Origin of the sequence: Pseudoalteromonas sp. 31A1 (assembly GCF_011378815.1) — a bacterium.
Taxonomy (GTDB): domain Bacteria; phylum Pseudomonadota; class Gammaproteobacteria; order Enterobacterales; family Alteromonadaceae; genus Pseudoalteromonas; species Pseudoalteromonas arctica.
Map to the genome: position 1 here is coordinate 1 of NZ_WTKY01000004.1, position 115343 is coordinate 115343.

Here is a 115343-nt window from a genome sequence, read left to right on the forward strand (position 1 = left end):
TTAATGGTTATTGAAACTGCAACAGCGCCACAGCCACTTGAGCAATCATTTAATAGCTGCGCACTGAATGTTAAGTCAAAAAATTATGCACAAGCGGAAGAAATTTGTACTAAAGCAATCGCACTTTTAAAAGACGCAGATGGCCCTAAATTTAAAGTACGCCAACTTACGTCATTCGCATTAAGTAACCGTGGTGTTGCACGTTTAAAAGCGCATAACGATACTGCTGCACTTGCTGATTTATACGAAGCATCAAAATTGTCTAACAGCACAATGGTATCGCACAATTTAACTCGCGCTAAAGAAGAGTTATCTCTATAAGGTCTTTTTATAAAGTGCTTATTAAAAGCATGATATAGATAGCGAGAGTAAAAAAGCCGATGTTGGATTAAACCCCAACATCGGCTTTTTTGTGTTTATTAACTTTGTATTGTGTTATTAAAAAATAAAAAAACTATATTCTGCTATTTATTGTTTAGTGATTTTATGGTTTTTAACTAATTGTAATTATTTATTATTTTTTCAGGTGTTAGACTAAAGTCTATAGGTTAAATTTATTCACTTATTAGGTTTGTTTTTATCGTTTGTGGTAATTGAGCTAACACTCTAAAGTTTAGTTGTCGGCAACAAGTACGACTAACTTAATAGGAATATAATCATGAAATTTACACTTTTAAAAACCATCGCTCTTGGCTCATTATTAACTTGCTCAGCTGCTGCAATGGCTAATCAAGGTGATTATAAATTAATGGTTATTGAAGACTCAGTAACAGCAGCCCCTGCATTTGAAAAATCGTTTAATAGCTGTGCACTAAATGTTGAGTCAAAAAACTACGAAGAAGCAGAAGCTATTTGTACACAAGCAATTGCACTGCTTAAGCAAAGCCATGGTCCGCGTTTAAAAGTACGTGAACTTACATCGTTTGCATTAAGTAACCGTGGTGTAGCGCGTATAAAATCACAAAAAGACACTGCGGGTATTTCTGATTTATATGAAGCGGTTCAAATTTCTAAAAACTCACTTGTAACGCATAACTTAACTCGTGCTAAAAAAGAGTTATCTTTATAAGAATGCTTGCATAAAGCACTTATAATTTAGCGAGAGTATAAAAGCCCATATTAGGTAGCACCTAATATGGGCTTTTTTGTATGTTTGCATAACCGTAGTTACTTATAAATACACTCATTTTAATAAAACAGCTTTACTGAATAATAGTGCTCTTAAGAGTGATTTTTAGAGCCTTACGCTACTAATTTATATTGGTAAGTACTTGTTACCTAAAACATAGATCTATAAATATAGAAACATAGGTAAAAACATTATTTTTTGACGTGACTAAACTGTGCAGTAAAACGGGATTGTTTTGTTTAAGTTGTTGTTTTTAATTAATAATAAAGTCTAATGTCTTTGACTTTAATCTATTTTTATTTAAAATCGAAGTAATATATATTTTATAGCATTGACGACACGTGGATGCTAATCACTGTTTTGTGATAAATAGCTAGATATTATCTTGGTTTTAATTTTTAGTCCCACCTCCATATTACTAAAAATTAAACAAGGAATAGAGTAGTTATTAACTTGCGCAATAAAAATAAAAAGCGCAAATAAAGGGATTTAAAAATGCAATTCAAACTAAAAAAAATAGCTGTCTTGTTATTCGGGGTGGGTATTAGCCTTTCTGTATTTGCCGAAGATATAGAGCTATACGTAAACCATAATGTTGAAACCGACGAAAACCCTCGCGTGCTTATTGTGTTTGATACATCAGGAAGTATGAAGACTAAGCTGCCTAATGGGGGCCCTAAAAAAATCGATGCTGGTATAAGCGCGATGACCCAATTAGTAAGTGATAACAGCTCGATTGATTTTGGTTTAATGCGTTTTTATAGTTCATATGGTGGATATGTTTTATCTGATGTTGGGACTGATCACGATACTATCACGGATAAAATCGAAGAATTAAGTGCGGGTGGAAGCACGCCTTTAGCTGAGACTCTGTGGGAGGCTTATCGATACCTAAGAGGTTGGTATGTTGATTATGGTCGAAATAAAGGTGATAGGGATTATTCTGCCGAAACAGGGAATCGATATGACGGCTATGATTCTAAATACATCTCGCCCTTTAAAGCTGTTCAAGGTTCTGATGAGCGCTGTGACAACTCTATTAATGTGATTTTAATGACCGACGGTGATCCCTACAACGATAATCAGTCAGACTCAGATATAAAAGCATTATACAAATCTACTTTTGGCTCAAACCCAGCTAAAACAAGTGGCAGTTATTTAGCCGCTTTAGCTCAGATAATACATGGTACAAGAGATGTAGAGGTGGATTTGTACGACACCACGCCAGAGGTTGCTGATACCGGACGCGTTTTTACTATCGGTTTTGGTAGTGGCATGAGTACAAATGGTAAAAAGTTATTAGAAAAAACCGCTTTATTGGGAGGAGGCGAGTACTTACATGCAGATACATCGACTGAACTTTCTGAAGCACTTAATAATACAATATCGAAAATACGCGAAGTTAACGATAGTTTTTCATCTCCTACGGTAGCAAGTAACAATGTTGACCAAACACGTAGCCGAGAGTCAATTTACTTTGCGATGTTTTACCCTGAAACAGGCGCACGTTGGAGCGGAAATTTAAAAAAGCTTAAAGTGTCTGGTGCAAATATAGTCGATTCAACTGATAAAATAGCTCTTGATGAAAATGGGTTAATTGATGAGAAAGCTCGAACTTTTTGGCTGCCAACTAATAAGCCTGCAGATGGGAATTTAGTAGCTCAGGGTGGCGTAAATTTACTTTTATCAACTTTAGACCCTGATAGCCGTAAAATCTACATAGATAAAACGGGCAGTATTATTGATTTTACTTTTGATAAAGTACAAACCATTTTAAATTTAGCGACAAGTACAGTTACCGATCTTGCCCCTGATTTGATTCCTAATATCGGGTTAACTTTACAGGAGAGTGATATTAACTGGGCACGAGGGGTTGATGTTGATAATGAAGATGGTGATGACTCATCAGTAGATCAGCGAATCAATATTTTTGGCGATCCTTTGCATTCAAAACCGGTATCTATAGATTACGGCGATGGAAGTATTCATATACTTGTTGGTACCAATGCCGGCTTTTTACATATGTTCGAAGACAAAGGCGATACTGTTGAAGAAAGGTGGGCTTTTACACCTGCTGCCTTATTAAAAAACATTCCGGCTTTGCGGAGTAATCTCGCAAATACAAAAGTGTATGGCATGGATGGCCCTATAAGTGTGTTCTTTAATAATAAAAGTTTAAACACTGATGGTTTAAATGATGGCGTTGTTAAAGCAAGTGAGGGCGATGAAGTTTGGGCATTTACAGGCATGCGCCGAGGCGGTAAAAATTACTACGGCCTGGATATAAGTGACCCAAAAAAACCTAAAAAATTATGGAATAAGCCAATTGTTGGTGGCTCTGAAGAGTTTAAATATTTAGCACAAACATGGTCTAAACCTCAAATTGCTTACATTAAAGCGTTTGGTGAGGATCCATTGCTGATATTTGGCGCAGGCTACGATACAAACAAAGATAATGCGATTAGAACAACAGATGAAACCGGGCTAGGTATTTACATTGTTAATGCTAAAACTGGCGAAAAGGTATGGGCGCTCACTCCAGATGAACATGGTTTTACCGGAGAGCACAGTATTGCAGCGGATGTAACTACGCTTGACTCAGATTACGATGGGTATATTGACCGAATTTATGCAACCGATACTGGCGGTAATATTTGGCGTGTAGATATTCCCACCGATGATGAAGATGAGATTACTCACTTTAAACTTGCTGAACTTGGCAGTACATTAGCGTCACAAGACAGACGTTTTTTTTATAAACCGTTAGTTGCTAGAACGCTGTTTAGTAAAGTTACTAAGACCAATTATGGTGGTGAAATGATTACGACCCGTTTAGATACCCCGTATGACGCAATAGTTATAGGTAGCGGAAATCGTTCAAACCCACTTGCTACTAATGAGCAAGATCAGCTGTATATGATCCGCGATGAAAACACCCTAACAAAAATATTTACTGAATTTCCAGCCCCAATAGTGCCAGATGATTTAATGAAAATGAATGAAGACCCATTTGGTAATGCACTTGATGACGTAGATAAATTTGTTAATCTTGAAGTTAAGTTAGCCGAATTTAAAGGGTGGCGATACGAATTAGGGACGGGCGAAAAGTCCCTTGCTGCAGCAACGGTCGTTGGTGGGGTTGCTTACTTTACTTCCTTTACGCCTGCATCTTCATCATCAACACAAAACCAATGTTCGTTAACGGGTGGCGGTGGTTCGCTTTATGCCTTTCATTTGCATTATGGAACGAAGGTTTATGACGATGTGAAATTTGCAACAAGTAATGATGTACCAGATACACCGAAACTATTTTTTGGGGAAGGCCCGTCGTGTGCAGATAATGATGCGGATGGTAAATGCGATTGGGATGATGCAACGGATGTAACGCAAGTTAGTCAGTTTTATTTAATAGGCCCTGGGGTTAAAGGTTCTGATAAGCCGATAAAAGCTATTGAAATACTTGGGCCAAATTTAAATGTTGAAGGTGGAAAAGTTAAGCTAGTAAATGGCGCTGAACCAACTGGTTTTGGCTTTAAAACCCAACAAACATATATTTATAAACGCGAAGAAAACGATAGTCAGGCACATTAAAAACACAATGCAATAAACATAAGCCACCTTAATTAGGTGGCTTTTTAATTTTAAGAGCGAATCAAAAATGCTGATGGTTTGCTTATATAATTGTTTTATAGTTATCGAAGCGCTCTAAACCAACCTATGTATAATACACATTCATTTACAAAATACTGCCTATCACTCAAGCCCTTTATTTTAGGTACCTGTAGTCCATATTAGTCAACAATAGCTGGTCTTAGTTATATTTAATTAACAAATGTAAGAGCAAAATTTAACATGACGTGTAACTATATAGGTACAGGGCATGTTAACTTGTTGCCATCCCCCCATAAATATTCAATAAATTTCTGTTGTTTAAATTTACTTGTTATTTATTAAAGTAACCAATTCAATTTATAACAATATGATTAATAATAATTAAAGTACAAAAAAGGAAGTCTTTGTATGTTTTTAAAAAAAAGTCAGTTAGCTATTTCATTAGCGCTTACGCTAGGCCTTGTTGGGTGTGGTGGTGGCGGTGATAAAGCGGCCGTTGTAGAGCCAATAGTAGCCAAGCCTGACCCTATAAAAGTAGACCCCGTAGAAGTTAACACTATCTCTCTTACTGGAAAGGTTATTGATGGCTATGTATCTGGTGCAATAGTATGGCTAGATATTGATGGCGATGGTACTTTTGATGAGCAAACAGAACCTTCTGTAGTCTCTGAAGAATCGGGTAATTATAGTTTTAATTTTACAGAAGAGCAGGCGCTGTGTGTGCCGTATTCAACTATGTATGTTGATGTACCTGTTGGCGCAATTGACGAGGACTTAGGAGAGGTAACACAAGCGTATCAAATGTCATTTCCGCCCTCAATTGAGGCTTTGACTGATGAAGATATTCGAAATATATCACCTTTAACAACTGTTATCTGGGAGCAGTTAAGCCTTCAATTACAAAAAAGTGGTAACAATAATTTAAGCTGTGATGCACTTAAAGAAAATACTGAGCTACTTGCAAACCTTCAAAGCGAAATAACAAATGTTATGCAAAACTTGGTTGCGCATTATAATTTGTCGACAGAGCAAATTTACTCAGATTTTATTGCCACTAGTGACAGTGATGCTTACGACAGAGCACAAGCAATTGTTAAGGGACTAAAAGCTGCCTATAAATTCAAGCAAGAGCTAGATGCTCAGTATCCTGATGCAGAAGAAGTAAGAGCAGTGATTTACCAAGACACAGCAAAAGATGCAGAGTATGGATTTGAAAATGCATGGTACCGCGACAAAGTTATTTTTGCAGGCGCTGAGCTTATTTATGAGCAAGTAAAGCTTCAAAATACAGGCGAACTCGACAAAATTGACGTTATTTTGTCTCGATTGGATTCAACAGATACGCCTTGGGGCGAAGAGTCGTTAAATGGAAAATTAACAGTTAGAGACGATGTTTACATTAACGCCGATCGTACTTACCGATGCTCTAGCATTGAGAGCGTTAGTTTTGAGCAAAGCAATGTGCTTTATGGCGTTGATAATACAAGCCCATCGGTTAACTTTCCAACAGCTGATGAATGCGTTAGTGATAATTTAGATACACCGTTCGAGCGAGGTTTTAGCATTAGCTATACTGAGTCGGGATCGTATTACCAAACTGACTTTGCCTTTAGAGAGGAAAATGCCGACTTTCAAACATTATCTGATTGGGTAAATGTTAAAGACAAAGCTGCTGATCTAGAAACTCAAGATTTAGTTACTGTACTCGCTGCTATGCCTTATAAGTTTGATGACGAAACATCTATTGATGCTAGCTTTTGGCGTAAATATAAAACCACAGACAACGTACGTATTATTAAAACGATTGAAGGGAAATGGTTTAGAGATACCCGCCGAGAAGATGGAACAATGCTGCATGAGTGCGGTGAAAATGGTGTTGATTGGGCTCCATGCGAATAATGTAAAAAGCACTTTAATAAATATTTAGCTTAGTGCCAGTCAGTTAATAACTGACTGGCATTTTTTTGTTTAAAAAAGCTTACTTTTACGTACGGTTATAACTATATACTTGATGAACTCTATTTTTAATCTGTTTTTTACTCGGGTTTACTGTAAAATTACTGGGTTAACATTTGTTAAGCAATGCTTACAATTGTTATTGCTCATTAAGTATTTAAACTAATTTAAGTAGAGCTTATGATTTTTTATATTATAGGGTTAAGTTTACTTGTTATTATTTTATGCGTTGCACTTTATGTAATTTACAGCAACGTACATAAAAGTCGGGTAAGAAAATCCAAAGAATACAACGTACTATTTGATAAAGACACAATAGTGGATGATTTAATCACTCAACTAACAGAAAAAAATCAAACACAAGAAAACCAAGATAAAACAGCTAAAGGTAAAGAAGAAATCCTTGCAACATTTGTTGAGTTACATCGCTCTGGTAGCTTTTGTGCACATTTGAGTGAACAGGAAATTATTTACTTTGTTAAAAAGAAATTAAACATGGAGAGTAATAAAAATGGATAGCGAAAAAGCAGTCCCAGCAGTAAAAAGTGACTCATTTATGAGTCGATTTGGTCGTCGTAATGTAATTGTTGTTTCATCAATTGTTGTTGTATTAGCCGTAATTGCAACCCTTACATCGCAAGTTGTTTCGTGGAATGAAGCAGATGAGCGTTTAGTACATCAATCGGCTTTTACAGGTAACTTGACAGTAATAAATCAAGCCGGCCCTTATTTAAAAGCGTTTGGTACTACATCGGCTTATAAAAAAGTAATTTCGATTAACTTTACGGGCGATGCCGGTGCAACAGCAAGCGCAATTGTACCGCTAATACCAATTCGATTTTTAGATACGACAACAGGTGGCGCACGAGGTGTTTCTCGTTTTAGATTGCCAGGCAATGTACCAGCAGCTGAATCGGGTGCTTTACGTGGTTTACTTAAAATACACGAAGAGTTTGGTTCACAAGAAACATTAATATCTAATTTATTAATGCGTGCAACCACTGAAAATGTAAAAGCGTCGGCGCGTATGATGTCGGTAGAGCAACATTACTCTGGTGGCAATGGTCAATTAAGCCAAGATTTTGCTGATCAATTAACAAACGGTATTTTTGTTACTGAACAAATTATTAGTACGGGTGAGCGCGATAAATCTGACGATTTAGGTAATTTAAGTAAACAGCAGCGTGTCACTATTAATATTAAAATGGACGATGAAGGTAATACACTGCGTAATGCACCTATTTTAGGCGCTTACGGTATTACAGTAGTTGATGCCAGCATTATTGATATTGACTATGAAAGCAAAGTAAATGCTCGCCTTGAAGCGCAAAAGCAAGCTGCTGCTGATGAAGCACTAGCGCGTCAAAACCTTAAAAAAGCTGAGCAACAAGCACGTACTGAAGTGGCTTTAGGTGAACAAGCAATTGCTAAGCAACGTGCTGAATCTGAAAAGCTAAAAATAAAAGAGCAAATTGATGCTGAGCGAATTAAGGCAAATGCTATTATTTCTGCGCAGCAACGAGTGGCTGTAAAAGCGGAGCTTGCAAAAGAACAAGAAGAGATTTTAAAGCAACAACGCTTAGAAGCATTAGGTATGGACGTTTTAGCTGAGGCTCGTTTAAGAGCTAAGTCTGCTGCACTTGATCCTAAGTATGTATTTGATGAAACGCTAAAAGCAGAAGTTAAAATTCAAACTGCTTTATTTACAAGCTTAGGTAATAGCCGTTTAGTGCCTGAAATTGTAATAGGCGCAGGCCAAGGCGAGCAAAGTAATGGCTCTGAATTTATGCGTTTATTAGCCGCTGACGCTGCATTGAGTCTTAAAAAGCGTTTAGAAAAAGATAAAAAATAAACGTTAGTTAAGTATTGTACAAATAATAAAAACGTTGGCTGACTTACATCGGCCAGCGTTTTTTATTGCGTAAATTTTGTTATTGTACTGTTTAGGTAAGCCTTGAGGCTTATTAAACATGTATTTAGGTAATAAAAGGTAAATAGTGAGCAGTTATGGATTCGAACAGTAATCAGTTTATTTTAGATTTAGGACAAGAGCATATTACCATTCAGCGACGATATGAAGCACTGGGAGCGTTTAACGATTTTTTGATTGCAGTGTGGTTTTTAATTGGCAGTTTTTTCTTTTTAAATGATGCATTAGTGCAAAGTGGCACATGGTTGTTTATAGCGGGCAGTGCTCAATTGCTTATAAAACCTGTTTTGAAGTTGATCAGCTTAGTACATGTTAGTCGGGTATTTCATTCAAATAAAACACCATAAATAAAACCATAAATAAAACCATAAATACGACTCATGATGAGTTCAGTTATTATGGCTAATAATTTACCAGTATAAGTTATTTAAATATCAAGGATAGAAAAGTGAAAGTACTAAAGTGGATTGCAATTGGAGTAGCCGTTTTATTAGTTATAGGCTTACTAATTCCCGAAAAAATAAGGATCCCGGTACAAGGTGCCACAAATAAAGATTGGAACCATAATACGTTTTGGTACGAGCCTTGGGGTAGGTCGGGTGTGCACAAAGGAATTGATATTTTTGGCATAAAGAACACTCCTGTAGTTGCCTCAACAAACGGTGTGGTTATATTTGCAGGTGAGCTAACTCGAGGCGGTAAGGTGGTTGCAGTACTTGGACCTAAATGGCGCGTGCATTATTTTGCACATTTAAATGACTACTCAGTAAGCACAGGTGATGTAGTAAGCATAAACAGTCAAATTGGCTTGCTGGGCGATACCGGAAACGCCGCAGGGAAGCAGCCTCATGTGCATTATTCTATTTTATCGTTAGTGCCCATGCCATGGCTTTATACAACGCAAAGCCAAGGCTGGAAAAAGATGTTTTTTTTAAGTCCACACGATAAATTAAAAACTAATTAGCCTGCAACAGGCGTTTTACCTGCGCGAATATTTTTAATGCTTTTAATAAACATATAAATACAGGTAGTGATCAAACAGCCTGCTAAATAAAACACAATACCGTTGGGTGCATCAGATAAATTTGCAGCAAGCATAGGGCCAAATACCGAACCAATACTGTAACTTAAAAGCATAACCTCAGTTGCCGAGACTATTTTTGCCATTGGCAATGAGTCGCACGCAAGTGTTATGGCAATTGGGTAAAGTGCAAAGCTGCACGCGCCTAGTATTAAGTAGCTCACTATTAATCCTGCTAAAGTGTTTGCTTGTAATATACCCACAGCACCGGCTGCGCCTACTAAACAAAACATACCCATCAATAAGCTTTTTTCAAGCCGAGTAGATAAGTAACTCACAAGCGGCTGCACGACCATGCCGCCTAAAATAATAACCGCCATAAGTGTGCCTGTGTACTGAGCTTGATCAGCTTGCGCTGCAATATAAACCGGCATTAAGCCGTAAATAGGGCCCAGTAATAAGCCTGAAGCTAAGCATCCGAGCATTGCAGGGTGGCTTAGTGTTTTTATTTCTTTTAGTGGTAGTTTTTCAAGGTGCTGTTTTTCGGGCTGACCTTTGGTTATTAATAAAGGGGCTAAAATAGCTAAAAATAATAGCGAGGCTACAAATAAATAAGGCGTTGAACCTTCGGTGCCAAGCGGCCCTATAGCAAGCTGACCAACGGCGCTGCCCCCATAAAGTGAGGTCATGTATAAGCCCAAACGTTTAGCACGCGACTTTGCTGTATTGGTCATTAATAACCAAGACTCAACAACTACAAACACACCGGCAACAGCAACACCTGCTACAAATCGTGCAATTAACCAGTTAACGGTATTTGGCAGTGCAAGTTGTGCAAGCACACTTACTATTAATAAACTTAAAAATAATATAAAAGCGAATCGATGACCTATTTTTACCACCACGCGTTCAATGGTTGTAGCGCCAACAAGTAAGCCAAAGTAAAAAATGCTCGCAAGCCAAGGCGCTAGGTTTTCATCAAGTTTAAATGCGGGTAACGACAGCGGAATAAGGCTCATTAAAAAGCCGGATGCGATAGCAAAAAATGACAGCCCGATAACGGGTGCTAAAGGGTTATTAGAGGTGCTTGTGGCGGCTGATTCGGCCATTTGTGTTTATCGACTCATCAAGGTAAATAACCACTGTTTTAAAGTTTGAGAGGTTACTTTAATAATAAAATTTGCGCGAATTTAGAGCCAAATTAAAAATAAGTAAAGTGATATTTTATTAAACAGTATAAATAAATTTTAAAACGATCTTTTTGGTAAATTATCGGATCTATTATGCTTTTTATTGTAGTGTTTTTATGTAGATATTGTTTTATATTTGTGAGCATTTATGTCTGAATAGAGTTTTTTGTAATGCGAACAGACAGGCACATATCGCATGCTGCACGTAACTTTTTAAAGTTTGCGCAGCAGCACGTAGAGCAATATTTAGATACGCAGTGGGTGCGTAATGAATTACATAACTTAGATTTAAACTAGATTTAAAGTTAATTAATATCCGGTGTTGAGTCTCTTAAAATAAGCTTTGGCTGAAACACGTGCTTTACTGTTATGCCGCTTTTTTTATAAATATCTTTAAGTACTAAGTTAGCCGCAGCTCGGCCCATTTCAGGAACTGGGTTATCTATTGTAGTCAGTGTTGGGTAGAGGTAATTGGTAAAAATTACGTTATCGAACCCAATAATGGCTAAATCTTTTGGTAGGTTAAAACCGTGTTCGCGGGCGTATTTCATAGCACCCGATGCCATTTCGTCATTGGCACATACAAGAGCGGTTATTTGCGCTTTATTTTGAATAAAATGCCTTAAGCCGTCGCTGCCACCGGTTTCTTTAAAGTCGCCCACATAATACAAGCTTTCGTCAAAGGTTAGGTTGTATTCTGCTAGGGCTTTTTTGTGGCCTTTTAAACGATTTGATGCATCTTCTTTAAACTGCGGGCCTGCTATGTACGCAATGTTTTTATGACCTTTGTTGATCATGGCTTTAGTGGCTAAGTAGCCGCCCATTACGTTGTCGAGGCTAATGCAGTTTTCTTCAATTTCTTTAACGTAGCGGCTCATTAGGTAAATAGGGGTTTTACCTTTACTCAGCTCAATTAGGTAATCATTTGATACTGCCTCTACGTGGGCAATAATAGCGTCGCAATTACGGCCTATTAAAAATTCAAAGCCGCTTTTTTCTTTTTTCTCATCACTGTGCCCAGGGGTAATAATAACGTGTTTACCCGCAATACGAAGGTGCTCTTCAATGGCTGACATCATTTGACCAAAAAACGGACCATCCAACTCAGAAACTAAAATACCGACGCTGTTTGTAGTACTCGAGGCTAATGAGCGTGCAATAGAACTTGGCTGATAGCCTAGCTCTTTCATTGCTTCTAATACCTTTTTTTTAGTTTTTTTGCTTACGTAGTCGTTGTCGTTAAGTACCCTTGAAACAGTTGATAAAGACACACCTGCCATTTCTGATACTTGATAAATTGTCGCCATTGATGTCCTAGCTTATATGTGTTTTTACTCGCGCTTTATAAAAATATAAAGCGCGAAGAATCATTAAAAGTTAATTTACACATTACTGCGTCTAATTGCTAAGTCTTCTGTTATTTTTTGTGTCATCGCTGAGGTAAGCGGATAAATAAGCATCAATGCGGCGCCTAAAAAAGCAAATGCGGCAGGTATCCAGCTCATAAGTAACTGTATACCAGGTAGGGCTTGCGTAATTGTTAGCTCATCCATGCCGTTATAGCCGTAGCCTGCAAGTACCACTAATACTAATGCACCTGCAAAACCACCACCGGTTTTTTGCACAAATGTACCCGCAGAATAAATAAGGCCTGTAGCGCGGCGTTTGTTTTTCCACTCTGAATAATCGGCTGAATCACCAAGCATACTAAAAAATAATGTTGGCATCATCGCGGCAAAAAATTCAGCAGCGCAACCAAAGGTAAATACAGCAACCAGATTATCGCTAGGCACCCAGTAAAATGCAGTAGTGAGTATGCCGCTTAGCATTAATGATGCAATAAATAGGTTTCGTTTACCCATAATTTCGGCCAGTTTACCTGTGGCAAGTGCGCCTAATATAGATACAACCAACAAGGCGATAAAATATTGCCCAGCCATGAGTTCATTGGCTACGTGGTACTTAAAGTAGTACGCAATTACACCGTATTTTATGCCATTAAACATCATGGTTAAAAAACCAATGCCAAGTAACACCAACCAAGGTTTGTTGGTCAGAAGGTCAACCATGTCACGCTGTGATCCCGTTAAGCTTTGCTTATCTTTATTGAGTAATTTTTTAATAACGAATGTCATTGCAGCCATAACAAGGGCAAAAAATACGCCGCTGTATAAATCGCGGTAATAAAAAAACAGGGTGGTAGCAAGCAAAGGTAGGATTATAAATGGCAGGCTTTTGGTTAAATCAAACAACTCTGATTTTAAATTGCCTTCATTTGAGGCGTGCGGTGTTACACGCTCTTTGGTAGTCGCAAACGTTATAATCATTAAAATAATAAGTAAGCTGGCAAATAAGTACATAGTAAGCTGATAGCCTTTGGCATCGTCGCCGCCACCAAAAAAAGCTACTAGCTCAGGTAAAAAACCCATAACCAATAAGCCACCAGTAAATGCACCTGCAAACCTAAAACCAGAGAGCTTTGTGCGCTCTGTATCGTCTGGTGTCATTACGCCCATAAGTGCCGAGTAGGGCACGTTACTTACGGTGTAGGCAAGCGTTAAACCTATGTAGGTTACGTAGGCATAAATAAGTTTATTGGTGGTGCTAAAGTCGGGTGTAGTAAAACACAACACCATAAACAAGCCCAAAAATGGTGCCGAGTAGAGTATCCACGGGCGAAATTTACCAAAGCGCGACTGCGTTCTGTCGGCAATCATACCCATAATAATGTCGGTTACGCCATCAGATAGCCTTACCACCAAAAACAACATGGCAGCGGCGGCTGCCGATATGCCAAATGTATCGGTGTAAAACACCGCTAAATAAGCAAGCGCACCGCGCCATACTAAATTAGCGCCGGCATCGCCCATGGCGTAACCGACTTTTTCGTATAAAGGGAGTTTGTTCACAGTGTGTGTTCTTATTGTTATAAGCCGATAAATTATCGGCTAGTTATTAGGTTACTGTACGCTTTACCGCTGGCTTTAACAGTTCGTTTTTGTGTGTTGTAGTCTACGTGTACTATTCCAAAACGTTTTAAGTATCCTTCAGCCCATTCAAAGTTATCCATTAGGCTCCACGCAAAGTAACCATCTACTTTTACGCCTTGCTCAGCTGCGTTATGTAGGGCATTTAAATGCTCGTGGTAATATTCAATACGGTCGTTATCTCTCACTTCGCCGTCTTTAAATTCGTCAGCCATGGCTGCACCGTTTTCGGTAATATAAATAGGCGGTAGGGTGTATTTTTCGTTTAACGATACAAGTAATTCTGTAAGCGCTTTAGGATAAATTTCCCAGCCAATATCGGTCATTGGCGCTTTATGTGGCAGCTCATGATAAAAGTCGGTTTCGCTTGCTTGATAATGCATGCGGGTATAAAAGTTAACCCCTAAATAATCCAGCGGTTGAGCAATTATTTCCATGTCACCTTCTAAAATGTCAGGGCGGTGGGCTTTAGGTAGCTGCTTAATAATATCAGGGTACTGACCTTGCATTACAGGCTGCATATACCATTGGTTTATGTAGTCATCAGCAAATGCAGTGGCTTTTAAATCTTCTTCACTTTGGGTGACGGAGTAACAAGGCGTAAAGTTAAGTACAATACCGTTTAGCGTATTTGGGCTGTTTTTAGCAAGTACTTGCATAGCCAAACCATGACCTAGTAATAAGTGGTGCGCGGCTTTACGGCCAAATTCGCGACCTACTATACCCGGAGCATGTACGCCAATTTCGTAGCCTAAAAATGAGCTGCAAAATGGTTCGTTTAAAGTGGCGTACGAGTGCACGCGTTCACCAAAAGCTTTGGTAATTAAGTCTGTGTAATGGGCAAATTCGTAAGCGGTGTTACGGTTTAGCCAACCGCCTTCGTCTTCAATGTGTTGTGGTAAATCCCAGTGGTACAGCGTTACAAAAGCTTTAATGTTACGACGTTTTAGCTCATCTAAAATGTCGGTATAAAACTTAACGCCGGTAGGGTTTAAGTGACCACTTTTAGTTATTACGCGCGGCCAAGAAATAGAAAATCTGTAAGCGTCTACGCCTAACGACTCTATTAGGTCTATATCGTCTTTCCAGCGAGTGTAGTGCTCGCAAGCTATATCGCCATTTGAATTATCGACTATTTTGCCTTCTTTACTGCAAAAGGTATCCCAAATACATGGCAAGCGATCGGTTGCGCCGCCTTCAATTTGAAATGAGGCCGTAGCTACACCATAAGTAAAATTTTTGGCTAAAAGTGGTGAGCCACTAGGTAAAGATAATTGTTTCATTAAGAGAAAACCTCTGCTTCTTTGTAGTAAATTTTGCTTTTATTTATAGTTTATAAATTGCATTGATGGAAGCGCTTCCATATTTAATTTGATTAATCACTAAGGATGGTATTTAATAACTTTAAGGAAGCGCTTCCATATTTAGATTAGTGGCTATTGCTAAGTAGGTCAATAGTTAAATTTAAATAACAAATTGGTGCTCACAAAATCACACTGACACAACACAGGGCTATAAAAATGAAAAAAAGCTTAAACACTAACAGGTTACGAATGCTGCCTATTTTAATAGGCGGATTATGCGCTTTAAGTGCGTGTAATAAACAAGAAGCTAACGTTGATAATAACCAAAGCGGGGTAGCCAAAAGTGCTGAGCATGAGCAAGGTGATTTATCACTTTGGCCAACGCTTAAAAGTAAGGTAGTAAAAACGTCTGAAATTGAAAAAACAATTGCTCAGTATTTAAAAACAATGACGCTTGAGCAAAAAGTAGCGCAGATGATCCAACCTGAAATCCGCGATATAACCGCTGCAGACATGCGCAAATATGGTTTTGGTTCGTATTTAAATGGCGGTGGCTCGTTCCCGAATGCTAATAAGCATGCAACGCCTGCAGATTGGATAACGCTTGCTGAAAGCATGTATCAGGCATCAGTTGATGACTCAATTGATGGCAGTAAAATTCCGACCATGTGGGGCACCGATGCAGTACATGGCCATAATAATGTGATTGGGGCGACGTTATTCCCTCACAATATTGGTTTAGGTGCTGCTAATAACCCCGCATTAATTGAGCGAATTGCAGCAGCTACTGCAATAGAAGTAATGGCAACAGGGATCGATTGGGTATTTGCACCGACTGTTGCGGTTGTGCGCGATGACCGATGGGGCCGAACGTACGAAGGCTACTCAGAAGACCCTGCAATTGTACGTGAATATTCAGCCGCAATTGTAAACGGACTACAAGGCAGAGCCGATGAAGACTTTTTAAGTGACAAACGCGTAATTAGTACTGTTAAGCACTTTTTAGGCGATGGCGGCACTGTCGATGGTGACGATCAGGGTGATAACATTGATAGTGAAGAGACGTTATATAACATTCATGCGCAAGGTTACATTGGCGGTTTAACAGCGGGTAGCCAGTCGGTTATGGCATCGTTTAATAGCTGGAATGGCAAAAAAAATCACGGTAATAAATATCTACTTACCGATGTACTAAAAACAAAAATGGGCTTTGATGGTTTTGTTGTAGGCGATTGGAACGGGCACGGACAAGTTGCAGGTTGTACAAATGAAAGCTGCCCGCAAGCTGTTAATGCAGGGCTTGATATTTTTATGGTACCAACGGATGCTTGGAAGCCACTTTATGAAAATACAATTAAACAAGTAAAAGCGGGCACAATAACAATGGCGCGAATAGATGACGCCGTGGCACGTATTTTACGCGTTAAATTACGTGCGGGTTTATTTGATAAACCAAGCCCCGCAAATCGAAAATATTCAGGTAAATTAGAACTAATAGGTGCGCCAGCACATCGCGATATTGCCCGCCAAGCGGTACAAGAGTCGCTAGTACTGCTTAAAAACAACAACCATTTATTACCGCTTAACCCATCAAGCAACATCCTGATTGCAGGCGATGCGGCTGATAACATTGGCAAGCAATCGGGTGGTTGGAGTATTACGTGGCAGGGAACTAATAATCAAAATGCAGATTTTCCTGGAGCAACGTCTATTTATGCGGGGTTAAAAACGCAAATAGAGGCTGCTGGCGGTAACGCTATTTTAAGCCCAAGTGGCACGTTTGATACCAAACCCGATGTAGCCATTGTTGTATTTGGCGAAGAACCATACGCAGAGGGGCATGGCGATAAAGATAACCTTGAGTTTGAACGTAACAATAAACGCTCTCTTAAAATATTAAAAACATTAAAGCAGCAAAATATACCGGTGGTATCAGTGTTTATATCGGGCAGACCAATGTGGGTTAACAGCGAGCTAAACGCGTCAGATGCATTTGTAGCAGCATGGCTTCCTGGCACTGAAGGACAAGGCATTGCAGATGTTTTATTAGAGGATGTAAGTGGACAAGTACAGCACGACTTTAAAGGTAAATTGTCGTTCTCGTGGCCTAAATCGCCTTTGCAAACCGCTGTAAATAAGGGCGATGCTGATTACTCTCCATTATTACCCTATGGCTTTGGCTTAACGTATAAAGATGAAAGTACGCTTGCCAATAATCTAAATGAAGACTCAGGTGTTGATATTAGTAACCTTGCGCCGCTATCTATATTTAATGGCAGCTTTAAAACACCGTGGCGTTTGTTTTTAAATTCAACCAGCGAGCAGCACCAAGTAGCAAGTAACAGTGTAAAACTTGGCGGCATTACTTATCGCACTGAAGACAAAGCGATTCAAGAAGATGCGATGCAATTTAATTTTGATGGCACTGCAGCCAGCTACATCGAAATTAATAGTAATTTTACCGAAGACAAAGTGGCCTACATTGAAGCAAATTCGGCCCTTAGCTTTAGCTATAAAGTAAACCAAATACCTAGCTCACAGACATACCTTGCAATGAAATGCGAACAAGGTTGTGGTGGCGAGCTTGATATTACCAATGAGCTTAAAAATGCTGATTTAAATACATGGCAAACCATGAGTATAGATTTAACGTGTTTTGCTAAAAAGGGCGTTGATTTTGCCAGAGTAACCAGCCCTTTTATTATTAAAACAGCAGGAGAACTTAGCGTTTCAGTTGCAGATATTAGCTTTGAACCACAAAGCGCTAAAAGCGCCATGGTTAAGTGTGAATAATAAAACCTAAAAGTTGTTGTGTGTATCCAAAGCCCTTAGTAATAAGGGCTTTTTTATGCTGGGCAATACTGCTTTAAAAACTCATGGTGAGGCGGTAATTGGCTTACGCGTTGCTCTATTTGTTGCTTAATACCGTGTAAAAAACGGGTGAGTTCTTCATCACTCATCATGCTGGCTATTAAGTGATGTTGATTAGGCTCAATACCTTGGCCAAGCATAACTTGCACCCACGAGTCGACTCTAAAAATGTCGCCATCGTCTAAAAATACACGACCGGTTTGCTTAAACAAATCAATTTTATGTTGAAGGGTTTTTGGCACCTCCATCGCACTACAGTGTTGCCAAAACTCGCTGTCATCGCGATTAGTTACTTTGTAGTGCAGCACAATAAAGTCGCGAATATTTTCAATTTCGCTTTTAAGTTGTTTGTTGTATTCGTCAATGGCGTGATTAGTAATGCCATTAAACGGAAATAAACGCATAAAGCGAATAATACCCGACATAATTAAGTGAATGCTGGTGGACTCAAGTGGTTCAACAAATCCGCTGGCAAGGCCAAGCGCTAGGCAGTTTTTGTTCCAGCCTTTTAAGCGACGCCCTGTTTTAAATTTAATAATACGCGGCTCTGTAAGTGGCTCGCCCTCAATGTTATTTAATAGTAGCGCTTTGGCTTGTTCGTCATCCATATATTGGCTGCAATAAACTAATCCGTTGCCGACACGGTTTTGCAGCGGTATACGCCATTGCCAGCCGCTTTTGTGGGCAATAGAGCGTGTAAGTGGCAATACGGTCTCGCTGGTTGATTTTGTTTGCACCGCAATGGCGCTGTTACACGGTAGTAAATGCGACCAGTCTTCGTAGCCAGTATGCAATGCTTGCTCTATTAATAAGCCTCTAAAGCCGGTGCAATCAATAAAAAAGTCGCCGTTAATGTGCTCGCCATTATTTAAAGTAAGCGATTCTATATGGCCCGTTTTAGTGTTTTTTACTACTTTTTGTATTTTACCTTCAATGCGTTTTACACCTAATGGCTCTGAAAATTCACGTAAAAACTGCGCGTAACGTGTGGCATCCATATGGTAGGCATAGTTAATGGGATTTTGCTGATTAAACGCAAATTTACCGCCTTTAGCTGCTTGCAGCTCGTAGCAGTAATCGCCAAATGGGTTGTTTATTCCTAAAGTTTTACCTTGCAACCAAAAGTGATGAAATTCACCCGCCCAACATTCTTTGCCCGTTGCGCCAAATGAGTGAATATAATGCGTGTTTTCATCGCCCCAGTTTTCAAAGCTAATACCTAATTTAAAGCTTGCTTGAGTGGCTTTCATAAATGCTTGCTCGTTTATACCCAGCAATTTATGAAATGTACGAATAGGCGGAATTGTTGCTTCGCCAACACCTACAGTGCCAATATCGTCAGATTCAACAAGGGTTATGTTTATATTGTTACCAACTAGTTTAGCAAGTGCCGCTGCGGCCATCCAACCTGCAGTGCCGCCTCCAGCAATTACTACGTTTTTAACAGCGTTTGTTTTAGTCATTATGTGGCTGCCCATTATTTGATAAAAGGTGATTTAAAAGCGCGCGATTACTTGGCATTCCATTTAAACACTGCGCTATTTTTTCGCGATTTTGCTGATAATAGTAATCCCCAGCACGTGGGTCGTTAAATGTATTTTGTGCAGATACTGTTTGTGTATTAAAGCCCATGCCATATAAAACGTATTGGTAACTGCTTGATGAAAACACTTCTTCGTTTTCAATAAAATCAAAGCGGCTAGGGGGCTGAAATTGCCAAAGTTTAAGTAAGTTTTGCAGGCGCTCGGGCGCGGTATTTAAATTACTAATATCTTGCCAATAAGGAGTGTCGTCGCGCTCGCTTAGCACATAATGAAGTTTTAAAAACTCAATAACGCGCTGCCAACGAGTGCTAAAACGCTCATTAAAACGCGTTTCAAGCTGGCTCATGTGGGTGCGGTTTTGCGGGAGTTGCTCGCTTATCATGCTAATTGAAAGCTCAACCATGGCAAGTGCTGACGCTTCAAGAGGCTCTAAAAAGCCAGCTGACATACCTACGGCAACACAGTTTTTAATCCAAAATTTTTGCCTGTAACCAGGGCTGAATTTTAATACGCGGTAGTTAAGTTGCTCAGCTTGTTGCTCACTGGTACTTTTAGCTATGTAGCTTTTTAGAGTATTTGTTGCGCTTTCATCGCTTTGATATTTACTACTAAATACATAACCTGTACCACGGCGCGTTGGCAGGGCTATATCCCAAATCCAACCGTTACTTTGCGCTGTAGATAACGTAGCAGAGGCAACTGGCTGATCGGCGTGTGCATTAGGTATTTGCGCCGCAACAGCGCTGTTATTAAATAAAATATGATCTTGCGCTATAAACTCACTATTAAAATGCTCACCAATTAAACGAGCGCGAGAGCCTGAGCAATCTATAAATAAATCACCCGTTATATCGCCATTATTATTTGTTTTTAATGAGGCAATATAGCCATGCTCGTCGTTAATAACCTCGGTTACATCGTCGATAATATGCGAAACATTTAGGTTTTTAACGCAGTGATTTTTTAAAAACTCAGCAAATTTACCCGCATCTAAATGATAGCCATAGTTGGTAACTGCTGCATATTCAGGTGTTTGTAATTGCTTTGGTGCTAGTGCTGCTTGGCATACAAAGCTTTGCATATTAACAACGTCGGCAAATTTTTGGTTAGGTGCAATACGTTGCCAACTGGCGTGTAAATTAGTGTGCTCGTAGCCTTGTGGATTCATAAAAGGGTGGTAGTAGTTTTCTCCCTCGCTGAGGTTTCGCCAATTTATAAATTTAGAACCTTGCTTAAATGACGCGTCGCACTGGGTTATAAAATCACTTTCTTTAATGCCAATGCGCTGTAGGGTGTTGCGCATTGACGGCCACGTGCCTTCGCCCACACCCAATATAGGCACGTTTGCCGACTCAACTAACGTTACATTCAGGTGCGGGTGTTCGGCGGCTAATAAGCCTGCGCTTAGCCAGCCGGCAGTACCTCCACCTAAAACGACTATTTTTGTTATTGGTTTGATCATGAGTTAACACCCTAAAGTTGATAACATTTAAACTAGCATTAATATTGTTTTAAATACAAAAAAGCCGCTAGTAAAAACTAACGGCTTTACTTTGTATTACCTTTAGAAGTTGTAACGCATACCAATATTGTAACGTGCGCCTAGCTGTTGTAGGTTCCACAATTGAACTGACGTACGGCCATGTTCGCGGCTGTTTTGTTCAGTAATATTAAGGCCTTCAACAAAAAACGATAGTTGCTCGCTGTAGTTGTACGCAACATTAAAGTCGATTTGATAATATTCTTCAGTAAAGCCTGGCTCATTTACGTATCGAGCTGCGCTATTTAAAAACTTATCACGCCAGTTGTAAGCAATACGTGCTTGAAAATCATCGTTTTCGTACATTGCAATAAAGTTAGCTGTATCGCTTAAACCCACTAGTGCAAATTGTGTAGTAGTAGGGTCGGCGTTTACATCAAAGTCTATGTCGCCATTAACAGTGGTGTAGTTTGCTTGCACCCCAAAACCGCTTTCACCAAAAAAGTGCTGAAAGGCAATTTCGAAACCATCAATTGTGGCATTTTTATTGTTGGTAGGTACTTGCGCTGTAAATTCTAGTAATGGGTCATCGCTGTTAGCAATTACATCGTAAGCGGCTTCAAACTCTTCGTAGGTCATAGAGTCAAAATCAACATTGTTTTCTGTGGCGGCAACCATTTGAAATAAGTTTGAATCGGTTACTGCAAGTCCGCGAGATTCTAGCTCAGCAATGGCAGCTTGAGCGCGAGGGCCCGCTGTTGCATCGCGTAATCCGTAGTAGTTTTGCGTCATTGGTGTTAAACCAATAAAGTTTTCGATGTCTTTAGTGTAATAACCTACCGACACATAACTTGTTTCTGCAAAGTACCACTCAGCCGATACATCAATATTATCTGATTCAAGCGGTACTAAACCAGGATTACCCGTTGACGCTGTAGCCGGTGATGAACCCGCTAAAAGAGTAGGGGCGCCTGGTACACCAACCGTCGCTGCTGAACTTAAGTTGTCGTAAGTTGGGCGAGCAATTGTTGTGCTATAAGAAAAACGCGCTTTTACGTTTTCGATTACTTCTATGTCAAAGTCAAAGCTTGGTAAAAAGTGATCGTAGCTAGATTTAAGCGTGAAATCTTCTTTAGCTGAGCCAAAACGAACGTTAAAGTCGTTATTACCTTCCCATGCTACTGCGTTAGGTAAGTCGATATTAGCCGTTGAGGTAATGTCGGTAGACTCTTGGCGTGCGCCAATAACAATGTTGTATGGCATATCGCCAATGTAGCCGTTGTAAGTAAATTGCACAAACGCTGCGGTTATATCTTCTTCAATGGTGCGATTAGTTGCAAATGCGCCATCGGCTGCAAAGTTAAAGCCGTATTCTTCACCTGCCCAGTAACCAATTTGCGATGCGCTGCCGGTATAACCTTGGTTGAACGAGCCAGATGTATCGTAGTCGTCAAACTCAGCTAAAAAGTTTGTTGGGTTTAGGTAGCCATCAGGTAGTTCGCCTGGGTTTTCGATACCCCAGTTACCCATTGTATTACGTGTAAGTGATTGCAGTGAATGGCTTTCCATAGAGCGAGACTCTATACCAAAGTCAATTGCACCGTTTTCAATTTCGTATTTACCATGGATTCTAAATTCTGTGATTTCAGACTCTTGGCGAGCAAAGTTAGAATCTAAAATAGACGTACCCACATCAGAGGCATCTAATGTGTTATTACAATTTAAGTTGTCTCGGCGGCAATCATCAAAATCGATACTCATTGATGGAAGCTCGCGGCTAAAATCAACTTCTTGTGCGTTAACTACGTTTGCGCCTAAGCCTGCGTTTACCCAGCTGCCGTAAGCTGCATCTGGTTTACTAGTTGCTTTTGAATTGTGCGCATCAAACATAAAGCTTAATTCTGAATTAAAATAGTATTCAACGTTTAAGCCAATAGAGTCGTTTTGGTTAACTTGGTTTAGCTCTTGAAATGCTAAACCTAAATCGCGTGTTTGCTGATCGCGACGTTCTTCTTGGTAGTAAATAGGGGTTTTTACTGTGTTATCGTCAAACGTTAGCGCGCTTTTGTAATTATCCATCCATATTGATTGCTCAGCACGGGCTTCGAATAAGTCTTGCTTAGAATACGTGTAATCAAGCGTGGCTGTTAAATCGTCAATTGGGCTATACTGCAGCGTTAATTGCGCGTTTGTACGAGTACGTTCACTGTCGGCAATGGTGTAGCGCAAATCTGATGGCATTGAATAAAGCTGGCCAACAGCGGGTGCATTAGTTAAAACAATATCGTCTGCAGCTTGTGGGATTGTGCCGTCAAAAGCTGATGTATTCCATTGATTTACAAACGCACCTGTTGATGAGCTATCGCGCTGTTGCATGCTTGCAGTTAACGAGGCACCAAATTTAGCTTCGCTGTCGGTCCAGCTAATTAAGCCCGAAAGCTCAGGTGTTATGTCATCCCCAACGCGGTTTGTTGAGTCGTGTAATGCTTTTACGCCAATGCTTGAAACAAAGCCTGGGTTATCAAGTGGGCGAGCCGTATTAATATTAATTGTTGCGCCAATACCACCAGATGCAATACTTGCTTTACCTGTTTTATATACTTCAACCGACTTAACGCTATCAGACGCTAAGTTTGCAAAGTCAAAAGCGCGAGAGCTGGGTGTACCACCGCCTGAAGGCAATGAAGCTGCCGGCATAGTTCGACCGTTTAGGGTTACCATATTGTAGTCGGGACCAAAACCACGAACCGTTACTTTAGAGCCTTCACCATTTGAACGATCAATCGACACACCCGTAATACGCTGTAGCGACTCGGCTAAGTTGGTATCGGGGAATTTACCAATATCTTCAGCTGATATAGCATCTACAACACCTGCGGCGTCGCGTTTTAATCGAGTTGACTCTTTAATACTGCTTTTAAAACCAGTAACTTGAATTACTTCAACATCTGTATTTGCTTCTTGTGCATATACAGGTAAAGAGATTGATGCGCCTAAAATCAGAGATAGGCTGGTCGCTATCTTTGTTTTTCTTACAATATGGTTGGACATTCGGTTTCCCTCGCACTTTTATCATTATTATTAACAGCTGTATGGGGCTGTTATTGTGTAATTATAAACATTGTCAAATATATGGAAGCGCTTCCAGAAAAATTCATTTAACTGAGCTTTGTGGAAGCGCTTCCAGAAATGCTAGTTTAAATTTTAAATAGGGTCAACTATTGTTTTAATAAAATGAGACTAAATTGTTTTTAAAATGTATGTTTTTTAGATTTAATTTTATTTAAATTATAAATTACAGGTGGTTATAAAAAACCGTTTTAAATAGTTGTGTAACAACATTTTATTATAAGAAAACTGGTTATTGATTCATTTAGTTATTTAAACACTTTAATAAGGTGTTTAAATCAGCTTTTAGTAAGGGCTAAAATTAATAAGTAGGCCGTTGGTCACTCAACTAGGACAAAACTTAAATTACTTATTACACTCAGCCATAGACTCAACTTAAAACACTATTTATAGGTATTAATAATTATGAGCAATGTAAAACAAGGATTAGCTGCAACCGCTTTAATTATGGCGTCGTTTAGTAGTATTGGCGCGCAGCAATGTAGTGATGTAAGTTTGCAAATTTTAGGCTCGGGCGGCCCTGAGCTTAACGATGGTCGCGCATCAACAAGTTACCTTATTTGGCACGAAAATAAAGCCAGAGTGTTAGTTGACGTAGGCTCTGGTGCCAGTATTGGGTTTGATAAAGCAGGTGCAAAATTTAGTGATGTTGATGCCATTTTATTAAGCCATTTACACACTGATCATGCTGGCGATTTACCTAGTTTTATAAAAGGCAGTTACTTTACATCACGCGATAAAACACTTGCGATATTTGGCCCCCAGGGCAACCGTGTAATGGCTTCTACTAATGAATATGCACAAGCGTTATTAGGTAAGCAGGGCGCATTTAGATACTTAAGTGATTACGTAGAAGGTAATGAAAACTACAAATTAGATATTCGTTCTGTTGCATCAACAAAACAAAATGAATTTAAACAATCACTACAAAGTGATTTGGCTGTTAATGCAATGACAGTTAACCATGGACCTATTCCGGCTTTAGCGTGGAAAGTGAGTATAGCAGGATGCGAACTTGTGTTTGCAGGCGACATGACCGACAAGTTCGGCACATTTACTGACTTTGCTAAAAATGCCGATGTAGTGGTTATGCACAACGCAATTGATGAAAACGCATCAGACGGGGCTAAAAATTTACACATTACCCCAAGTCAAATCACTAAGGTACTAATTGAGGCTGCACCTAAAACGGCGGTTCTATCTCATTTTATGAATCGGTCATTAAAAAATCAGCAATTGTTTAAAAAATCGTTAATTAAATCACTAAAAAGTAACGTAGTTTTTGCAGAAGATGGTTTAAAAATAAACTTATAAAGTATTGCGCATAAGAGTGTTGCGGGTCGCTAGTTTTATCGCTATTTTAAAGGCTCTCTCATAGATGGATTTTATTATGCGCATTAAATTTTTAGCGAGCTTTTATTCTTTCTTCTTGTTTGCACTGTTTGGTTGTGACGACCAAAGCATGGCAATGCAAGATAGCCCTCAGCTAAATAGTAATGCAAGTAACTTACCCACTAATAACAAAGTAAACACGCCTTCAGCAGCTCAAACAAACGAACCCGCTTTAGTGGTCGGTATGCTGGCAACACATTGTAAAAGTAATGAAGCAGCCTACATTAACGCAAAAATGCATAAAGTTGTGCGTAACCCAGATGAAAGTACAGCCTACAAGTTAGAACCTACCGATAAAGTGCTTTCTATTTGTGTTGCAAAAGATGACTCGTCGCTTAGTTATCGATTTGGTAGAGTTAATGACATAGGGCTTGAAAAAGAAGCAACACCGGATGCACCATTTGGTAGTTACTACAGGCAAGTAGGGCGTATTGGCGAGAGTATTTTATTTTTCAGTAACGGCGAATATCATTATTATATTATTAACTCAGGCGGTATGGGCAGCGGTGTAACCGTTAATGTTTATAAAAACGATACATTAATAACTGAGCTGTTTTCGGGTAATGATCCTTACGATGATTTTGTTATAGCAACCGATTTAAATTTCCCTAAAAAATTGGTTATCGAAAAACAGCCATTTAATAAGCAAATGCAGTAAATAATGACTCCACAGCAGCAAAACGTTATAGAGCAAGGGCATTGGTTTAAAAACCGTAGCGCTTATTTAAAAAGCTTTTTATTAACGCAGGGCAAAACGCTCTCGCTAAAAGCTCAGCAATCATTATTTTTGCGAGGTGATAAGCACGATGGAATTTATGCAGTGCTTAGCGGCGTGGTGCGTATTAGTGGCGTAAGTAACGAAGGCAAAGAAGCCGTATTGAGCTTTATTGATTCATCACTGTGGTTTGGCGAAGTTACCTTGTTTGATGGTGGCCTGCGTACTCATGACGTATATGCACAAACTGATGTTGTGCTTTTTTACGTGCCCCAACGCGAGCTTGAACAGCTATTAAACGAACAGCCACAATATTGGCAAGAGTTTGGTTTATTGCTGGCACAAAAGTTACGCCTAATGTTTACCTCAATGGAAGATCACGCATTACTAAGTGCTGAGCAAAAAGTATGCAATCGACTTTTAATGCTCAGCGAGCATACAGAGCACTTAACACCGCTTGTTTTATCTCAGCAGCAACTTGCTGATATGACCTACCTAACGCGCCAAACTATTAATCAAATACTGCAACAGCTTGTTAGCCTACAAGCCATTAGTTTGGGGTATCAACGCATAACTGTTTTAGATAAACAAAAGTTACAGGCGCGTGCTACACAAGCTTAAATAGAGGCTGCTTTATTTAGTTGGAACCAAAATTGCTACAGATAATGTAACGCAACAATGGATTTGAGCTAATGACTACAATAACCTTTAAAAATCAATATAGTAATTATAACTCTCCTACAGTAAATAAAGCGGCAGGTTCAAGCGAAGTTGCGGCAACTAATACCCTCCCTAACGTAAAAACAAGTGATACTAAAGGCATTACCTCAGCCCCTAAAGAACCAACATTTTTAGAAAGTGCCCAAGAAGCGCTGGTTTATCAGCGCTTAGGTGTAAACAAAAACAAAATAGACGAGCTAAAAGCGGCAATAGAAGAGCTTATTAAAGAACAGCAAAGTGAGGGCGCAGACCCTAGCGCAATTGCTGATAAAATAGAGGAACTTCAAAAAATGCTTGAGCAAGAGTATCAAAAAGGGCGCGAGCGAACGGATATGAAAGGTGAGCATGAGCCGGGTAAAATAATTTCTGCATTTGTTTAATTTACAAAATGTCGGATACCTGACATTGTTGCTGTGCTTACTTTTGCTAAAGTAAGTTTTATATATAAAAATAAAGGCAAAACAATGAAAACACTTCAACAGCAACTTGGTAAATATGGTTTGTATCATCGTTCTAAGCGTAATGTACTAACGCACTTTATTGGTATTCCGCTCATTGTATTTGCAGCGTTGTGTTTACTAGCGCGCATTCAAATACCCCTTGGTAGTGTAGTAATTGATGGTGCACAACTTTTTGTATTAGCGTCGGTTGTTTATTATTTTATGCTGAGCTTTTCGCTTGGCTTTATTATGGCCGTGATATTCACTTTACTCCTTGTTGGTGCTCAGCCTATTGCGGCAATGGCGTTTTGGCCTTGGTTGAGTATTGGCGTAGGTGTGTTTGTATTTGGCTGGGTATTACAGTTTATCGGGCACTATTACGAAGGTAAAAAACCGGCGTTTGTAGATGACCTAATTGGTTTAATTATTGGCCCTTTGTACGTAACTGTTGAACTACTATTTTTAATGGGTTTTTACAAAACATTAGAAGATGAAGTAAACGCAATAGCAGGTCCTACAAAGGCGTAAAATACTTTACTAAGTACCTTTATAAAACCTAATAAATAACAATAAAAGGGCAGATAACGCATGCAATATAATAATAAAACCGTGTGGATCACCGGCGCATCATCAGGTATTGGCAAAGAGCTTGCTATACAATTTGCCGAGCTTGGAGCGCGCGTTATTTTATCGGCGCGCAATGTAGATAAACTAAACGATTTAAAAGCAACGCTTAAAGGCGAAGGGCACTTAGTTGTGCAGCTGGACTTAGCACAGCCAGAGCATGTACTGAGTTCAATAACAGCAAAAATGAGCGAGCTTCCTGCAATTGATATTTTAATTAATAACGGCGGCGTATCGCAGCGCAGTTTATTTTTAGAAAACGACTTTAACGTGTACCGCCAATTAATGGAGGTTAATTACTTTGGCTTAATTGCACTTACTAAAGCTGTATTACCTACTATGGTGGCAAGGCGCAGTGGTTCAATTGTGTCTATTAGTAGTGTGGCGGGTAAAGTAGGTTCAAAATTTAGAACGGGTTATTCGGGTTCTAAATATGCGGTTGTTGGTTTTATGGATTGCCTACGTGCAGAAGTAGCACAACATAATATTCATTGTTTAACAATTTGCCCAGGCTCTATTAAAACAGCAATTGCGCATAACTCACTAAACGAGCAAGGCATAGCGCAAAATAAACCAGAAGAGTCGATAGAAAATGGCATGGATGTAAGCGTAGCTGCTAAAAAAATGATTAACGCCATTAGTAATAAAAAAGACGAAGTGATTATTGGCAAAGGTTTAAGTGGTTGGGCGCCTACAATTAAGCGCTTTTTTCCTACTTTGTTTAATCGCATTACCGCAAAAACAAACTATAGGTAGCATCGTTTATTTCAAAGGCGTAAAATGCCGTAAATTTGATCAATTTAGACAAGGATTCTAAATGAAGTATTTATGGCTGAGCCTGTTTTTTATTGTATTAATTTGGTCTGGTATCAACCCAAAAGATCAATTTACATGGCTGCTTGAAGTTATTCCCGCAATTATTGGTTTAGTGCTGCTAGCAAGCACTTATAGCCACTTTAAACTTACCCCTATTTTATACACCTTTATTTTAGCGCATTGTATTGTGCTGATGATTGGCGGGCATTACACCTACGCCGAGGTCCCATTGTTCGATAACCTATTTGGTAGCGAGCGTAATAACTACGACAAAGTAGGGCACTTTTTTCAAGGGTTTGTACCTGCACTACTAGCACGCGAAATTTTACTGCGCAAAAAAGTAGTAAATGGTCGAGGCTGGTTAATCACCTTTGTTATTTCGGTATGTTTGGCATTTAGCGACTTTTACGAATTAATAGAGTGGTGGGTTGCAGTGTTAAGCGGCGAAAACGCAGAAGCATTTTTAGGCACGCAAGGTTACGTGTGGGATACCCAATCAGATATGGGACTGGCGTTATTTGGGGCTATTTGCTCACTGTTAGTACTTTCAAAAGTACACGACAAACAGCTAAAAAACGTTAAAGATTATCTATAGGCTATAGGAACGTTCTATAGAAATGTTTATAAAAACATTGGTAAAAAAGACTATTAACTTATGACCGCAAACACTAGTGATTACTCAATTAGCACAGACAAAAGCAAACTTAACTTTAACGTTATTTATAACTTTATTGCTAATAGCTATTGGGCCAAAGGCATTCCTAAAAGCGTGATGCAATCAGCTATTGATAACTCAATGTGCTTTGGTGTTTACAGCGCTCATAACGAACAAGTTGGCTTTGCCCGAGTAGTGACAGATAAAGCAACCTTTGCCTATTTAGCCGATGTATTTATTACCCCGCACTTGCAAGGAAATGGGCTGAGTAAGTTACTTATTAAAACGATAGTAGAGCACCCTGAGCTGCAAGGGCTCAGGCGCTTTTTATTAGCGACTTCTGATGCGCATGGCCTTTATGCGCAATACGGATTTAAATCGATAGACAACCCCGCAATACTAATGCAAATAAATCCTGAGAATGTGTATGGGGAAAGATAAGTTGAGGGGTATCCACTAAAAAGAGGGGAAGAGCGGTGTGCATTTATTTAATTAACCTGCCTTTATGTTACTTTCTCCATTTTTTGCATTATATTTTTTTTCTGCTCTTTCTCTTATTTCAGCAGTTAACTTTTCTTCATTAATTTCAAGGTTCCTCATGTGCCCAATTGCAACACTACTAGCTAATAGCATAGATGTAGCCGCCCAAGGAAGCGTATCACCATATATCTCTCCAAAAGGCTTCACAAATGCAATTAGATCCGGATAACCGATTGCGCCAAAAAAAAAGTTAATTACAGTGGAGCTAGAAAATATAAAAAGACATACAACAAGTAATTTACCAATAAAATGTAGAAGAGAGAAAATAGCCCACCAAATTTTTTTAGTATTATTTATAAAATCAATAATCAATGTTTAAATCCCTATTTTGGTACTTATAAAAGACTTATTAAATCTACTTAATATGTTTGAATATTTAAATGCATATTACAATGCTGGCTTGTTAGTTGCCTTTTGCAAACTGCCAAAAGTCTCGATTGGTATATAAAACCCAATTTAAACTTTTTGGCACCATATAGAAATAAAGAATTTCGGTAGAGCTTTGAAAGGCATTAAAATTAGCCCAGTTTAAATCTAGCTGTTCAGTTAACCTTTTAGTTAAACCCGAATCTTTGTATATGCGTTCGAAAGACTCAAATACAAACACAGTATCGTTATTTTGATACTCTAATAGATTTGAGAAAACCTGATTGAATTGATCTTCAGATAACCAAGGCTTTAATTCTGAATTGGAGTTTTTAGTGATTTCCCAAGAATTAGAAGTAAGCTTTAATTCTTGATCATTTTCAGTATCAATAATCGATTTCAAATCGTCAAAATTCAACTGTGACTCCTAAGGCAACTAACGAGCCTGTAGATTAACTCGTTTTTTATTTGTTTTTATTGATAAACAAACCATAGCTGAGTTCCTATTTTGGTTCAATCAATTACTGTGTTTTTCATAGAATATAAAAAGCTGGTTTGGTGTTGTTTCAATTGGCGTTTTGGACGGGATTTCGCGTGTTTGAGTGGCTTTATTTTAAGTTAAAAGGGCTTTCCCTTTCATTTGACCTCGTAAGGTCAATTTATTCATCCCTTTATTCACCGTAATATACCGCCTTTTATTTAAATGCAAAATTTAGGATGGGTGTCACTATAATATGTTTCCTACTTGCCCAGCGGAATAGAGCCAACTATCACACCATTTTCAATAACAAATAGCACGTTAGCTATTGGGGCGTTGCCATAACTGTCATCATTCCACGCATCATTATGCAAATAAACAAATTTATTTAATAACTCTTTAGGAGCATCTTTAGCAATAACCATTAAACCAGTTCTTCTTGCGATTGAAACAAATAACTGTTTTGCATTTAAAGCCTTATGAGCTTTTTGCATTTGTTTTTTAGATAAGATGGCCTCACTACTAAATGATTTACCGCTAGCTGTTAAAACTTTGTTATCTAGTGATTTGGATGCTGTAAATGTAACGTCTATAGCATCAATATTTGCAAAAGCTTTTTGGACTGTTACATTTAAATCAATTTTATCGCTATCTTGATGCATTAAAAAAATAAAATTATCTGGTGTGTCATATCCAAAAGCAATAACAACTTCAGGTGATTCTTTAGAGCCAAGTAAAGTAGAATATACAGCACCGTGTTTTATCCCTACCCAGTCACCCGACTTAATTATGGGATAAAATGTTCTTTCTTTTATATCTATTAAAACTTCCTTTTCCAAAGACTTTGGCAAAGGTTTGATATTCTGTTCTGACATAACTGCTCCTGAAAAAATAGATGCTAATAAAAGTAATATTATCTTCATTTAAACCTCAGCTTGCTTAAGCACATAACGAGCCTGTAGATTAACTCGTTTTAAATTTATTTTTATAGATGAATCAACCATAGCTTAGTTCCTATTTTGGTTCAATTGATTACTGTATTCTTACGCAGAATATAGAAGTGTTTGATATTGTTTTAATTGGGGTTTTGGAAGAGATTACCTGTGTTTGATTGGCTTTTATTTAGGGTAAAAGGGCTTCCCCTTTTTAGTGTATCGTGTTTTTCAGCTTTTCTATATTATGAACAAGGCAATACAATTGCCGCAGCGTGAAGTAAGGCATTTACTTTCATTTGACCTCGTAAGGTCAATTTATTCATGCCTTTATTCACTGTAATGTTCCGCTTTTTATTTAAAGTAAAGCCGGTTCGATACAGCCGAGTCGTTTGCTATTCTTTAATAAACAGCTATCGTCGTCCGATTAGGCTGTCTATTTTTACTTTCATCTTATCAACATAGCACAGCTTTTTGTGTGATTAATTATTTATAATAATGCACTCTTCATGCTGTTTTTATTGGCTTTTTCGCAAAAATTTAGGATGGGTGTCTTGTTGATTTTGTTAACTAATAGCTAAATTTTACTAGTCGTCCACCTCAGGGCGTGTTGTTAGCTTTACCTTGGCGTATGGTAAAGCATGACAGCAATCTTTACTGCTCTGTTTCTGTCGCCATTTAGGTGAAAATCATAATTAAACCATGTCTCATTTTTTTCATTTACGAACTTAATAAAGTTTTCATGTTCATTAACTGATGATTTAGCAACATCAACGGCACTACTAAAATCCTTATTTGGTACAAACATGATTACTGCAGCTTTTGAGTCCCTCCATGTAAGGTAGCCCAACAGTTGACTTATCGTAGCTAGGAAACTTTTTTGCCCTTTCCAGAACTTACACTCGCCAATAAATACATTAGTATTTTCATGGCGTAAGAGAATATCTGTTTTACCTGTTTTATTGAACGTTTCTCCCGTTGCAGAACCATTAAAATTAGGCTCTAACATCATGAGAAAATGATCTCTTAGATGCTCTTCTTCTTTTTGAGCATATAAACTAGGTAAGCGCTCAAACTCTTTACCTACATCATGTATCATTTGAAGGATATCGTTATATACTGCTTGGTCTAAGCATGGCTCAGGGCTATACCCAACTTCATTAACTTGAGGCTTATTTAGGGTGATTTTTTTACGTTTCTGTGGAGCTGGAACTGCAAAAGTTGGAGATGTCTCAGAACTCTTTTTAATTGGTACACCTAATGAAGCTAATACACCTGATTTTGCTTTAATTCTGCTTTTTGTTGATTCAAAAGCTGATTTAATTTGAGCTTCACAACTAGAATTATACCGCTCTACCTCTCGTTGAACATTAACTAGTTGTTGCATAATATTTTTAAGATTTGAATCTTTTTCTCTAACGATAGCCTCTGGCTCGTTGGAGAAGTTGATGATTTCAAAGCAAAATTCATTTCTATTTACTTCTATATCCATTGTCCACATTATGCAACTACTTGGTACGCAGTGTAATAATTGAACATTACCGCTGATTGGAACATGGAATTTGATAACATCTTTCTTATAAGATTTACCTGAGTAAACATGGAATGAACGAGGAAACTGTTCTGCTGAGATCATTCTTTCAGATGAAGACGCATATATTTTATCTTCATGTATTTCTAATGATTCAATGGTTGCCTCTGATAGCTTGTGGACAATATAGTCGCTTTCATTTACATTGAGTATATAGTCATCTTTTTCTGAATCTATTGATGACAAAACATTAGATTTTGATACTTCAAGAAAATCACTAAGCCTTCTTTCACCAAAAACTCGACTTGTTCGCATATGCTCGAATATCCTTATGTAAAGCTAATAGCTTTATCAGAGGACACTTTCCTCTTTTTATGAGCAAAGTATGTCCTCTTAATTATTTTTAATATTAATAACAAATCCTGTAACATATTGCGAGTATTAAACTTTAAGTTAGGCTGTTCTTTTAATAACATGCAGAAAAGATGAAAACGTCCTCATTTTTAGACTTATGAGGAAAAACGCCAGCGCTGTAAGCAAATACAGCAATTAAAGATTTAAAATGAAAACCAAATCCGATTTTAAATCATTTAACAGCCACTAAAAAACGCCAGCGATAACGTAATTAACCGCATTAAGTACGCTTGTTTGTGTAAGCATATTATAAAAGGTGATTTTTGGCTGGTGGAGGCTGTAAAAAGGAGATCATAAATTATTTACTAAACGCATCTACCTACTTTTAAAACAGGACAGACACGTTTAATACGAATTCACTTGGCTTTTTTAGCCTCTAGAGTTTCTATTTCACTCCAGATTTTTTCGGCTTCTGCACTTAACATGGCAAAGCTTTTAATGTCGCCTTTTCTTTGTGCCTGCATGCCTTGCTCTAGTTTTACGTCGTATTCTTTACGCAGTTTTTTTACGGGATCAGGCTTTAAAAATGAAAACATTAGTATTCTCTTAATTTATTAAATTATATGTAGTTAGTGTACGCATTAATGGGCTTAATAGTTCTTTGTTTGGTGAAAATGTTTACTTTGCGCTTTAAAAGCGCAAAGTAAACACGGTGTAATTATTAACGTACTGTGTGCTAGTGCTAGTGCTAGTGCTTATGTTTCTGGCTCTAGGCGCTTAATACCTTGCCCATCAATACCTAAATAAATAAAACCATCACTGCCTTGGGCTAAGCTGCGCACTCTGCCTATTCCGTCGAGTATTTTATATTGCTTAACAACACTGCCCTTTGAGAGTTCCAATGCGCTAATAAATGCAAATTTCATTGATGCTAGTAATAGCTTACCTTTAAGCTTTGGATATTTATCACTCGTTATATACAACATATCGGATGGCGCAATTGAAGGGGTCCAATGTAATACGGGCGATTGCATGCCGTCTTTTTCTTTAAGGTCGGTAAACGTGGTACCGCTGTAGTTAACGCCGTAACTGACCAAAGGCCATCCGTAGTTAGCGCCTTTTTTTATAATATTAAGCTCATCGCCGCCGCGTGGCCCATGTTCGTGAGACCATAAAACATTATTTTGATTATCAAACCACATGCCTTGTGGATTACGGTGCCCATAAGACCATACCGCATGTTTTGCATCTTTTTGTTTAACAAACGGATTACTATTTGGGATACTACCATCTTCGTGTAAGCGATAAATTTTACCGCCGTCCCGCGTGAGATCTTGCGGGTTTATGTCGCGCGAGCCGCGATCGCCTATTGAAAAATAAACATAACCTTCATCATCAAACACAATACGGCTGCCGTAGTGCTGGCCTTTGGTACTATTATGCTCGCCTTTGTATAGCAATTGCTGATCAGACAACTGCGTATGATCGCTACTTAGCTTGGCGCGGATTAAGGCGGTGTTACTTCCGCTTTCTTTGCCCTCACTACTTGAGTAACTAAAGTACAGCCATTGGTTTTGCTTGCTATCGGTGTGTAGTGCTAAATCAAGCAATCCACCTTGGCCATTAGCTTCAATGTTGGGCAGCCCTGAAACCTTAGCTAACGTAGTTGTATTTTTAGGTAATAAAAATAACGTTCCACTGCGCTCAGATATTAGTAAATCACCATTAGCTAAAGGCTCAATAGCCCAAGGTATAACCACACCTTCTGCCGCTGTTACTGCGTTAACGTTAAGCGGTAAAGTATCGAGCTGTTTATAGTTTTTTACGTAATCGCTTTTTGCATTTGCGGGTGCGTTAATAGCAAATATAGCAACAGCCAAGCCTGCACTTATTAGTTTAGGGAGTGTGTTATGTGACATTAAATTTATCATTATGGCTTCCAAAATTAATCCAATCTTACATAACCTTAACATGGCATAAATAAATTTGTTAAGCGTTGAGTTGAATGAAAAACACACACTTATATTTTTATACGATGGCCTTTTAACAGAAAATTGTTTTAGCAATTAGCGCTAATAAAAAATTGAATAATTACTCTATTGGGGTTGAAAACTAAAAATTTCAGCGTACACTTGTGCGCTGAAGTTTGAGCGTACACGTGTAAGTTTAAACGTTAAGTATTTTACGACCCAAGAGATTAATAGTGATGATAATTAAAGTATTAAACCAATTTTCAAAATGGTTTTTACACCATCAAAGTTTTGCAGGCTACATAGAGCCAATAATGCAGGTGTTTAAACCTGCGTGGCGTGCAGGGCAGTTTAGAGCGCAAGTAGTTAATACAGCTGTGCTTAATGATGGCTTTTTAAGTGTGCAACTTAAGCCAAGCAAACAATGGCCTGCACATACTTCTGGGCAGCATATTAGTTTAACGCTTGAAATTAATGGGCGATTATTAACACGTGTTTTTACCGTGGCCTCAAGCGCTCAGCAATTTAAAAATACAGGTTTGGTGCGCTTACTAATCAAAACAAATGCGCAAGGGCGCTTTACTGGCTTACTCAGCAGCGCATTAAAAGCGGGTTTGTGGTGCAATATTTCTGCGCCAAGCGGCGATTTTGTATTTAAAAACACACATACACCGGCTACTTTTTTTGCCGGTGGGTCGGGTATAACACCTATGCTGGCTATGCTTGATGATTACTTAAGCCAAACTACTCAAAAAGTGTCGCTAATCTATTACGCAAAAGCCACTGAGCATCAATGTGTTGATGAGCTGAGTAAGTTTGCGGTGCAATTTGAGAATTTTTCGTTTTTATTATTAACGCGTGAGCAATCAAGCGATATAACCAGCAATATTAAGCCGTGGGAAAACCCAGATGTTTACTGCTGTGGCCCTGCAGCATTTATGCAAACGGTGAGCGATTTTGCTAAAACGCATAAGCTAAATTATTACCAAGAGGCATTTGGTTTAGCACTACCTAGCTTAAACGATGACAGCCAATTTAATGTAAAAATTAACGCCAGTGCCCATGTTGTATCGGGCAACGATGTTTTACTACCTCAGTTTGAAGCAAAACAATTGCCGGTTAAACGCGGTTGCGGTATTGGTATTTGCCATCAATGCCAATGTATTAAAAAGTCAGGCGTGGTACGTAATTTAAAAACAGGTGAATTGAGTGACAACGGCGAGCAATTAATACAACTTTGCGTAAGCCAACCTGTTAGTGATTTGGAGTTACAATTATGAAAAACATTAACTATGACATGCTCGCAAGCGAGTTAGATGCCATTAAAATGGACACCCTTGGTAAAGTAGGTCAACAAGATGCTGACTATATTCGCTCTGTTGTACGCAAACAGCGAATGTGTGAATGGAGCGGGCGAATTTTACTCATGCTTGGTTTTATTCAGCCCTTATTGTGGGTTGCAGGTGTATTGTTATTAGCGCTTGCTAAAATTTTAGACAATATGGAAATTGGCCACAATGTAATGCATGGTCAATACGATTGGATGAACGACAAGCAACTTAACTCACAGCATTATGAGTGGGACATAGCGTGCGACGGGCAAAGTTGGCACCGCGTTCATAATTTTGAACACCATACGTATACTAATATTATTGGTAAAGACAGAGACTTTGGTTATGGCTTGTTGCGTTTAAGCGATGATTTTAAATGGCGTTTTAAAAATGTATGGCAGTTTTTTACGTATATTAATTTAAGTGTGTTATTTCAGTGGGGCGTGTCGTATCACGAGTTGGCTGCAGAGCGTGTTTTTATTGGTAAAAAGAAAGAAAACCGCGAAGGGCTTGTATCACACTCTACATTAAAGCAGCGCTTTTTTAGTAAAGGCGCTCGCCAATTAATTAAAGATTATGCGATATTTCCGTTACTTGCAGGGCCTTTATTTTTATGGGTATTGGTCGGTAATTTAGTAGCTAACTTAATCCGTAATTTATGGACGTCGACCATAATATTTTGTGGTCACTTTACTGAAGAAACGCAAACTTTTAAACAAGAAGACTGCGTAAACGAAACCCAAGGGCAGTGGTATTACCGCCAAGTGTTGGGTTCGTCTAATATTAAAGGGCCGCATTGGTTTCATGTTTTAACAGGGCATTTGAGCTGCCAAATAGAGCATCACTTATTTCCTGATATGCCGTCTTCGCGCTATCAAGAAGTTGCACCTCAAGTACAAGCAGTTTTGAAAAAACACGGTGTTGATTATCATACGGGTGGATTTTTCAGACAGTATACGTCGGTGTTAAAACGTATTATTAGGTATTCGTTCAAGTAAATTATTTACCTTTAAGAATCGGCTAGTGCAACTGCATTAGCCGATTTTTTTGTTTATAGCACCCAATGCGGTTGATTAGTAAACAGCACTTGCAAAAAATTCTCATAGTTAATTAAAAAAGCCTTACTTTAGCTATGGTTAAATAGCGTGTGATTGTCATACAATGGAGGAAAATAGACCACACAAGAGAGATTAAAATGGCCGCATTTGGTACCGTGTTTATGCCGCAGATGATTCAAGCTCGTTTTTCTGATAATAAATGGAGCGAGAGCTCAATTGTCCCTTCCGATAAACTTGAACTTCATGCTGGTGCGCACGTTCTTCATTATTCAAGTACATGTTTTGAAGGCTTAAAAGCCTTTCGCCATGAAGATGGTTCTGTTTATCTTTTTAGAATGGATGCAAACATTGCACGCATGCAACAAAGCTCAGCGCTATTAAGCTTACCGAGTTTTGACAGTGATATGCTAAAAACGATGATTATCGATATTATGCGCGAATACGCAGATGAAACGCCATTACCGCCGGGCTCCATGTATATTCGCCCAACGCACATTGGTACTGAGGCGGCAATTGGTAAAGCAGCTGCGCCATCAATGAGCTCGCTTTTATACACGTTACTATCGCCAGTAGGTGATTACTTTGCCGGTGGTGCAACTGCACTGCGTGTATTGCTTGAAGAAGATGGTATGCGCTGCGCTCCGCACATGGGTATGGTAAAAAGTGGTGGTAACTACGCCAGTGCACTAGCACCTATTAGTGCTGCACGTATAAAGTACCAAGCAGATCAAATTTTATTTTGCCCAGGTGGCGACGTACAAGAAACCGGTGCTGCTAACTTTATACTTATTGATGGCAACGAAATTATTACTAAAGCGCTCGATAGCACGTTTTTACATGGTGTAACGCGTAATAGTATTTTAACCATAGCCAAAGATTTAGGTATGACGGTAAGCGAGCGTAACTTTAGCGTTACTGAGCTACTAGAGCGTGCTGCTAAACCAGGTACTGAAGCGGCGCTTTCGGGCACTGCAGCTGTACTAACTGCTGTGGGTACATTTATTCATAACGATAAAGAATACAAAGTAGGTACTGGCGAGCCAGGCCCAACGACTGCGCGCCTTCGCCAAGCATTGAACGATATTCAATGGGGTAAAAGTGAAGACAAGCACGGCTGGTTAACTAAAATCTAATTATAGACTTAATACTAACTCGCATTAAAAAGCCACCTAATAGGTGGCTTTTGTGTTTTTGGTTACTTTAAGCTGTGCTTATTAGAACTTCATTTCTATTTTTCCGTAAACGTAGCGTCCGTTAAATCCATACGGCGAGAAGCTAGAATAAGCAAATAAACGTGAGAACGTTGTTAAATCGTCAACATTTTCACGTGTTGCATCTGGGTAAACATCAAAAATGTTATTAGCACCTAAGCTAAGCGATACGTTTTCACTAAGCGAGTAGGCGACATCTAAGTCGGTTATCCATTTTGGTTTTAGTACTTCATTAAGCTCTGCGGTTGATGATGGATCTTGGGTTTCACCGTAACGCGTAGTTCTAAGCGTTGTACGAATATCATCGTTAGTCCACGTTGCGCTTAAGTTGTACTTATTACGCGGTGTGCTTACTTCAAAACGACGCAACTCAGTGCCTGAAAACAAGTTGTCTTGATCGAATCCTGCACCTTGTAGCTCTGCTGGTGGGTCGATGATATTGGTTACTTCATTTTTGCCGTAGTTGTAACCTAAGTTAAAGGCTAAATCGCCGTAACCGTCGGTTGCTACGTTATAAGAGGCAACCACATCTACACCACGTGTTTTACTGTCAATTGCATTTAAGAAGAAACGACCTTGGTTAGCGCCAGTGCCTTGAAGTAAATCGGCAATTGCAGCACCCGATAAGTTGTTTGATAACACAATGCGGTCATCAATTAATATTTGGTAGTAATCAACCGATAAGCTGAAGTTAAAGTCGGTAGACCATGTAAAACCAACGCCGTAGTTTGTTGCTTCCTCTGCATCAAGACCAGGTGAACCCAGTGCTTTTGCTACATCACTGCCTGGTGCAAACGTACCTGTTTCGGTGGGTTCGCCATCAACAAATACAGTGGCCACTGAGGTAAAGTATTGCTGTTGCAAAGAAGGTGCCCTAAAACCTGTCGATGCCGATGCACGAATGGCTAAATCTTCAGTGAGCGAATATCGCGTTGCAATTTTACCATTGAGCGTATCGCCAAAATCAGAGTAATCCTCGTAACGCGCGGCAACAGCTATGTTCCAATCATCTGTGAGGTAAGTTTCTAAATCTATGTAAAAGCTAACATTGTGGCGGCTGTTGTCGCCCTCAGATTCAGGTGTAAACCCCGGGAATACTTGTGCGCCCGCTGCGCCAAATGGGCCATCAACTGGGTCAGTTACTTCGCCTCCTGGGCCAAATGTGCCTTGTGCGTATGATGCTTCTTCGCCTGCATCTATTTGGTAGCCTTCACGACGATACTCAGCACCTACAGCGACACTTACCGAGCTTTCTAAAAAGCTGACGTCTACCTCGCGGCTAAAATCAACGTTTAAAGTAAGTTGATCGTAGGTAAGTGTTCCTGCATCAAAGCTTATTTGGCTAGTCGGGCCGTATGATGTATTTAAGCTATTTATAACACCAAACTCAAACGCATCTTGACCATATACGGCCGATACATCGTAATTCCATTCACTTACAAAACCTTTAGCGCCAAGTGCCAGTGAAAAGTCATCTATATCTGAGGTAATAACAGGTAAAAAGCCATCAGGATATACTTCTTCTATATTACGGCTATCGCTTGCACGGCGATAAAACCCGCCGCCTTCGCCTTCACGTTTGCTGTAAGAGCCAAACGAATATAAATCTACTTCGTTTGTTAATTGATACCCAGCGTTATAAAACACTGAAAAGTCTTCTACATCGCCATTACCAAAGTTATGGTTATATCGATTTACGGTAAGTTCACGTGGGTCAAGCGCGCCATCTACTGATCCGTCATCTATGCGTGCGTAGTTTTCGCGTTGGTCGTAGTCTGAGCGGTTAGTTGAATGGCGGTCGCGGTATTCTGTTGAGATGTTTAAAAAGCCATTATCGCCAAGCTCAAAACCCATATTACCTTGCAGCGTTAATGTTTGACCATCGGTTAAAGAGCGATCGTCCCCTTCGGTAAAGGCTAAATTTCCGTCGCTACCTTCAGATACTGATTTTAGCTGTGGTACACCGTCCATTTCGGTTACGTTAGCACCATATATAGCCGCAACTGAACCACCGCTGCTGGCACTTTTAAGTACAATATTAATAACACCAGCTATAGCGTCAGAGCCATATTGCGCTGCTGCACCATCGCGTAATACTTCAATACGAGCAATAGCATTTGCAGGTATCGCATTTAAGTCAACCGATGATGAACCACGACCCGTTGAGCCATTTAAGTTAAGTAATGCATTGCTGTGGCGGCGTTTACCATTAACAAGCACTAAGGTGTGATCGGGTGCTAAGCCACGAAGTTGAGCGGGGCGTACATGATCGCTGCCATCAGTAAGTGATGCTTGTGGGAAGTTAAAGCTGGGTAATAAACTGCTAAGCAGGGCATTCGTTTCAGTAAAGCCTGAGTTTTTAAGTGCATCTGCACCAATTATATCGATGGGTACTGCGCTGTCTTCTACTGTACGGCCTAATCGGCGAGAGCCAATTACGCTTATTTGTTCGATGTTTTCTTCTGCTTTAGTGTCTTGCTCTGCAGCATTTACGCAGAGCGAACCAAGTAGTGCAGCAGACGCGCTCATTGCGAGTAATATTTGTGGTACCGATTGCTGTAATTTAAATAACGGTTTTCTATTCATGCTGTATTTCCCCATACCCATTGAATTATTTTAGTTTTGAACAAAAAGATTAATACCAACCCGCAATAATACTTAATCATTTTTAGGGGCTAAACGTGCCGTTACCTGCGTTAAAAAATTCTCATTTAGAGCAACTAAATAGCGAATTTTTTGCCTAGCTATCAACACGTTTTTCCATCCTCAAAATAGATCACTTAATTAAGCGGATTGGTATAAACTTTTTTGTTACCTTGAAGATATACTTAATTAACAAAGTCAGTCAATTGAATAACATTCAATTAATTTAAGGGTTTTTATAATTACATTTGGTTGTTTTTTATAATGATCATTGTTTTAGTTATATGACCAAGGGTTTTGCTAAGTAATTGAAGAATAATGAGTTATATCTAAAAGTGATATTTAACGTTTTGTTAACTGGTCAGATGAGGTTGGTGATTTTAACTAATTACTAGTATGAGGGCGTTTCTATTGGGCTGAGACTAGGCGGGTATTAAATTACAAGTATTACTAAAAAAGAAAAAGATAAAGCCACTCATTAAATGTTAATTAAATTAACATTTTATGGGCGTTTTATATTTTATGTCCTGTTTATTAGAACCTATATTTTAAAACATGAAGCAATTTTGTTTTTATAATTAATTGGTATAAAAATAGAGTTAAAAAGAGAATTAAAATTTAATTTTTCCAACAAGCATATCTTTAAACATTACCCAATCTCCCCATAAACTGTAAAAAGGGTGTTTAAAAGTAGCAGGGCGGTTTTTTTCAAAAAAGAAATGCCCGATCCACGCAAACCCATATCCAATAACAGGTAATAGCCACAATAGACTGTATTGTTGTTTTATTAATGCTATTGCGATTACAGCAAGAACAAGTGTACTTCCTATAAAATGTAAGCGGCGGCAAATCACGTTGCGGTGCTCTTTTAAATAATAAGGGTAGAAGGCTTTAAAGCTTTTAAACGTGAGGTTTGTACTTTGCATAGTGTGCTCTTTTATTGTTTTTTATTTTAATGAGGGTCGTGCTATTAAAGCGTAAGTTTACATTTGTTTACAGCGATAAATGGCGCTTAACGCATCTAAATAGACAAAAGGGCTAAAAGTTAATAACTTAGGCGCACTATTAATAAATAAGAATGGAACTCAGGATGTTTAAACACACTCTAGCATGTGCTGTAATTGTAGCGCTTAGCGGCTGTTCAGAGCCAACTAATACGGTAACTCAAGAAGAAGTAAAAGCACCAATGAAGCAAGTTAACGCAGTTATATACCCAGAAACAAAAAAAGGCGATATCGTAGACACCTACTTTGAAGAAGCGGTTAGCGACCCATATCGTTGGCTTGAAGATGACATGAGCAGCGAAACTGCCGATTGGGTTAAAACGCAAAACAATTTAACGTTTTCTTATTTAGAACAAATACCTTATCGCGATAAGTTAAAGCAGCGCCTTGAAAAACTAATGAACTACGAAAAAATAGGCGCTCCTTTTACTGAAGGCGATTACACCTATTTTTATAAAAACGATGGCCTGCAAAATCAATATGTTTTGTACCGCAGTAAAGATGGCGGCGACGTTGAAGTATTTTTAGATCCAAACAAGTTTAGTGAAGATGGTACGACGTCTATGTCGGGTTTATCGTTTTCAAAAGATGGGTCATTACTCGCGTATCAAATATCTGAAGGCGGCAGCGATTGGCGCAAAATTATAGTTATTGATGCACATACTAAAGAACCTGTTGAAGAAGCGCTTGTTGACGTTAAATTTAGCGGCATAGAGTGGCTAGGTAACGAAGGTTTTTATTATTCAAGTTACGACAAACCTAAAGGCAGTGAGCTTTCGGCTAAAACAGATCAGCATAAAGCGTATTACCATAAACTAGGTACAGCTCAGTCTGTTGACCGTGTGGTATTTGGTGAAACTGATGCGCAAAAACATCGCTACGTTGGCGCTGATGTAACACATGATGGCCATTACTTACTTATTTCGGCAAGTACGTCTACCTCAGGCAATAAGCTGTTTATAAAAGACTTAACAAAGCAAAACAGTGAGTTTGTAACGGTTGTTGGAAATACCGATTCAGATACATCAGTGATTGATAACGAAGGCAGCAAGCTGTTTTTAGTTACTAACCTTAATGCGCCAAACAAAAAAGTAGTGACGGTTGATGCAAGTAACCCAAGCCCAGAAAATTGGGTTGATTTAATTCCTGAAACCAAAAACGTACTAAACCTTACAAAAGGCGGCGATACCTTTTTTGCCAACTACATGGTTGATGCGATTTCGCAGGTAAAACAATACAACAAAAAAGGCGAGCTAATTCGCGAAATTACATTACCAGGCGTGGGTACTGCACGTGGTTTTGGCGGTAAAAAAGATCAAACAACGCTTTATTATTCGTTCACTAACTACAAAACACCAGGTACTACTTATACGTTTGATGTAGCTACGGGTGAATCGGGTGTTTATCGTAAGTCGGCTATTGATTTTAATAGCGATGATTACACGTCTGAGCAGGTGTTTTACACATCAAAAGACGGTACTAAAATACCGATGGTAATTACTTATAAAACAGGCATTAAGCTTGATGGTTCAAACCCTACAATTTTATACGGTTACGGTGGTTTTAATATTAGTTTAACGCCAAGCTTTAGCCCCGTTAATGCTGTATGGCTTGAGCAAGGTGGTGTGTATGCCGTTGCTAATATTCGCGGTGGTGGTGAGTACGGTAAAGACTGGCACAATGCCGGCACTAAATTGCAAAAGCAAAATGTGTTTGACGACTTTATTGCGGCTGCTGAGTATTTAAAAGATAAAAAGTACACGTCTAAAAAGCGCTTAGCACTTCGCGGTGGATCTAATGGTGGCTTGTTAGTTGGTGCAGTGATGACGCAGCGCCCAGACTTATTTCAGGTGGCTCTACCTGCTGTAGGCGTACTTGATATGCTACGCTACCATACATTCACTGCGGGCGCTGGTTGGGCATACGACTACGGTACCAGTGAGCAAAGCAAAGAAATGTTTGAATACATTAAAGGTTATTCACCACTTCATAATGTAAAAGCAGGTGTTGAGTATCCAGCTACTATGATCACAACTGGCGATCATGATGACCGCGTTGTCCCTTCACATTCGTTTAAGTTTGCAGCTGAGCTTCAAGCAAAGCAAACGGGTAATAATCCAACGCTTATTCGCATAGAAACAAATGCAGGGCATGGCGCAGGTACTCCAACGAGTAAAACAATTGAGCAGTACGCCGATATATTTGGTTTTACGCTATACAACATGGGTGTAGAGTCGTTATAAAAGCGCTTTAACTAAATAGCTAACTTTAATAGCTGAGCAAAAAGGCCGAGTAAATTTGATTTACTCGGCCTTTTTAATGTTAGCAGTTAGCAGTTAGTAGTTAGCTATTGCATAGGTGAAAACAATCGTTGGTACGTTTTATAAGCGTATTCGTCGGTCATTCCGCTCAAATAATCGCAAATTATACGCATACCTTGGTTTTGCTTTTGTGCTTCTATGTATTGTGCTTGTGTAGTTTCGGGCAATAAACGCAGCGGATCGCTAGCAAACGCCGTAAATAACTCAATTAGTAAGTTTTGGCCTTTAAATTCTATTTGCTGCATTTCGGGGTCGCGTATTAAACGTTGAAACACAAAATGCTTAAGTATTTGCAATACACTGTCGTATTGGGCATCTAATTTAGCGGTGTACTTTAAAATAGGGCATTCAAAGTCATCGTTTTGAATATCTAAATGTATATGAATAATAAAGGTATTAACCAGCTCACCTATGGCATCTTTTCGCTCATAATCATTTTTTGAAAACAAACGCTGGGTGAGCGACTCAAGCATGGTGTTTAACCAGTCAAAGTTTAGTGCTTTTAAATGAGGTAGAGCATGAGTTTGCCAATCGTCTAATGTAAGTACATGTGTTGCAATGGCATCTTCTAAGTCGTGTACGGCGTATGCTATATCGTCGGCATGTTCCATTATGGCGCTGTCGAGCGATTTATACGTTGTTTTAGCGCGGTACTTATCAATAGCGCCATGGTTACCCAGCAACGTTTTATCGTTTTGACTCAGTGGCTCTACTATCCAATTGAATATGGCTTCATCGTCGTTGTATAACCCTTTGGCAGGTCGCCAATCATCTGCTTTTATAAATGCACGACCGGTTGTATCGTCGGGAATGGTATGCCAAAGCGTATTAATAAACGCGGGGTATTTTATAAAACCTAATAAAGTACGACGAGTTAGGTTCATACCGTGCCCGTTACTGTAGGGCTCAAGTTTTGCAACTATGCGCAGTGTTTGTGCGTTACCTTCAAAACCACCGTGATCGCGCATCATGTAATTTAGCGCTATTTCGCCACCATGGCCAAAAGGTGGATGGCCAATATCGTGCGCCAAACACAGTGTTTCTAGCAGTCCGGTTGATGGAAAGTGCGTAAAGTCGCCATGTTGCGCTTTTAAGTGGCGCAATATGCCAGTACCAATTTGCGATACTTCTAAAGAGTGGGTAAGGCGAGTGCGGTAAAAGTCGTTAAGGCCAATGCCCATAATTTGGGTTTTAGCTTGCAAACGCCTAAATGCAGCTGCATGAATAATACGCGAACGATCGACCTGCCACGGCGAGCGATTATCGTTAGGACGATGTTTATATTGCTCTATTATTCGGCTTTGCCATTGTTTATTCATACTGCTTACTCACACATAGTTAATATTATTAAACTTTGCTCAGTATACCCATGGACTTATAAATTGCGAATGAACAAATGCACTACATAGGCTCTGTTTTATCTAAAATTCAAATACACTGCTGAAAATTCAACCGTAAAAGGTCATCAAACCCCAGTTATTCGCGTTTATAAAGTGGCTTAGGTATAATGCGACTTCGTATGCTTGTGTATTAACCATGCATAACTAAGTTTGATAGAGAGAATACATGTTAAAAACGATTTTTAAGCTTTTACTAACCGTGTTTTTTGTATGGGCGCTTGCATATCCGTTTATACAAAGTGACGATGTTGAACTAGACGAGCAAACGTCAGAACAACCAAAAAAAGTGAAGAAAAAAGAAAAACCACTACATAATGTAAAACTGCCAAAGTTTTCAGAATTTAGTGATGTTAAAGAAAAAAAACATGCATTTTTTAGCTTTATTCGTCCGCACGTTGAAGCTGAAAATAAAAAAATATTACAGCAACGCGCTAAGCTCGAAATAGCACGCATGATGTTACAAAACGAATTACCTTTAGAAAAAAAGCAAAACAAAGATATTGCTAAAATTTTAAAGTCGTATGACTTACCAACCACGGTTGATACGCTAATACTTACGCAAGCACTACGCCGTGTTGATGTAATTCCTAAAGAATTAGCGCTTATGCAAGCTGCAAACGAATCTGCATGGGGCACTTCGCGTTTTGCACGTATTGGCCTTAACTTTTTTGGTCAGTGGTGCTACACAAAAGGTTGTGGCATGGTGCCAAAACGCCGTAATACCGGGGCTGCGCACGAAGTTGCTGCGTTTAAATCGGTAAGAGCTGCTATAAACTCTTACTTTAAAAACATAAATACGCATCCTGCTTATAAAGATTTGCGCGCAATACGTGAAAACTTACGTCTTGAGCAAAAACCAATTTTAGCGACTGAACTTACACATGGTTTAATGTCTTACTCTGAGCGCGGTGAAGCGTATATAGAAGAGTTAAACACGATGATTAGCCAAAATAGAGCCTACTTTGATGAATAAATACATTTTTAATTGTACCAACGCTATTGTGTTAGTGCTACTGAGCATCAGTGCATTTAATGTAAATGCGAGAGAATTTGTGATGTCGTATGACGGTTTTTACGACCGCTTAAAAGTTGTTAACAAAGGCGATTTTCAATATGCGCGAGTTAACTTTTACATTAGTGATATTGGTACTAATGAAACATGTGCGATTAAAAGCGGTACTATTTTAACCGAAAGAAACGAGTATCCACTTAACTTTACCGATAAAGCACAATTACTATTGCCGTTCGATAAGCAGCTTGATACCGATAAAGCGGTTATTGTAGTAGAGCCGCTCAATCCTGTGCACGATTGCCAATTAAAGTTACAAATAGAAGCAAACGAACTTGAAGGTTTAGCATTTTCAAAGCAGTCGTTATATACCATTAACGAAGAACTTGATGAACTATTAACTGATTTGTCGGGCTTTTTTGTAAGTAAATTAATGTGGTTTTTATTACCAGAGCAAAAGGGCGTAGCAGTTACATTTAAAAGCCCAATGCAATTTGATGATGAAAATATAACGTGTGAAAAGTCAGTGTGTTATTTTGCAGTTGAAGATAGCTGGGAAGATGATAGCGCAGTGCTTGGCGATATATCGAACGTTATTAAAGTAACGCCTTGGATTGTTAAGTAACTCACATACAAAAAGCGGCATTTAGCCGCTTTTTTTGTACCAAAATTAGTACTCGTTTTTAGTCTTTGGTTTTTATTTAATAAGTGGTGCTGATGAATCTCGCTGCATTAAAGTGGGTTCAAAAAAGCGATTTATAACAAGGTTTTTATTTTGATATACGTCTTTAAGTACTAATTTAGCAGCCATTTCGCCCATTTTTCCGACCGGATTATCTATGGTCGTGAGTGTAGGGTATAGGTAGTTTGCAAAAATAACGTTATCAAATCCAACAATCGATAAATCAATTGGTAAGTTATAACCGTGCTCTCGTGCATACTTCATGGCACCGGAGGCCATTTCGTCATTGGCGCATACCAGTGCAGTAAAGCTAAGTTTTTCATCAATAAAATGTTTTAAGCCTTTACTACCGCCAGTTTCGTTAAAGTCGCCAATATAAAAAAGCGTAGGATCAAATTTAACACCAGCCTCTGTAAGTGCTTGTTTGTGACCTTCTAAGCGGTTAAAAGCATCGGCTTTAAACTGCGGGCCTGCAATATATGCTATTTGTGTATGGCCTTGATTTAATATCGATTTAGTGGCTAGGTAGCCACCTAATTGATTATCTAGGCTGATACAGTTGTCTTTTAACTGCTTTACGTAACGGCTCATTAAATAAACGGGTGTAGAGCCTTGGCTTAGTTTTATTAGGTAGTCGTCTGAGACGGCTTCTACGTGCAAAATAATGGCATCGCAGCGTCTGCTAATTAAAAACTCAATGCCTTCTTGTTCTTTGTCTTCTTCACTGTGCCCGGTGGTAATAATAACGTGTTTACCCGCAGCACGAAGCTCTGACTCAATACCTGCCATCATTTGGGCAAAGAAAGGACCATGTAACTCAGACACTAAAATACCGACACTGTTAGTACAGTTAGAGGCTAAAGATTGCGCTATTGAATTAGGCTTGTAGCCAAGCTGCGCCATAGCATCAAGCACTTTTTGTTTAGTTTTATCGCTTACACGGGTATTTTTGTTCATCACGCGAGAAACGGTGGCTAACGATACGCCCGCAAGCTCTGAGACTTGATAAATTGTTGCCATGTTATTTGTTCACTCGCTTATCCTTAACTACTTCGACTAAATAATACCTTAGAGTATATATCTTAACTAGCTGTTAGTTTAGATTGAATATTTTCAACAACCTGATTAGTCAGTGTATATTTTTTCATTATGTAGGCAACAAATAATGAGCCAAAAGCAGGTAGTACAGTGAATGACAGTAAAATACCGTGCTGGGTATCAAGAGTTTGTACTGCATCGGCCTGATAACTGTAAAAAGATAACAACCAGCCTGCAATTGCGCCGCCTACAGCCACGCCCATTTTAATAAAAAATATAACGCCTGAATAAACCAAACCCGTAATGCGTACACCTGTTTTTTCATGCCCGTAATCTATGGTGTCGGCCATTTTTGCCCACAACAACGGGGTTGCCATATCTAAAAAGAATTTCCATAAAATAAAGGCAGTAAATGCGAGTACTAATTGATCTTTACTAATAAAGTAACTAAAACCACAAATAGCGGCGGCAATAACTTGTAAGCTTATGTAGGCCTTTATTTTACAAAAGCGCTTTGCAAGTGGTTGAGCTAAAGCACAACCTACCATGCTGGCTGCAACACCTAGCGTCATAAATAAAGTGATTAAATCGTCTCGACCTAAATAGTACTTTACGTAGTAAACAGCAAGCGTAAGCCTTAATACTTGCCCGGTAAGTAAAAAGAATGCAGCTAAGCAAAGTGTTCGCCATTGATCGTTTTTAATTAATGCTTTAACACTTTGGGCAAAAGGAATGTTTTGCTCTTTAGGCTGTTGTATACGCTCTTTTGTACCTAAAAAACAAAGTAAAAACAGTACAAGGCCTAAAATACTCATTGCTGTCATTGTGTATTGATAGCCCTTGGCTGCATCGCCTTGGCCAAAATACTCAACCATTGGCATAGTGCAACCCGCTACAATAACACCACCTAACATACCAAATACAAACCGATAAGACTGAATGGTTACGCGCTCTTTTGCGTCGCTTGTAAGTACGCCACCTAAAGCACAATACGGAATATTAATAGCGGTGTAGACAACCATAAGCAGAGTGTAAGTAGTAAAGGCATAAATTATTTTATCGGTGCCTTCTAAATCGGGTGTAGTGAACGCTAAAATACTAATAATGGCAAAGGGAAGGGCAAGCCACAGTAAATAGGGGCGAAAGTGCCCCCAGCGCGTATGTGTTTTGTCAGCAAGGTTGCCCATTAACGGGTCGGTTACGGCATCAAAAATACGCACTGCTAAAAACATAGTACCTACAACAGCAGGCGATAAACCCACTACGTCTGTGTAGTACAGCATTAAAAACATCATAACTGTTTGAAAAATAATATTACTGGCGGTGTCGCCTAAGCCATACGCTATTTTTTCTTTTACACTGACCATGATTGTTTATCCCGCTTTATACTTGTTTTTAGTTGTGGGTATACTCTTATCTTTTAGAGATGAGTTCTTTATAAGCTAAGCCACTATTTTTAATGGTGCGTTGCTGCGTCTTATAATCTACATACACAATACCAAAACGTTTTAAATAGCCTTCTGCCCATTCAAAGTTATCCATTAAGCTCCAAGCAAAGTAGCCATCTATAACAACACCTTGTTCAATCGCATTATGAACCGCATTTAAGTGATCATTATAGTAATTTAAACGATCTAAGTCGTTAACTTCACCATTATTATATGTATCGGGCATGGCTGCGCCATTTTCGGTTATATAAATAGGCGGTAGGGTGTATGTTTTATTAAGCGATACGAGCAGGTCTGTGAAAGATTGCGGATAAATTTCCCATCCCATATCAGTCAACGGACCCGTTGGTGCAATGGGTTCATAAATGTCAGTAGGATGCGCCTTATAAACTTGGCGGGTATAAAAGTTAATGCCTAAGTAATCAATTGGCTGAGAAATTAATTCCATATCACCAGGGTGTATGTCTGGTAAATGACCGCTTGGTAATTGGTTTATTATATCCGGGTACTTGCCATCCATTATTGGTTTCATGTACCACTGATTTAAGTAGTCATCAGCGTATTTGGCACTATCTATGTCTTGTTGATTATCGGTAAGTGGATATGCGGGTGTAAAGTTAAGCACAATGCCGTTTTGAGTATTAGGCGATGTTTTATTTAGCACGTTCATGGCCAGACCATGAGCGAGTAATAAGTGATGAGCTGCTTTTTTACCATACTGCTTGCCGACTAAGCCTGGGGCATGTATGCCAATTTCGTAACCCAAAAACGCGCTGCAAAAGGGTTCGTTTAATGTAGCGTAAGAATACACTCGTGTTCCAAATGCGTTAGTAATTAGTTCTACGTATTGCTCAAATGCATAAGCAGTTTTTCTGTTGAGCCAGCCGCCTTCATCTTCAAGGTGTTGCGGTAAATCCCAGTGGTACAAAGTAACAAAGGCTTTTATATTTTTTCGTTTTAGTTCATCTAAAATATCAGTATAAAACTTAACGCCTACGGGATTTAACTTTCCGTCTTGAGTCATCACGCGAGGCCATGAAATAGAAAGCCTGTAAGCATCAACACCTAGAGACTCTATTAAATCTATGTCTTGTTGCCAATTGTTGTAATGATCGCAGGCAATATGACCATGTGAATTGTCAGCAATTTTACCTGCAGTACTACAAAAGGTATCCCAAATACACGGTAAGCGATGCTCATATCCGCCCTCTATCTGAAATGATGCTGTAGCTACACCATAAACAAAGTCTTTTGTTAATAGAGGTGAATTAAATGGTAATGATATTTTTGTCATTGGTTACAAACCTTTTTGAGAACTTAATTGCACGCTTAGCGCTTATTTTTACTGACTTTCAGCGGGTACAAAACATTATTAAAAATAAAAGTTGTTGAAATATGTAACATGTTCGTATTTAATTAGCCGTGAAAGCGCTTACATTTTTAGATTAATGTTAATTAATCTTCAGGTCAACTCTTAAATACTGCGCCTTAGCGGGGTTTGTATTAATTACTTACTGAAGATCAATTTATAATAATAAATTGCGGAGAGCACATGGCTAGTTCAGCACCACTGACATCACACACACAGTCGCAAAACCACCAAGATAAAAACTATGGTTTTGCACTTACATCTTTAACTTCACTATTTTTTATGTGGGGTTTTATTACCTGCTTAAATGATATTTTGATTCCGCATTTAAAAGCGGTTTTCGATTTAACGTATGTACAAGCAATGCTTGTGCAGTTTTGCTTTTTTGGCGCTTACTTTTTAATGTCACTCCCTAGTGGACACATTGTTAAAAAGCTTGGTTATAAAAAAGGAATCGTGGTTGGGCTTTTAATTGCGGCAGTAGGGTGTGTCTTATTTTACCCAGCAGCGTCTTTACATAGTTATCCTGTATTTTTATTCGCTTTATTTGTACTTGCCAGTGGCATAACGTTATTACAAGTATCTGCAAATCCTTATGTAAGTTTGTTGGGTTCAGCAAAAACAGCGTCGTCTCGTTTAACGCTTACTCAAGCTTTTAACGCGTTAGGTACTACGGTTGCACCATCATTTGGTGCTCTGTTAATTCTGGACTCAGCGTCAGATGCCTTTTTAACACCGGCACAAAATGCAGAATCAGTACAACTTCCTTACCTCCTTTTAGCTGCAATGCTTATTTTACTAGCTGGTATTTTTGCATGGCTTAAATTGCCAGACATTATGAGTGAACAAAAAGCAGAAGCCGAAAAATCAGAGGCAATTGAAGGCAGTGCATGGCAATACCGTCACCTAACATTAGGTGCTGTGGGTATATTTATGTATGTTGGCGCAGAAGTGGCAATTGGTAGCTTTTTAGTAAGCTTTTTAGCGCAAGAACATATTGCAGGACTAAAAGAGCATGCTGCAGCTCATTACATCACTTATTATTTTGGTGGTGCTATGGTTGGGCGTTTTATTGGTGCTGCTGTAATGCAAAAATTACCCGCTGGTAAAGTACTTGGCTTTAACGCAACCATGGCTATTATTTTAGTCGTTATTGCCATGAGCACGTCGGGTCAATTAGCAATGTGGTCAATACTATTGGTTGGTTTATTCAATTCTATTATGTTCCCCACTATTTTTAGTTTAGCGTTAAATGGGCTTGGTAAGCATACAGCTCAAGGCTCTGGTATTTTGTGTTTGGCGATTGTGGGTGGTGCAATAGTGCCACTTTTACAAGGTGCACTTGCTGATAGTGTGGGTGTTCAACTTTCGTATGTTTTACCTATTTTATGTTACATATTTATCGTGTTCTATGGTTTAAGCGGTAGTAAACCAGTTCAAGCGCAGGAGACTCTATAATGAAAACCCCTTTTACACTTAATAAAATAGCCTTAGCAACATTAATTGCATCAGTAGGTACTTTATCGGCTTGTTCAAACGACGCAGTAACATCGGTTGAAAGTAATGAAACGTTATCTAAAACAGCGCAAATTTGGCCAAAACTTAATATTGCTGTTAAAAAAGACGCCGATATTGAAGCTAAAATAGTTAACTATTTAAAAGCCATGACACTTGAGCAAAAGGTTGCTCAAATGATTCAGCCAGAAATTCGTGATATTACCGTTGAAGACATGCGTAAATATGGCTTCGGTTCATACCTTAATGGCGGTGGAGCATTCCCTAATGGCGACAAACATGCAACACCAATGGACTGGGTAGCCTTAGCTGAGAGCTTTTATCAAGCTTCTGTCGATGACTCACTTGATGGTAGTAGTATCCCAACTATGTGGGGCACCGATGCAGTACATGGTCATAATAACGTAATTGGCGCGACGCTTTTTCCACATAATATTGGTTTAGGCGCGGCTAATAACCCAGATTTAATAGAGAAAATAGCGTCTATTACCGCAGTAGAAGTAATGGCTACGGGGATAGATTGGGTATTTGCACCCACTGTAGCAGTAGTACGAGACGACCGATGGGGCAGAACGTACGAAGGCTACTCTGAAGATCCAAAAATTGTTCACGATTACTCAGCAGCGATTGTAAATGGATTGCAAGGTAAAGCCGATGGCGACTTTTTGAGTGATAAGCGTGTTATTAGCACGGTTAAGCACTTTATCGGCGATGGCGGCACCGTTGATGGGGATGATCAGGGAAATAATATAGATAGCGAACAGTCGCTATTTGATATTCATGCCCAAGGTTATGTAGGTGGCTTGTCTGCAGGTAGCCAATCGGTTATGGCATCTTTTAATAGCTGGAATGGCGTTAAAAATCACGGCAATAAATATTTACTTACTGATGTATTAAAAACACGAATGGGTTTTGATGGTTTTGTAGTAGGCGATTGGAACGGTCATGGGCAAATTAAAGGCTGTACTAACGAAAGCTGCCCAGAAGCTGTAAATGCTGGCCTTGATATATTTATGGTGCCAACAGGCGCGTGGAAGCCGCTATATGAAAATACAATTGCACAAGTTAAGTCAGGCGAAATTAGTATGTCGCGTATTGATGATGCAGTGAGCAGAATATTACGCGTAAAACTTCGCGCTGGTTTATTTGATAAACCAAGTCCGGCTAAGCGTCTTTACTCGGGTAAAACAGAACTTATTGGTGCCCAAGAGCACCGCGAAGTCGCACGCCAAGCTGTGCGCGAATCGCTTGTATTACTTAAAAATAAAAATAACCTATTACCTATCGCAGCTAATCAACGCGTACTTGTTGCAGGTGATGGTGCTGATAATATAGGTAAACAGTCGGGTGGTTGGAGTATTACGTGGCAGGGGACTAATAATAAAAATGCTGATTTCCCTGGTGCTACTTCGATATATAAAGGGCTTGAAGAACAAATATCTGCAGCAGGTGGAAGTGTTACTTTAAGTGCTGATGGTACGTTTGATCAACGTCCTGATGTTGCCATTGTTGTATTTGGTGAAGAACCTTATGCAGAAGGGCACGGCGATAAAGATAACCTTGAGTTTGAGCGCGGAAATAAAAAGTCATTAGCACTTTTAAGCTCGCTAAAAGAGCAAGGTATCCCTGTTGTATCGGTGTTTATATCAGGTCGACCTATGTGGGTTAACAGCGAACTTAACGCATCTGACGCGTTTGTAGCTGCATGGTTGCCAGGTACAGAAGGCGCAGGTATTGCTGATGTTTTATTAAAAGCGGCAGACGGCACCATTCAAAATAACTTTAAAGGTAAATTATCGTTTTCTTGGCCTAAATCAGCGGTACAAACTGCAGTTAATAAAGGCGATGAAAATTACGACCCATTACTCCCTTATGGTTTTGGTTTAACGTACGGCGATAAAAACGTATTAGCTGACGACCTTGATGAAGACTCTAAACTTGATAACTCAGGGCTTACGAGTATGGATATACTTGTTGGTGCACCTGTAGCACCATGGCGCTTATTGTTAAAATCGGGCAATGAGCTTTTAGATGTATCGAGTAGTACTCATGAATTTGGTGCAATTAAATACCGAACTGAGGACAAAATAGTACAAGAAGACGCTCGCCAATTTAGCTTTAGCGGTGCAGAAAAAGCCAGTGCTGAAATAGTAACAAGCTTTGCAGAAGATACCATTGCCTACGTTGAAGCCGATAGTGTGATTAGCTTTGATATTAAATTAAACGAAGCACTAACGAGCGATATAGCACTTGCTATGACTTGCTCGGGTGAATGTGGTGCAAGCATTGATTTAGCAAACGTTGTAGATAAAAGCATTGAGAATAAATGGCAGTCAGTATCAATCGATTTAGGTTGTTTTGCTGATAAGGGTGTTAATTTTGCAAACCTAACAAGCCCATTTAGTTTACGCAGCAATGGTAAAGCATCAATTTCTGTTGCTAATATTCAGTTTGTGCCAAATAAGGCAGGCGAAGCTACACTGTCTTGTAAGTAGTTTATTAACTCTATTGTGTGTATACCAAAGCCCTTCGAATGAAGGGCTTTTTTTATGTAGAGGATTAATACTAACCTGCATAAATACTTGAGCTAATTGATATAACTAAATAGGAACAAGTCGTTATAAATACAAAGGGTTACCACGTTTTTATTGGTGGGGCCTTTTTTATAGTAGCTTGTAAAATAATTAGCACTGCATTAATAGGTTTTTTTCGTCAAAGCTAACTACTTTATCTCTGCCAGTTTCTTTAGCAAGATAAAGGCGTTTATCAGCCAACGACAGCAAGTCTTTTACACTCATTTTACCATTTACAGAGTGACTCACTCCCGCGCTCACAGATAGTTTTATATGCGCGTTTTGATAATAAAACGGATGCTTAGAAATATTTTCACGTAAGTGCTCTGCATATTCTTTAGCTGCTCGTAGGGAATAGTCTGGTAGTAATATTGCAAATTCTTCACCGCCTATTCTGGCGCAAATACCCTCATCAATAAATTGCTCTTTTATGTGCTGCGCAATCCATTTAATTGCTTGATCGCCCGTGTCGTGGCCGTACTTATCGTTTACATGCTTAAAAAAGTCAATATCTAGAATAATTATAGATACATTTATATCATTGTTATTAGGTTGTTTAAGGACTGCTTTGGCGTTATTAAAGAAACCTCTGCGATTAAATAACTGTGTAAGAGAGTCTGTATTGGCAAGGTTCGATAGCGTATATTCACTATTAGAAAATAACAAAAATGGCAGTATAAGAGCACTCAGTGTGGCTAATAGTAAATGACTAATAAGCACAATTTGCAAAGGGGTTGCTACATCTTGAATACTCGAACTAAGTACCGGTATTGATAGAAATATAGCATTTAAAAACATAACTCCACTGTGCACTAAAAAGCAGGTAATTAACGCCTTTTTCTGGGCTTTAGCAACAAAGCTCATGCTTTTGATTAAATACGCTGTGTAAATAAATAATCCGGAAATTACTAAACTCGTTAGCATTTTTGCTGCACCGAAAGGATAAATTGCCAATAACAATAAGCTAGAAAAACCAAATATGCAGTAAAGAGGCATTAAGCTAATATTTTGTACGTTTTTGTATTTATATAGTCCAACAATAATTAAAAGTGGGCTAGTAATCATTGAAACACTAGCTAAATAGTGGGTTATTAAAGGAAAGTCTATGAATAAGCGCAAACATGCCAGTATTTCGGCTAATGCAAATGTGGCACAGGCTAAACCAAATAATAAAAAAGATGTTTGTTTTTTATATTTATAAATTGAGAGAAAAAATAAGCTTATGAACAAGTTAAGGATAAAAGAGAAGAAGATCACAGTAGGCAAATGAAACATGATTTATTCTCTTTATTATAAAATGATGAAATATATATTTAACTAACTGTTGTAATTATTATGTATTAATAAGAAAAGGTCAATTCAGTTAAAAGGATTGCTTTTTCAATTTTTATATTTTACCTCAAGAATTATTAACGCCCGCTAAACCAAACTCTCTAAAGCTGATTTAATATCAGGATGATGAAAACGATAATTATAAACGAGTGCCTTTTTAGGGACTACAAATTGTCCCGTTGTTAGTAAGTCTGACATTTCACCCATTAATAGTTTAAGTACTGCAGTGGGCATAGTGATAAATGCAGGTCGCGATAACGCCTCGCCTAAGCTTTTACCAAATTGAGCATTGCTTACAGGATTTGGCGCAGTTGCGTTAACAGGGCCAGATATTTCTGGATGCTTAATAATGAAGAGTATTAGCTGAATCATATCGTCGATGTGTATCCACGACATTCCTTGCTCGCCATTACCAATTGGGCCGCCTAAACACAATTTAAAGGCAGGGAGCATTTTACTTAATGCTCCACCTTTTTTAGCTAAAACAATACCCGTGCGCAAAAGGCACACTCTGGTGTGTTCTGATTGCGCGAGTAGCGCTGCATTTTCCCAGTCTTTACAAAGCTGGTGGCTAAATTCGTCGTGTGGGTTTTCAAAAGTTTCATCAATAGGGTTACTATTTTGTCGACCATAAAACCCAACGGCGCTTCCAGATATATAAGTATGCGGGGCAGTGCTACAAGCTTTAATAGCTTCACTAATTTGTTGTGTAACACCAATACGGCTGTCGCGTATTATTTGTTTTTGTTTGTCGCTCCAGCGTTTATTTACAATAGGTTCGCCAGCTAAATTAATAACAATATCAACAGTGTTAAAATCTACTGCATTGACATTGCTTACGGCTTTAACTTTATGGCCCAATAATACGTTTGCTTTAGTTGGATTTCGGCTAAGCACAGTAACAGTATTATGATGAAGTAAAAAAGGGCATAAGTGCTTACCAATTAACCCCGTCGCGCCAGTAACAAATATATGCATTATTAATCCTTACAATAAAATAGTAGCAAGTGATTAAAAAACATACTCGCTAGCAAACAGCTTTGCAAATTTATACGTAAAACAGGCTTTTATGATCACTTCGTAATTATTTCATTTAATTACCTTTTGCCTTACACTAAAGCCATATCATTAATAAAAGGATTAATAAATTGGCAAGTTTAACTGGAGTAAATAAAAGCTTAATAGTTTTTGCTTCCTTAGTGGTCGTACTCGCGGGGATAAAAGCGGCAAGTGTAATTATTATTCCGTTTATTTTGGCGGCGTTTATTGCCATTATTTGTAATCCGCTTATCAAGTTTTTTGCGCGCTACCGAATTCCTAAAGGCATTGCTGTTATGTTGGTAGTGCTTATTATAGTTGGCTTAGGTGTAAGCCTTGGCGGGCTTGTAGGGCAATCAATAAACGATTTTTCGCAGCAACTTCCTGAGTATAAAACACAACTCAAAGAAGAATTTGTATGGCTTGTAGATTTAGCATCTCAATACAACATACTGATTAATAAAGAACAGTTAATCAATATGTTCGACCCAGGTAAAATGGTTGATGTAGCCACTAATATGCTCACCGGTTTAGGTGGCGTAATGGCAAACATGTTTTTAATTATTTTAACCGTTGTTTTTATGTTGTTTGAAGGGCCAATGCTGAGCAAAAAAATACACATGGCACTTGAAGATCCCGATAGCAAAATGAAGCAAATTGACCGCTTTTTAGAGTCTATTAATTCATATCTGGCAATTAAAACGCTAGTAAGTTTAGGTACGGGTATTATTGCTGCGTTTTACTTATGGATTTTAGACGTTGACTACTTTGTGTTGTGGGGGGTATTGGCATTTATGTTCAATTACATTCCTAATATTGGGTCAATTATTGCGGCTGTACCGGCTGTATTACTTGCGCTTATTACTCAAGGTCCGTTAATTGCGGGATTGGTTGCTGCAGGTTATTTAACAATAAATACGGTAATGGGCAATATTGTAGAGCCTAAGTTTTTGGGCAAAGGGCTAGGCCTTTCAACATTAGTGGTATTTTTATCATTAATATTTTGGGGCTGGTTATTAGGTACTGTGGGTATGCTTTTATCTGTGCCATTAACTATGATTGTAAAAATAGGCTTAGAAGCCAGTGCTGAAGGTAAGTGGGTTGCCACTCTACTAGGCAGTGGCGAAGACGTTGCTAAAAATAACTAACATTTATAACCATCAAGGGCTGTAAAATTAAAGCCCTTGATGGTTAAGTTATCAGTAAATACAGGGCTATTAATTAACAAACAATTTAATAGCGTCATCCACCGCGTTTATTGCGCCTTCTAAATATCCAGCTTCTTGTTTTGCAAACTCACTCGCTACAAAATGAATGTTCAAGTTATTTAATTGCTCATCTAAGCTTGAAAAATCAAATTCTGGGTGCTGCGAAGGCTGAGTTTGATCGTCTCTATTAGCTACAAACTTATCGTCTGCCCAGTCTTTAATAAAATACCCCGTTGCCTTTTCAGCATCTTTACCATAAAAGTAGCTAAGCTGCTGGGCACAGGCTTGAATTAATTGCTCTTTAGTTACTTGGTTTCGTGATAAGTAGGGCACACCTATAAAGCCAAATAATGCGGCGTAATTGCCATCTTCAGCACTGGCATCGTGAATTTCGACCATAGGGCCTACGCGACTAAAGCATTGTCCTGATAAGTTTTTATCACGCCAAAATGCATGTTCAAAAGTAGCTATAAATTTGGCTTGTCCTGCCATCCATGTAGGTACACTACTAAGGCGGTTTATGAGCGTTGGAGTAGCCCATAGTTCAGGTGTTAAGTGTGTTGTAACCATACGAGCAGGAATTGCTGAAATTAGTTTTTCAGTAGTAAATTGCTTTATGTTACCTAAGTGATTAACCGTAATTTGCCAGTTATTATCACCTTCTTTAAGCTCAGTGACATTGTGTTCTAATAACACTGAATCAGGATTAAGTTGCTCGTATAAGGCTGTTATTAAAGTATTCATGCCGTGTTTGAGTCTAAATAGTTGCATATCTCCAGCACCTGCAATTTGTTGAGGTTGCTTGGAATTAGGCGCTTGATATAACACATCACCTTTGTTGTATTGCTCAAATATACTTAAGCGGAGTGACTTTACTAAAGCTTGAATTTTTGGTTGGTGGGGAAATATCCACGTAGGACCCAAATCAAAACTAACATCGTTATTTATTGGTGATTGCGCAGCAAAAATTCGGCCGCCTAATTGCGATTTGGCTTCCAGTAATAAGTACTCAATATTAAGCAGTTGTAATTTATACGCACTGTATAAGCCGGCCAGTCCGCCACCTATAATTATTACTGGTTTAGTCATTTGTTTACCTATTAGCTATTTAGCAATCTACTAGTAGGTAGTTTGTTTTGATATGAATAAATTGTCAAGTAGGCTAAAGGGAACGAGTAGATAAACGTAACTAGTTTAGTGTGCTTTAAGTTACGTTAAAATGGGTGTTTTAGTGATTCTGTAAATTGATTTATAAGCTCAATTTCACAGAGTTTATAGCTAATGGCTGCTGTTGTCGCATTAGGAAGTTTTATTAAGTAACGCCATTGGCAGGCACTCTCAAGGTACTTTTCGTTATTTTTAATGCTGCGCATAAACAACGGCAATACTTGCGTATTGCCTGTGCTTTCTTGTGATTTAGTTAGCTCATATTTGCGCTTTTGTATCCAACTGCCTTGTGCTTGCTTTGCTTTATCAATCTGGCTATCTAGGCATTGAATATACCGCTTAGCTTCATCGGTTGTTGCTTTAGCGGCTAAAGTACATGCTTCATCTGCAAAGCTGTACTGGCTTGTAGTTAATAGCACAATGGCAGTTAGTTTTAATAAATAGTTACTTTTTGTCATTGTAATTAAACTCTAAGATAAATTGAGCGCCGGCTAAGTTATCAGCATCGGTAATGGTAAGCGTCCCGTTATACGACTTAACTAAATCAGATACAATCGCCATGCCTACGCCGTGTCCGCTTTCGTATGTATCGAGGCGAGTACCACGTGTAAGTAAAGATTCACGTTTATCCTCTGGCACACCAGGGCCATCATCGCTAATTCCAATACACAGAGTTTTACTTTGGATTACTTGTATTTCTACTTGCGAGCGACACGCTTTACAGGCGTTATCAATCAAGTTACCGAGTAATTCCATTAAATCTGTTTGGTCACCTAAAAAGTAATCTTTTTCGGTGACAAAGCAGGTAAAAATAATATCTTTATCACGGTATACTTTTGCCATAGCACTGAGTATTGAATCGAGTACAGGCTTAATAGGTGTTTGCTTTTTCCACGTGTCTGATGCACCGGTTGCAGCACGCTTTAATTGGTGCTCGATCATCACATTAATTCGGTCGAGTTGTTCTTGTGCATCGGCATCGTTTGCCAATGGACTTGATTTTAGTACTGCAAGCGGTGTTTTAAGTGCATGAGCAAGGTCGCTTAATGAGGCTCTGTAGCGCTCTTTTTGGCGCTGTTGCGACTCAAGTAGCAAGTTTAGGTCTGCTTTTATTGTTTGCAGCTCTACAGGGTAGAGGCCTTTAATTTCTTGAATATCACCCGATTCAATCGCTTTTATTTCTTTATCGAGTCGTTGGAGTGGGCGAGCGCTCCAAATGAAACCAATCGCCATTAGGCCTGCAATTGCAATCCCCATGATAAACATCCAATCTACTAGGGTTTGCTTAAAGCCATCCATTATACGAAGTAGAGCGTCGTTACGTTTGACTAATATAAAGCGAGCTTGTTCTGATTGATCTATGTTGTTTAAAATTACAGTCAGGCTAAGTTGCCAGTACGCGGTATTATTATACTCCACACGCCTGAAGTCGGCGGCACCGGCTTTGGTCTCTATTTGCTCTGGTACATAGTTTAAATTTACAGCCGATTCTGAGTTCCAAACAGGGTCATCATCGCGGTAAATCATTGCGTAGGTGTCTGAATTTAATCTGTTTAACTCAGGCGCTAAAATAGTGCTGGGCATAATAATACCATGCTCAGTAAAGTCGACTTCAGATATTAGCGAGTAGAGCTGTGCCTCGAGGGTTTTTTCTGTCGCATCAACAAGTGAAGCGTAATACGCTTTGCCAATTGAATAAAATAAGATAGGGAGTGCGACTAATAAAACAAAGACAAGGATAAATCCTTGCCTTATTTTTAACGATATTTGCGGTATTACCACTGGCTTTTAAGCCTGTAACCACGCCCACGTAGTGTCTCTACTGGGTTTAGTACGCCTTCTGGATCAAGCTTTTTACGCAAACGTAGTACAAATACCTCAATTACGTTTGAATCAAGATCGAAATCTTGGTCGTAAATATGCTCAGTAAGTTCTGATTTAGAAATTACTTTTTGCGGATTTACCATTAAGTATTCAAGTACTTTATATTCGTAAGCTGTAAGGCTAAGTTCTTTATCATCAACCCATACTTGTTGTGAACGTGTATGAATTTTAATTGGACCCGCAGTCATTTCTGGATTTGCTTTACCAGCACTGCGACGAATTAATGCATTACAACGTGCAATAAGTTCTTCAACATGAAATGGTTTAGTAAGGTAGTCATCTGCACCAGCATCTAAACCTTCTACTTTATCCTGCCAGCGATCGCGCGCTGTTAAGATTAAAATAGGGATAGTAATGCCTTGTGCTCGTGCTTTATTGATTAGCTCAATACCGTCTATTTTAGGTAAACCTAAATCAACTACGGCCATATCAAGCGGGTATTCTGTAATGTGGAAAAGACCTGCTTCACCATCGTGACATAAATCCACGCTGTAACGTTCTTTTTCTAAAGCATTACGTAGGTTATCTGCTAAATGTAAATCGTCTTCAATAACTAAAATTCGCATTTGTTAATCCTTTTTCACTTCGCCGGTTTTTTTATTTATATGTAAATCAACGACGTGGCCGTCAGATTTAAGTATTCGTACGGTATAAAAATCTGTTTTTTCGGTAATTTTTAAGGTCTTACCGCCTATTGTTTTCTTTGCAAGTATTACGGCTTTCTTTTTGTCCACCTCAGCATGAGATGCTTGGGTGGCCGTCGCTGCTTGAGCAAAGTTAGCTAAGCTAACACAAGCAATAAAACCGAGGCTTAATAATACGCGCATAATGGAAAACTCCTAGACCAGACCCACTTAGTTTAATTAACTAAGTTACTAAAATTCAAGTAAAAACGCTAAATTCGCTTTTATCTCAGTAATTTTAATTAAAATCTTGTGAACAAACCCTGAATTACAGTGCAACACACGCTCTTAGGGTTTAATGCACTTTTAAGCAGGGAACACTTTTTTGAAAGGTTTAACAATTGTATTTTCATAGATGCCAGCGGCAACGTAAGGGTCAGCTGCTGCCCACTCTCGAGCTGCTTCTATTGATTCAAACTCAGCAACAACTAATGAACCGGTAAAACCTGCTTCTTGAGGATCTTCACTATCGACTGCCGGAAACGGACCCGCAGTTAATAAACGGTTTTGTGAATCAAGCTCACTAAGGCGTGCTAAATGTGCCGGGCGTGCTGCTTTTCTAAGCTCTAAGCTGTTTTCAACGTCTGTTGAGTGAATCATGTACAACATAAGGAATCTCATAAAAATTGTTAAATTTGATTAACGCAATACTACCACAGCGTTGAAAATTGGTGAATTAAAAGCGTATTTACACAGGTTTACACTTCGATTTTATTTTTAAGCTGTAATTGCTTGAAAATATCTGTGTAACACTGGTAGAGTCGCTGAAATATACAAAATAATAAAAAGGTTTTATGCATGAGCGAAAATAGAGAACGATTTAGTTCCCGTCTCGGATTCATAATGGCAGCGGCAGGTTCGGCTGTTGGTATTGGTAATTTAGTTGGTTTTCCGGTTTCTGCTACCAAAAATGGTGGTGGCGCATTCTTATTAATTTACGCTTTATTTGTCGTGTTCATTTGTTTACCAGTCATGATGGCTGAAATGGCAATGGGTCGTAACGCTCAAAAAGATCCACTTGGTTCGTACAAGCTATTATCTAATAACGATAAAAAATGGAAGCTAGCAGGTTTTTTAGCGGTGCTTACACCATTTATGATTGCTGTGTTTTATATGGTAATTACAGTTTGGATTTTTGGTTACTTAACGCAAACAGGCCTCGGTAATTTAGATTTACTTGCAGATCCTGGCCACTTTGGTGTTTTTATTAATAGTTACACTGTGTTTGGCTATATGGCCGTTGTGGTTATTATTGTTAACTTAATTTTGTTAGGTGGTGTTAAACAAGGCATAGAAAAAGCCGCTAAATTTTTAATGCCAGCCTTACTTTTCATGCTACTTGCCTTAGTTACTTATGTATTAACGCTTGATAATGCAATGGCCGGTGTTAAATACTACATTATTCCTGATTTTTCTAAGATGAGTGCAAGTGTACTTAATGGCGCATTAAGCCAAGCGTTTTTCTCGCTATCGCTGGGTATGGGTATATTAATGACTTACGCGTCATACATTTCTAAAAAAGATGACATTGTAAGTAGCGCTAAAATGGTCGCTATTACGGACTCACTCGTTGCGTTTGTAGCGGGCCTAATGGTGTTGCCCGCTATATTTAGCTTTGATCCAAACACAGACCCATCAGCACTTTCTGACTCGTCTGTATCAATGATTTTTGTATACCTACCTAAAATATTATTAGCACTGCAAAATGATATTGGCTATGTAGGTGCGTCTATTGTTGCGTTCTCATTCTTCTTATTAGTATTTTTTGCAGCGATTACTTCACTTGTTTCAATAGTAGAAGTACCGACAGCAACACTAAGTGACCGTAAAGGTATTAGCCGTAAAAAAGCATTGGGCATCCTTACACTTTCAACCGGTGTACTTACTATTTTATGTACAATGTCGTTTGGTATGATTGACAGCCTTACTTCGTTCACCAGTTATGGCGGCGTTAATAAGAGCTTTTTTGATATTATTGTTGATGTATTTTACGACACAATTTTACCGCTTAATGGCTTAATGGTGTGTTTGTTTGTAATGTACCGCTGGAAAAAAGCACGCTTAACGCAAGAGCTAAGCTTAGGTTCGCCTAATTATGCGGGAAGCTTGATGGAAAAGTACGTTAACTTTTCACTTTCAACGTTTATTCCTGTCATTCTAGCTGTGATATTTATAAATACAGTGGCGACTAAGTTTTTTGATTTAAAAATATTTGGTTTTTAAATAGACCTCTTTAAAAGCTTATTGAATAATATAATGCCGCTAAGCTTAGCGGCATTTTTTATAGGCGTTTTTTTACAGGTATCTGGTCTAACTATTATACCAACCTGCATAAATCTTTGATCAATTTAACGAATTAAATTGCACTATAACGTCGTTAAAAATTTTTTATTTACGACTGCATGGATGCAGGAGGTAGAGCAATGCAGGGAGCAATTGCCGAGAACAACTAGATACAAAAATTTTTGCCTAGTTCTAGCGTGATTTTCTTAACGTTAAATAGACCCCATATATAAGCAGATTGGTATTAAAGAGATTTAAAATGAATAAAATTATTATTGGGTTTGCTTTTGCTATTTCATCATTTGGCGCATTTGCACAAAGCGCTGATGGTTGGCCAGAAGGCGGTGCAATGCACACCGGCAATACTTATAATTTAGAGGGTAATAGATACAAAACTAAAATCAGTAAAATGATGGATGAAATTTACGCGCAACTAACTGATGATTACCAAGTTGATGCAGTTAAAGCGCAAATATCAGCATGGGAGCAGTATATAGATGCTACATGTAATGTTGTTGGAGTAGCAACAGGTGCTGGTGGCTCGTGGCCCTCAACGTATAGTGTTAAATGCGAAAGAAGCCTAAGTTATGATAGATACTTTGCGACTAAAAATGCGCTAAAGTGTGTTAATAAATTGAGCAAAGAAGAGTTTGTAGGGCGTAGCGAAAAGTTAAATTGTTTAATTCAAACATTAAATATAAAAATATTTTAAGACCTACATAGCGCTACAGCTAAATTATACAGTTAGCTGTAGCATTTTAGGCTTATAGCAACTCAATACTTACTGTTGCGCCTTTTTCGATATTGCCGCTTTGTGCTGGCACTACAATTAAGCAGTTAGCTTTACTAAGCGACGAAAGTACACCCGAGCCCTGTTTATTAAACGGGGCAACCATCAAGTCACCTTGCTTGTTAATTGTTGCTGTACCGCGTTGAAAGTCGGCTCTTCCTGGGCGCTTTTTAATAACGGATGTAGTAACAGCGTTAAAACGCATTTTAGGGTTTACTTCACCAAGACCCGACAGCTTTTGCAGTGCCGGCTCTACTAACTGATTAAACGTAACTGCAGCCGACACAGGGTTACCTGGCAAGCCAAAAAAGTAACTGTTAGCTAGTTTACCAAAGGCAAAAGGTTTGCCTGGTTTCATGGCTATTTTCCAAAAGTGAATTTCGCCAATTTCGTTGAGCACTTCTTTAGTAAAGTCAGCTTCACCAACCGATACACCGCCTGAGCTTATTACAGCATCGGCAAGTTCATTCGCTTTTAAAAATGCATTAGTGATGAGTTCTTTGTCATCAGGGATAATTCCTAAATCAAGCACGTCTATATTTTTTTGTTGCAGCGCACTAATAATAACAGCGCGGTTACTTTCAAAAATAGCGCCTTGCTTAAGAGGCTGACCAGGTTCTATTAGCTCATCGCCTGTAGAAAGCACGGCTATTTTTAGGGTTCTTACCACGTCTATATTGGCAATTCCCAAAGATGCAAGTAGCCCCACATCAACGGCTTTTAATTTATCGCCTGCTTTTAAAATAACATCGTCAATTGCAATATCTTCGCCAGCAAAACGCACGTTTTCATTTAGTTCAGGTTGCGCAGTAAATGTAATTTTGTCGCCATCAACCGAGGCGTTTTCTTGCATTACAACGCCATTAGCGCCAGGTGCAATGGCGGCGCCGGTCATTATTCTTACGCATTGCCCTGGGGTAAGCGTTTCTTCAAAAACTTGCCCTGCAAACACGCTACCTACTTGTGTATAGGTTAAGCTTTTATCTGAAATACATAGCGCATAGCCATCCATTGCGGAGTTGTTATGAGCTGGTACGTTTATAGTTGATTTAACATCGCTTGCTAAAACGCGATCAACGCTTTGCATTATAGTGATGGTTTCAACGTCTTTAACAGGCGTTATTGAGCCAAGTATATTTTGTATTGCAGTTTCAATTGGCAATAAACCGGGTGCATTGCAAACATCGTTCATATATATTGCTTACTTAAATCATTTTATTTTGAAACAATACTTATAATGTCAAAGCTTTACAATACATGGTTGGGTTATTTTTTGCTTATAGCATGCATGCTTTCGTGCGGCGTAAACGCAAAAGAAACGCTGCAAGTAGCCGTAGCGAGTAATTTTAAAACTGTATTGCAAACCCTACTAAAAAAATCCCCATTACCTAATGTTGACGTGAAAATATCAGCCGCTTCTAGCGGTGTTTTATATTCGCAAATAGTGCATGGTGCGCCATTTGATGTGTTTTTATCGGCTGACGATTTTCGACCGCAATCACTTATTAAAGAAGGCTATGCCGAGCAAAGTAGCTTAATCACTTACGCGTTAGGCGAACTTGCTTTGTGGCAACCCAAAGCTGAAAAAGTAAATGATAAAGTAGCCATTGCTAATCCGCGTTTTTCACCATACGGGCGTGCCTCAGAGCACTACGCGAATAACCATTTTAAAAAGCCAGTAAATTATGTGTACGGTAATAATATTACGCATGCATTTCAGTTTGTGCAAAGTGGTAATGTAGGAATAGGGCTGGTGGCTGTTTCATCACTAAAGGCAGCTTACAGTAACACGCAAGATCAAAAATATTTAGATTACACCGTGCTGCCTACAAATCAATATCCCGATATAATTCAACAAGGCGTTATTATTAAGTCGACTAAAAAGCGTGCTAGCGCTAAGCAACTCATGCAATTTTTAATGACGCAGGCTACGCAGCAGCAGTTAATTGAATTAGGTTACAGAATAAAGGACAACAATGCTTCAAAGTGATTTAACCGCGCTGTGGTTAACTATAAAACTTGCCTTTATAACCGCAGTGCTCCTTCTTGTTTTTTGTATTCCACTGGCTTACAAGCTCGCTGGCTATAACGGTAAATTTAAACCATTTTTAGAGGCATTAATTGCAATGCCTTTAGTGCTGCCGCCTACGTTATTAGGGTTTTACTTACTTGTTTTGTTTTCGCCTGATCACGCTTTTGGGCAGTTTTGGTTTTGGCTAACGGGTACTCAGCTTGCGTTTAGTTTTCAGGGCGTGGTTATTGGCTCGCTTTTTTATTCGCTGCCTTTTGTAATGCAGCCTCTTGTGGCTGGGTTTAAGCATATTAATCAAACCTATAACGAAGCAGCCATTGCGCTTGGGTTAAGCCCGTTTAAACGCTTTGTGCATTTAATTATTCCGCTTTTAAAACCCAGTATTGGTAGCGCATTTGCTTTAGGCTTTGCGCACACATTGGGTGAGTTTGGTTTGGTATTAATGATTGGCGGCAATATTCAGGGGCAAACACAGGTGGTGTCTATTGCGCTTTATGACCATGTTGAATCGTTAAATTATACGGCGGCGCATCAGCTTTCACTTATTTTACTGGCTATTTCGTTTGCCTGTTTAGTGCTGTTATTTAAGTTTAATAAAAGCATTGTAGGGGTTAAGCAATAACATGATTAAGTTAAGCCTTTTTAAAGCACTCAATAATTTTGATTTAGATATAAACCTTGAGCTTGAGTCGTTTAATGTATTGGGTGTTTACGGGCCTTCTGGCTCGGGTAAGTCAACATTACTGCGTTGTATTAGCGGTTTAGAGCCTGCAAAAAGTGTTTATGTAAACAATCAGGCAGTGCATGAGTTACCAAGCGATAAACGCGGTATTACGCTTCAGTTGCAATCGTGCCCGTTGTTTCCTCATTTAGATGTGGCAGGTAATTTAGCGTTTACACAAAAACACTGCGGGAATAAGCAAACCAGCTTAACGATAGAATACGTTGTTAAAACACTTGAATTACAAGACTTACTAAACCGTGACGTACAAAGCTTATCGGGTGGCGAACGCCAACGTGTAGTATTTGCGCGTACGCTGTTAGCAGGTCAAAAATTTATAATGCTTGATGAGCCTTTTAGTGCACTTGATTGGTCATTGCGTTTTAAAACGCTCACTAAACTTAGCGAGTTTGCAGTTAAGTTTAATATTAAATTTATAATAGTAAGTCACTCATTAAAAGAGCTGCTATTTTGCTGCGATACCCTTATTCAGCTAGATAAAGGTAAGGTGATAAACCAAGGTGCGAGTGCGCACGTTGCAAAAGCTATTTATGCAAACGATAGGCAAACACCGCTGAGCTTAATTAATTACGATGTGGTTAAATTTGATGAAAACTACGGGCTATATCAATTGCAATTACAGCAAAGTGAGCAGCCGCTTTTTGTGCTTCCTGAACTTGTAGATAGCAGTAATAAGCTAATTATAGAAAGTGAGCAAATGTCGTTTAGTGCGTTAAAACCTGAGCAAACAACGCACAGTAATGTTTTAAGGTCGGTATTAACTCAGGCTGAGCTTATTAATAATAAGTGGCAGTTAACGCTTAATGTAGATGGGCAAACTTTGTATTGCTTGGCTTCAAGACGAGTGTGGGACAAAAACGACTTTAAAGTGGGCGATGTGTTTTATACAACAATCAGTAATCTAGAATAACTAAATGCTGCACACCGCACATTGACTGTTTTTAGCTATTTTAAAACGATTAAACTCCATGCTTAAGCCATCCACCAGCAGTAAGTGCTCGCTTAAACCACTTGGCAAACCAGCAAGCATTTTTAGCGCTTCAGTAGCCTGAATACTGCCTATTAGCCCCACAATTGGGGAAAGCACGCCGGATTCAGAGCAGCTTTGTGTTTGTTCACTAAAAAATTGTGATAAACAGCCATAACAATGGCTGTTTTCATCCATAGTAAAACACGCGACTTGTCCTTCCATACGTATTGCAGAGCCTGACACTAGCGGAACTTTAGCTTTAAAACAGGCGCTATTAAGTGCATTGCGCGTTGCTAGGTTATCTGAGCAATCAATCACTATATCAATGTTATTAAATAATTGTTCTGTAGAGGTACTTGTATCAAAAAATTCCTCAATGGTGTTTATGTCTATTTCACTATTAAGCGCGTTAAGCTGTTTTTTAGCAGCACTGCATTTTGAACTACCAATATCACTTTCTTTATACAGTATTTGCCTTTGCAGGTTGGTCACGTCTATTTCATCGTTATCAACTAAGGTAAGCGTCCCAACGCCAGATGCCGCTAAGTATTGACCTACCGCACACCCAAGCCCACCCACACCAATAATTAAAGCATGCGATTGCCATAGCTGCTCTTGTCCGTCTATATCAAGCTGCGGCAGCATAATGTGCCGAGAATAGCGCAGTTGCTGCTGGTAAGTTAATGGTGGCTTTTGCATTTTTAAAATCTCAACCTTTTTTTGAACAATACCAAGTTGTTAAATCCAAGAGCAAGTAGTAACGCTTTTTATTTGCACTCTAACAACCCAGAGCCCTTCACTCATATAGTGCAACTATAACGTATAAAAACAACTGTTGCATGTAACTATCTGAAATTTATGGTTTTTAATTAGTGGCTCAGTAATTGCTATATCGGGTTAACTTAAATTTAACAAACATTGGGCTGCTACTCATATAAAAGGGTGGGGCATTAATAAAACAATAATACGTTTACGAGGAAAATAAACATGCAACCGAGTTCTGGGTTTAACCTAATATCGTTTAGCGGAAAAATGAAAGTATTGCATCTAAGTTGGATGGTCTTTTTTGTGTCATTTTTTGTATGGTTTAACCATGCTCCTTTATTAGGTGCCATAGCGGGTTCACTTGGGATCACCATGGCACAAGTTAAAACATTACTAATTTTAAATGTAGCGTTAACTATTCCAGCGCGTGTTGTGGTGGGTATGCTAACCGATAAATTTGGTCCCCGTATTGTTTATGCGGCACTACTTATTAGCTGTAGTATTCCATGTTTTATGTTTGCTATGGCAACTACATTTGAGCAAGCCGCAATAGCGCGCTTTGCTTTAGGCTTTATTGGTGCTGGCTTTGTTGTGGGCATTCGTATGGTGAGTGAATGGTTTCCTGCTAATGAGTTGGGTATAGCGGAAGGTATTTATGGCGGTTGGGGTAATTTTGGATCAGCAGCAGCGGCTATGTTATTGCCAATTATTGCACTAATGTTTGGTGGCGAAGATGGTTGGCGTTATGCAGTAGGTTTAACCGGTGTATTAAGCGTTATATTTGGTATTATTTGGTACCTAAATGTAACCGATACACCAAAAGGCGGTACATACTTTAAACCTAAAAAAGTAGGCGCAATGGAAGTAACCAGTAAAGGCGACTTTGTATTACTGCTTATTATGAAAATTCCTATGTACGGCGCATTAGCATTACTTACTTGGAAGCTTTCACCAACTGGTGCTAACCTAATTTCGGCTAATTTTGTACTTGCCGTGTATGCTTTTTTAGTTCTGCTTTATATTTACGAAGTGTATAAAACCTTTGACGTAAATGGTCATATTTTTAAAGAGCCTGTACCCGAGTCGCATCGTTATGAGTTTAAGCAAGTAGCTGTTTTAAATATTTTATATTTTACAACCTTTGGTTCTGAGCTTGCGGTTGTCTCTATGTTGCCGCTGTTTTTTATGGATGTGTTTGCGCTTGATATGGTGTATGCCGGTATTTTAGCCTCTGCTTACGCATTCATGAACTTAGCATCTCGCCCTGGTGGCGGTTGGATTTCAGATAAATTAGGTCGTCGTATTACCCTTATTGTACTTACAATGGGTCTTGCTGTTGGTTATTTTGTAATGGGCTTGGTTGATGCATCTTGGCCTTTATGGCTTGCAGTTGTTGCAGCTATGGCATGTTCGTTCTTTGTGCAAGCTGGTGAAGGCGCTGTATTTGCCGCAGTACCACTAATTAAGCGTCGTTTAACTGGGCAAATAGCTGGAATGACAGGTGCTTACGGTAATGTTGGTGCAGTAGTGTACTTAACGGCATTATCACTTGTTGATTATCAAACCTTCTTTTTCATTATTGCGGGTAGTGCATTACTTGGCTTAGGCGCACTGTTTTTTATGAAAGAACCAGACGGACACATTACCGAAGTAAATGAAGACGGCACCGTTGAACTTATTTCAGTGACTTAAGGCATTATTGACTATGTTTGATGAAACACACCAAGCTAAAGCACTTGAAAATGAACTCAACGTTTCATTTGGCGGGCACAGCGCTAAAGGGTTAAAAGCAGAAAACCAAGATGCGTTTGCTGCTCTTAATACCAAAGCGCAAGAAAAAGAGTCTAAAGGCGTTATTGCCTGCTTAGCCGATGGGTGTTCATCAGCAAAAAATGCTAAACAAGCGTCTCAACTTTCGGTTACTCATTTTATAAATGAGTATTTAAATACCCCCGAAAGTTGGGCGGTTAAAAAGTCAGTGTCGAAGGTGTTAGCAAGTTTAAATCAGTGGCTTTATTCGCAATCAGTTAATTACAATCACTTAGGTCAGCGCCAAGCCGATTGGATGACGACTTTTACAGCACTTATTTTAAAGTCGGCAACGGGTTATATATTTCACTTAGGTGATACGCGTATTACTCGCTTGCGAGGAAATAAAATAGAGGCAATAACACGGGATCACAAAGTAAACGATACGCTAACGCGTGCACTTGGCGCACAACTTCATCAAGAAATAGATGTATACGAAGTTGACCTAAAAGCAGACGATATTTATATATTAACCTGCGATGGCGTACACGATGTGCTCCCACGTAGTGATATAGCTAAATTAATTAATGAACACGTTAATTTGGAGCACACTAATTTAGAAAATGCGGCTAAAGCAATTACCGAACTTGCATTAGCGCGAGGCAGTGACGACAACGTAAGTTGTTTGCTTGTAAAAGTAGAAAATATTGCCGAGCAAAAGTTAGATGAGCTTTATCATTCGCTAACACGACGAAAAATTCCACCTGCGCTTAATGTTGGACAAAAAATTGATGACTACACGGTTATCCGTAAATTGCATGCCAGTAGTCGCTCGCATATTTATTTAGTGCAACAAGCGCCCGATATACCGCCAGTGGTTTTAAAAGCACCTTCGGTTAATTTTGAAGATGATGTGCACTACCTTCAAGGCTTTATAAGAGAAGGCTGGGTAGGGCAACGCATAAACCACCTTAACGTGATGAAAGTACTAAGCACGCAATCGCAGAGTCGTTTTTTGTATCATATTTGTGAGTACATGGACGGACAAACACTTAGTGATTGGAAGCACGACGTGCCGCACCCAGAAATAACCCAAGTGCGCAGTATTATTGAACAAATAGTACATGCACTAAGGGCGTTTCAGCGACTCGATATGGTACATCGTGATTTAAAACTCGATAACGTAATGATAGATGCGCACGGAAAAGTAACGCTCATTGATTACGGCACTGTAAGTGTTGCGGCTATGGACGAGTCGGTTAAGCAAATTGCGGATGATTGCCCGCAAGGTACTGCCGATTATACTGCACCCGAAACACTTATTACTATGCACGCCGATTTTAAAAGTGATTTGTTTTCACTTGGCGTTATTGCATACGAGTTATTGTGCTCAAAATTGCCTTACAAACCATTGCCACTTAACCACGTAGCGCCAAAAGATTACAGCCATTGGCACTACACAAGTATTCGTAAATACAGAGCCGATATTCCGTTTTGGTTAGATCAAGCCCTTATGAAAGCGCTTGCCCCTAAACCAGAACTCAGATACCAAGCTTTTTCTGAGTTTATAAACGATATCAACAAACCTAATCCTTATTTAGAAAGTACCGCTAATAAAAGCTCAATAATGAAACGCGATCCAGTTATGGTGTGGAAATGTATTTCGCTGTGTTTATTTATTGCTTTGGTATGTGTATTAATAATTAAAACGTAGAGAACCAAAATGCTTAACTATAAGAACAACTTACCTATTATTTTTATACTGGGTTGCTTCACTGCGCCTTCAATAAGCTTTGCTGCGCAAACGGATCTTGATTTTAGACTGCGTTTTGAAAGCGTTGATCAAAACAATGCTTTAAAAGATGCAAGCGGCTTAACACTTAGAACCCGCTTAACGCATCAAACAGACGAGGTGAATGGTTTTTCAGCCCTTATTGAAGTAGAAGATACTCGCAGCCTATTAGGCGTAGATGATTACAATAATACGGTGGGAAAAAACACTAATTACTCTGTTATTGCAGACCCAGAAAACACTGAGATTGACCAAGGTTTTGTTAAATATGCCCGCGATGGTCTATCGCTAAAAGTAGGACGCCAAGTAATAGCCCTTGATGGGCAGCGTTTTGTTGGGCACGTAGGTTGGCGCCAAGACAGACAAACCTTTGATGCAGCAACCATTAATTACGCATTTAATAACATAGATTTACAATACAGTTATTTAAATAAGCGTAACCGCATATTTGCTGACGATAAAGACATTAAATCGTCCGATCATCTTATTAATGCAAGCTTTAAAACAGACTACGGTAAAGTGGTTTTATACAGTTACTTATTAAGTGACGATGCACTACAAGACGACAGTTTAGACACTTATGGCGTCTCTTTTAACGGTAATAAAACCCTAAACGACATAAAATTTTATTACAAAGCGGAGTATGCAACGCAGTCTGCGTCAACAAGCGTGAGTGATTTTGATGCCGATTACTATGCACTTGAAGGCGCTGTTGATTTAAATGGTTTGGGTATAAAAACAGTAACATTAAAAGTTGGCATAGAGTCACTTGGCTCTGATAATGGCGATTACGGGTTTGCAACACCACTTGCCACGTTACATAAATTTAATGGTTGGGCAGATACGTTTTTAAATACACCCGCACAAGGCTTGGACGACACTTACATAAGCTTAAATGGTAAAGCGTTTGACGGAAAATGGTTGGTGGCTTATCACAGTTTTGATGCTAATGAGCAATCAAATGGGGTTGACGATTTAGGCAGTGAGCTAAACGTACAATACGTTAAACCTATTAATAAACAATACGCAGTGGGTGTTAAATACGCTGATTACTCAGCGGGCGATACCGCTGCTAATAAAGTCGATACTCAAAAATTATGGGTATGGATGAGCGCTAAATTTTAACCCTCACTATCTTCTAAAATCCTCTTGTAATTTATAGCGACACAAGATGGTGCAGTTGCACCATCTTGTGGGGCTTTACGCTTTTCACCTCTGCACCAATGTAGGCAACTTACTGATTTTAAATGCTTATATATTTGGCTTACATATTGCTATAACAAACCTATAACAAATCATTCGATTTCAATTTTAGTCAATTACTAAAGTAGATATCATTTTAAGGTGAGTAAATGCTAAGTAAGCAGCGTGTTGTAGTAGTAGGAAACGGAATGGTGGGGCACCATTTTGTGCAGCAGCTGGTTTCTCAAAATCAAGCTGATGAGCAATTTGAAATTACGGTATTAAGCGGTGAAGACCGTTTAGCGTATGACCGCGTGCAATTATCGTCTTTTTTTAAAGGTAAAACCGCAGACGACCTCGCACTTACATGCAATAAAACCTATGACGATTGGCAAGTACGCTTTCATACTCATTCTAAAGTGGTTGACATAAATCGTGATGCGCAAACTGTAACGACCGCTAAAGGGGAGTCGTTTGAATACGACAAGCTTGTGCTTGCTACAGGTTCATTTCCATTTGTACCTCCTATACCGGGTAAAGATCGTGAGCATTGCCTTGTTTATCGCACCATTAACGATTTACACGCAATAAAAAACTCAGCCCACGGTAGTAAAGTAGGCGTGGTAATTGGTGGCGGTTTACTGGGTCTTGAGGCTGCAAACGCATTAAAGCAATTGGGTTTACAGACTCACGTAATAGAATTTGCACCGCAACTTATGGGCGTACAAGTTGATGCGGGTGGCGGTCGGCTACTAAAAAACAAAATTACAGATTTAGGCGTTACTGTGCATACATCGGTAGCAACTGAGGAGATAGTAGAGGGTGAGAACTGCCGTTACAAAATGTGTTTTAAGGGCGGTAAAACCCTTGAAACCGATATGATTGTATTCTCAGCAGGTATTCGCCCTTATGATAATTTAGCCCGCGAGTTTAATTTAGAGTTAGGCGAGCGCGGCGGTATTGTAATTAATAACCACTGCCAAACGAGCGATAAAAACATATACGCAATTGGTGAATGTGCACTGTGGAATAATTTTATTTTTGGCTTAGTGGCACCCGGTTACGCCATGGCTAAAATTGCAGTTGGGCATATTTTACAACAGACCCAGCAAGGTTCCTTGCAAAGTAATGGCTTAGACAATAAAGCCGATGAGTTCAGTGGTGCCGATATGAGCACCAAGCTTAAATTAATGGGTGTTGAAGTGGGCTCTATTGGCGATGCACATGCACGCAGCGAAGGCGCAATAAGCTATTACTTTGAAGACCAACCCAATGGCATTTATAAAAAAGTAGTCACTAATTCACAAAGTAATAAACTGATTGGCGCCGTGCTTGTTGGCGATACCAGCGATTACGATAATTTACTGCAATATCATTTAAACGACATTGAACTTACCACCGCCCCCGAAGCGCTCATTATGCCCCTTGCCGGCGATATCGCAGAGCTAAGCGCCGACGACTTGCCTGATGACGCTATTATTTGCGCTTGTCATAAAGTAACTAAACACACCATTGAACAAACAGTCGCTAAAGGCTTTATAGACCTAGCAAGTGTGCAGCAAAGCACCAAAGCCAGTACAGGCTGTGGAGGTTGTGAAAAGCTCGTTCAAAACGTAATAAACAGCGCACTCGCTAAAGCAAGTAACACTATTAACGTAGTTACTCTTAATGAGCCTGTTAAACAGCCCGCATAAATTAAAGCACACTAAAAGAGAGCAGTATGGCAACCGTAAACACGTCACCAACTATAAATAAAACGAGTTTAAAACAAACAACATGTGCTTACTGTGGTGTAGGGTGTGGTGTTGATATTTCACTTTTTAATAATGTGCCAACCAAGCTTGAAGGCATGCGAGAGCACCCCGCAAACTTTGGTCGTTTATGTGTAAAAGGCACCCATTTGCTCGACACCACAGGCAGTGATAACCGCTTAACGTCACCCCTTATTAATAATCAAGCTGTTACGTGGGATGAAGCCACCGACCATGTTGCCAATAAATTTAACGACATAATACAAAAGCACGGACCCGATGCGGTGGCTTTTTATGTGTCAGGGCAGTTACTTACTGAAGATTACTACATCGCTAATAAATTAATGAAAGGCTACATAGGCTCAGGCAATATTGATACAAATTCGCGCCTGTGTATGTCGTCTGCTGTGGCAGGTTATAAACGGGCTTTTGGTGAAGACGTAGTGCCGTGTACTTACGAGGATTTAGAGCAAACTGAGCTGCTTATTTTAATTGGCTCTAATGCAGCGTGGACTCATCCGGTTTTGTATCAGCGAATGGAGCGTGCAAAGCAACTTAACCCAAATATGAAAGTGGTGGTTATTGATCCGCGTAAAACTGACACAGCTGAGCTTGCCGACACATTTTTAAATATAAAACCAGGCAGTGACGCCGCACTTTATAACGGTTTACTTAATTATTTACATGAGCATAACCACCTCGATACGCAATTTATTGATCAGCACACAAACGGCTTTGAAAGCGCACTGCAAGAGGCAACAAAATGGAGTTGTGAGGCAGTTAGCGATTTTTGCGATATAGCAATTGAGCAAGTAACTGAGTTTTACGCGCTATTTGCTAACAGCCCAAGTGCGATTAGCTTTTACTCAATGGGTATAAATCAATCAAGTTCGGGTGTAGATAAATGCAACGCTATTATTAATGCGCATTTAGCCTCAGGTAAATTACTTAAACCAGGCAACGGTCCGTTTTCGATTACGGGGCAACCCAATGCGATGGGCGGGCGCGAAGTAGGTGGTTTGGCTAATCAGTTAGCGGCGCATTTAGATATTGAAAACGAAGCACATCAATCACTTGTACAACGCTTTTGGCTCTCGCCAACTATCGCTACAAAAGCAGGCAGCAATGCCATCGATATGTTTGATGAAATAGCCGCAGGCAAAATAAAAGCAGTGTGGATAATGGCAACAAATCCAATGGTGAGTTTGCCCAATAACGCCGCTATTAAAAAAGCATTAGAGACCTGCGAGCTGGTGGTTGTATCTGACTGTATTGCAAAAAGTGATACGTTAAAATTTGCCGATGTTGCTTTTCCATCAACCGGATGGGGTGAAAAAAACGGCACAGTAACTAACTCAGAGCGCAGAATATCAAGGCAACGCCCGTTAGTAGCGCCTTATTCGGGAGCTAAAAACGATTGGCAAATTATGTGCGATGTTGCTAAAAAAATGGGCTTTGAAGGGTTTGACTTTACAGACCCTAGTGGCATTTTTGAAGAATGGGCACAATTAACCGACTTTGAAAATAACGGCAGCCGATTATTAAATCTCTCTGGTTTAGTTGGGCTCACACAAAATCAGTATGATAATTTAAAACCCATTATGTGGCCTGTTGTTAAAAATCAGCCTTATAAAAATGGTCAGGTTTTTACAAATAACCAATTTAGCACCGCTGATAAAAAAGCACGCTTTATAGCCATAACGCCGCAATTACCGGTGCAAAAAACATCAAGTGATTACCCGTTTGTAATGAACTCAGGACGTATACGCGACCAATGGCATACCATGAGCCGCACGGGTAAAAGCACTGCGCTTTCATCGCATATTACACGGCCGTACATTGAAATTAATCCGCTTGATGCCAGTAAATTAGCAATTAAGCAAAACGATTTAATAAGTGCGATTGCCCAAACAGGGCAGGTTACCGCGCATGCAAAAGTAACCGATTCGGTGCGAAAAGGTGAATGCTTTATGCCTATTCATTGGAATAAGCAATTTGCATCGTCAGCAACAGTAAGTGGGTTGTATCAATCGGTAGTTGACCCTCTATCTGGTCAGGCTGAGTGCAAACACGGCGCTGTTAATATAGTTAAAGCACCCTTTGTGCAATATATGCAGCTGTTTGCTAAAAACGAACTTGTTATAGACAGTGATTTTTGGCTCAAAGTTAATGCTAGGAATTGCTTTAATTACCAATTGGCGCTTAATGAGCCACAAAGTGATTTACTGTATTACTGCCAAACCTTAACAGGTTTACAAGGGCAGTGGTCGGCTATGAATACGGCAAAAGCCATGCATGTGCAGTGTATTCAAAACGATCAATTAGCGTTTGTTGGTGTTATTTCTAATGAGCAAAAAGAAATATCACTTGAGTGGATAAACCATTTATTTGCAGAGCCATTACTGACCTTTACACAGTTACAGTCTTTGCTTTATGCAACCCCCGATGAAGAATTTACCCAAGGTGCACAAGTGTGTAGCTGCTTTAAAGTAAGAGAGCAGCCAATTATAAACGCCATTAAAAACGGTGTAAACACAGTCGAGCAATTGGGGTCTGAACTTAAATGTGGAACGAATTGCGGTTCGTGTAAAACACAATTAAGCCAATTAATAAAACAACATTACAAAGCAGGTTCTAGCAGCATTGATGTTGCGGTTGTAATGTAAAGAAAAAAGGAAGCATATGCTTAATGATCAATTTGGTCGGCAGTTTAACTATTTGCGCCTCTCAATAACCGATGTATGTAATTTTAGTTGTAGTTATTGTTTACCAAACGGGTATCAGTGCGATACGCCGCGTAATTTTTTAAATAAAAACGAAATTAGCACGTTAGTAAATGCGTTTGCAGAGCTTGGTACTAAAAAAGTGCGTATTACAGGTGGCGAACCATGCTTACGAAACGACGTAACCGATATTATAAAGCTTTGTAAAAACACGCCCGGCATAGAAAAAGTAGCAATTACTACAAACGGATTTAATTTATTAAAGAAAATTGATGAATTTGCTGAAGCAGGGCTTGATGCGCTTAATGTCAGTATTGATAGTTTAAATCCGAGTATGTTTAAACTCATAACAGGGCACGACAAACTTAACCTTATTCTAAAAGGGATTGAACGCGCGATAGAGCTGGGTATAAAAGATATAAAAATAAATGCAGTGCTTGCCAAGCAGTTTAATAAAAACCAATTGAAGGATTTTTTAGCGTGGGTAAAACACCACAAAGTTACGGTTCGCTTTATAGAATTAATGGAAACAGGTGACGGCGCCACCTTTTTTGAAGAAAACCACTTAAGTGGGCAAACGGTTAAAGCCCAATTACTCGACCAAGGTTGGTTACAAGTAGTTAGGGGGAAACTAAACGGACCCGCTGAGGAATTTTGTCATCCTGATTACGATGGTCGTATTGGTTTAATAATGCCGTACAGTAAAGACTTTTGTAAAAGCTGTAATCGCTTAAGGGTGTCGGCGCTGGGTAAATTACACTTATGCTTGTTTGCCGAGCAAGGTATAGATTTACGCGAACTGCTAAACGAGGATGATACTGCAGCGACCGTAAAGGCAATTCGAGCTGCTATGGGCGATAAAGAAATAAGCCATGAGCTAGATAAACGCTTAACAGGTGCGACAACTCACTTAGCCATGTTAGGCGGCTAATATGGGAGCTGATGTGAATACTCATATAAAAGCTAATATGAAAGTTAAGCGAGATTTTACAGGTGTTGTGCTTGCTGGTGGTAAGTCATCAAGAATGGGCACAGACAAAGCCGATTTAGTTTTAAAAAATAAAACGCTATTGCAAAATGCGTGTGATTTATTAAAAGACGCAGGCGCTAAAAACATATTGGTAAGTCGCAACGTTACAAATCCAGTCAAATCATTGAACCATTATTCACCGAGCGATTATCCCTCAGAAAAGTACGTTAAAGATATATACCCAAATAGTGGACCCCTTGGCGGAATTTACTCAACATTAATAGCCACCGAGCAAGATTTACTTATTACTGCAGTAGATATGCCACTACTCACAAGTAGTTTGTTAAGCACAATAGTGCTGGCTTCTCAGTCAAATAACGTACAAAGTGTGAGCAATCAATTAAATCAGTCACAAATACATGCTTGGCACTTTGAAAATGAACCGCTACCGCTGTATATTCGTAATACAAGCAGTGTAAAAAATCATTTAAAACACATACTCACAAACGCAAACAGTCATAAATCAATAAAACAGTTTACCCAAAGCATTGGTGTGCAAACGCTTTTATGTAATAAAGCGCATGCATTAATAAACACCAATACACCGGCGCAATTTAAAGCTGTAAATGAGCATTTTGACCAAAGCATTAACCAATTGAGAAGAACATTATGAGCCACACAAGCGATACACAAAGACCTTTAAACATTGCCGTACTTACAGTAAGCGACACGCGCGATGCGATTACCGATACTTCTGGTCATTACTTAATTAAAGCGCTAACTGAGGCGGGTCATCACTTAGCGGATAAAGAAATTGTAAAAGATGATGTTTACCAAATGCGCGCTATTGCATCGCAGTGGATAGCCGACGACACCATTCACGCTATTTTAGTGACTGGTGGTACAGGATTTACCGAACGTGATTCAACACCTGAGGCATTTGCGCCGCTGTTTGATAAAAGCGTAGACGGCTTTGGTGAGCTATTTAGACATATATCGTACGGTGAAATTGGTAACTCAACTATTCAATCTCGTGCACTTGCAGGACTTGCTAACAACACCGTTATTTTTTGTATGCCAGGCTCTACAGGCGCATGTAAAACAGCGTGGACAGGCATTATAAAAGATCAACTTAACTCAATGCATAAACCGTGTAACTTTGTACCGCACATTACCATTGGTAAAAAGTGTGAATCGCGTGAGCAATAGTATGTTAAGCCACGTAGACGAAAACGGTCAAGCTAATATGGTTGATGTATCGCTCAAAGACGTTACCTTGCGCGATGCCTCAGCTGAAGCATTTATTAGCATGAGCAAGCTTGCTTTTGAGCAAGTAATGCTTAATCAAAACAAAAAGGGTGATGTGTTAGGCGTGGCACGTATTGCGGGTATTCAAGGCGCTAAAAAGTGCGCTGATTTAATCCCGCTTTGTCATCCGCTTGCACTTACTAAAGTCGCTGTTGATTTTGAACTTGATGAAGCAAACAGCCAAATTAAAATAACCAGCTACTGCAAACTTGCCGGTAAAACCGGGGTCGAAATGGAAGCGCTAACGGCGGTATCTGTGGCTAGCCTTACTTTGTTTGATATGTGTAAAGCAGCCGACCCACTAATGGAAATTAGCTGCATGCGCGTTACTCAAAAAGCTGGGGGTAAAAATGGCAGTTGGCAGCGAGATTAATCCTATAGCTAGCGCCGGAAAAGTAGAGTTATTGTTTTTTGGGCAACTAAAAGAGCGGTTAAAGTGCAGTAAATTAAGCCTTGAGATTGAGCAGCCGCTTAGTATTTCAGAGCTTAAATTAAGATTAGTTAGCCAATACCCGCATTGGCAACCGTGGCTTGAGGAGCGTGAGCTACTTGCAGCGCTTAACCAAACTATGTCATCAAGCGACGAAATAGTGAAAGCAGGGGATGAGCTTGCCTTTTTCCCGCCGGTTACAGGTGGCTAATGAGCATACATATTCAAGTACAAACCAATGATTTTAATGTAGGTGACGAGCACAATACGCTTTGTAGTAATAACAAAAGCGATGGCGCTGTTGTCACCTTTACAGGTTTGGTAAGAGAGTTCAGCAGTGGCGATAACGTTACTGCACTTGAGCTTGAGCACTACCCTGGTATGACCGAGCAACTTCTTCAATCTATTGCAGAGCAAGCACAAACTCGCTGGCAACTGGCGAGAATATGCATTATTCATCGCGTTGGTTACTTAGCACTTGGCGAGCAAATTGTATTTGTAGGCGTGACCAGCCGCCATCGACAAGCCGCGTTCGAAGGCGCACAATTTATAATGGATTATTTAAAAAACCACGCCACGTTTTGGAAAAAAGAGCACTTTAAAGACTCATCAAACTGGGTTGAGTTTAAACAAAGTGACAAACAAGCGCTGGGCAAATGGGAAGGGTGATAAAAATATTTAATTATTTACGTTCAGTAAAGGCTTTACAGCTTGATAATAAATAACTTATGTAACTCTCAGTTTGCGTGTGAAGTCTGCGTTTTTCGTGTTATAAATCAGCAATATTAGATTGTTAGCTCGACCCAAGTCTGGAAGACATATGCGCACATCAAAAATGTTATACTTTACAATATTATTACTTGTTCTACTTTCAGCTTTTCTTGCTGTATGGGTATATGATTTAAAAGAAGGTAAAGATTTACTAAGCTTTACCATATCAACAGTAAGCTTTTGTATAGCCGTATTAGCTTTATTTATTACTGTTAGAACATATACATCAATTGATAGTGTAAATAACATTAGTAAAATGGAAGGTAACATTTTAGATAATGAAAATTACGTAACCTCACTTCCAGAGTTAATTAATCAGTTTAAGTCCCAAGATGAAAATACACTAGAGAAAGAAATTTTTGACTCTATTGAGCATAAACTAAAAAAAGAGTCAGAAACCGCTGTTCTTTTTGCCGATACCCTGCAATATATAATTGACCTAATTGTTTTATTTCCAGCTGTTTTTAATGCATCAGAAACTAACAAAGTGCTTTATAAAAAGCGTATGGATACAATTTTGTCAGAAGTTGATAGGCGCTGTGAAATATTGCACTCGGTGAGTAAAGGTAATTCAATTCAAATAACGGAAACAATAAAGCTATTTAAAGCTGTTGTTTCTTACCAAAGTTTTGTAGCTGATGATAATTTTAATATTCATGCAGACTTACTTCATGTGAGAGGTCCAATTCTTCGTAATCCAGTGACAAAAACCATTTATCATAATTACCTAGGTTTGTATTACAACAAAAAAGGCATGCATTTATTACGAGAGTCGCTAAATATGAACTCTGTAGATGTTTTGTCGATTGATGGTTTAGAGCTGGCTAAAAAAAATATTAATACCATAGAGCCATCAATACTTGAAGAAGTAAGTATGTATCTTAAATCTGCCGCTGAGCAGTTCGATAAAGCACTTAAAGTATCTAGCGAAGATGTTATGTGGCCTGGTTTTATTAATTACAATAAAGCACGTACGGTATATTTTTTAGCTTTACTATCAAATAGCGAACTTAATTGGTTAGATATTCTCGACGAAGCAATAGAGTCTCGCAGCAGGTTAAATCGACTAATTGACGAAATTTTAATGATAGACAGATCAAAACCAGCCAATATTGTTAGCACACATTTAAGAGAATTTTTTCTATATCAAGAAGAGTTAGCACGTACAGTAAAATTGAATATTTTACTGTCGAATAATCTAACCAGACAAAATAATGCACCTATTATATATAAAGGGATTAATATCTCTAATATATCAAACGAAAAACTAACTGACTTATTTGTTTCAATACAAAAGTTTTCTACAGTTAGTATTTACCAAGAAAAAATCATAAGTCGACTTAAGAATAACCTCGCTGTGACAAACTAACAAAGCTTCAGCGAGAAAGTAGGGGATATACTATTTTTACGGCTTTTTTCTCATCATAAAAAAGCCACCTACCTATGCATGAAAAGTCATAGCAAGAATAAATGGCTCTTTATTAAAATGTTTTTTGGACTGAGCTTATTTTATTACACTTTTCCAATGCTCAAATCAGGTATTAAATTGAGCCTGTTATGAATGGCATGATGTATGAAAGATAACTTAGTTCGCACCGCTTGAGTAAGTACAAATGGGTAGGCATCGGCAAGTCCCATGCTGCGATTTAGTGAATTTAGAATGATCGAAAATTCCATCCAAGTATCTAAAATAGCATCAATCGATGTTTGTGAATTAAAGTAATAAGCACTTTGTGGCAATCGAAGCTCGTCTGCTTCTTCTAATTCAAACTCATTACCCGTTGTTGAGCCTGTAATTGAAAAGTTTTTGGCTGTTTCTAAAGTATCGATAATATGCATGTAATGCGCCCATGTTTCTGCCCAGTCTTCATAAGGGTGCATAGTAGCGTATTCACTAATAAAGGTTTCATGCCAGTTAGCTGGCGCACCTTGCTTGTAATGAGTATCGAGCGCTTGCTGGTAATCTAATTCGTCATCACCAAAATATTGCTTACATAAAGTATGTTTTTTTGGTGAATTTGCGATTAGTTGATCAAAATAATAATGACCAAGTTCATGGCGAAAATGACCAAGTAAAGTCCGATAACGCTCACCCATTGCTATTTTAGCTTGAGAGCGTGCTACGTCGTCTGCTTCAGCTAGGTTTATAGTGATATGCCCGCAATCATGTCCTGTAAATACAACGTCCTGACCTATAATAGGGCTTACAAAGTGATCGCTTACGTTACGGTCTGCTATAAAATCGAAGCTTAATCCGCTTTCAGGTTCTTGAATCGTTGTATTTAAAGGGAGTGATAATGACTTTAATGTATACAAAGCGCGACGTTTTGCTGTCTCCATTTTTTTCCATAATGGAATATGTTCAACAATACTTAAATCGGGCACCGTTTCATTAAAGCGGCACGAAAAACACAGCACTTCGTCTTTATCGGCAACAGGTATAAATGTGTCTAAATTAACCATACCATTGCATACGTGATACTGAGCGTTGTTATCACATTTTTTATAAAAAACTTCAGGCGCTTCTGCTTTGTAAAATAACCCCGATTGCTCATCAATTTCATAGGGTTCAACTTGGTCGAACTCATCATCAATACCCACGGTTCTACCGCAAGCCAAACAATGGCTGCTTTCAAAAAATAAAATAAGTTGATCTGTGCAATTACATTTAAATGTTTTCATATGTTACCGAATAAAAAAGAGACCGTATAAACCACTTTTACTTAGCGCTATGCTATTGGAGGATAGTGGTTAAATCCTTTTTAAAAGTTCAGACTTTTTAATATTAAATTCATCATCACTCAACGCATTAGAGTCGCGAAGTTGTGCTAACTTTTCAATAATTTGAAGTGTTTCGTCTACCGAGTATTGCCCCACAGTATTATTAGCCGGTGCTTCAACTTGGTTTGGTGTTAACGATGCAAAATTCGGCTGCGTTACTTGCTGCGTAAAATCTTTTTGAGGTTCTGGAGGCGTTGGCGTTTGCCCTGAAATTAATGGCAGGGTATTTACATTAATTGTCCCCCACTGACTGTTAAATGTAAGAGAGGTATTATTGCCTTGCTGTTGGCTTACACCACCAATATTATGATCTAACGTGTCGTATACGCTCACTTGTCCATTTAATTCAACGGCTAAGCGATTAGGGAATATAGCGTAGCGAATATTATTTTGCGCACCACTGCTAAATGGGCTGCCTAGATTACCTGGCCACCATTGATTGCTGCCAGGCGTTCCTGCAGGAATAACCGGAAATATTTGGTTATTGCTCAATATATTAGCAAGTTCGTTGCACAAGTTATCAACGGTTGATTTTAAACCGTTGTTAAACATGTCGCCAACCATTGTCATTCCGCCACGCATCCATTGACCAGAACCACCAAGTTCTGGGCAATTAAACTGTGCCATTGAGCAACCGCCGTTATTAACGCTAACTAACATGTGAATTACTGCATCGTGGCTGAGGTTATAACGAGATGCTATACCATTAACTAAGTTTTCACCGACATCCGTTAGCTTTTGCATAAGAAAATATCCTATTAGGTAGATTGGGTTGATTTAAAAAATCTTAAATACGCTAGGGCGTGTTGATTTTTTGGATTGAAATTTGTTCAATCTAGGGGCGATTTAATCGCGGCGCGAGGTTTGTAACCTAGTGGGCTAAGTAAAAACCGAGCAACAAAGAGTCAATCGTCCCTAGAAAGAACCCAAGGGCAGCGCATGTTTGGCATTTATGCTGCGTTATCGCCTATGTATAGGGAACAACCATACATCATAGACTCTGCCTTGCTTAAATACCAAACACACTGCTGCAAATTCAACCACCAAAGATCAACACGCCCTAGTGCTGCATTACCTTTAGCATTGATGATAATGAAAAATTAACAGGTTAGTGGGATGTGTTGGTCTTTCAAATTGGACGTGTTCTGTTTTGTCTGAAATTAAAACACACCGCTGCAAAACTAATCTTTAAAACAAGCATCTTTGTATTAAAAGTTGCTTGTTTTATCTCATCGAGATTGTTAGTTTTGCTGTAACGTAAGCGGTTAAAAATCGATCTAGTATAGCACCGTTACTTACTTTAATAGCAGCTTTATTGTGAACTATTTCTTACTATTTAATGATTATTTTTAATGATTTTTAAACTATAAATAAATACTTTTAATTATACCCGTTTAGCGTTATAAATAACGGAGTAAGTATTTTAAAAAATTAACATTATTTGTTTTATTTCAATATTTTAAATTAACTAGTTTTAATTGTAAGTTATTTTTAAGCACTATTTTGGTGCATTACCTGCACCATTAAAAATCTAAAATTGATGGTATAAATTACACCCAGTTTAATATTTACAGAGTTGGTGTGTTTTTTCTATTAATTTGGTCAAAACCTTTATGCATGGCGTTGCTTTGTGTATGAGTCGGCAAATGGATGAGGAGCACTAATTTATAAGTTTGCTGGTATAAAAATTGCACAAGTTGAATTAGGCCAAGTAATATATTTTAGCGTTATATTGTGGCTATACATTATTAAAGGGGAATTAATAGATGACAATTACAGTTGGAATTTCGCACCATACTCAGTATAAATACGATCGGTCAGTTAATATGGGACCGCATATATTCCGATTACGTCCAGCGCCACATAGCCGTACAAAAATTAAAAGTTATTCTTTAAAAATAGTTCCAGAAGATCACTATATAAATTGGCAACAAGACCCTTTTGGTAATTACCAAGCGAGGGTGGTGTTTAACAAGCCAACTACCGAATTTAGTTTTACAGTTGATTTGGTCGCCGAACTAACGGTTATTAATCCTTTTGATTTCTTTTTAGAAGATTACGCCGAAAACTTCCCGTTTGTTTACGATGCTATTTCAAAGTCAGAACTCACTCCTTATTTAAAAAAACGCAAAGCCAGTCCAAAATTTAAAGAATTAATTGAATCTTTAAACCCTAAAGAGCCGCTTAGAAGCGTTGATTTTTTAGTGGCTGTTAATCAAGCTATTTATGAATTAGTAGGTTATGGCATTCGTTTAGAACCCGGTGTGCAAACGGCAAACGAAACAATAAGTAAAAAAACAGGTTCGTGTCGTGATTCCGCTTGGTTGTTAGTACAACTGTTTCGTCATTTAGGGTTGGCATCTCGATTTGTATCGGGTTACCTAGTACAGCTAACCTCAGATCAAAAATCACTAGATGGTCCAAGCGGTCCTGAAGAAGACTTTACCGATTTGCATGCATGGACCGAGGTGTATATTCCGGGTGCAGGTTGGATAGGGCTTGATCCTACCTCGGGTTTATTTGCCGGTGAAGGTCATATTCCATTAGCGTGTACGCCAGAGCCAAGCTCGGCAGCGCCGGTAACCGGCGGTATAGACGACTGTAAATCTGAGTTTAGCTTTTATAATAAAGTAACGCGTGTACACGAAGACCCACGTGTTACTAAGCCGTATTCTGAGGCGCAGTGGGCTGCAATTAATCGCTTAGGTCAGCACGTTGATAATGTTTACAATGAAGAAAACATACATTTAACCATGGGCGGCGAACCTACGTTTATTTCTATTGACGATATGGAACATCCTCAGTGGAACACTGATGCCGATGGTAAAGAAAAAAGAATATTAGCTCAAAATTTATTTGTAGAAATGAATAAAGTATACACAAAAGGTGGCTTTACTCATTACGGACAAGGTAAATGGTATCCGGGTGAGCCATTACCACGTTGGCAATATGCGTGCTATTGGCGCAAAGACGGCGAGCCTTTATGGCAAGATGCTGCACTATTAGCCGATCCTAATAAAGATTATAAATTTGATCATACCGATACTAAAAAGTTTGCTGATAAACTGTGTGACTCACTTGGTCTTGAAACCAAGGCACTTACTACGGCTTATGAAGATATTTTATATCACATGTGGCAAGAAGCCTCATTACCTACCGAAATAAAGCCAGATCAACCAGAACTTCTTCATGCAATGAGCCGAAAAGGCTTTTTAGCTAAAATGGATAAAGGCATAGAAAAGCCTGTTGGCTATGTTCTACCTTTAAAATGGAACGATAGTAAAAACTGTTGGCAGTCGTGTACGTGGGAGTTTAAACGGGGTCATTGTTTTTTATTACCGGGTGAATCACCACTTGGTTATCGCCTACCTTTAGACAGCCTTGAGTGGAGCGGCAATATTATTGACCGCGACCCGTTTGATATTCCAGAAAATTTTACCAAAGCTAAAAAGCTTAAAAAGGGCTTTATTGGTAAAGAAATGGTTAAAACTGCGCTTGTAATGGAAGTGAGAGAGAGGCGTTTATATATATTTATGCCACCAACAAGTCATTTTGAACATTACATGGGTTTAATAAGTAGTATAGAGAGTGTGGCTAAAGAACTTAAAATGCCGCTTGTTATTGAAGGCTATAGCCCACCTAAAGATAGCCGCGTAGAAAAATACGCTGTAACGCCAGATCCAGGTGTTATTGAAGTAAATATTCATCCTTCAACATCCTGGGATCAATTAGTCAGTCGAACTACAACGCTATATGGTTTAGCAAAAGAATGCCGATTAGGTACCGATAAGTTTATGGCAGATGGTCGCCATACTGGTACTGGTGGTGGTAACCACGTAACGCTTGGTGGCGAAACACCTGAGCAAAGCCCATTTTTACGCAGACCCGATATTTTAAGAAGTTTTATTACCTATTGGCAGCATCATCCTGGTTTGTCGTATTTATTTTCGGGGCTTTTTATTGGTCCTACAAGCCAAGCGCCGCGAGTGGATGAAGCCCGTGATGAAGTTTTATACGAGCTAGAAATTGCCTTTTCGCATATGCCCGAAGGTGAGGTGCCTGAACCTTGGTTAGTTGATAGGTTACTGCGTAATTTATTAGTGGATTTAACGGGTAATACACACAGAGCAGAGTTTTGTATTGATAAGCTCTATTCACCCGACTCAGCCACAGGTCGTTTAGGGATTGTAGAATTTAGAGGTTTTGAAATGCCTCCACATTCACAAATGAGTTTAGTGCAAATGCTACTGTTGCGTACTTTACTTGCTTGGTTTTGGAAAAAACCTTACCACAAGCCATTAATACGTTGGGGTACAGAGTTACACGACAAGTTTTTATTACCACAATATGTAGAAAACGATTTAGCTGAAGTAAGCCGCGATTTACAACAGGCAGGTTTTCAATTTCAGTTAAGTTGGTTAAATCCATTTTTTGAATTTAGATTTCCGGTATGTGGCACGCGAGAACTTGATAACGTAACACTTGAGCTTAGAACCGCAATCGAGCCTTGGCATGTACTAGGCGAAGAGGCAAGTGCGTCGGGTACGGCGCGCTATGTAGATTCGTCATTAGAAAGAGTACAAATAAAAGTACAAGGAACAATGAGCGATCGCTATGTTGTAACGTGTAATGGTCGAAGAGTGCCGCTTAAACCGGTTAAAGGTAAAGCAAAAGATGAAATGGTCGCGGGTATACGATACAGAGCTTGGCAACCACCTACAGCGCTTCACCCAACTATTGGCGTACATGCTCCATTAGTTTTTGATTTAATTGATACGTGGGAAGGTCGTTCAGTTGGAGGCTTTGTATATCATGTGAGCCATGCTGGAGGTCGTAATCCTGAAACACTACCGGTTAATGCATTTGAAGCCGAAGGGCGCAGAGTTGCAAGATTTTGGGAGCATGGGCATACACCATCGTTACTTGCATCAGCAGAACCAAGCTGGAGCCCATCGGCGGTTACGCATAGTTTTCAATCGGCGCAAAGCGCAAGTGAATACGTGGTACCTGATGAAGAAAGTAGTAATCCTGATTATCCAAATACCTTGGATTTACGCAGGCAGCCTAACTTTAAATAATAATTGATAGTTGTGTCATTCCACTTTGAAATTATTTAAAGTGGAATGACTAAATATTTTTAAAGCATCATTATGAACACGGCTATTTACTATAAATTGGAGCGCTTTCAGCTTGTATATTAACAATAACGCGATGCCGGAATTGCCTGAGTGGTTGTCTTTATACCTTGATAAATCACATGGACATGATGAACTAGCAAACCACAGTGGTTTAAACCCAGACCATTGGGATACTTTATTTAAGCGTTTAGCTAGTCTAACAGCAGATGATGTTAGTAGCCGCGCTACAGAAATTAGCCAATTGCTACAAAATGGCAATATTAAAAATGAAAGCAATAAGCAGTGGCATTTTGACCCATTGCCATTTATGTTATCTAAAGCCGATTGGGCGTTGCTCGAAGAGGGAATAAAACAAAGAACCCTTTTATTAAATAAAATTCAGCAAGATATTTACGGTGACCAAACACTATTAGTTGATGGTCATATTCCTGCAAAGCAGCTTTTTCAAGACCCTAATTACTTACGCGAAGGTTTTAGTTTACCTAGTAATGAATTAACACTTTTTTTTACTGCATTAGATGTTTACCGCACGCCAACAGGCGAATTTAAAGTATTAAGCGATCATTGTCAGTGCCCGCTGGGCTTAGGGCTATTAATTAAAAGCCGTATTATTGCAAGGCGTGTAATGGCTGAAGAATTTGCCGAATGTAATGTTCAGCAAATTAAAGAATTTTTAAATTTATTCCAAGAGGGTATTAACGAATATACCCATTATATGGATGACCCACGAATTGTAATTCTTACCCAAGGAATTGATGACCCTAACTACAACGAGCATGCATTCCTATCTACCTACTTTGGCTATACATTAGTACAAAGCGCCGACTTAACCGTACGTGGTGGTGACGTTTGTTTAAAATCGTTACAAGGCTTGGGTAAAATTAATGTCATTTTACGCTGGGTTTCTGATCGTTGTATTGACTCTTTAGAGCAAACTGAATATTCACTTCATGGTATTCCGGGCTTATTACAATCGGTACGACAAGGGTCGGTTAAGGTTTTAAACCCGTTTGGTAGCGGTGTGCTCTCGTCACCTTCAATAAAGTGCAACTTAGAAAAGTTATCGCAGCAAATTTTAAAACAACCGCTGTTATTAGGTGAGCCAAATTATTTAAGTGTAAAAGAAGCGCAAGCCGTTGATTGGAATAACCTCGAACTACTATCTGCTATAGACCCTACACTCAAGTTAGATGGAGTGTTAGACGAGCAAGAAATAAAGCTACTTATCAGCAAAGAACCCGATAATTACTTTTTCCAAGAAAAACCTTCTTTTAGCAGTGCACCATTTTGGCATGATGGGCAATTAATCTCCAAGCCAGTGGTGTTTAGATGCTATGCATTAACCACAGAAAATGGCGTAGAAGTACTTCCTTCAGCACTGTGTTTTTCGAACGAAAAAAGTAACAACCCGAGAATATCTGGTTGGATCAAAGATACATGGATAAAGACAGCCGATAGAGTTGATTTAGGCGAGCATAATCCACCGGTGCCAATTAGAAAAAGAATGGATGTAACGCTACTCGAAGGGGTTATTTCGAGCCGTACGGCTGAGCACCTTTTTTGGTTGGGTCGATACTTAGAACGCTGCGAAAACACCATACGTATTTTGCGTATTTTTATAGACAAGTACACCGAGTTTTCTGTTTACCCAGATTCAATACGAAAAAGTATAGTTGCACGGCTTTCTAATGCCATTAGGTCGCAGTATATTGTTTATCCCTATATAGAACCTGATTTAAAACTAGATGGCATTGATGTAAATCTGTCTAAAGAAACCGCCTTTCAACTCCTTGCAGACGAGCAATGCGCTGGCAGTATTATTAATACATTAAAGTACATTGCAAATGCGTCGGTGCAAATTCAAGAATTACTATCTCATGATAGCCGCCGAATAATTGATGATATTAATGAGCAAATTAAAGTATTTAAAAATGTAAATATTAATATTCCAACGCGTGCAATGCAAAGCAGCCTAGATAGAGTTATAGGCTCAATTATGGCTTTTAATGGCTCGATTACAGATTGTATGCCAAATAGTAACGGCTGGTTTTTACTCGAAATGGGCAGAAGAGTAGAGCGTAGCTTACAAATTACATCACTAAGTGCAGCTTTATTAACCAAAGAGTTAGACGAGCCCGAAGAGCTTGGCTTACTTGAAGCCGTGCTAAGTTGCCAAGTTAGTTTAGTTACGCATAAGCGCCGATACAGAATGTATCAAACCATTGGTACAGGGCTTGAGCTATTACTTTTAGATGCTGAATACCCACGTTCTTTATTATTTCAGTTAGAGGAAATTAATAAGTTGTGTAAGCATTTACCCACAAAACGCAGACAAGGCGTAATTGCGGCACACGAAAAAGCAATTTTACTGTCTAAAACAAGTTGTTATGTAACTGAGAAAGATTACCTACAAAAAAGTGAAAATGGACAACGTAACCAGTTAATCGAATTTAACCATAATACGCGTATGAACTTAGATACATTTTGTGATGTATTATTACTACAGTATTTTTCTCATACCCAAACGGCAAATAAATTGAACTGGACTAATATTGAGCAAGCTCAATCGTGAAATATAAAATAAAGCACTCGACTACATACAACTATTCAGACTTTGTTAGTTTGTGTCAAAACCAAGCGCGATTAACGCCAAAAACGAATCGCGGGCAAATATGCCACAGTAGTCGTGTAGAAATTGAACCTACACCGACTTACTTACAAACATTTACTGATTATTTTAATAATCAGGTAACAGCGTTTGAAATAGCAATACAGCATAAAAAACTTAAAGTAACGATGATCAGCGAGGTAGAACTGTTAGTCGGCGCTAATAGTAATTTAGAGAGCGTTGATATTGCTTGGCGAAAAGTACGTGATTTATTGGTTAAACCAAATACAGCGGAATTATTAAAAACGTCTGAATTTGTACTACCTTCACAGCTTATTCCAATAGATAAAGGAATTAAGGAATACGCATTAATTTCGTTTGATGCACACAAAAATATAATTTCTGCATGCAAAGATTTAATGGCACGGATTTTTCATGAATTTCATTATGATCCTGGTTTTACAACAATTAGTACGCCTTTGAGCACTGTTTTTGCACAAAAAAGGGGCGTTTGCCAAGACTTTGCACACTTTGCGCTTGCATGCTTACGCAGCGTAGGGTTAGCAGGTCGATACGTAAGTGGGTACATAGAAACCATGCCGCCAGAAGGCGAAGAAAAGCTAGAAGGTGCAGATGCAACTCATGCATGGTTTGCGGTATTTGTGCCAAACTTTGGTTGGGTTGATTTTGATCCAACAAATAATGTTTTACCACGCGATCAGCATATTACTCTAGCCGTAGGGCGAGACTTTTCTGACGTAACTCCTTTAAAAGGAGTGGTATTTGGTGGCGGTAGTCAACTGCTTGATGTAGCGGTTGATATGATTCGAATGGAATAGCAGTTTAACTACGTCATATATGATGATGGATAAGGTGAAAGAGTGTATGAAAATTGATTGGAAAGCGTACCAAACAAAAGGTTTCTTTGATGAATTAATTGATGCACAAGGAAACGTTAGATCGCATGGAACACAATTAGCACAATTTTTTGCTAATTTATCAGCAGAAGAATTAGTAAAAGCCAGAGCGGTTGCTGATTTAGCAATTAAAGAAATGGGTATTACTTTCACGGTTTACAACGAAGGTAATATGATTGATAGAGCCTGGCCGTTTGATATTATTCCTCGTACAATTGGTAAAAAAGAATGGCAAAGCGTAGAGGTTGGTTTAAAGCAACGTGTTGAAGCGCTTAACCTTTTTATAGATGATTTATACCACGACCAAAAAATAATAAAAGATGGTGTTTTTCCAAAAGGGTTACTAGAAAAATCAGTTAACTTTCGCCAGCAATGCGTGGGAATAAACCCGCCAAATAAAATATGGGCGCATATTTGTGGTTCAGATTTAGTACGCGATGGTAGCGGTACAATGTATGTGCTTGAGGATAACCTGCGTGTTCCTTCGGGTGTATCTTATATGCTTGAAAATCGCTCTGTAATGAAGCGTGTATTCCCTGAATTATTTGAGCAAGTATCGATTTTACCTGTTGATGATTACCCTTCACAATTATTTGATATGCTAGCGGCAATGTCGCCTCGTCCACAAGATAAACCAGAAGTCGTGGTACTTACTCCTGGGGTGTTTAACTCCGCTTATTTTGAGCATTGTTACCTTGCCCAAGAAATGGGTTGCGAACTGGTAGAAGGGCGCGATTTAGTTGTTGAAAAAGATGACTGTGTATACATGAGAACAATCACAGGGCTACAACGAGTTGATGTTATTTATCGTCGTATAGATGATTTGTTTTTAGACCCAGAAGCCTTTTTACCAGAATCCCAACTTGGCGTTCCTGGATTAATGCGTGCTTGGTCTAAAGGTAATGTTGCTTTAGTTAATGCACCAGGCGCCGGCGTTGCTGACGACAAAGTAGTTTATGCTTATGTACCAGAGATGATTAAGTATTATTTAGGTGAGGAAGCTAAACTTGCTAATGTTCCAACGTTCAAATGTTTAGACCCGAAAGAATGCGACCATGTGATTAAAAATATCGATAAGCTTGTTGTAAAACCCGCTAATGAGTCTGGCGGATATGGATTATTAATTGGTCCAAAATCGACCAAAAAAGAACAAGAAGCGTGTATTGCTCAAATTAAAGCGGACCCACGAAATTGGGTAGCTCAACCAACATTAGATTTATCAACAGTACCCACATTTGATGGCAATAAACCAGATGGTCGACATACCGATTTAAGACCGTTTATTTTATCATCAGGTAAAGACACGCAAGTTACCACTGGTGGATTAACACGTGTTGCTATGGTTAAAGGCTCTTTGGTGGTTAATTCATCACAAGGTGGTGGCAGTAAAGATACTTGGATTGTTGACGAAGAGGCTAAATAATATGTTATCAAGAGTAGGCGAAACTTTATATTGGGTATCTCGATACATTGAGCGTGCGGAAAATGTAGCTCGTTTAATCAACGTTAACAACTTACTGATGATGGACTTACCCAAAGGTGTATGTACTGGCTGGGAACCATTAATTGATATTATTGGTGTGCGTAAAGCGTATTCAGAAAACCATACTGATTTTACTGAACAAAAAGCATTAAGGTATTTACTTGTTGGTAGCGATAATAGCTCGTCAATTTTAAACTCTATTACTTCGGCACGAGAAAGCGCGCGTACAATCCGCGATGTAATTCCTCGAGATGTATGGGAAGAAATTAACTCTCTTTATTATTATGTAAAAGATAATCAAAAAGAAGGGATAACAAAGCGCGGACGTTTTGATTATTTAAAAAAGATTATAGATTCAGCCCATCAAATATTTGGGGCGTTAGATGCCACAATTAATCATGATCAGGGCTATGTTTTTATCCGCTTTGGTTCGATTATAGAGCGCGCAGACATGACATCGCGAATTTTAGATATTCGCTCAGCTACGTTAATTACTAATGAAGAAGAAGTGAAGCCATTTGATAATATTCAGTGGATCAGCTTATTGCGCTCATTAAGTGCTTATCAAATGTATCGCCAAGAAATGGGCGTTAGAGTACAGCGTGCAGATGTAATAGAATTTGTGATGCACAGCAAAGTATTCCCACGATCTATTTTATTTTGTATGAATGAATTAAAAGCATTGGTTTTACCTTTGCCAAACTCAACAGAAATTATTAAATCAATTGATGATGCAATTGTTGAGTTAGAAAATAAAGACGTACGAGTACTTAAAAATGGTCTGTTGCATGACTTTATCGATGAAATACAAATAGACTTAGCTGGAATACATAACGGACTGGCCGAAACGTATTTTTTAAAACAAGCAGAATAATAAAAACTGTATATTGTGAAATGACTGCTTAGTCTTAAGCGGTCATTTTTTTGCTTAAATTTATTTATAATAATTTTAAAACCTGCATAATTAATCTTTACTTCCTCATCCGTTGGTATCGCAATGAAAATCATCTCGACTAATATCTCTAAAATTAAAACTCTTATTCATAATGATAAAGAGGTGAGAACAGGAATATTCAAAACCCCAACTAACGAACCTGTAGCGATTGAAAAGCTAAATATAATAGGTGACGAGCAAGCTGATTTAATTAACCACGGCGGGGTAGATAAAGCAGTATATGCTTTTTCGCACAATCATTATGAGTACTGGCAGAAGACTCTTGAAAACGAAAACTTAAGTAGCGGCATATTTGGTGAAAACTTCACTATTTCTGACCTCGATGAAACGAATATACATATAGGCGACCAAATTCGAATGGGTACTGCACTGCTTGAAGTAAGTCAGCCTCGTGTACCCTGTTTTAAACTCGCTATCGCCCTTAATAATAAAAACAGTCTTAAACTGTTTACGCAGCATTACTGCACTGGCGTTTATTTTAGGGTACTAGAGCAAGGCGTTGCAAAAACGGGTGATAGTGTTGTTATCGAGAAGAAAGCCTCGCACGACATATCAGTTAAAAAACTGTTCCAGGCATTTTTTGATAAAAAATACGTAGGTTATGAAGACATACTTTTAGAAGCATTAACTTTGCCAGAGCTTGCTGTAGAGTGGCAAGAAAAGCTAAAGAAGAAGCTTGCTATTAAAAGTGAATAAAGCAGTTTAAAACTGTTTTATTCCCGCGCTATCACTCTTTAAAAAGTGTTGCTGCAACCTATTTATTAAACTTTGAAGAACAGGTCCTGTTGATTGGCTTCTTGAAACAACGCATCCCACAGGAGTAAGCCAACCGCCTTGTTCATGAGTAACGGGTAGCGTTACCACTTCAGCTTGGTTTATATACCTCTTAATAGCAAACTCGGGTACAAGCGCCCAACCAATACCCTGAACTACTAAGTCGATAAGGGTTTGATGTGTATTTGCGTACCAAATTCTAGAGCTAATTGCGTAGCTAAACCATAACTCTTTTTGGCTAAGGCTGCGATGAACACATTGCCTATGGGCTTTTAAATCATTGCTTGTTACAGCCTTTAGCTTTGCAAGCGGGTGTTCTGGTGATGAAATCGTTAAAAATCGAGCTTGACCTAATAGAAAAAAATCCATATCAACTTTTAGTTCCCCATCACTATAAATGATACCTACTTGTGCTTTTCCTATTTTTACTAAGTTTTCTACATCGTCAGTTGTTGTCGATATTATTTCGAAATTAGTAATCGGGAACTGATCAGCAAGTGGGGCAATCACTTTTAAAATATCTTGATTATTTAGGCTTTCATCAATAGCTATAATTACCTCATGCTCATAATTTTTTGCTAATGCATCCACTTTTTGGTCAAAATACTTTTGCTGATGAAGTATAGAGTATGCGACAGGTAACAATGCCTTACCACTGATCGTTAAGCTGGGTATATTTTTATTACGCGTAAACAATGTTTGATTAATCGCTATTTCAAGATTAGAAATAGCTTGGCTAATTCCCGATTGTGCACGGTTAAGCTTTCGGGCTGTTGCCGAAAAAGATCCTGTTTCTACCACGGTTACAAAAATTTTTAGTTGCTCAAAACTATACATATCATTCAACTTAAAGGTGAGTACTTATTTGCTCATCTTATCACTAAAGGTGATGGCTACTAACTTTGCAAATAATTAAATTATGTCACTATTATTTTCTTTAATTATTTGGCGTAAAAGGGGTTAATTATGGATGCAAAAATGGGGTCGCTAGAGAGGATGTTTCAGGCTGTTTTGTTTGAAGTATTAGCGGTAACGCTGTCGATTATTGGTTTGGCTGTATTTACAGAGCATGCAATATCGGCTTTATCAGGCACTATGATTATAATTGCAACGATTGCGATGTGTTGGAATTTTGTTTTTAATTGGTTTTTTGACAAAGTAGCTACCGGTGCAAAAGAGCAACGTTCTGTATTATTCCGTATTTTTCACGTGATTTTATTTCAAGGCGGGTTACTTGTTTTTACTATTCCCGTAATGACGAGCATTTTAAACGTAGGCTTATGGGAAGCATTAATAATGGATATCGGCGTAACTTTTTTTATAACCCTTTACGCTTTTACTTTTAACCTAGTGTACGACCACACACGAGCCTCTATTTTTCATTCAAAAAATGCTGCATGTTAATACACTTTTTAAATATGGCATGACTTAACAAAGTTTTGTATTTAGCTGCTGGTGTATTTGCCAATACACCAGCATTTTTAGAAGCATTTATACTACCTGTGTCTGCTTTGTAGTGGCAAAAAAATAACAAAGAAGCTTTTATCAAAAACTGAGTAAAGCTAAATATCAATTGTTATTTATAGAGGAGCTAGTAAAAAAGATAAAATCTGCTATACCTAAGGTTATAAATACTATAATTATTATAGTGTTATTTAAAAATTGTTGGGTTAGTAGCTAAAATAGGTGTCGTATATGAATATCTCAAGAAAACTGATGCTTATTGTAATATTAACTGCAGCAGAGATAAGTATTACTGTCTACTCAGCTTTTGAAATAGCTAAAGGGGCTAAGTTTCATCAACTTAACTTTCTTCATTTAAAGTATACACATCAACTTACCAAGTCAGTTAAAAAAATAGAAAATGATATCCCCATAGATATAAATGCCATTGAGTCGGATATATTGTTAATTAGGCAGCAACCTATTGAATGTATTGAACAAATAAACCCGTTAAATTATGCTGTTATGAAAGTTATTAACACAGATCATACATTAACAATCTGTGAAAACGATATTGAAATTGCTGATAAAGCCTTATTGTCGGTTAATCAGTATAAAAAGGGGGAACTTAGTAGAGACGCTTTTTTACTAAATCTTAATACTTCGCTAAGTGGCTTTAATAAAAATACGGAGCTGTTTGAGGAACCAATTAGAAAAACAGTATCGTTTATACTAATGACGTTAATTCCACTTGTTATAATCATATCTTTTTTTAATATTCTTTTTATAAGTTATCTTTCTCGCACAATATCGAGCTCTATTCGAAATCTAACTCTACTTTTATCAAGTAAGCCCGAAAACAATATTAATCTGGACGATGAACTTGATATAAAAACGTCGGGTGAATTAAAAGCACTCGTTATCGCGGCCAGACAGCGAATTAAAAATGATCTTTTAAATATTGAAAACAGTATTGAACTCAAAGAGATTATAAACAGCCAAACAGCTTCCCTGCAGCAAGCAAATGATGAGCTTGCCCAGTTTGCTTATCGGGCTTCCCATGACCTGAAGTCACCGCTGTCAGGGGCTAAATCCTTAGCGCATTTTGTTATCGAAGATATAAAAGCGGGAGACACAGAGGAGGCAAGCCGAAATGCACTGGTTATTTATCAACAAATGGAAAAGTTAGAAACACTTGTTGTTGATATTTTATTGTTAGCCAAAGCTGATATTGGTAATGAGGATAAAGATGTAATTGACTTTAATCAGTTAATTATTGATATGAAAGAACGACTGTCTTGGCTCATGAAAGATAATCCTTGTACGCTCGAAACAACAATTAATCTATCAGTACCTATAAGGTCGGAAAAAGCGCGTTTTGCTCAAATTATTGAAAATTTGATATCAAATGGGTTGAAGTATTACGACAGAAATAAAGACTCGCCTTATGTCCGCTGTGATATTTTTAATGAGCAAGAGACGTTTTTTATTACTGTTACAGATAACGGAATGGGAATACCACAAAAGCATCAAAGTGAAGTGTTTGATATGTTTAAGCGATTTCATGCACAGACAAGTACGGGGTCTGGTTTAGGGATGGCGCTGGTTAAAAAACATATTGAGTATTTAAATGGTGAAGTATCACTGCAAAGCTCTGATGAAGGTACGACGTTTAAAATAATAATACCAATGGATAAGCTAACATGACAAAAATTAAACCCCCTATATTAATTGTCGATGACAATGAAGTTGACCGGTATATTCTTAAAAGATTAATTAAAGAGGCTGAATTAGATCTTACAATTTTTGAAAAAAAAGATGGCCAGGAAGCATTAGAATTTTTAGAGAATTATGAAGCTAACAGAAAAGAATACCCTGATGGATTTCCTCCAATACTTATATTTTTAGACATTAATATGCCAAGAGTTAATGGGATCCAATTTTTAGAGGAATTTTCTAAACTAAGAAAGATGATAGAAATCAGCTCGTGTGTGGTTATGATGTTTAGCTCATCAGAAAGAGAAGAAGAAAAAAAGATTATAATGTCACACGATTTTGTTAAAGGTTACCTTGTAAAAGGAAGTTTTCAGGCAGCAGAGTTAAAAGAAAAAGTATTGGCTGTCATCGGTCAGCATTTGAAAAAACACAGCTGATTTGCATGTGTTTTAAGTTTTAATCCGCTAGGCTGTGCCAATTGGAGAGCCTTTAGTTTGAGTATGTGACACAAACCAAAGGTTTTTAGCTTAAGGTTACACAGATGTTTGATTTAAGCTTCAATTTTACAAAGGCTCAAAATAACCTATTTATTAAAGGCTTATTTTTTTACTATAGTCATCGAGCAGCAAATTAATTTCGTTTACAGGCATAGGCTTTGAAAAGAGAAAACCTTGCAGGTAGTCTATATTTAATTTTTTACACAGCTGATGCTGGGTTTCAGTTTCGATTCCTTCAGCTACCACAGAAAAATCTAGTTTCTTCAGCATTAAAGATAAGCTCTCGATTATTTTTAATCGCTTATTATTTTCTCCAACTAACGATTGCATGCTTTTGTCTAATTTTACTATATCAATAGGGTAGGAAATAAGGTGAGATATGGATGAATAACCCATACCAAAATCGTCCAAAGCAATTCTAAACCCTTTATTAGACAAAGAAGTTAATATCTCAATCACTTCTTTACTGTTTTCCATAAAAGCTGTTTCTGTTATTTCGAGAATAATACTACTGGTTTTTAAATTGTATTTTTCGACCGTCTCTAATAGATACGTTTGTAAAACTTCTCTTTGCAGCTGTATCGGTGAAATATTAATAGATAGAGTTAACGGCGTTTGATAGTCTTTCTGCCACAAAGATAACTGCTTTAAAGCGCTCGCAATTATCCATTTTCCAAGGGGGGCTATTAATCGGCACTCTTCAGCAATAGGAATAAACTCATCGGGGGTATAATTAACGGTTGTATCTGGCCAACGGATCAGGGCTTCGACACCTGTCATTATTTGTGTTTTTGAACAATAAACAGGTTGATAAAATAGCCTAAAGTTTTTTTCCTCTATATGCTCTTTTATACTATTTTGAATATCTACCCGACGACTAAATTCATATTGATATTGCTCTTTGTAAAAGCTTATTCTACTTTTACCACTTTGCTTTGAGCGATACATTGCAATATCAGCACATTTTAGCAGTTCATGAGATTCAGTAGCATCATTTGGGTATATGGCGCTTCCAATGCTAACACTGCAATTTAAAGTTCTACCTTCATGTAAAAAGGGTTTAGAAACTTCAGCTAAAATTCTATTTGCTATCATACCTATTTGATTAATGTTGCAAATCCCACCTATTATAACTGCAAATTCATCGCCTCCTAAGCGTGCAAATCCTTCGTTTTGCCTCAGGCAACTATGAATCCTTTCTACTGTTTGTATTAAAATTTCGTCGCCGACACTATGCCCAAGCGTATCATTAATATTTTTGAAGTTATCTAAATCTAAAGCAAGTAACGCCACGCAGTTTTTAGCACGTTTATTGTTAGCTATCATTACTTTTAGTATTTCTTCAAAATGATATCGATTAGACAAACCAGTAAGCTGATCCCTTTCTGCCATATGCTTTACAGCAAGATAACTGTTGTGCATACGTTGTTCTGCCTCGAAGCGTTTTTTTGCATATATAAGCGCTTTATTTAAACTATCCCTCGTTATATCACCTTTTGGTAAAAAGTCTTGAGCGCCGGCTTCTATACACTCAATAGCCAAAGCTGAGTTCTCTGAGGAACTAATCATGATAATTGCGGTGTTACCGAGTTTAGGCTTTGCACGCATTTCAATTAGCATTTCAATGCCATCTTCTTTAGGCATATTATAATCGAGTAGTATTATATCAAAGTGCGTGTCTTCAATGGCTTTCAAGCCCTCGGATACGCACGTTACCTCGGTAATGTCATGATGATGAGAGCCATCAGAAATAAGCATTTTTTTAATTAATTTGCGATCAACTAAGTCATCATCAACAATTAAAATATTCATAAGTTCCTTCTAAGAGCAGCATCTACATGATGCTCGTTTATAATTGATAATTTCATAGTTAAACTTTGGGCCAATAAATAGTGAATGTACTGCCAAGTTTCCCATCGGAGGCTACTTCAATTTTGCCCCCATAATTAATAATGAGCTTATTGGCAATACAGAGTCCAATGCCGCTCCCTTCAACATCATCTCGAGATTGCAATGTCTGAAATAACTTAAATATGAGTGAAAAATATTTAGGGTCAATTCCAGGCCCATTATCTGTTATCTCAATAATGTAATATTGATTAGAAGGGATAAGTGAAATATCGATAATCGGGTGCTCTTTATTGTTATGTTTTATTGCATTACTAATAAGATTTTGAAAAACAGTTTTAAAAGGGAGTAGCGGTATATCGAGTACTTCGTTATTGGCGTGTATATCAACAGTGACAGTTTTTGGAACTTCTAAAATTTGTTCTATATCTTGGTAAATACTTTCTAAAGATATGCTTGCACGCGTTGAATCACAGCTATTTATTCTCGAGTAGCTTAGTAAATCTTCTAGCAGTACTTGCATTCTATTAGCCCGGCTGAGCACAAGCTGAAAGTTTTCTAGGTGCTCTTGAGGGAGTAAATCTTTACAGTCATCATAAATCCACTCTAATAAACGTTTTATAGCATTTAATGGTGACTTTAGATCGTGTGAAGCAATACTGGTAAATTCATCTAGTTCATCGCTCACTTTTTGTAATTTTTTGATTAGGCGATCTTTTTCAGTTTCGTCTTTTTTTAGCTCGCTAATTGTTGAGTGAAACTTAGAACTGTTTATTTTATCTAATGAATTTTTACGTTGGACCAACTGATTAACAAAGTTTTTTTGTAAACTATTTAAGATTAATTTTTCTTTTTCGGTAAGTAGTGAATCACTTGCTCGGTCAAATATAAACCATCCAAATTTAAGGTTTGAGGGCAAAATAATAAGTGATACCACTCTAAATATTTTAGGAGCATGTTCGATAATCGATTCATTGAAAACGTCATCAGATAGTTGCTCTTTAGCTACTGTTATTTTTGAACCGGATTTATATAGCTCAACGGAACGTTCAGGGAGGTTAGCAACAATAGAGAATGAGCTTGCATCAAAAATGTTTAAAATTAGCTCAGCAAAGCTTTTTAAGCTTGTTTGAATGTCATTATCAAGAGAAGTCGTTAATTGCTGCTCATCTATTAATGATACACCTTCTAAATAACTCTCTACATTGGGCATTCAAACTCCTACAACAGTATTAAATAAATATGCCTCATTAAAATGAGATGCAACAAATGATTAACTTATTGTAGTTGATTATTTTGAATGTGTTGAATTATTCACTTTATAAATTAATGCCAAATTAAAGCCTTACCTTATTATAGTCAGTAGCTTATGAATCTATTTTCTAATAAGGTAAAACTAAGTCTGATCGTGAAATTTATGACTGAATAAATAAGTATTATGTTGGGTAGTGTTCTTACTAAAGATCAACATACCCAAGTAAAAACAGCACTTTTAATCGCTCATTTGTACTATTGTTTGCGCTACGCTAAATAAGGTTTTATGCGTATCCATTGCTTGTTTTTGTAGCTGTTTATGGGCTTGCTCTTCAGTGAGCTTTAACTGCTCAATAAGTATGTACTTGGCTTGGTGAATGACCTTTTGCTCACTAATTACTTTTTTAGCATCAAGTAACGCTTGGTTTATTTGTTTTATATGTTGGCTTTGCTCAATAATTAAATCGTACATACTTTTATTAGTATTGAGCTTATCGGCCGCTATGTTTTGGCCTACTTCTGGCTTTGGTTGCTTAATGGCTAATTGGCCAAAAGAAGGCGCTATGTGCTGCTCTGCCATATTGTTAAGTACCTGCTTATTTGTATTTAAACTACGTTGAGCACAGGCTATTTGCATTGCTGCGGTATCAATTAATTGATCTGCTATATTTTGTTCAATTTTGTGCATTATATCTATGCGCGTAGTGGTTACTTCGTACCATACTTCGCTCAGTTGTGAGAGCGGTTGAGCATTCTCGTCATCGAGTTTTTGCAGTAAACTTCTAAGTTGCTCCACCTGATTATTAACCTGATGCGTTGTTAGTGTGGCAAAGCATTTTAAAAGGTGCTCATCGGCGTATTCATTAAAAAATTCAAAGCTGTGGTTTTGTTCTTGTACAAAGTGCGCGAGCTGCTGTTTTTGCTCAGTGGTAAATTTACTTGCTGCAAATGCTTGTGCACCACAGGCACGCTCTTGTCCTGCGTACTCTTTACCTTGCATAAAATTGAAAAATGCGACTAACAAACGCGTTATTTTAGGATCGCTTGCGCCATCAGCTGCCTCTAAAATAATATTGAGTAAACTAGCAATTAACTGCGTGAACGACTGCGTAGCATGTACTGCACTAATGTTTTGTTGTGCTATTTGCTTGCGCAATACCGGTAATGCATCGAGTGCTTGTAAGCTGTAGGTAATTAAATTAAATAACCGAGTATGGCCCGTATCGGCGTTGTCGTTTATAAATGTTTGTTTAAGAGAATCATAAAATGCAGTTTGTGCGCTGTTGCTTAAAGGGATTTGTTCTTGTAATTGGGCTTTAAATCGCTCTCGATTTGAGGCCAAAAATATATTACTCATTGCGCGTTCTTTTTGTAACTGATGTACAAAATCGCCTAACTTAGTGAGCGAGGAACAACTGTTTTGTAATTGCTTTAGCGCGTGTATTTCTTGATATTTAGCCGCTAATAAAAACTGTTTTGTGAGAGGATTGTTTGTCGCCATTGATAGTATTCCACACTTTTTTGTTTTTAAAGTGCAACCACCGTTCCAATCATTAATAAATTTCATCATTGAATTTAAAATCAAGCTAATACAATTACTTAAAGTGTTATTTTTGTTTGTCACTGTGTTTCTATAATTTAACTTACCATTACTTTTAACTTATTTGGTGCATTAAAGCATGTTATTGCACACAACTTGAACCCAAATTAAAAACAAAAAAAGCGCCTACTCCTGGGGAGGTAGTAAGCGCGAAAAGTGCATTATTCATTTTGTATCATGCGTTAACATTTATACTGTTTAATAACTCAGGGCTAATTGCCATTTTATGATTTATCACTTCACCAATCATAATTAGGGTAGGGCCTTGAAGGTTGTGTTTAGCATGCTCATTTACTATCAGTTCAAGCGTACTGGTAATTACCTTTTGCTTAGTAGTAGTGGCATTTTCGATTAGTGCAATGGGTGTATTACTTGGCCAGCCCACTGATTGTAAACCGTTGCTTAGCGTTTGTAAGCGCGAAAGCCCCATATAAACCACTAAAGTGGGGTTGTTGTTTCCAGGCATAAACGCGTAATTTTTCCAATGAGGCTGCTTGTTAGGATCGGCAAACTGCGCCGTTAAAAACGTAACACTGCGCGCTACGTCTCTTGCTGTTAGCGGAATACCTGTATAAGCAGAAGTAGCACAAGCCGTTGTTACACCCGGAACAATAGCAAAATTAATATTATGCTTTGTAAGCGCATCGGCTTCTTCGTTAATACGTGCAAATATACTCGGATCGCCGCCTTTTAAACGCACTACGTTTAGGCCTTGTTGCGCGTATTTAACCAGTAGTTCGCAAATGTTAGCTTGGGTCATCGAATGCTTACCTGCACGTTTACCTACAAATACACGCTGTGCTTTTTTAGGTAGTGTTTTTAGTAAATCGTCACTTACTAGCCAATCGTACAAAACAACATCGGCGGTATTAATTAAACGCTGCGCTTTTACTGTAATTAGCTCTGCGTCTCCTGGGCCTGCACCAATTATATAAACGTTGCCACTTTTGGCGCTGCGACTATTTGAGCTTGTTAGCTTGGTAACAAGCTTATTTAACCACACGTTTTCAATACCCGAAAAATAAGACAGTACACTCATAATATTCCCCTAAGCCACAGCCGTTGTAACTTTTGGTTCAGAGCTTATAAATACACTGCCGTCTTCAATTTTTGCATTAAAAACCGGTAAGTGTATTGCTTCTGCTTCTAAACATTCACCTGTTTCTAGGCAAAAGTGCTGCTTATATAAAGGCGATGCGACCACTAATTTATTATCGATAGAGCCAATAATGCCACGCGATAATACATTCGCTTTACCAATAGGGTCGTAGTTGCTAATAGCAAACACAGCCGTTGGGTTTTGTGGAATATAAAAAATAGCAACTTGCTGATTATTAACTAATGCGCACACGCCGCTATTAGCCACTAGGTTATCGGTTGTTCCAATATTATGCCAAGACATCAGCTTGCTCCTCTTCAACTTCCATTACTGGAATACGGTTTTGTGTATTACGTTGCTCACGTTTTTCGGCTTCTGTTGCAGGGCGAATTTGGTTACGCTCTTGCACAAACAAAATGTTGTCGTCGGTTTCGGGGCTATTAACAAACTGGCGGAATCGTTTGGCTGCATCTGGGCTTTCAATTGCTTTTTTCCACTCACATGCATAGGTTTGTGTAATTAATTCCATTTGCGCTTCTAGCTCGTCGCAAATGCCTAAGCTGTCGTCAATAACTACGCTTTTAAGGTAGTCTAAACCGCCTTCAAGATTTTCCATCCATACCGACGTACGTTGTAATTTGTCAGCTGTTTTAATGTAAAACATAATCACGCGGTCAATGTATTTAATCAGTGTTGGCGTGTCTAAATCGGTCGCAAATAAATCAGCATGGCGAGGGCGCATACCGCCATTACCACACACGTATAAGTTCCAGCCGTTTTCGGTAGCTATAATGCCAATATCTTTACTTTGTGCTTCGGCGCATTCGCGGGTACAACCCGATACCGCCATTTTAAATTTATGCGGTGCACGTAATCCTTTGTAGCGGTTTTCAATTTCGATTGCGTGTCCAACGCTGTCTTGCACACCATAACGACACCACGTACTACCCACACACGATTTAACTGTTCTAAGAGACTTACCATAGGCATGACCGGTCTCAAATCCGGCTTCTATAAGTCGCTCCCAAATAACAGGAAGCTCTTCTAAGCGTGCACCAAATAAATCAATACGTTGACCGCCAGTGACTTTGCAGTACAGGTTAAAATCTTTTGCTACTTGTCCAATTACAATGAGTTTGTCGGGCGTTATTTCGCCACCAGCAATACGCGGTACTACAGAGTACGAACCATCTTTTTGCATATTTGCTAAGTACGTATCGTTAGTGTCTTGCAAGCCAACATGGGCAGGCTCTAAAATAAAGTCATTCCATGTTGAGGCTAATATAGATCCAATTGCCGGCTTACATATTTCACAGCCATGACCGCTGCCGTGTTTAGCTAGTAAGTCATCAAAGCTTTTAATGCTTTCTACTTTAACCATATGCAGTAGTTCTTGGCGTGAATACGCAAAGTGCTCACATACATGGTTGTTAACTTCAACTCCGCGGCTTGCTAATTCGTTATCAACAACTGATTTTAATAACGCTGCACAGCCACCACAGCCGCTTGCTGCTTTAGTGCATGACTTTACTGAAGCTAAATCGCATGAGCCGCCATCAATTGCACCTACAATGTCGCCTTTACTCACATTGTGACACGAACAAATAGTGGCGGTGTCGGGTAGGGCACTGCCCGATAGCGACGGTGCGCCACCGCTGTCTGGCAAAATTAAGCACTCAGGGTTTTCGGGTAAGTCCATGTCGTTAAGCATGTACTGTAGTAATGTATCGTAATCGCTTGTGTCGCCAACAAGTACAGCGCCCAGTAATTTATCGCCTTTTTCACTTAGTATGATTTTTTTATAACAACCGCGAATAGCGTCTTGGTATATAAGTTCTTTACAGTCTGGCGTTTTTGCGTGAGCGTCGCCAATTGAGCCTACTTCTACGCCTAATAACTTAAGTTTTGTGCTCATATCAGCACCTAAAAACTCAAGCTCGCCACCACTTAATTGGCTCGCTGCAACGCGTGCCATGTTGTAACCTGGTGCAACTAAGCCAAATAGCTTTTTTTCCCACAGGGCACATTCACCAATGGCTAAAATATCAGGATCAGATGTTTGGCATTGGTTATTAATAATAATACCGCCGCGTTCACCCAGTTCTAAATTGGCAATTTTACCTAGTTGGTCGTACGGGCGAATACCGGCAGAAAACAAAATCAAGTCTGTTTCTAAAAATGTCTCGTCCGAAAAATTTAATCTAAAGCGGCTCGTTTCGCCTTTGACTATTTCGCTGGTCGCTTTTGATGTATGTACTGTTACGCCAAGTTTTTCTATTTTATTTTTTAGTAGCGTACCGCCTTGTCCATCAAGCTGAACAGCCATAAGCTGCGGCGCAAATTCAACTACGTGGGTATCAAGCCCTAGTTGTTTAATTGCATTTGCGGCTTCAAGCCCTAATAAACCACCGCCAATAACTACACCGCTTTTACTTACGGCTGCACTGGCTTTTATTTGTTCTAAATCTTCTAATGTGCGATACACCAAGCAATGGGGTTGGTCGTTACCTTTTATAGGCGGCACAAACGGGAACGAACCGGTTGCAAGTATAAGTTTGTCGTACGGGTATTGCTCACCCGTTAGTGTGGTCACTACCTTTGCTGTTCTATCAATGCCTTCAACCCACTGGCTTGTATGCACATTAATATTGAGCTGTTTGTAGTTGTCGTGGGTGGTAAGTGCTAAATCGGCAGCCGTTTTACCATCAAATACACTTGATAAGTACACGCGATCGTATGCAAGATTTGCTTCTCCGCAAAGTACAGTAATGTCTGCGTTGGCATCGCTTTGGCGCATTTGCTCAACAAAGTGGTGTCCGACCATACCATTACCAATAATGAGTATTTTTTGCGAGGTTTGCATAGGGCATTCCTTAAAGTGACGGTTTAAATACAATTAACAAAAAAGCCCGCCACAAATACGCATTATGCATAACTGTGTGCGGGCTTCTTTGCCGATGGTTGCTAATAGCTAGTGTGTTCACAACCTAAATTTTTGCCGTAAGTAAAACAGGCTTGTTAATAGAATGTTTGCAAAAACACAGCCAGTTTTATAACTTATTGTTTAAAAGGCATTTAATGTGTTTTTAGAGTGAGGATAAAACCAGTTTTGTTATATGTTGGTGCGCGCCTGGCACTAATAGGGTGCAAGTATTGTCATTGTTTTGTGCATTATCAGTCAATAAAACACCCATTATCATTTATTGTGTATTGAGTTAAATTTAACCCATAAAATACGCACACAAATTACGAGCGAAATGACTAACACAAACTCAATAGATGCTTCACCTTTTCATGAAGGCGAGCTGGCAATACAAGACAAACTCGGTAAACGAGAAATAATGGCAACATTTGGCAAGCGTGCTGTGCGCTCGTTTATGCCAGAGCAGCATCAAGCATTTTTTGAGCAGTTACCGTTTGTGGTTGCAGGCAGTGTTGATGAAAACGCAGATGTGTGGGTATCTATTGTTTCGGGGCAGTCAGGCTTTTTAAGCGCCCCAACTCCTACGTCGTTATTAATGACCCATGCGGTTGATAAAAACGACCCTCTACATAACACGTTAAAAATTGCCGGCTCGCCAATTGGTTTATTAGGCATTGAGCTAAGCACGCGTAGGCGTAACCGTTTAAATGTGCGTGTAGGTGAGGTAATTAGCGATAATAAGGTGAGTTTTAGTGTTGATCAATCCTTTGGTAATTGTCCGCAGTATATTCAAACGCGCGACTTAACGTTTAATAGAGATCCCTTACTTAAAAGTAATACGGTACAAAAAGTTGAATTTAATACACTTGATAACGCAGCAGTTGCGTTAATTGACACCACCGATACATTTTTTGTTTCAAGCTTTATAACTGCTAAAAACAATCCAAAAATTGAAGGGGTTGATGTTTCTCACCGTGGTGGGTTGCCGGGTTTTGTAAAGCGCGAAGGTAATACATTAACGATTCCTGACTACGCAGGTAACAATTTTTTTAATACCATGGGTAACTTTTTATTAAACCCAAAAGCAGGTTTGTTATTTCCTGATTTTGATACGGGTAATGTATTAATGCTTACCGGCAGCGTTGAAATTTTATGGGATGGGCACCCAGAGCTTAAAGGTTTTATTGGTGCAGATCGGGGCTGGAAATTTACCCTCACTAAAGGAATGTGGCTTAAAAATTTACTCCCGTTTAGTGCTAAATTTGATTCTTACTCACCTAACACTAAAATGACGGGTACGTGGCTTGAGGCTGATAAAAACAACCAAGCCGAAAAACTCAAACATACTTGGCAGCCTTTAAAAGTAACTAAAATAATTAAAGAGAGTGATGTAATTACCTCCTTTTATTTAGAAGGGCACAACAATACAACCTTGTTACCGTTTAAAGCTGGGCAGCACTTAACCGTACAAATACCAAGTAAAAATAGCGACAATAACAACAGTAATAGCAAACCTGTTACTAGAACCTACACCGTTTCATCAAGCCCGCATGAACTCTTTTATCGGTTATCGATTAAAAAAGAGCTCAGTGGCGAGGTGTCTAACTACTTTCATAATAACGTAAAAGTAGGCGACGTTATTTTAGCTAAATACCCACAAGGGCAGTTTTTTATTGACCCCACCAGTACCAAACCTGCGGTACTTATTGGTGGTGGAATAGGGATTACACCTATGATCTCAATGGCTAAACACATTGCTCATGAAGGTGTAAGAACCCGCTATACACGCCCTTTGCATATTTTCCACAGTGCTAAAAACGCCCAACAGCGTGCGTTTTACAACGAGCTGAAAACGTTAGCAGATACGATTGGCGGGGCAATTGATTACTATTCACTTTTATCGCAGCCTGTGCTTGATGAAAAGCAAGGCGATGGTTTTAACTTAAAAGATGAGAGCTTTAATTTAAAAGACGAAAGCTTTGATTTAAAAGGGCGAATAAATGCTGATGTGTTTAGGTATTATTTACCACTTGATGATTACGAGTTCTTTTTATGCGGACCTGATGCGTTTATGCAGCACGTATATAATGAGCTTTTATTACTCGGTGTGCAGGATAAAAACATATTTGCTGAAGCATTTGGCCCCTCCGCTATTAACCGCAAAGTACTCAACACAAACGAAGCGCCTACTAAAAGCAAAGAAATGAGCGTAGAAGAGGCTGAAAACACCGTAATTAAATTTAGTAAATCGGGCTTTGAACAACGCTGGAATAAAGGCGATAACACTATACTTAATGTAGCCGAAGCCCATGGTTTAGAACCTGAGTTTGGTTGTCGAAACGGCAGCTGCGGCAGTTGTGCAGTTAAAATAAATGCAGGGAGTGTGGTGTATCGCAATAACGTCAGTTACCCGGTAGAGACAGGGCAGGCGCTAATTTGCTGCGCTGTACCGGCTAAAGGCGTTGATGAGCTTGATTTAGAGCTATAAAGCTTACGTTACTTTAGTTTTGAGTCACCTTATCGTCATTACATGCGAGCTAATTTAGTAAATGTTTTTTTATGTGTTTTTAAAGCTAACTTAGCTTCAGATATTACAATTTGCTTACCTGCTTCACCCGATAAATCTAAAGTTTTAGTTGCTTTAATCTTAGGTCTATCAACGGATGAAACGCCGTAAGCTTCTACTTTTTTATTCATTACAACGACCTTTTGATAACGTATTAAGTTAAGTATACGTCTATATTGTGAAAGAGAACATGGCGAGGTTGTAGAATAACTCCAACAGCTAAAATTAAGTAAAAAATGAGCTTATGAAATTATCTTTAAGTGCTTTATAAAAAATTAGGTATTGCTATGGAGTTGAATCGTTACCAACGTCAACGTGATGTTTGAGTACGGATCCTTAACCAAAATATTCAATTCAAGAAAAATTTAGGATAGATGTCACGTTTATTCATGAAGTTAAGTTGAATCGAACTAACTATTTAAATTCTTTTTTAATATTTTTTTGCAACAATTTTATATGATGATTTATCTATTTCTATTAGGTATATTTCAGTATTTGGAAAATATTGGCGAATGATAGCTATAAGTACCTTTCGCTTATTTAAAGGCATTTTAAAACCAATATATACTTTATCAAGGTCATTAGAAGAATAACGGTGCAAACCGCTGGTACCACTTATAAAGCGTAACTCACCTTCATATCTCCACTGCTCGTGCTTAAATCTTACAGCACTGAAATATTGTTCGGTAATGAAAGGAGCATAATCAATTGGATTAACTACATATGACGCGGTTATATAATCAACTTTACAATACCCAATTTTGCTATCGGGGTTTAATTCTTCAATCGAATTTAGAAAATTTGACGCAGAAAACTGCAAACAGAAACCAGTAAAACCCGCTCCATAATGTGACCACATCAGCATATTTTCACTGTGCGGCGAATCGTCTGGTAAATCTAAAGAAGTTGAAAATATATTCAGAGAACCTAACAAAGTCGAATGTTCGTTCTTAACATGTTCGATACCTAATTCAAAGTTTTTACAAAATACTTCAGGATTTTGTTGATAGGCTTTGTTAGCTAGTTCGAAAGCTTCAGCTTTAGAAATATTTAAATTTTTTTCCATATAGATTGCAGTAGCATTTAAGTATTGAACAATTTTATCACATTCTTTTTTAGGAACTTCATATCTGACAGATACTTCAAATGGATCATTCAAAGAATCCAAATCAGAAAACCAGGCAGTTTGATCAGCTAAAGCGGATAATGAATTTTCATTGAATGAAGAGAATTTATACAATCTATCTGTTGGAAACACCATACTTACCTCAAAGAATCTAGCAGGTTTATCAGAGAACCTTTCCTTATTTTTACATGAAAATGTCCTCATATTGTTAATTTATATTAATAGCAAACTCTGTAAGTTATTGCCAATTATAAATATTATGCACTAGCTTTTAGATTCCATTTAAATAAACACACAAAAAAAGAGGCTAAATAGCCTCTTATAAAACAGTGTTTAAAGCTTAAAAACTAAGCCAGTAAACCTGCTTTTGTTTCAGGCATTGCTATAAAGCCGTCAAGTTTACGAACGTTGCTTAACCATCTTAAAATATTAGGGTATTCACTAAGAGATACGCCGCCCTCTGGTGCGTGTGCTATGTACGAAAAGTTGGCAATGTCGGCAATAGTTGGCTGAGTGCCTACTAAGTATTCACGGTTTTGTAAGTACGCATCCATGGTTTTAAATAATGAATGGGCAATGTTTATAGCGTTTTGATGATCGAGCTGCGCGCCAAACACAGTAACTAAACGCGCTGCAGCAGGGCCTGAAGCCACAAGCCCCGCAGCAACACTCAACCAGCGTTGAATGTGCGCTTGAACCGTAACATTTTCAGGGTACCAGGTTCTGTTAGCATCAAATTTTTGTGCCAAGTACACTA

At 38.7% G+C, this 115343-nt stretch carries 94 protein-coding genes and 1 pseudogene (1 of these 95 running past the window's edge); 54 read left to right on the forward strand and 41 right to left on the reverse strand.

The window, feature by feature from the left end; translation table 11 throughout:
• From GQR52_RS05445 to GQR52_RS05480, 8 genes are all read left to right on the forward strand, one after another.
• Positions 1-321, forward strand: a 321-nt coding sequence (locus GQR52_RS05445) for a hypothetical protein (protein ID WP_165727703.1), incomplete at its 5' end; no start/stop codon positions are given.
• Between the two features lie 337 nt (positions 322-658).
• On the forward strand, positions 659-1069 hold the full coding sequence (locus tag GQR52_RS05450) for a hypothetical protein (RefSeq protein ID WP_165727704.1): 411 nt from the start codon (positions 659-661) through the stop codon (positions 1067-1069).
• A gap of 555 nt (positions 1070-1624) precedes the next feature.
• Complete coding sequence (locus GQR52_RS05455; RefSeq protein ID WP_165727705.1) at positions 1625-4720, forward strand: PilC/PilY family type IV pilus protein; 3096 nt, start codon at positions 1625-1627, stop codon at positions 4718-4720.
• A 429-nt stretch (positions 4721-5149) separates the two neighbouring features.
• Positions 5150-6640, forward strand: coding sequence for a hypothetical protein (locus GQR52_RS05460; protein WP_165727706.1), 1491 nt, complete (start codon positions 5150-5152; stop codon positions 6638-6640).
• Positions 6641-6877: 237 nt separating this feature from the next.
• Entirely contained in the window at positions 6878-7216 is a 339-nt protein-coding gene (locus GQR52_RS05465) for a hypothetical protein (protein WP_008137861.1), read from the forward strand.
• Positions 7209-8549: an SPFH domain-containing protein gene (locus GQR52_RS05470; protein ID WP_010553499.1), complete on the forward strand. Its 1341-nt coding sequence runs from the start codon at positions 7209-7211 to the stop codon at positions 8547-8549. The genes GQR52_RS05465 and GQR52_RS05470 overlap by 8 nt, the downstream gene beginning before the upstream one ends.
• 155 nt (positions 8550-8704) lie before the next feature.
• On the forward strand, positions 8705-8974 hold the full coding sequence (locus GQR52_RS05475) for a YrhK family protein (protein WP_007583304.1): 270 nt from the start codon (positions 8705-8707) through the stop codon (positions 8972-8974).
• A gap of 101 nt (positions 8975-9075) precedes the next feature.
• The gene (locus GQR52_RS05480) at positions 9076-9591 is read left to right on the forward strand and encodes a M23 family metallopeptidase (RefSeq protein ID WP_165727707.1); all 516 of its coding nucleotides are present in this window, start codon (positions 9076-9078) and stop codon (positions 9589-9591) included.
• Here the strand turns inward: GQR52_RS05480 and GQR52_RS05485 are convergent.
• Positions 9588-10757, reverse strand: a complete 1170-nt coding sequence (locus tag GQR52_RS05485) for an MFS transporter (protein WP_165727708.1) — start codon at positions 10755-10757, stop codon at positions 9588-9590. The genes GQR52_RS05480 and GQR52_RS05485 overlap by 4 nt on opposite strands.
• A 243-nt stretch (positions 10758-11000) precedes the next feature.
• Between GQR52_RS05485 and GQR52_RS05490 the strand changes: the two are divergent.
• Positions 11001-11135 (forward strand): annotated as a pseudogene (locus GQR52_RS05490) (LysR family transcriptional regulator); the annotation flags it as partial.
• Positions 11136-11143: 8 nt separating this feature from the next.
• Here the strand turns inward: GQR52_RS05490 and GQR52_RS05495 are convergent.
• From GQR52_RS05495 to GQR52_RS05505, 3 genes are all read right to left on the reverse strand, one after another.
• Positions 11144-12145, reverse strand: a complete 1002-nt coding sequence (locus GQR52_RS05495; protein WP_165727709.1) for a LacI family DNA-binding transcriptional regulator — start codon at positions 12143-12145, stop codon at positions 11144-11146.
• A gap of 75 nt (positions 12146-12220) precedes the next feature.
• Complete coding sequence (locus GQR52_RS05500) at positions 12221-13747, reverse strand: MFS transporter (RefSeq protein WP_165727710.1); 1527 nt, start codon at positions 13745-13747, stop codon at positions 12221-12223.
• A gap of 32 nt (positions 13748-13779) precedes the next feature.
• Positions 13780-15108, reverse strand: a complete 1329-nt coding sequence (locus GQR52_RS05505; RefSeq protein ID WP_165727711.1) for a GH1 family beta-glucosidase — start codon at positions 15106-15108, stop codon at positions 13780-13782.
• A 237-nt stretch (positions 15109-15345) separates the two neighbouring features.
• Between GQR52_RS05505 and GQR52_RS05510 the strand changes: the two genes are divergently transcribed.
• Positions 15346-17922 carry an exo 1,3/1,4-beta-D-glucan glucohydrolase gene (locus tag GQR52_RS05510; RefSeq protein WP_165727712.1) on the forward strand — a complete coding sequence of 859 codons (2577 nt, stop codon included), beginning with the start codon at positions 15346-15348 and terminating at the stop codon, positions 17920-17922.
• A 53-nt stretch (positions 17923-17975) separates the two neighbouring features.
• On the opposite strand, the gene GQR52_RS05515 is transcribed toward GQR52_RS05510, so the two are convergent.
• The 3 genes from GQR52_RS05515 to GQR52_RS05525 all read right to left on the reverse strand — a co-directional run bounded on the left by GQR52_RS05515 (position 17976) and on the right by GQR52_RS05525 (position 24075).
• The gene (locus tag GQR52_RS05515) at positions 17976-19463 is read right to left on the reverse strand and encodes a tryptophan halogenase family protein (RefSeq protein WP_165727713.1); all 1488 of its coding nucleotides are present in this window, start codon (positions 19461-19463) and stop codon (positions 17976-17978) included.
• A complete protein-coding gene (locus GQR52_RS05520; protein ID WP_165727714.1) occupies positions 19456-21006 on the reverse strand; it encodes a tryptophan halogenase family protein in 1551 nt (516 codons plus the stop codon). Before GQR52_RS05520 ends, GQR52_RS05515 begins: the two co-directional genes overlap by 8 nt.
• 102 nt (positions 21007-21108) lie before the next feature.
• The gene (locus tag GQR52_RS05525; RefSeq protein WP_165727715.1) at positions 21109-24075 is read right to left on the reverse strand and encodes a TonB-dependent receptor; all 2967 of its coding nucleotides are present in this window, start codon (positions 24073-24075) and stop codon (positions 21109-21111) included.
• A gap of 483 nt (positions 24076-24558) precedes the next feature.
• Here GQR52_RS05525 and GQR52_RS05530 point away from each other — a divergent pair, with 483 nt between their 5' ends.
• From GQR52_RS05530 to GQR52_RS05565, 8 genes are all read left to right on the forward strand, one after another.
• Positions 24559-25467: an MBL fold metallo-hydrolase gene (locus GQR52_RS05530; protein WP_165727716.1), complete on the forward strand. Its 909-nt coding sequence runs from the start codon at positions 24559-24561 to the stop codon at positions 25465-25467.
• Between the two features lie 76 nt (positions 25468-25543).
• On the forward strand, positions 25544-26203 hold the full coding sequence (locus GQR52_RS05535) for a hypothetical protein (protein ID WP_240914458.1): 660 nt from the start codon (positions 25544-25546) through the stop codon (positions 26201-26203).
• 3 nt (positions 26204-26206) lie between these two features.
• Complete coding sequence (locus GQR52_RS05540; RefSeq protein WP_010553509.1) at positions 26207-26881, forward strand: Crp/Fnr family transcriptional regulator; 675 nt, start codon at positions 26207-26209, stop codon at positions 26879-26881.
• A gap of 71 nt (positions 26882-26952) precedes the next feature.
• On the forward strand, positions 26953-27360 hold the full coding sequence (locus tag GQR52_RS05545) for a hypothetical protein (protein WP_165727718.1): 408 nt from the start codon (positions 26953-26955) through the stop codon (positions 27358-27360).
• A gap of 84 nt (positions 27361-27444) precedes the next feature.
• On the forward strand, positions 27445-27948 hold the full coding sequence (locus tag GQR52_RS05550) for an Mpo1-like protein (RefSeq protein WP_010553511.1): 504 nt from the start codon (positions 27445-27447) through the stop codon (positions 27946-27948).
• 60 nt (positions 27949-28008) lie between these two features.
• Positions 28009-28800 (forward strand): SDR family oxidoreductase, encoded by a 792-nt coding sequence (locus GQR52_RS05555; protein ID WP_165727719.1) that lies wholly within the window; start codon positions 28009-28011, stop codon positions 28798-28800.
• A gap of 61 nt (positions 28801-28861) precedes the next feature.
• The gene (locus tag GQR52_RS05560) at positions 28862-29455 is read left to right on the forward strand and encodes a DUF2238 domain-containing protein (RefSeq protein ID WP_165727720.1); all 594 of its coding nucleotides are present in this window, start codon (positions 28862-28864) and stop codon (positions 29453-29455) included.
• A gap of 60 nt (positions 29456-29515) precedes the next feature.
• A complete protein-coding gene (locus GQR52_RS05565) occupies positions 29516-29956 on the forward strand; it encodes a GNAT family N-acetyltransferase (RefSeq protein WP_165727721.1) in 441 nt (146 codons plus the stop codon).
• A gap of 51 nt (positions 29957-30007) precedes the next feature.
• Here the strand turns inward: GQR52_RS05565 and GQR52_RS05570 are convergent, their stop codons facing one another.
• The 6 genes from GQR52_RS05570 to GQR52_RS05595 all read right to left on the reverse strand — a co-directional run bounded on the left by GQR52_RS05570 (position 30008) and on the right by GQR52_RS05595 (position 35647).
• A complete protein-coding gene (locus GQR52_RS05570; protein WP_165727722.1) occupies positions 30008-30367 on the reverse strand; it encodes a hypothetical protein in 360 nt (119 codons plus the stop codon).
• Between the two features lie 91 nt (positions 30368-30458).
• Positions 30459-30839: a hypothetical protein gene (locus tag GQR52_RS05575; protein ID WP_165727723.1), complete on the reverse strand. Its 381-nt coding sequence runs from the start codon at positions 30837-30839 to the stop codon at positions 30459-30461.
• Between the two features lie 323 nt (positions 30840-31162).
• Positions 31163-31774 (reverse strand): hypothetical protein, encoded by a 612-nt coding sequence (locus GQR52_RS05580; protein ID WP_206017404.1) that lies wholly within the window; start codon positions 31772-31774, stop codon positions 31163-31165.
• Positions 31775-32450: 676 nt separating this feature from the next.
• Entirely contained in the window at positions 32451-33677 is a 1227-nt protein-coding gene (locus GQR52_RS05585; RefSeq protein ID WP_165727724.1) for a hypothetical protein, read from the reverse strand.
• A gap of 455 nt (positions 33678-34132) precedes the next feature.
• Positions 34133-34312 carry a DUF6435 family protein gene (locus tag GQR52_RS05590; RefSeq protein WP_007375469.1) on the reverse strand — a complete coding sequence of 60 codons (180 nt, stop codon included), beginning with the start codon at positions 34310-34312 and terminating at the stop codon, positions 34133-34135.
• A 159-nt stretch (positions 34313-34471) separates the two neighbouring features.
• Entirely contained in the window at positions 34472-35647 is a 1176-nt protein-coding gene (locus GQR52_RS05595) for a PQQ-dependent sugar dehydrogenase (protein ID WP_165727725.1), read from the reverse strand.
• A gap of 275 nt (positions 35648-35922) precedes the next feature.
• On the opposite strand from GQR52_RS05595, the gene GQR52_RS05600 reads away from it, so the two are divergent.
• From GQR52_RS05600 to GQR52_RS05610, 3 genes are all read left to right on the forward strand, one after another.
• Positions 35923-36966 (forward strand): FAD-binding oxidoreductase, encoded by a 1044-nt coding sequence (locus GQR52_RS05600; protein WP_165727896.1) that lies wholly within the window; start codon positions 35923-35925, stop codon positions 36964-36966.
• Positions 36963-38015 carry an acyl-CoA desaturase gene (locus tag GQR52_RS05605; protein WP_165727726.1) on the forward strand — a complete coding sequence of 351 codons (1053 nt, stop codon included), beginning with the start codon at positions 36963-36965 and terminating at the stop codon, positions 38013-38015. The genes GQR52_RS05600 and GQR52_RS05605 overlap by 4 nt, the downstream gene beginning before the upstream one ends.
• Positions 38016-38206: 191 nt before the next feature.
• Entirely contained in the window at positions 38207-39208 is a 1002-nt protein-coding gene (locus GQR52_RS05610) for a branched-chain amino acid aminotransferase (protein ID WP_272941825.1), read from the forward strand.
• Positions 39209-39289: 81 nt separating this feature from the next.
• Here GQR52_RS05610 and GQR52_RS05615 read toward each other — a convergent pair whose 3' ends face one another.
• Together GQR52_RS05615 and GQR52_RS05620 are read right to left on the reverse strand one after the other, a co-directional pair.
• Positions 39290-41872 (reverse strand): TonB-dependent receptor, encoded by a 2583-nt coding sequence (locus GQR52_RS05615; protein ID WP_165727727.1) that lies wholly within the window; start codon positions 41870-41872, stop codon positions 39290-39292.
• Between the two features lie 668 nt (positions 41873-42540).
• The gene (locus GQR52_RS05620; protein WP_165727728.1) at positions 42541-42855 is read right to left on the reverse strand and encodes a DUF962 domain-containing protein; all 315 of its coding nucleotides are present in this window, start codon (positions 42853-42855) and stop codon (positions 42541-42543) included.
• 164 nt (positions 42856-43019) lie between these two features.
• Here GQR52_RS05620 and GQR52_RS05625 point away from each other — a divergent pair, with 164 nt between their 5' ends.
• Positions 43020-45176: a prolyl oligopeptidase family serine peptidase gene (locus GQR52_RS05625; RefSeq protein WP_165727729.1), complete on the forward strand. Its 2157-nt coding sequence runs from the start codon at positions 43020-43022 to the stop codon at positions 45174-45176.
• A 104-nt stretch (positions 45177-45280) separates the two neighbouring features.
• Here the strand turns inward: GQR52_RS05625 and GQR52_RS05630 are convergent, their stop codons facing one another.
• A complete protein-coding gene (locus GQR52_RS05630) occupies positions 45281-46573 on the reverse strand; it encodes an anti-phage deoxyguanosine triphosphatase (RefSeq protein WP_165727730.1) in 1293 nt (430 codons plus the stop codon).
• Positions 46574-46820: 247 nt separating this feature from the next.
• Between GQR52_RS05630 and GQR52_RS05635 the strand changes: the two genes are divergently transcribed.
• Complete coding sequence (locus tag GQR52_RS05635) at positions 46821-47627, forward strand: glucosaminidase domain-containing protein (RefSeq protein WP_165727731.1); 807 nt, start codon at positions 46821-46823, stop codon at positions 47625-47627.
• On the forward strand, positions 47620-48288 hold the full coding sequence (locus GQR52_RS05640) for a DUF2987 domain-containing protein (protein ID WP_165727732.1): 669 nt from the start codon (positions 47620-47622) through the stop codon (positions 48286-48288). Before GQR52_RS05635 ends, GQR52_RS05640 begins: the two co-directional genes overlap by 8 nt.
• Before the next feature lie 72 nt (positions 48289-48360).
• Here GQR52_RS05640 and GQR52_RS05645 read toward each other — a convergent pair whose 3' ends face one another.
• From GQR52_RS05645 to GQR52_RS05655, 3 genes are all read right to left on the reverse strand, one after another.
• Positions 48361-49365 (reverse strand): LacI family DNA-binding transcriptional regulator, encoded by a 1005-nt coding sequence (locus tag GQR52_RS05645; protein WP_165727733.1) that lies wholly within the window; start codon positions 49363-49365, stop codon positions 48361-48363.
• Between the two features lie 62 nt (positions 49366-49427).
• Entirely contained in the window at positions 49428-50750 is a 1323-nt protein-coding gene (locus GQR52_RS05650) for an MFS transporter (RefSeq protein WP_165727734.1), read from the reverse strand.
• A gap of 46 nt (positions 50751-50796) precedes the next feature.
• Positions 50797-52125 carry a GH1 family beta-glucosidase gene (locus GQR52_RS05655; protein ID WP_165727735.1) on the reverse strand — a complete coding sequence of 443 codons (1329 nt, stop codon included), beginning with the start codon at positions 52123-52125 and terminating at the stop codon, positions 50797-50799.
• Positions 52126-52383: 258 nt separating this feature from the next.
• Between GQR52_RS05655 and GQR52_RS05660 the strand changes: the two genes are divergently transcribed.
• Both GQR52_RS05660 and GQR52_RS05665 read left to right on the forward strand, forming a co-directional pair.
• Positions 52384-53658 carry a sugar MFS transporter gene (locus GQR52_RS05660; protein ID WP_165727736.1) on the forward strand — a complete coding sequence of 425 codons (1275 nt, stop codon included), beginning with the start codon at positions 52384-52386 and terminating at the stop codon, positions 53656-53658.
• The gene (locus GQR52_RS05665) at positions 53658-56210 is read left to right on the forward strand and encodes a glycoside hydrolase family 3 N-terminal domain-containing protein (protein WP_165727738.1); all 2553 of its coding nucleotides are present in this window, start codon (positions 53658-53660) and stop codon (positions 56208-56210) included. The genes GQR52_RS05660 and GQR52_RS05665 overlap by 1 nt, the downstream gene beginning before the upstream one ends.
• 189 nt (positions 56211-56399) lie before the next feature.
• Here the strand turns inward: GQR52_RS05665 and GQR52_RS05670 are convergent, their stop codons facing one another.
• Both GQR52_RS05670 and GQR52_RS05675 read right to left on the reverse strand, forming a co-directional pair.
• Positions 56400-57353, reverse strand: coding sequence for a GGDEF domain-containing protein (locus tag GQR52_RS05670; RefSeq protein ID WP_197118788.1), 954 nt, complete (start codon positions 57351-57353; stop codon positions 56400-56402).
• Between the two features lie 354 nt (positions 57354-57707).
• Positions 57708-58598, reverse strand: a complete 891-nt coding sequence (locus GQR52_RS05675; RefSeq protein ID WP_165727742.1) for a TIGR01777 family oxidoreductase — start codon at positions 58596-58598, stop codon at positions 57708-57710.
• A gap of 170 nt (positions 58599-58768) precedes the next feature.
• On the opposite strand from GQR52_RS05675, the gene GQR52_RS05680 reads away from it, so the two are divergent.
• Positions 58769-59806 (forward strand): AI-2E family transporter, encoded by a 1038-nt coding sequence (locus tag GQR52_RS05680; RefSeq protein WP_007585280.1) that lies wholly within the window; start codon positions 58769-58771, stop codon positions 59804-59806.
• A gap of 69 nt (positions 59807-59875) precedes the next feature.
• Here the strand turns inward: GQR52_RS05680 and GQR52_RS05685 are convergent, their stop codons facing one another.
• The 6 genes from GQR52_RS05685 to GQR52_RS05710 all read right to left on the reverse strand — a co-directional run bounded on the left by GQR52_RS05685 (position 59876) and on the right by GQR52_RS05710 (position 64209).
• Positions 59876-60955, reverse strand: a complete 1080-nt coding sequence (locus tag GQR52_RS05685) for an FAD-dependent oxidoreductase (protein ID WP_165727744.1) — start codon at positions 60953-60955, stop codon at positions 59876-59878.
• A gap of 125 nt (positions 60956-61080) precedes the next feature.
• Entirely contained in the window at positions 61081-61491 is a 411-nt protein-coding gene (locus tag GQR52_RS05690; RefSeq protein WP_007585278.1) for a hypothetical protein, read from the reverse strand.
• On the reverse strand, positions 61478-62815 hold the full coding sequence (locus tag GQR52_RS05695; protein ID WP_165727745.1) for an ATP-binding protein: 1338 nt from the start codon (positions 62813-62815) through the stop codon (positions 61478-61480). Before GQR52_RS05695 ends, GQR52_RS05690 begins: the two co-directional genes overlap by 14 nt.
• A complete protein-coding gene (locus GQR52_RS05700) occupies positions 62809-63483 on the reverse strand; it encodes a response regulator transcription factor (RefSeq protein WP_007375447.1) in 675 nt (224 codons plus the stop codon). The genes GQR52_RS05695 and GQR52_RS05700 overlap by 7 nt, the downstream gene beginning before the upstream one ends.
• A gap of 3 nt (positions 63484-63486) precedes the next feature.
• Positions 63487-63744 (reverse strand): PepSY domain-containing protein, encoded by a 258-nt coding sequence (locus GQR52_RS05705; protein WP_002959808.1) that lies wholly within the window; start codon positions 63742-63744, stop codon positions 63487-63489.
• Positions 63745-63906: 162 nt separating this feature from the next.
• The gene (locus GQR52_RS05710) at positions 63907-64209 is read right to left on the reverse strand and encodes a YciI family protein (RefSeq protein WP_010552536.1); all 303 of its coding nucleotides are present in this window, start codon (positions 64207-64209) and stop codon (positions 63907-63909) included.
• A 189-nt stretch (positions 64210-64398) separates the two neighbouring features.
• Between GQR52_RS05710 and GQR52_RS05715 the strand changes: the two genes are divergently transcribed.
• Both GQR52_RS05715 and GQR52_RS05720 read left to right on the forward strand, forming a co-directional pair.
• Positions 64399-65823 (forward strand): sodium-dependent transporter, encoded by a 1425-nt coding sequence (locus tag GQR52_RS05715; RefSeq protein ID WP_010552537.1) that lies wholly within the window; start codon positions 64399-64401, stop codon positions 65821-65823.
• Positions 65824-66142: 319 nt separating this feature from the next.
• Positions 66143-66595, forward strand: a complete 453-nt coding sequence (locus tag GQR52_RS05720; RefSeq protein ID WP_165727747.1) for a DUF1311 domain-containing protein — start codon at positions 66143-66145, stop codon at positions 66593-66595.
• A 52-nt stretch (positions 66596-66647) separates the two neighbouring features.
• Here the strand turns inward: GQR52_RS05720 and glp are convergent, their stop codons facing one another.
• Entirely contained in the window at positions 66648-67865 is a 1218-nt protein-coding gene (glp, locus tag GQR52_RS05725; protein WP_165727748.1) for a gephyrin-like molybdotransferase Glp, read from the reverse strand.
• Positions 67866-67910: 45 nt separating this feature from the next.
• On the opposite strand from glp, the gene modA reads away from it, so the two are divergent.
• Genes modA through GQR52_RS05740 form a run of 3 tightly spaced genes read left to right on the forward strand, consistent with a single transcriptional unit; the run spans position 67911 to position 70357 of the window.
• Positions 67911-68663, forward strand: a complete 753-nt coding sequence (gene modA / locus GQR52_RS05730) for a molybdate ABC transporter substrate-binding protein (protein WP_197118787.1) — start codon at positions 67911-67913, stop codon at positions 68661-68663.
• Complete coding sequence (modB, locus tag GQR52_RS05735; RefSeq protein WP_002959821.1) at positions 68650-69327, forward strand: molybdate ABC transporter permease subunit; 678 nt, start codon at positions 68650-68652, stop codon at positions 69325-69327. Before modA ends, modB begins: the two co-directional genes overlap by 14 nt.
• Before the next feature lies 1 nt (position 69328).
• Positions 69329-70357 carry an ATP-binding cassette domain-containing protein gene (locus GQR52_RS05740; RefSeq protein ID WP_165727750.1) on the forward strand — a complete coding sequence of 343 codons (1029 nt, stop codon included), beginning with the start codon at positions 69329-69331 and terminating at the stop codon, positions 70355-70357.
• On the opposite strand, the gene moeB is transcribed toward GQR52_RS05740, so the two are convergent.
• Positions 70358-71116 carry a molybdopterin-synthase adenylyltransferase MoeB gene (moeB, locus tag GQR52_RS05745; RefSeq protein ID WP_165727753.1) on the reverse strand — a complete coding sequence of 253 codons (759 nt, stop codon included), beginning with the start codon at positions 71114-71116 and terminating at the stop codon, positions 70358-70360. It lies immediately after the preceding gene.
• Between the two features lie 288 nt (positions 71117-71404).
• Here moeB and GQR52_RS05750 point away from each other — a divergent pair, with 288 nt between their 5' ends.
• The 12 genes from GQR52_RS05750 (at position 71405) to GQR52_RS05805 (ending at position 85227) form a co-directional block, all read left to right on the forward strand.
• Complete coding sequence (locus tag GQR52_RS05750; RefSeq protein WP_165727755.1) at positions 71405-72874, forward strand: NarK family nitrate/nitrite MFS transporter; 1470 nt, start codon at positions 71405-71407, stop codon at positions 72872-72874.
• A gap of 13 nt (positions 72875-72887) precedes the next feature.
• Positions 72888-74645 carry a bifunctional protein-serine/threonine kinase/phosphatase gene (locus GQR52_RS05755; protein ID WP_165727757.1) on the forward strand — a complete coding sequence of 586 codons (1758 nt, stop codon included), beginning with the start codon at positions 72888-72890 and terminating at the stop codon, positions 74643-74645.
• 9 nt (positions 74646-74654) lie between these two features.
• Entirely contained in the window at positions 74655-75848 is a 1194-nt protein-coding gene (locus tag GQR52_RS05760; RefSeq protein WP_165727759.1) for an alginate export family protein, read from the forward strand.
• A 227-nt stretch (positions 75849-76075) separates the two neighbouring features.
• Complete coding sequence (locus GQR52_RS05765; RefSeq protein ID WP_165727761.1) at positions 76076-77599, forward strand: FAD-dependent oxidoreductase; 1524 nt, start codon at positions 76076-76078, stop codon at positions 77597-77599.
• Between the two features lie 26 nt (positions 77600-77625).
• Complete coding sequence (locus tag GQR52_RS05770) at positions 77626-80322, forward strand: nitrate reductase (RefSeq protein ID WP_165727763.1); 2697 nt, start codon at positions 77626-77628, stop codon at positions 80320-80322.
• Positions 80323-80338: 16 nt separating this feature from the next.
• Positions 80339-81310, forward strand: coding sequence for a GTP 3',8-cyclase MoaA (gene moaA / locus GQR52_RS05775; RefSeq protein WP_165727765.1), 972 nt, complete (start codon positions 80339-80341; stop codon positions 81308-81310).
• A gap of 1 nt (position 81311) precedes the next feature.
• Positions 81312-82022: a molybdenum cofactor guanylyltransferase gene (locus GQR52_RS05780; RefSeq protein ID WP_206017406.1), complete on the forward strand. Its 711-nt coding sequence runs from the start codon at positions 81312-81314 to the stop codon at positions 82020-82022.
• Positions 82019-82558 carry a molybdenum cofactor biosynthesis protein B gene (moaB, locus tag GQR52_RS05785; protein ID WP_165727767.1) on the forward strand — a complete coding sequence of 180 codons (540 nt, stop codon included), beginning with the start codon at positions 82019-82021 and terminating at the stop codon, positions 82556-82558. The genes GQR52_RS05780 and moaB overlap by 4 nt, the downstream gene beginning before the upstream one ends.
• 1 nt (position 82559) lies before the next feature.
• Positions 82560-83030: a cyclic pyranopterin monophosphate synthase MoaC gene (gene moaC / locus GQR52_RS05790; protein ID WP_165727899.1), complete on the forward strand. Its 471-nt coding sequence runs from the start codon at positions 82560-82562 to the stop codon at positions 83028-83030.
• Positions 83008-83298, forward strand: a complete 291-nt coding sequence (locus GQR52_RS05795; RefSeq protein WP_165727769.1) for a MoaD/ThiS family protein — start codon at positions 83008-83010, stop codon at positions 83296-83298. The genes moaC and GQR52_RS05795 overlap by 23 nt, the downstream gene beginning before the upstream one ends.
• The gene (gene moaE, locus GQR52_RS05800) at positions 83298-83756 is read left to right on the forward strand and encodes a molybdopterin synthase catalytic subunit MoaE (protein WP_165727770.1); all 459 of its coding nucleotides are present in this window, start codon (positions 83298-83300) and stop codon (positions 83754-83756) included. The genes GQR52_RS05795 and moaE overlap by 1 nt, the downstream gene beginning before the upstream one ends.
• Positions 83757-83907: 151 nt before the next feature.
• Entirely contained in the window at positions 83908-85227 is a 1320-nt protein-coding gene (locus GQR52_RS05805) for a hypothetical protein (protein ID WP_165727772.1), read from the forward strand.
• A gap of 143 nt (positions 85228-85370) precedes the next feature.
• Here GQR52_RS05805 and GQR52_RS05810 read toward each other — a convergent pair whose 3' ends face one another.
• Entirely contained in the window at positions 85371-86540 is a 1170-nt protein-coding gene (locus tag GQR52_RS05810) for a putative zinc-binding metallopeptidase (RefSeq protein WP_165727774.1), read from the reverse strand.
• A 69-nt stretch (positions 86541-86609) separates the two neighbouring features.
• Positions 86610-87383: an SHOCT domain-containing protein gene (locus tag GQR52_RS05815; RefSeq protein ID WP_007585227.1), complete on the reverse strand. Its 774-nt coding sequence runs from the start codon at positions 87381-87383 to the stop codon at positions 86610-86612.
• Between the two features lie 1022 nt (positions 87384-88405).
• On the opposite strand from GQR52_RS05815, the gene GQR52_RS05820 reads away from it, so the two are divergent.
• The 6 genes from GQR52_RS05820 to GQR52_RS05845 all read left to right on the forward strand — a co-directional run bounded on the left by GQR52_RS05820 (position 88406) and on the right by GQR52_RS05845 (position 98436).
• Positions 88406-91717 carry a transglutaminase family protein gene (locus GQR52_RS05820; protein WP_165727776.1) on the forward strand — a complete coding sequence of 1104 codons (3312 nt, stop codon included), beginning with the start codon at positions 88406-88408 and terminating at the stop codon, positions 91715-91717.
• Between the two features lie 112 nt (positions 91718-91829).
• Entirely contained in the window at positions 91830-94349 is a 2520-nt protein-coding gene (locus tag GQR52_RS05825; protein WP_165727777.1) for a circularly permuted type 2 ATP-grasp protein, read from the forward strand.
• Entirely contained in the window at positions 94346-95224 is an 879-nt protein-coding gene (locus GQR52_RS05830; RefSeq protein WP_024590933.1) for a transglutaminase family protein, read from the forward strand. Before GQR52_RS05825 ends, GQR52_RS05830 begins: the two co-directional genes overlap by 4 nt.
• Positions 95225-95270: 46 nt before the next feature.
• Positions 95271-96725, forward strand: coding sequence for a circularly permuted type 2 ATP-grasp protein (locus GQR52_RS05835; protein WP_007585223.1), 1455 nt, complete (start codon positions 95271-95273; stop codon positions 96723-96725).
• 1 nt (position 96726) lies between these two features.
• The gene (locus GQR52_RS05840; RefSeq protein WP_007585221.1) at positions 96727-97659 is read left to right on the forward strand and encodes an alpha-E domain-containing protein; all 933 of its coding nucleotides are present in this window, start codon (positions 96727-96729) and stop codon (positions 97657-97659) included.
• A gap of 123 nt (positions 97660-97782) precedes the next feature.
• Positions 97783-98436, forward strand: coding sequence for an MOSC domain-containing protein (locus GQR52_RS05845; protein ID WP_165727779.1), 654 nt, complete (start codon positions 97783-97785; stop codon positions 98434-98436).
• Between the two features lie 6 nt (positions 98437-98442).
• Here the strand turns inward: GQR52_RS05845 and GQR52_RS05850 are convergent, their stop codons facing one another.
• Positions 98443-99351 carry a LysR family transcriptional regulator gene (locus tag GQR52_RS05850; protein ID WP_024593784.1) on the reverse strand — a complete coding sequence of 303 codons (909 nt, stop codon included), beginning with the start codon at positions 99349-99351 and terminating at the stop codon, positions 98443-98445.
• A 129-nt stretch (positions 99352-99480) separates the two neighbouring features.
• On the opposite strand from GQR52_RS05850, the gene GQR52_RS05855 reads away from it, so the two are divergent.
• From GQR52_RS05855 to GQR52_RS05865, 3 genes are all read left to right on the forward strand, one after another.
• Positions 99481-99918: a PACE efflux transporter gene (locus GQR52_RS05855; protein ID WP_206017408.1), complete on the forward strand. Its 438-nt coding sequence runs from the start codon at positions 99481-99483 to the stop codon at positions 99916-99918.
• 291 nt (positions 99919-100209) lie between these two features.
• A complete protein-coding gene (locus tag GQR52_RS05860) occupies positions 100210-101664 on the forward strand; it encodes a HAMP domain-containing sensor histidine kinase (protein WP_165727780.1) in 1455 nt (484 codons plus the stop codon).
• A complete protein-coding gene (locus tag GQR52_RS05865) occupies positions 101661-102110 on the forward strand; it encodes a response regulator (RefSeq protein WP_165721826.1) in 450 nt (149 codons plus the stop codon). Before GQR52_RS05860 ends, GQR52_RS05865 begins: the two co-directional genes overlap by 4 nt.
• Positions 102111-102263: 153 nt before the next feature.
• Here GQR52_RS05865 and GQR52_RS05870 read toward each other — a convergent pair whose 3' ends face one another.
• The 6 genes from GQR52_RS05870 to nirB all read right to left on the reverse strand — a co-directional run bounded on the left by GQR52_RS05870 (position 102264) and on the right by nirB (position 110834).
• Positions 102264-103982 (reverse strand): GGDEF domain-containing response regulator, encoded by a 1719-nt coding sequence (locus tag GQR52_RS05870; RefSeq protein WP_165727781.1) that lies wholly within the window; start codon positions 103980-103982, stop codon positions 102264-102266.
• Between the two features lie 58 nt (positions 103983-104040).
• The gene (locus GQR52_RS05875; RefSeq protein ID WP_165727783.1) at positions 104041-105231 is read right to left on the reverse strand and encodes an ATP-binding protein; all 1191 of its coding nucleotides are present in this window, start codon (positions 105229-105231) and stop codon (positions 104041-104043) included.
• Positions 105232-105510: 279 nt separating this feature from the next.
• Positions 105511-106773 carry a nitrate- and nitrite sensing domain-containing protein gene (locus GQR52_RS05880; RefSeq protein WP_165727785.1) on the reverse strand — a complete coding sequence of 421 codons (1263 nt, stop codon included), beginning with the start codon at positions 106771-106773 and terminating at the stop codon, positions 105511-105513.
• A 274-nt stretch (positions 106774-107047) separates the two neighbouring features.
• On the reverse strand, positions 107048-107911 hold the full coding sequence (gene cobA, locus GQR52_RS05885; RefSeq protein WP_165727787.1) for a uroporphyrinogen-III C-methyltransferase: 864 nt from the start codon (positions 107909-107911) through the stop codon (positions 107048-107050).
• 9 nt (positions 107912-107920) lie between these two features.
• The gene (gene nirD, locus GQR52_RS05890) at positions 107921-108274 is read right to left on the reverse strand and encodes a nitrite reductase small subunit NirD (RefSeq protein WP_165727789.1); all 354 of its coding nucleotides are present in this window, start codon (positions 108272-108274) and stop codon (positions 107921-107923) included.
• The gene (gene nirB / locus GQR52_RS05895) at positions 108261-110834 is read right to left on the reverse strand and encodes a nitrite reductase large subunit NirB (RefSeq protein WP_165727790.1); all 2574 of its coding nucleotides are present in this window, start codon (positions 110832-110834) and stop codon (positions 108261-108263) included. Before nirB ends, nirD begins: the two co-directional genes overlap by 14 nt.
• A 394-nt stretch (positions 110835-111228) precedes the next feature.
• Here nirB and GQR52_RS05900 point away from each other — a divergent pair, with 394 nt between their 5' ends.
• Complete coding sequence (locus tag GQR52_RS05900) at positions 111229-113382, forward strand: pyridoxamine 5'-phosphate oxidase family protein (RefSeq protein ID WP_165727791.1); 2154 nt, start codon at positions 111229-111231, stop codon at positions 113380-113382.
• A 38-nt stretch (positions 113383-113420) separates the two neighbouring features.
• On the opposite strand, the gene GQR52_RS05905 is transcribed toward GQR52_RS05900, so the two are convergent.
• The 3 genes from GQR52_RS05905 to GQR52_RS05915 all read right to left on the reverse strand — a co-directional run.
• Positions 113421-113591 carry an acetyltransferase gene (locus tag GQR52_RS05905; protein WP_165727793.1) on the reverse strand — a complete coding sequence of 57 codons (171 nt, stop codon included), beginning with the start codon at positions 113589-113591 and terminating at the stop codon, positions 113421-113423.
• A gap of 299 nt (positions 113592-113890) precedes the next feature.
• The gene (locus GQR52_RS05910; protein WP_165727795.1) at positions 113891-114721 is read right to left on the reverse strand and encodes a DUF2971 domain-containing protein; all 831 of its coding nucleotides are present in this window, start codon (positions 114719-114721) and stop codon (positions 113891-113893) included.
• Between the two features lie 212 nt (positions 114722-114933).
• A protein-coding gene (locus GQR52_RS05915; RefSeq protein WP_165727797.1) for a glutathione S-transferase crosses the window boundary here: on the reverse strand, positions 114934-115343 show its 3' portion. 214 nt of this gene lie beyond the right edge of the window; the window shows 410 of its 624 coding nt (coding positions 215-624); the start codon falls outside the window, past its right edge — the gene reads right to left on this strand; its stop codon occupies positions 114934-114936.

Coding starts and splice junctions, on each gene's coding strand:
- GQR52_RS05450 (WP_165727704.1), top strand. CDS start 659: ATGAAATTTACACTTTTAAAAACCATCGCTCTTGGCTCATTATTAACT.
- GQR52_RS05455 (WP_165727705.1), top strand. CDS start 1,625: ATGCAATTCAAACTAAAAAAAATAGCTGTCTTGTTATTCGGGGTGGGT.
- GQR52_RS05460 (WP_165727706.1), top strand. CDS start 5,150: ATGTTTTTAAAAAAAAGTCAGTTAGCTATTTCATTAGCGCTTACGCTA.
- GQR52_RS05465 (WP_008137861.1), top strand. CDS start 6,878: ATGATTTTTTATATTATAGGGTTAAGTTTACTTGTTATTATTTTATGC.
- GQR52_RS05470 (WP_010553499.1), top strand. CDS start 7,209: ATGGATAGCGAAAAAGCAGTCCCAGCAGTAAAAAGTGACTCATTTATG.
- GQR52_RS05475 (WP_007583304.1), top strand. CDS start 8,705: ATGGATTCGAACAGTAATCAGTTTATTTTAGATTTAGGACAAGAGCAT.
- GQR52_RS05485 (WP_165727708.1), bottom strand. CDS start 10,757: ATGGCCGAATCAGCCGCCACAAGCACCTCTAATAACCCTTTAGCACCC.
- GQR52_RS05495 (WP_165727709.1), bottom strand. CDS start 12,145: ATGGCGACAATTTATCAAGTATCAGAAATGGCAGGTGTGTCTTTATCA.
- GQR52_RS05505 (WP_165727711.1), bottom strand. CDS start 15,108: ATGAAACAATTATCTTTACCTAGTGGCTCACCACTTTTAGCCAAAAAT.
- GQR52_RS05510 (WP_165727712.1), top strand. CDS start 15,346: ATGAAAAAAAGCTTAAACACTAACAGGTTACGAATGCTGCCTATTTTA.
- GQR52_RS05515 (WP_165727713.1), bottom strand. CDS start 19,463: ATGACTAAAACAAACGCTGTTAAAAACGTAGTAATTGCTGGAGGCGGC.
- GQR52_RS05520 (WP_165727714.1), bottom strand. CDS start 21,006: ATGATCAAACCAATAACAAAAATAGTCGTTTTAGGTGGAGGTACTGCC.
- GQR52_RS05525 (WP_165727715.1), bottom strand. CDS start 24,075: ATGTCCAACCATATTGTAAGAAAAACAAAGATAGCGACCAGCCTATCT.
- GQR52_RS05530 (WP_165727716.1), top strand. CDS start 24,559: ATGAGCAATGTAAAACAAGGATTAGCTGCAACCGCTTTAATTATGGCG.
- GQR52_RS05535 (WP_240914458.1), top strand. CDS start 25,544: ATGCGCATTAAATTTTTAGCGAGCTTTTATTCTTTCTTCTTGTTTGCA.
- GQR52_RS05540 (WP_010553509.1), top strand. CDS start 26,207: ATGACTCCACAGCAGCAAAACGTTATAGAGCAAGGGCATTGGTTTAAA.
- GQR52_RS05545 (WP_165727718.1), top strand. CDS start 26,953: ATGACTACAATAACCTTTAAAAATCAATATAGTAATTATAACTCTCCT.
- GQR52_RS05550 (WP_010553511.1), top strand. CDS start 27,445: ATGAAAACACTTCAACAGCAACTTGGTAAATATGGTTTGTATCATCGT.
- GQR52_RS05555 (WP_165727719.1), top strand. CDS start 28,009: ATGCAATATAATAATAAAACCGTGTGGATCACCGGCGCATCATCAGGT.
- GQR52_RS05560 (WP_165727720.1), top strand. CDS start 28,862: ATGAAGTATTTATGGCTGAGCCTGTTTTTTATTGTATTAATTTGGTCT.
- GQR52_RS05565 (WP_165727721.1), top strand. CDS start 29,516: ATGACCGCAAACACTAGTGATTACTCAATTAGCACAGACAAAAGCAAA.
- GQR52_RS05580 (WP_206017404.1), bottom strand. CDS start 31,774: ATGTCAGAACAGAATATCAAACCTTTGCCAAAGTCTTTGGAAAAGGAA.
- GQR52_RS05585 (WP_165727724.1), bottom strand. CDS start 33,677: ATGCGAACAAGTCGAGTTTTTGGTGAAAGAAGGCTTAGTGATTTTCTT.
- GQR52_RS05590 (WP_007375469.1), bottom strand. CDS start 34,312: ATGTTTTCATTTTTAAAGCCTGATCCCGTAAAAAAACTGCGTAAAGAA.
- GQR52_RS05595 (WP_165727725.1), bottom strand. CDS start 35,647: ATGATAAATTTAATGTCACATAACACACTCCCTAAACTAATAAGTGCA.
- GQR52_RS05600 (WP_165727896.1), top strand. CDS start 35,923: ATGATAATTAAAGTATTAAACCAATTTTCAAAATGGTTTTTACACCAT.
- GQR52_RS05605 (WP_165727726.1), top strand. CDS start 36,963: ATGAAAAACATTAACTATGACATGCTCGCAAGCGAGTTAGATGCCATT.
- GQR52_RS05615 (WP_165727727.1), bottom strand. CDS start 41,872: ATGAATAGAAAACCGTTATTTAAATTACAGCAATCGGTACCACAAATA.
- GQR52_RS05620 (WP_165727728.1), bottom strand. CDS start 42,855: ATGCAAAGTACAAACCTCACGTTTAAAAGCTTTAAAGCCTTCTACCCT.
- GQR52_RS05625 (WP_165727729.1), top strand. CDS start 43,020: ATGTTTAAACACACTCTAGCATGTGCTGTAATTGTAGCGCTTAGCGGC.
- GQR52_RS05630 (WP_165727730.1), bottom strand. CDS start 46,573: ATGAATAAACAATGGCAAAGCCGAATAATAGAGCAATATAAACATCGT.
- GQR52_RS05635 (WP_165727731.1), top strand. CDS start 46,821: ATGTTAAAAACGATTTTTAAGCTTTTACTAACCGTGTTTTTTGTATGG.
- GQR52_RS05640 (WP_165727732.1), top strand. CDS start 47,620: ATGAATAAATACATTTTTAATTGTACCAACGCTATTGTGTTAGTGCTA.
- GQR52_RS05645 (WP_165727733.1), bottom strand. CDS start 49,365: ATGGCAACAATTTATCAAGTCTCAGAGCTTGCGGGCGTATCGTTAGCC.
- GQR52_RS05650 (WP_165727734.1), bottom strand. CDS start 50,750: ATGGTCAGTGTAAAAGAAAAAATAGCGTATGGCTTAGGCGACACCGCC.
- GQR52_RS05655 (WP_165727735.1), bottom strand. CDS start 52,125: ATGACAAAAATATCATTACCATTTAATTCACCTCTATTAACAAAAGAC.
- GQR52_RS05660 (WP_165727736.1), top strand. CDS start 52,384: ATGGCTAGTTCAGCACCACTGACATCACACACACAGTCGCAAAACCAC.
- GQR52_RS05665 (WP_165727738.1), top strand. CDS start 53,658: ATGAAAACCCCTTTTACACTTAATAAAATAGCCTTAGCAACATTAATT.
- GQR52_RS05670 (WP_197118788.1), bottom strand. CDS start 57,353: ATGATTACTAGCCCACTTTTAATTATTGTTGGACTATATAAATACAAA.
- GQR52_RS05675 (WP_165727742.1), bottom strand. CDS start 58,598: ATGCATATATTTGTTACTGGCGCGACGGGGTTAATTGGTAAGCACTTA.
- GQR52_RS05685 (WP_165727744.1), bottom strand. CDS start 60,955: ATGACTAAACCAGTAATAATTATAGGTGGCGGACTGGCCGGCTTATAC.
- GQR52_RS05690 (WP_007585278.1), bottom strand. CDS start 61,491: ATGACAAAAAGTAACTATTTATTAAAACTAACTGCCATTGTGCTATTA.
- GQR52_RS05700 (WP_007375447.1), bottom strand. CDS start 63,483: ATGCGAATTTTAGTTATTGAAGACGATTTACATTTAGCAGATAACCTA.
- GQR52_RS05705 (WP_002959808.1), bottom strand. CDS start 63,744: ATGCGCGTATTATTAAGCCTCGGTTTTATTGCTTGTGTTAGCTTAGCT.
- GQR52_RS05710 (WP_010552536.1), bottom strand. CDS start 64,209: ATGTTGTACATGATTCACTCAACAGACGTTGAAAACAGCTTAGAGCTT.
- GQR52_RS05715 (WP_010552537.1), top strand. CDS start 64,399: ATGAGCGAAAATAGAGAACGATTTAGTTCCCGTCTCGGATTCATAATG.
- GQR52_RS05720 (WP_165727747.1), top strand. CDS start 66,143: ATGAATAAAATTATTATTGGGTTTGCTTTTGCTATTTCATCATTTGGC.
- glp (WP_165727748.1), bottom strand. CDS start 67,865: ATGAACGATGTTTGCAATGCACCCGGTTTATTGCCAATTGAAACTGCA.
- modA (WP_197118787.1), top strand. CDS start 67,911: ATGTCAAAGCTTTACAATACATGGTTGGGTTATTTTTTGCTTATAGCA.
- modB (WP_002959821.1), top strand. CDS start 68,650: ATGCTTCAAAGTGATTTAACCGCGCTGTGGTTAACTATAAAACTTGCC.
- GQR52_RS05740 (WP_165727750.1), top strand. CDS start 69,329: ATGATTAAGTTAAGCCTTTTTAAAGCACTCAATAATTTTGATTTAGAT.
- moeB (WP_165727753.1), bottom strand. CDS start 71,116: ATGCAAAAGCCACCATTAACTTACCAGCAGCAACTGCGCTATTCTCGG.
- GQR52_RS05750 (WP_165727755.1), top strand. CDS start 71,405: ATGCAACCGAGTTCTGGGTTTAACCTAATATCGTTTAGCGGAAAAATG.
- GQR52_RS05755 (WP_165727757.1), top strand. CDS start 72,888: ATGTTTGATGAAACACACCAAGCTAAAGCACTTGAAAATGAACTCAAC.
- GQR52_RS05760 (WP_165727759.1), top strand. CDS start 74,655: ATGCTTAACTATAAGAACAACTTACCTATTATTTTTATACTGGGTTGC.
- GQR52_RS05765 (WP_165727761.1), top strand. CDS start 76,076: ATGCTAAGTAAGCAGCGTGTTGTAGTAGTAGGAAACGGAATGGTGGGG.
- GQR52_RS05770 (WP_165727763.1), top strand. CDS start 77,626: ATGGCAACCGTAAACACGTCACCAACTATAAATAAAACGAGTTTAAAA.
- moaA (WP_165727765.1), top strand. CDS start 80,339: ATGCTTAATGATCAATTTGGTCGGCAGTTTAACTATTTGCGCCTCTCA.
- GQR52_RS05780 (WP_206017406.1), top strand. CDS start 81,312: ATGGGAGCTGATGTGAATACTCATATAAAAGCTAATATGAAAGTTAAG.
- moaB (WP_165727767.1), top strand. CDS start 82,019: ATGAGCCACACAAGCGATACACAAAGACCTTTAAACATTGCCGTACTT.
- moaC (WP_165727899.1), top strand. CDS start 82,560: ATGTTAAGCCACGTAGACGAAAACGGTCAAGCTAATATGGTTGATGTA.
- GQR52_RS05795 (WP_165727769.1), top strand. CDS start 83,008: ATGGCAGTTGGCAGCGAGATTAATCCTATAGCTAGCGCCGGAAAAGTA.
- moaE (WP_165727770.1), top strand. CDS start 83,298: ATGAGCATACATATTCAAGTACAAACCAATGATTTTAATGTAGGTGAC.
- GQR52_RS05805 (WP_165727772.1), top strand. CDS start 83,908: ATGCGCACATCAAAAATGTTATACTTTACAATATTATTACTTGTTCTA.
- GQR52_RS05810 (WP_165727774.1), bottom strand. CDS start 86,540: ATGAAAACATTTAAATGTAATTGCACAGATCAACTTATTTTATTTTTT.
- GQR52_RS05815 (WP_007585227.1), bottom strand. CDS start 87,383: ATGCAAAAGCTAACGGATGTCGGTGAAAACTTAGTTAATGGTATAGCA.
- GQR52_RS05820 (WP_165727776.1), top strand. CDS start 88,406: ATGACAATTACAGTTGGAATTTCGCACCATACTCAGTATAAATACGAT.
- GQR52_RS05835 (WP_007585223.1), top strand. CDS start 95,271: ATGAAAATTGATTGGAAAGCGTACCAAACAAAAGGTTTCTTTGATGAA.
- GQR52_RS05840 (WP_007585221.1), top strand. CDS start 96,727: ATGTTATCAAGAGTAGGCGAAACTTTATATTGGGTATCTCGATACATT.
- GQR52_RS05845 (WP_165727779.1), top strand. CDS start 97,783: ATGAAAATCATCTCGACTAATATCTCTAAAATTAAAACTCTTATTCAT.
- GQR52_RS05850 (WP_024593784.1), bottom strand. CDS start 99,351: ATGTATAGTTTTGAGCAACTAAAAATTTTTGTAACCGTGGTAGAAACA.
- GQR52_RS05855 (WP_206017408.1), top strand. CDS start 99,481: ATGGATGCAAAAATGGGGTCGCTAGAGAGGATGTTTCAGGCTGTTTTG.
- GQR52_RS05860 (WP_165727780.1), top strand. CDS start 100,210: ATGAATATCTCAAGAAAACTGATGCTTATTGTAATATTAACTGCAGCA.
- GQR52_RS05865 (WP_165721826.1), top strand. CDS start 101,661: ATGACAAAAATTAAACCCCCTATATTAATTGTCGATGACAATGAAGTT.
- GQR52_RS05870 (WP_165727781.1), bottom strand. CDS start 103,982: ATGAATATTTTAATTGTTGATGATGACTTAGTTGATCGCAAATTAATT.
- GQR52_RS05875 (WP_165727783.1), bottom strand. CDS start 105,231: ATGCCCAATGTAGAGAGTTATTTAGAAGGTGTATCATTAATAGATGAG.
- GQR52_RS05880 (WP_165727785.1), bottom strand. CDS start 106,773: ATGGCGACAAACAATCCTCTCACAAAACAGTTTTTATTAGCGGCTAAA.
- cobA (WP_165727787.1), bottom strand. CDS start 107,911: ATGAGTGTACTGTCTTATTTTTCGGGTATTGAAAACGTGTGGTTAAAT.
- nirD (WP_165727789.1), bottom strand. CDS start 108,274: ATGTCTTGGCATAATATTGGAACAACCGATAACCTAGTGGCTAATAGC.
- nirB (WP_165727790.1), bottom strand. CDS start 110,834: ATGCAAACCTCGCAAAAAATACTCATTATTGGTAATGGTATGGTCGGA.
- GQR52_RS05900 (WP_165727791.1), top strand. CDS start 111,229: ATGACTAACACAAACTCAATAGATGCTTCACCTTTTCATGAAGGCGAG.
- GQR52_RS05905 (WP_165727793.1), bottom strand. CDS start 113,591: ATGAATAAAAAAGTAGAAGCTTACGGCGTTTCATCCGTTGATAGACCT.
- GQR52_RS05910 (WP_165727795.1), bottom strand. CDS start 114,721: ATGGTGTTTCCAACAGATAGATTGTATAAATTCTCTTCATTCAATGAA.